General features: G+C 64.7%; 111 protein-coding genes, 1 tRNA gene and 1 other RNA gene (2 of these 113 running past the window's edge). 47 read left to right on the plus strand and 66 right to left on the minus strand.

The window, feature by feature from the left end; all coding sequences use genetic code 11:
- Positions 1-346: the 5' end (the start) of a mechanosensitive ion channel family protein gene (locus IC761_RS03745; RefSeq protein ID WP_195801957.1), read on the minus strand. It extends 971 nt beyond the left edge of the window; the window shows 346 of its 1,317 coding nt (coding positions 1-346); it begins with the start codon at positions 344-346; its stop codon lies beyond the left edge, outside the window.
- 205 nt (positions 347-551) lie between these two features.
- On the opposite strand from IC761_RS03745, the gene IC761_RS03750 reads away from it, so the two are divergent.
- The gene (locus IC761_RS03750) at positions 552-2,345 is read left to right on the plus strand and encodes a potassium/proton antiporter (protein WP_195801958.1); all 1,794 of its coding nucleotides are present in this window, start codon (positions 552-554) and stop codon (positions 2,343-2,345) included.
- 184 nt (positions 2,346-2,529) lie between these two features.
- Here IC761_RS03750 and IC761_RS03755 read toward each other — a convergent pair whose 3' ends face one another.
- Genes IC761_RS03755 through IC761_RS03775 form a run of 5 tightly spaced genes read right to left on the minus strand, consistent with a single transcriptional unit; the run spans position 2,530 to position 7,209 of the window.
- A complete protein-coding gene (locus IC761_RS03755) occupies positions 2,530-3,438 on the minus strand; it encodes a polysaccharide deacetylase family protein (RefSeq protein WP_195801959.1) in 909 nt (302 codons plus the stop codon).
- Between the two features lie 3 nt (positions 3,439-3,441).
- The gene (locus tag IC761_RS03760) at positions 3,442-4,239 is read right to left on the minus strand and encodes an ABC transporter permease (protein WP_195801960.1); all 798 of its coding nucleotides are present in this window, start codon (positions 4,237-4,239) and stop codon (positions 3,442-3,444) included.
- Positions 4,239-5,102, minus strand: coding sequence for an ABC transporter permease (locus IC761_RS03765; protein WP_195801961.1), 864 nt, complete (start codon positions 5,100-5,102; stop codon positions 4,239-4,241). The genes IC761_RS03760 and IC761_RS03765 overlap by 1 nt, the downstream gene beginning before the upstream one ends.
- Positions 5,099-6,178: an ABC transporter ATP-binding protein gene (locus IC761_RS03770; RefSeq protein WP_195801962.1), complete on the minus strand. Its 1,080-nt coding sequence runs from the start codon at positions 6,176-6,178 to the stop codon at positions 5,099-5,101. The genes IC761_RS03765 and IC761_RS03770 overlap by 4 nt, the downstream gene beginning before the upstream one ends.
- Positions 6,175-7,209, minus strand: coding sequence for an extracellular solute-binding protein (locus IC761_RS03775; RefSeq protein WP_195801963.1), 1,035 nt, complete (start codon positions 7,207-7,209; stop codon positions 6,175-6,177). Before IC761_RS03775 ends, IC761_RS03770 begins: the two co-directional genes overlap by 4 nt.
- A gap of 196 nt (positions 7,210-7,405) precedes the next feature.
- Here IC761_RS03775 and IC761_RS03780 point away from each other — a divergent pair, with 196 nt between their 5' ends.
- Positions 7,406-8,143, plus strand: a complete 738-nt coding sequence (locus IC761_RS03780; protein WP_195801964.1) for a GntR family transcriptional regulator — start codon at positions 7,406-7,408, stop codon at positions 8,141-8,143.
- A 184-nt stretch (positions 8,144-8,327) separates the two neighbouring features.
- Here IC761_RS03780 and modC read toward each other — a convergent pair whose 3' ends face one another.
- The 5 genes from modC to mepA all read right to left on the minus strand — a co-directional run bounded on the left by modC (position 8,328) and on the right by mepA (position 12,286).
- Positions 8,328-8,990, minus strand: coding sequence for a molybdenum ABC transporter ATP-binding protein (gene modC, locus IC761_RS03785; protein ID WP_195801965.1), 663 nt, complete (start codon positions 8,988-8,990; stop codon positions 8,328-8,330).
- A gap of 2 nt (positions 8,991-8,992) precedes the next feature.
- Entirely contained in the window at positions 8,993-9,688 is a 696-nt protein-coding gene (modB, locus tag IC761_RS03790; RefSeq protein WP_195801966.1) for a molybdate ABC transporter permease subunit, read from the minus strand.
- 13 nt (positions 9,689-9,701) lie between these two features.
- Complete coding sequence (modA, locus tag IC761_RS03795; protein ID WP_195801967.1) at positions 9,702-10,487, minus strand: molybdate ABC transporter substrate-binding protein; 786 nt, start codon at positions 10,485-10,487, stop codon at positions 9,702-9,704.
- A 191-nt stretch (positions 10,488-10,678) separates the two neighbouring features.
- Positions 10,679-11,185, minus strand: coding sequence for a hypothetical protein (locus IC761_RS03800; RefSeq protein ID WP_195801968.1), 507 nt, complete (start codon positions 11,183-11,185; stop codon positions 10,679-10,681).
- 156 nt (positions 11,186-11,341) lie between these two features.
- Positions 11,342-12,286 (minus strand): penicillin-insensitive murein endopeptidase, encoded by a 945-nt coding sequence (gene mepA / locus IC761_RS03805; protein WP_195801969.1) that lies wholly within the window; start codon positions 12,284-12,286, stop codon positions 11,342-11,344.
- Positions 12,287-12,422: 136 nt separating this feature from the next.
- On the opposite strand from mepA, the gene IC761_RS03810 reads away from it, so the two are divergent.
- Both IC761_RS03810 and IC761_RS03815 read left to right on the plus strand, forming a co-directional pair.
- Positions 12,423-12,854, plus strand: a complete 432-nt coding sequence (locus IC761_RS03810) for a L,D-transpeptidase (RefSeq protein WP_195801970.1) — start codon at positions 12,423-12,425, stop codon at positions 12,852-12,854.
- 477 nt (positions 12,855-13,331) lie between these two features.
- On the plus strand, positions 13,332-15,416 hold the full coding sequence (locus tag IC761_RS03815) for a putative bifunctional diguanylate cyclase/phosphodiesterase (protein WP_438265082.1): 2,085 nt from the start codon (positions 13,332-13,334) through the stop codon (positions 15,414-15,416).
- A gap of 186 nt (positions 15,417-15,602) precedes the next feature.
- Here the strand turns inward: IC761_RS03815 and IC761_RS03820 are convergent, their stop codons facing one another.
- The gene (locus IC761_RS03820; RefSeq protein WP_195801972.1) at positions 15,603-16,754 is read right to left on the minus strand and encodes an acyl-CoA dehydrogenase family protein; all 1,152 of its coding nucleotides are present in this window, start codon (positions 16,752-16,754) and stop codon (positions 15,603-15,605) included.
- Positions 16,755-17,266: 512 nt separating this feature from the next.
- Between IC761_RS03820 and IC761_RS03825 the strand changes: the two genes are divergently transcribed.
- Positions 17,267-18,127: a serine hydrolase domain-containing protein gene (locus IC761_RS03825; protein ID WP_195801973.1), complete on the plus strand. Its 861-nt coding sequence runs from the start codon at positions 17,267-17,269 to the stop codon at positions 18,125-18,127.
- Between the two features lie 35 nt (positions 18,128-18,162).
- Here IC761_RS03825 and IC761_RS03830 read toward each other — a convergent pair whose 3' ends face one another.
- The 3 genes from IC761_RS03830 to IC761_RS03840 form a co-directional block, all read right to left on the minus strand.
- Positions 18,163-18,450: a DUF1330 domain-containing protein gene (locus tag IC761_RS03830; RefSeq protein WP_195801974.1), complete on the minus strand. Its 288-nt coding sequence runs from the start codon at positions 18,448-18,450 to the stop codon at positions 18,163-18,165.
- 120 nt (positions 18,451-18,570) lie between these two features.
- The gene (locus IC761_RS03835) at positions 18,571-18,810 is read right to left on the minus strand and encodes a hypothetical protein (RefSeq protein WP_195801975.1); all 240 of its coding nucleotides are present in this window, start codon (positions 18,808-18,810) and stop codon (positions 18,571-18,573) included.
- Positions 18,811-18,912: 102 nt separating this feature from the next.
- Entirely contained in the window at positions 18,913-19,182 is a 270-nt protein-coding gene (locus IC761_RS03840) for a hypothetical protein (RefSeq protein ID WP_195801976.1), read from the minus strand.
- A gap of 266 nt (positions 19,183-19,448) precedes the next feature.
- Between IC761_RS03840 and IC761_RS03845 the strand changes: the two genes are divergently transcribed.
- From IC761_RS03845 to IC761_RS03860, 4 genes are all read left to right on the plus strand, one after another.
- The gene (locus IC761_RS03845; protein WP_195801977.1) at positions 19,449-20,411 is read left to right on the plus strand and encodes a tetratricopeptide repeat protein; all 963 of its coding nucleotides are present in this window, start codon (positions 19,449-19,451) and stop codon (positions 20,409-20,411) included.
- A gap of 54 nt (positions 20,412-20,465) precedes the next feature.
- Positions 20,466-20,993, plus strand: a complete 528-nt coding sequence (locus tag IC761_RS03850) for a hypothetical protein (RefSeq protein ID WP_195801978.1) — start codon at positions 20,466-20,468, stop codon at positions 20,991-20,993.
- 207 nt (positions 20,994-21,200) lie between these two features.
- Positions 21,201-21,614, plus strand: coding sequence for an SRPBCC family protein (locus IC761_RS03855; protein ID WP_195801979.1), 414 nt, complete (start codon positions 21,201-21,203; stop codon positions 21,612-21,614).
- Between the two features lie 98 nt (positions 21,615-21,712).
- Positions 21,713-22,402, plus strand: coding sequence for an aspartate/glutamate racemase family protein (locus IC761_RS03860; RefSeq protein WP_195801980.1), 690 nt, complete (start codon positions 21,713-21,715; stop codon positions 22,400-22,402).
- A gap of 199 nt (positions 22,403-22,601) precedes the next feature.
- On the opposite strand, the gene IC761_RS03865 is transcribed toward IC761_RS03860, so the two are convergent.
- Complete coding sequence (locus IC761_RS03865) at positions 22,602-22,919, minus strand: winged helix-turn-helix transcriptional regulator (protein WP_195801981.1); 318 nt, start codon at positions 22,917-22,919, stop codon at positions 22,602-22,604.
- Between IC761_RS03865 and IC761_RS03870 the strand changes: the two genes are divergently transcribed.
- Positions 22,918-23,763, plus strand: coding sequence for a DUF8737 domain-containing protein (locus IC761_RS03870; protein WP_195801982.1), 846 nt, complete (start codon positions 22,918-22,920; stop codon positions 23,761-23,763). The genes IC761_RS03865 and IC761_RS03870 overlap by 2 nt on opposite strands.
- Before the next feature lie 207 nt (positions 23,764-23,970).
- Here the strand turns inward: IC761_RS03870 and IC761_RS03875 are convergent, their stop codons facing one another.
- Together IC761_RS03875 and lepA are read right to left on the minus strand one after the other, a co-directional pair.
- Complete coding sequence (locus IC761_RS03875; protein WP_195801983.1) at positions 23,971-24,171, minus strand: hypothetical protein; 201 nt, start codon at positions 24,169-24,171, stop codon at positions 23,971-23,973.
- Positions 24,172-24,468: 297 nt separating this feature from the next.
- Positions 24,469-26,280: a translation elongation factor 4 gene (lepA, locus tag IC761_RS03880; RefSeq protein WP_195801984.1), complete on the minus strand. Its 1,812-nt coding sequence runs from the start codon at positions 26,278-26,280 to the stop codon at positions 24,469-24,471.
- Positions 26,281-26,394: 114 nt separating this feature from the next.
- Here lepA and IC761_RS03885 point away from each other — a divergent pair, with 114 nt between their 5' ends.
- Complete coding sequence (locus IC761_RS03885; RefSeq protein ID WP_195801985.1) at positions 26,395-28,008, plus strand: glycosyltransferase family 39 protein; 1,614 nt, start codon at positions 26,395-26,397, stop codon at positions 28,006-28,008.
- A gap of 4 nt (positions 28,009-28,012) precedes the next feature.
- On the opposite strand, the gene IC761_RS03890 is transcribed toward IC761_RS03885, so the two are convergent.
- The 5 genes from IC761_RS03890 to IC761_RS03910 form a co-directional block, all read right to left on the minus strand.
- Positions 28,013-28,330, minus strand: a complete 318-nt coding sequence (locus IC761_RS03890; protein ID WP_195801986.1) for an HPr family phosphocarrier protein — start codon at positions 28,328-28,330, stop codon at positions 28,013-28,015.
- Positions 28,327-28,728 carry a PTS sugar transporter subunit IIA gene (locus tag IC761_RS03895; RefSeq protein ID WP_024339151.1) on the minus strand — a complete coding sequence of 134 codons (402 nt, stop codon included), beginning with the start codon at positions 28,726-28,728 and terminating at the stop codon, positions 28,327-28,329. Before IC761_RS03895 ends, IC761_RS03890 begins: the two co-directional genes overlap by 4 nt.
- 207 nt (positions 28,729-28,935) lie before the next feature.
- Positions 28,936-29,385 carry an HPr kinase/phosphorylase gene (locus tag IC761_RS03900; protein WP_195801987.1) on the minus strand — a complete coding sequence of 150 codons (450 nt, stop codon included), beginning with the start codon at positions 29,383-29,385 and terminating at the stop codon, positions 28,936-28,938.
- Entirely contained in the window at positions 29,382-31,172 is a 1,791-nt protein-coding gene (locus IC761_RS03905; protein ID WP_195801988.1) for a sensor histidine kinase, read from the minus strand. Before IC761_RS03905 ends, IC761_RS03900 begins: the two co-directional genes overlap by 4 nt.
- Positions 31,173-31,280: 108 nt before the next feature.
- Positions 31,281-31,982 (minus strand): response regulator transcription factor, encoded by a 702-nt coding sequence (locus tag IC761_RS03910; RefSeq protein WP_027535781.1) that lies wholly within the window; start codon positions 31,980-31,982, stop codon positions 31,281-31,283.
- A 240-nt stretch (positions 31,983-32,222) separates the two neighbouring features.
- Here IC761_RS03910 and IC761_RS03915 point away from each other — a divergent pair, with 240 nt between their 5' ends.
- The 3 genes from IC761_RS03915 to IC761_RS03925 all read left to right on the plus strand — a co-directional run bounded on the left by IC761_RS03915 (position 32,223) and on the right by IC761_RS03925 (position 37,539).
- The gene (locus tag IC761_RS03915; RefSeq protein WP_195801989.1) at positions 32,223-32,981 is read left to right on the plus strand and encodes a HugZ family pyridoxamine 5'-phosphate oxidase; all 759 of its coding nucleotides are present in this window, start codon (positions 32,223-32,225) and stop codon (positions 32,979-32,981) included.
- Between the two features lie 64 nt (positions 32,982-33,045).
- A complete protein-coding gene (locus IC761_RS03920; RefSeq protein ID WP_195801990.1) occupies positions 33,046-35,640 on the plus strand; it encodes a CHAT domain-containing tetratricopeptide repeat protein in 2,595 nt (864 codons plus the stop codon).
- 282 nt (positions 35,641-35,922) lie between these two features.
- Positions 35,923-37,539, plus strand: a complete 1,617-nt coding sequence (locus tag IC761_RS03925; RefSeq protein ID WP_195801991.1) for a phosphoenolpyruvate carboxykinase — start codon at positions 35,923-35,925, stop codon at positions 37,537-37,539.
- Positions 37,540-37,758: 219 nt separating this feature from the next.
- Here IC761_RS03925 and IC761_RS03930 read toward each other — a convergent pair whose 3' ends face one another.
- Together IC761_RS03930 and IC761_RS03935 are read right to left on the minus strand one after the other, a co-directional pair.
- A complete protein-coding gene (locus IC761_RS03930; protein ID WP_195801992.1) occupies positions 37,759-38,574 on the minus strand; it encodes an acyl-CoA thioesterase in 816 nt (271 codons plus the stop codon).
- 121 nt (positions 38,575-38,695) lie between these two features.
- A complete protein-coding gene (locus IC761_RS03935; protein WP_195801993.1) occupies positions 38,696-41,221 on the minus strand; it encodes a glycogen/starch/alpha-glucan phosphorylase in 2,526 nt (841 codons plus the stop codon).
- Between the two features lie 208 nt (positions 41,222-41,429).
- Here IC761_RS03935 and IC761_RS03940 point away from each other — a divergent pair, with 208 nt between their 5' ends.
- Positions 41,430-41,660, plus strand: coding sequence for a hypothetical protein (locus IC761_RS03940; protein WP_195801994.1), 231 nt, complete (start codon positions 41,430-41,432; stop codon positions 41,658-41,660).
- A 63-nt stretch (positions 41,661-41,723) separates the two neighbouring features.
- On the opposite strand, the gene IC761_RS03945 is transcribed toward IC761_RS03940, so the two are convergent.
- On the minus strand, positions 41,724-42,017 hold the full coding sequence (locus IC761_RS03945) for a GIY-YIG nuclease family protein (protein WP_195801995.1): 294 nt from the start codon (positions 42,015-42,017) through the stop codon (positions 41,724-41,726).
- 182 nt (positions 42,018-42,199) lie between these two features.
- Between IC761_RS03945 and IC761_RS03950 the strand changes: the two genes are divergently transcribed.
- Positions 42,200-42,631, plus strand: a complete 432-nt coding sequence (locus IC761_RS03950; protein ID WP_195801996.1) for a hypothetical protein — start codon at positions 42,200-42,202, stop codon at positions 42,629-42,631.
- Between the two features lie 117 nt (positions 42,632-42,748).
- On the opposite strand, the gene IC761_RS03955 is transcribed toward IC761_RS03950, so the two are convergent.
- Both IC761_RS03955 and pyrE read right to left on the minus strand, forming a co-directional pair.
- The gene (locus tag IC761_RS03955; RefSeq protein WP_195801997.1) at positions 42,749-43,519 is read right to left on the minus strand and encodes a DUF2865 domain-containing protein; all 771 of its coding nucleotides are present in this window, start codon (positions 43,517-43,519) and stop codon (positions 42,749-42,751) included.
- Between the two features lie 159 nt (positions 43,520-43,678).
- Positions 43,679-44,242, minus strand: a complete 564-nt coding sequence (gene pyrE / locus IC761_RS03960; protein WP_195801998.1) for an orotate phosphoribosyltransferase — start codon at positions 44,240-44,242, stop codon at positions 43,679-43,681.
- Between the two features lie 180 nt (positions 44,243-44,422).
- On the opposite strand from pyrE, the gene IC761_RS03965 reads away from it, so the two are divergent.
- Positions 44,423-45,049 (plus strand): glutathione S-transferase family protein, encoded by a 627-nt coding sequence (locus IC761_RS03965; protein ID WP_195801999.1) that lies wholly within the window; start codon positions 44,423-44,425, stop codon positions 45,047-45,049.
- A 49-nt stretch (positions 45,050-45,098) separates the two neighbouring features.
- On the opposite strand, the gene IC761_RS03970 is transcribed toward IC761_RS03965, so the two are convergent.
- The 3 genes from IC761_RS03970 to IC761_RS03980 all read right to left on the minus strand — a co-directional run bounded on the left by IC761_RS03970 (position 45,099) and on the right by IC761_RS03980 (position 49,921).
- A complete protein-coding gene (locus IC761_RS03970; RefSeq protein ID WP_195802000.1) occupies positions 45,099-45,734 on the minus strand; it encodes a LysE family translocator in 636 nt (211 codons plus the stop codon).
- Positions 45,735-45,859: 125 nt separating this feature from the next.
- Positions 45,860-48,904, minus strand: coding sequence for a DNA polymerase I (polA, locus tag IC761_RS03975; protein WP_195802001.1), 3,045 nt, complete (start codon positions 48,902-48,904; stop codon positions 45,860-45,862).
- 99 nt (positions 48,905-49,003) lie between these two features.
- A complete protein-coding gene (locus tag IC761_RS03980) occupies positions 49,004-49,921 on the minus strand; it encodes a LysR family transcriptional regulator (protein WP_368367088.1) in 918 nt (305 codons plus the stop codon).
- Between the two features lie 21 nt (positions 49,922-49,942).
- Between IC761_RS03980 and IC761_RS03985 the strand changes: the two genes are divergently transcribed.
- A complete protein-coding gene (locus tag IC761_RS03985) occupies positions 49,943-50,914 on the plus strand; it encodes a quinone oxidoreductase family protein (RefSeq protein WP_195802003.1) in 972 nt (323 codons plus the stop codon).
- 4 nt (positions 50,915-50,918) lie between these two features.
- Here the strand turns inward: IC761_RS03985 and IC761_RS03990 are convergent, their stop codons facing one another.
- Complete coding sequence (locus IC761_RS03990; RefSeq protein WP_195802004.1) at positions 50,919-51,986, minus strand: acyltransferase family protein; 1,068 nt, start codon at positions 51,984-51,986, stop codon at positions 50,919-50,921.
- Between the two features lie 191 nt (positions 51,987-52,177).
- Here IC761_RS03990 and IC761_RS03995 point away from each other — a divergent pair, with 191 nt between their 5' ends.
- The 4 genes from IC761_RS03995 (at position 52,178) to IC761_RS04010 (ending at position 58,397) form a co-directional block, all read left to right on the plus strand.
- Positions 52,178-53,494, plus strand: coding sequence for a UDP-glucose dehydrogenase family protein (locus IC761_RS03995; RefSeq protein WP_195802005.1), 1,317 nt, complete (start codon positions 52,178-52,180; stop codon positions 53,492-53,494).
- A 140-nt stretch (positions 53,495-53,634) separates the two neighbouring features.
- A complete protein-coding gene (gene hrpB, locus IC761_RS04000; protein WP_195802006.1) occupies positions 53,635-56,109 on the plus strand; it encodes an ATP-dependent helicase HrpB in 2,475 nt (824 codons plus the stop codon).
- Between the two features lie 120 nt (positions 56,110-56,229).
- Positions 56,230-56,742 carry a TIGR02281 family clan AA aspartic protease gene (locus IC761_RS04005; protein ID WP_195802007.1) on the plus strand — a complete coding sequence of 171 codons (513 nt, stop codon included), beginning with the start codon at positions 56,230-56,232 and terminating at the stop codon, positions 56,740-56,742.
- Between the two features lie 155 nt (positions 56,743-56,897).
- Positions 56,898-58,397, plus strand: coding sequence for a phosphomannomutase/phosphoglucomutase (locus tag IC761_RS04010; protein ID WP_195802008.1), 1,500 nt, complete (start codon positions 56,898-56,900; stop codon positions 58,395-58,397).
- 14 nt (positions 58,398-58,411) lie between these two features.
- Here the strand turns inward: IC761_RS04010 and IC761_RS04015 are convergent, their stop codons facing one another.
- The 3 genes from IC761_RS04015 to IC761_RS36060 form a co-directional block, all read right to left on the minus strand.
- On the minus strand, positions 58,412-59,248 hold the full coding sequence (locus IC761_RS04015; protein ID WP_195802009.1) for a sterol desaturase family protein: 837 nt from the start codon (positions 59,246-59,248) through the stop codon (positions 58,412-58,414).
- Positions 59,249-59,257: 9 nt separating this feature from the next.
- Positions 59,258-59,569 carry a cysteine rich repeat-containing protein gene (locus tag IC761_RS04020; protein ID WP_195802010.1) on the minus strand — a complete coding sequence of 104 codons (312 nt, stop codon included), beginning with the start codon at positions 59,567-59,569 and terminating at the stop codon, positions 59,258-59,260.
- A 75-nt stretch (positions 59,570-59,644) separates the two neighbouring features.
- On the minus strand, positions 59,645-59,866 hold the full coding sequence (locus IC761_RS36060) for a hypothetical protein (protein ID WP_195802011.1): 222 nt from the start codon (positions 59,864-59,866) through the stop codon (positions 59,645-59,647).
- Positions 59,867-60,048: 182 nt separating this feature from the next.
- On the opposite strand from IC761_RS36060, the gene IC761_RS04030 reads away from it, so the two are divergent.
- Together IC761_RS04030 and IC761_RS04035 are read left to right on the plus strand one after the other, a co-directional pair.
- Positions 60,049-60,771 carry a response regulator gene (locus tag IC761_RS04030; protein WP_195804542.1) on the plus strand — a complete coding sequence of 241 codons (723 nt, stop codon included), beginning with the start codon at positions 60,049-60,051 and terminating at the stop codon, positions 60,769-60,771.
- Positions 60,771-62,120, plus strand: coding sequence for a sensor histidine kinase (locus IC761_RS04035; RefSeq protein ID WP_195802012.1), 1,350 nt, complete (start codon positions 60,771-60,773; stop codon positions 62,118-62,120). The genes IC761_RS04030 and IC761_RS04035 overlap by 1 nt, the downstream gene beginning before the upstream one ends.
- A gap of 3 nt (positions 62,121-62,123) precedes the next feature.
- Here IC761_RS04035 and IC761_RS04040 read toward each other — a convergent pair whose 3' ends face one another.
- From IC761_RS04040 to IC761_RS04080, 9 genes are all read right to left on the minus strand, one after another.
- A complete protein-coding gene (locus IC761_RS04040; RefSeq protein ID WP_195802013.1) occupies positions 62,124-62,633 on the minus strand; it encodes an Lrp/AsnC family transcriptional regulator in 510 nt (169 codons plus the stop codon).
- A 98-nt stretch (positions 62,634-62,731) separates the two neighbouring features.
- The gene (locus tag IC761_RS04045) at positions 62,732-63,655 is read right to left on the minus strand and encodes a sugar kinase (protein ID WP_195802014.1); all 924 of its coding nucleotides are present in this window, start codon (positions 63,653-63,655) and stop codon (positions 62,732-62,734) included.
- Between the two features lie 6 nt (positions 63,656-63,661).
- Positions 63,662-64,600, minus strand: a complete 939-nt coding sequence (gene nudC, locus IC761_RS04050) for an NAD(+) diphosphatase (protein WP_195802015.1) — start codon at positions 64,598-64,600, stop codon at positions 63,662-63,664.
- Positions 64,601-64,611: 11 nt separating this feature from the next.
- Positions 64,612-65,031, minus strand: a complete 420-nt coding sequence (locus IC761_RS04055; protein ID WP_195802016.1) for an HIT domain-containing protein — start codon at positions 65,029-65,031, stop codon at positions 64,612-64,614.
- A 250-nt stretch (positions 65,032-65,281) separates the two neighbouring features.
- On the minus strand, positions 65,282-66,409 hold the full coding sequence (locus tag IC761_RS04060; RefSeq protein ID WP_195802017.1) for a muconate cycloisomerase family protein: 1,128 nt from the start codon (positions 66,407-66,409) through the stop codon (positions 65,282-65,284).
- Positions 66,406-67,161 carry an SDR family NAD(P)-dependent oxidoreductase gene (locus IC761_RS04065; RefSeq protein ID WP_195802018.1) on the minus strand — a complete coding sequence of 252 codons (756 nt, stop codon included), beginning with the start codon at positions 67,159-67,161 and terminating at the stop codon, positions 66,406-66,408. Before IC761_RS04065 ends, IC761_RS04060 begins: the two co-directional genes overlap by 4 nt.
- Positions 67,161-67,967 (minus strand): amino acid ABC transporter ATP-binding protein, encoded by an 807-nt coding sequence (locus IC761_RS04070; protein ID WP_195802019.1) that lies wholly within the window; start codon positions 67,965-67,967, stop codon positions 67,161-67,163. The genes IC761_RS04065 and IC761_RS04070 overlap by 1 nt, the downstream gene beginning before the upstream one ends.
- Positions 67,964-68,626: an amino acid ABC transporter permease gene (locus IC761_RS04075; protein WP_195802020.1), complete on the minus strand. Its 663-nt coding sequence runs from the start codon at positions 68,624-68,626 to the stop codon at positions 67,964-67,966. Before IC761_RS04075 ends, IC761_RS04070 begins: the two co-directional genes overlap by 4 nt.
- 223 nt (positions 68,627-68,849) lie before the next feature.
- On the minus strand, positions 68,850-69,704 hold the full coding sequence (locus IC761_RS04080) for a transporter substrate-binding domain-containing protein (protein ID WP_195802021.1): 855 nt from the start codon (positions 69,702-69,704) through the stop codon (positions 68,850-68,852).
- Between the two features lie 184 nt (positions 69,705-69,888).
- Here IC761_RS04080 and ffs point away from each other — a divergent pair.
- The 5 genes from ffs (at position 69,889) to IC761_RS04105 (ending at position 73,332) form a co-directional block, all read left to right on the plus strand.
- Positions 69,889-69,985, plus strand: an RNA gene (gene ffs / locus IC761_RS04085) — signal recognition particle sRNA small type.
- Between the two features lie 95 nt (positions 69,986-70,080).
- Positions 70,081-71,916, plus strand: coding sequence for a DNA polymerase III subunit gamma/tau (locus IC761_RS04090; RefSeq protein ID WP_195802022.1), 1,836 nt, complete (start codon positions 70,081-70,083; stop codon positions 71,914-71,916).
- A gap of 26 nt (positions 71,917-71,942) precedes the next feature.
- Complete coding sequence (locus IC761_RS04095; RefSeq protein WP_195802023.1) at positions 71,943-72,263, plus strand: YbaB/EbfC family nucleoid-associated protein; 321 nt, start codon at positions 71,943-71,945, stop codon at positions 72,261-72,263.
- Between the two features lies 1 nt (position 72,264).
- Positions 72,265-72,867 (plus strand): recombination mediator RecR, encoded by a 603-nt coding sequence (gene recR / locus IC761_RS04100; RefSeq protein ID WP_195802024.1) that lies wholly within the window; start codon positions 72,265-72,267, stop codon positions 72,865-72,867.
- Between the two features lie 27 nt (positions 72,868-72,894).
- Positions 72,895-73,332, plus strand: a complete 438-nt coding sequence (locus IC761_RS04105; RefSeq protein WP_195802025.1) for a hypothetical protein — start codon at positions 72,895-72,897, stop codon at positions 73,330-73,332.
- A gap of 118 nt (positions 73,333-73,450) precedes the next feature.
- Here IC761_RS04105 and IC761_RS04110 read toward each other — a convergent pair whose 3' ends face one another.
- Both IC761_RS04110 and IC761_RS04115 read right to left on the minus strand, forming a co-directional pair.
- On the minus strand, positions 73,451-74,815 hold the full coding sequence (locus IC761_RS04110; protein WP_195802026.1) for an AmpG family muropeptide MFS transporter: 1,365 nt from the start codon (positions 74,813-74,815) through the stop codon (positions 73,451-73,453).
- A 73-nt stretch (positions 74,816-74,888) separates the two neighbouring features.
- A complete protein-coding gene (locus tag IC761_RS04115; RefSeq protein ID WP_195802027.1) occupies positions 74,889-76,088 on the minus strand; it encodes a DNA recombination protein RmuC in 1,200 nt (399 codons plus the stop codon).
- Between the two features lie 171 nt (positions 76,089-76,259).
- On the opposite strand from IC761_RS04115, the gene def reads away from it, so the two are divergent.
- The 3 genes from def (at position 76,260) to truA (ending at position 78,658) form a co-directional block, all read left to right on the plus strand.
- Complete coding sequence (gene def / locus IC761_RS04120) at positions 76,260-76,784, plus strand: peptide deformylase (protein WP_195802028.1); 525 nt, start codon at positions 76,260-76,262, stop codon at positions 76,782-76,784.
- Between the two features lie 213 nt (positions 76,785-76,997).
- The gene (gene fmt, locus IC761_RS04125) at positions 76,998-77,921 is read left to right on the plus strand and encodes a methionyl-tRNA formyltransferase (RefSeq protein WP_195802029.1); all 924 of its coding nucleotides are present in this window, start codon (positions 76,998-77,000) and stop codon (positions 77,919-77,921) included.
- Complete coding sequence (truA, locus tag IC761_RS04130) at positions 77,921-78,658, plus strand: tRNA pseudouridine(38-40) synthase TruA (RefSeq protein ID WP_195802030.1); 738 nt, start codon at positions 77,921-77,923, stop codon at positions 78,656-78,658. The genes fmt and truA overlap by 1 nt, the downstream gene beginning before the upstream one ends.
- Before the next feature lie 17 nt (positions 78,659-78,675).
- Here the strand turns inward: truA and dapE are convergent, their stop codons facing one another.
- The 11 genes from dapE to rpmH all read right to left on the minus strand — a co-directional run bounded on the left by dapE (position 78,676) and on the right by rpmH (position 88,273).
- Positions 78,676-79,842: a succinyl-diaminopimelate desuccinylase gene (dapE, locus tag IC761_RS04135; protein WP_195802031.1), complete on the minus strand. Its 1,167-nt coding sequence runs from the start codon at positions 79,840-79,842 to the stop codon at positions 78,676-78,678.
- Positions 79,839-80,489 carry a DUF805 domain-containing protein gene (locus IC761_RS04140; RefSeq protein WP_195802032.1) on the minus strand — a complete coding sequence of 217 codons (651 nt, stop codon included), beginning with the start codon at positions 80,487-80,489 and terminating at the stop codon, positions 79,839-79,841. The genes dapE and IC761_RS04140 overlap by 4 nt, the downstream gene beginning before the upstream one ends.
- A gap of 231 nt (positions 80,490-80,720) precedes the next feature.
- Complete coding sequence (dapD, locus tag IC761_RS04145; RefSeq protein ID WP_195802033.1) at positions 80,721-81,566, minus strand: 2,3,4,5-tetrahydropyridine-2,6-dicarboxylate N-succinyltransferase; 846 nt, start codon at positions 81,564-81,566, stop codon at positions 80,721-80,723.
- 185 nt (positions 81,567-81,751) lie between these two features.
- The gene (locus tag IC761_RS04150; protein ID WP_195802034.1) at positions 81,752-82,441 is read right to left on the minus strand and encodes a pyrimidine 5'-nucleotidase; all 690 of its coding nucleotides are present in this window, start codon (positions 82,439-82,441) and stop codon (positions 81,752-81,754) included.
- Between the two features lie 159 nt (positions 82,442-82,600).
- Positions 82,601-83,587: a DUF1036 domain-containing protein gene (locus tag IC761_RS04155; RefSeq protein WP_195804543.1), complete on the minus strand. Its 987-nt coding sequence runs from the start codon at positions 83,585-83,587 to the stop codon at positions 82,601-82,603.
- Positions 83,588-83,769: 182 nt separating this feature from the next.
- Positions 83,770-84,657 carry an acetylglutamate kinase gene (gene argB / locus IC761_RS04160; RefSeq protein WP_195802035.1) on the minus strand — a complete coding sequence of 296 codons (888 nt, stop codon included), beginning with the start codon at positions 84,655-84,657 and terminating at the stop codon, positions 83,770-83,772.
- A 79-nt stretch (positions 84,658-84,736) separates the two neighbouring features.
- Positions 84,737-85,108 carry a DUF423 domain-containing protein gene (locus tag IC761_RS04165; RefSeq protein WP_195804544.1) on the minus strand — a complete coding sequence of 124 codons (372 nt, stop codon included), beginning with the start codon at positions 85,106-85,108 and terminating at the stop codon, positions 84,737-84,739.
- Positions 85,108-85,761 carry a ribosome biogenesis GTP-binding protein YihA/YsxC gene (gene yihA / locus IC761_RS04170; protein ID WP_195802036.1) on the minus strand — a complete coding sequence of 218 codons (654 nt, stop codon included), beginning with the start codon at positions 85,759-85,761 and terminating at the stop codon, positions 85,108-85,110. The genes IC761_RS04165 and yihA overlap by 1 nt, the downstream gene beginning before the upstream one ends.
- A gap of 101 nt (positions 85,762-85,862) precedes the next feature.
- Entirely contained in the window at positions 85,863-87,710 is a 1,848-nt protein-coding gene (gene yidC, locus IC761_RS04175; RefSeq protein WP_195802037.1) for a membrane protein insertase YidC, read from the minus strand.
- A 16-nt stretch (positions 87,711-87,726) separates the two neighbouring features.
- Positions 87,727-88,107: a ribonuclease P protein component gene (gene rnpA / locus IC761_RS04180; RefSeq protein WP_195802038.1), complete on the minus strand. Its 381-nt coding sequence runs from the start codon at positions 88,105-88,107 to the stop codon at positions 87,727-87,729.
- Positions 88,108-88,138: 31 nt separating this feature from the next.
- A complete protein-coding gene (gene rpmH, locus IC761_RS04185; protein ID WP_008542748.1) occupies positions 88,139-88,273 on the minus strand; it encodes a 50S ribosomal protein L34 in 135 nt (44 codons plus the stop codon).
- A 394-nt stretch (positions 88,274-88,667) separates the two neighbouring features.
- Between rpmH and IC761_RS04190 the strand changes: the two genes are divergently transcribed.
- From IC761_RS04190 to IC761_RS04200, 3 genes are all read left to right on the plus strand, one after another.
- On the plus strand, positions 88,668-90,137 hold the full coding sequence (locus tag IC761_RS04190; RefSeq protein ID WP_195802039.1) for an ATP-binding protein: 1,470 nt from the start codon (positions 88,668-88,670) through the stop codon (positions 90,135-90,137).
- A 168-nt stretch (positions 90,138-90,305) separates the two neighbouring features.
- Positions 90,306-90,382, plus strand: a tRNA-Arg gene (locus tag IC761_RS04195).
- Between the two features lie 141 nt (positions 90,383-90,523).
- Positions 90,524-92,317 (plus strand): adenylate/guanylate cyclase domain-containing protein, encoded by a 1,794-nt coding sequence (locus IC761_RS04200; RefSeq protein ID WP_195802040.1) that lies wholly within the window; start codon positions 90,524-90,526, stop codon positions 92,315-92,317.
- A 144-nt stretch (positions 92,318-92,461) separates the two neighbouring features.
- Here the strand turns inward: IC761_RS04200 and IC761_RS04205 are convergent, their stop codons facing one another.
- Positions 92,462-94,033, minus strand: coding sequence for a winged helix-turn-helix domain-containing tetratricopeptide repeat protein (locus IC761_RS04205; protein WP_195802041.1), 1,572 nt, complete (start codon positions 94,031-94,033; stop codon positions 92,462-92,464).
- Between the two features lie 239 nt (positions 94,034-94,272).
- Complete coding sequence (locus IC761_RS04210; protein WP_210338515.1) at positions 94,273-95,583, minus strand: MFS transporter; 1,311 nt, start codon at positions 95,581-95,583, stop codon at positions 94,273-94,275.
- A gap of 88 nt (positions 95,584-95,671) precedes the next feature.
- Here IC761_RS04210 and IC761_RS04215 point away from each other — a divergent pair, with 88 nt between their 5' ends.
- Both IC761_RS04215 and IC761_RS04220 read left to right on the plus strand, forming a co-directional pair.
- Positions 95,672-96,268, plus strand: coding sequence for a TetR/AcrR family transcriptional regulator (locus IC761_RS04215; RefSeq protein ID WP_195802043.1), 597 nt, complete (start codon positions 95,672-95,674; stop codon positions 96,266-96,268).
- 334 nt (positions 96,269-96,602) lie between these two features.
- Positions 96,603-97,922 carry an aminotransferase class V-fold PLP-dependent enzyme gene (locus IC761_RS04220; protein WP_195802044.1) on the plus strand — a complete coding sequence of 440 codons (1,320 nt, stop codon included), beginning with the start codon at positions 96,603-96,605 and terminating at the stop codon, positions 97,920-97,922.
- A gap of 18 nt (positions 97,923-97,940) precedes the next feature.
- Here the strand turns inward: IC761_RS04220 and IC761_RS04225 are convergent, their stop codons facing one another.
- On the minus strand, positions 97,941-98,339 hold the full coding sequence (locus IC761_RS04225) for a VOC family protein (protein WP_195802045.1): 399 nt from the start codon (positions 98,337-98,339) through the stop codon (positions 97,941-97,943).
- Between the two features lie 317 nt (positions 98,340-98,656).
- Here IC761_RS04225 and IC761_RS04230 point away from each other — a divergent pair, with 317 nt between their 5' ends.
- Positions 98,657-99,085, plus strand: a complete 429-nt coding sequence (locus IC761_RS04230) for a hypothetical protein (protein WP_195802046.1) — start codon at positions 98,657-98,659, stop codon at positions 99,083-99,085.
- A gap of 39 nt (positions 99,086-99,124) precedes the next feature.
- Here IC761_RS04230 and IC761_RS04235 read toward each other — a convergent pair whose 3' ends face one another.
- The 3 genes from IC761_RS04235 to IC761_RS04245 form a co-directional block, all read right to left on the minus strand.
- Entirely contained in the window at positions 99,125-99,406 is a 282-nt protein-coding gene (locus IC761_RS04235; RefSeq protein WP_195802047.1) for a helix-turn-helix domain-containing protein, read from the minus strand.
- A 66-nt stretch (positions 99,407-99,472) separates the two neighbouring features.
- Positions 99,473-99,562, minus strand: coding sequence for a type II toxin-antitoxin system RelE/ParE family toxin (locus tag IC761_RS36135; protein WP_368367089.1), 90 nt, complete (start codon positions 99,560-99,562; stop codon positions 99,473-99,475).
- Positions 99,563-99,749: 187 nt separating this feature from the next.
- Entirely contained in the window at positions 99,750-100,772 is a 1,023-nt protein-coding gene (locus IC761_RS04245; protein WP_195802048.1) for an LLM class flavin-dependent oxidoreductase, read from the minus strand.
- 83 nt (positions 100,773-100,855) lie between these two features.
- On the opposite strand from IC761_RS04245, the gene IC761_RS04250 reads away from it, so the two are divergent.
- From IC761_RS04250 to IC761_RS04260, 3 genes are all read left to right on the plus strand, one after another.
- Positions 100,856-101,149 carry a type II toxin-antitoxin system RelE family toxin gene (locus IC761_RS04250; protein ID WP_195802049.1) on the plus strand — a complete coding sequence of 98 codons (294 nt, stop codon included), beginning with the start codon at positions 100,856-100,858 and terminating at the stop codon, positions 101,147-101,149.
- Positions 101,146-101,394, plus strand: a complete 249-nt coding sequence (locus IC761_RS04255) for a type II toxin-antitoxin system Phd/YefM family antitoxin (RefSeq protein WP_195802050.1) — start codon at positions 101,146-101,148, stop codon at positions 101,392-101,394. The genes IC761_RS04250 and IC761_RS04255 overlap by 4 nt, the downstream gene beginning before the upstream one ends.
- 221 nt (positions 101,395-101,615) lie before the next feature.
- Positions 101,616-101,909: an antibiotic biosynthesis monooxygenase family protein gene (locus IC761_RS04260; protein ID WP_195802051.1), complete on the plus strand. Its 294-nt coding sequence runs from the start codon at positions 101,616-101,618 to the stop codon at positions 101,907-101,909.
- An 18-nt stretch (positions 101,910-101,927) separates the two neighbouring features.
- Here IC761_RS04260 and IC761_RS04265 read toward each other — a convergent pair whose 3' ends face one another.
- Positions 101,928-103,949: a YgiQ family radical SAM protein gene (locus tag IC761_RS04265; RefSeq protein WP_195802052.1), complete on the minus strand. Its 2,022-nt coding sequence runs from the start codon at positions 103,947-103,949 to the stop codon at positions 101,928-101,930.
- A gap of 161 nt (positions 103,950-104,110) precedes the next feature.
- Between IC761_RS04265 and IC761_RS04270 the strand changes: the two genes are divergently transcribed.
- Positions 104,111-104,296 carry a hypothetical protein gene (locus IC761_RS04270; protein ID WP_195804898.1) on the plus strand — a complete coding sequence of 62 codons (186 nt, stop codon included), beginning with the start codon at positions 104,111-104,113 and terminating at the stop codon, positions 104,294-104,296.
- 87 nt (positions 104,297-104,383) lie between these two features.
- Entirely contained in the window at positions 104,384-104,548 is a 165-nt protein-coding gene (locus IC761_RS04275) for a hypothetical protein (protein ID WP_195802053.1), read from the plus strand.
- Positions 104,549-104,554: 6 nt separating this feature from the next.
- On the opposite strand, the gene IC761_RS04280 is transcribed toward IC761_RS04275, so the two are convergent.
- Positions 104,555-105,220: a GntR family transcriptional regulator gene (locus IC761_RS04280; RefSeq protein WP_195802054.1), complete on the minus strand. Its 666-nt coding sequence runs from the start codon at positions 105,218-105,220 to the stop codon at positions 104,555-104,557.
- A gap of 6 nt (positions 105,221-105,226) precedes the next feature.
- A complete protein-coding gene (locus tag IC761_RS04285) occupies positions 105,227-106,639 on the minus strand; it encodes an FAD-binding oxidoreductase (protein ID WP_195802055.1) in 1,413 nt (470 codons plus the stop codon).
- Positions 106,640-106,787: 148 nt separating this feature from the next.
- Here IC761_RS04285 and IC761_RS04290 point away from each other — a divergent pair, with 148 nt between their 5' ends.
- The 4 genes from IC761_RS04290 to IC761_RS04305 form a co-directional block, all read left to right on the plus strand.
- Positions 106,788-107,672: a dihydrodipicolinate synthase family protein gene (locus IC761_RS04290; protein WP_195802056.1), complete on the plus strand. Its 885-nt coding sequence runs from the start codon at positions 106,788-106,790 to the stop codon at positions 107,670-107,672.
- A gap of 213 nt (positions 107,673-107,885) precedes the next feature.
- On the plus strand, positions 107,886-110,213 hold the full coding sequence (locus IC761_RS04295) for a TonB-dependent siderophore receptor (RefSeq protein ID WP_195802057.1): 2,328 nt from the start codon (positions 107,886-107,888) through the stop codon (positions 110,211-110,213).
- Between the two features lie 2 nt (positions 110,214-110,215).
- Positions 110,216-111,244 (plus strand): extracellular solute-binding protein, encoded by a 1,029-nt coding sequence (locus tag IC761_RS04300; protein ID WP_195802058.1) that lies wholly within the window; start codon positions 110,216-110,218, stop codon positions 111,242-111,244.
- Positions 111,237-112,057, plus strand: partial view of a PepSY-associated TM helix domain-containing protein gene (locus IC761_RS04305; protein ID WP_195802059.1) — the 5' portion only. 361 nt of this gene lie beyond the right edge of the window; only the first 821 of its 1,182 coding nucleotides appear in the window; the start codon lies at positions 111,237-111,239; its stop codon lies off the right edge, out of view. The genes IC761_RS04300 and IC761_RS04305 overlap by 8 nt, the downstream gene beginning before the upstream one ends.

Raw genomic sequence — 112,057 nt, forward strand, 5'->3', positions numbered from 1 at the left:
GCCAGGCCAGCCCCAGCTTGGCGGCGACCATCAACAGATAGGAGCGGCTCGGCCAGGTCGCGTGATACATCACGATACGCGAGATGATCACGAGCAGCGTGAACACCGCCGTCGACGCGCTTGCGACCATCGCGCGGGCGAAATGGCGAAGAGGCATCGGCCAATCCTTCGCCAGCGAATTCGGGTCGACGCGGCTGCGAACACCGGTCTCCGCCGCATAGGCGATCCCGGCCGCAGCCAGAATGAGACCAAATTGCAGGTAGAACCAGGGCGAGGAGATTTCCGCCCCGACGCTGCGCGCCGTGGTCTGCACGAACTCCATGAAGTCTTTGAGGTCCATGTCCATGGGGGGTCTCGTCGCGAGGGATTTGATTCGAGGGCGCGCGGCAGAATCCCACAACGGGGAGCGCCGGACCATCGTTACACCGGCATGTGAAGCGCGTTAAGGCCGCAAAATGCGGGCAGATTGCCGCGAGCGGGAGAAAATGGGTTGGCGCGGAACTGTGGCGACGATAAGGATGCCATTCTAGCGATTTGTAGCCGGAAGGTGGATGGCCTCTCTCGACTCCGTCAGCATTGCCATTTTGCTCGGCGCCGTCCTGGTGATGGCCGGCATCCTGTCGAGCCTGCTTGCGTTGCGCTTCGGCGCGCCGCTGCTGCTCGTCTTCCTGGCGATCGGCATGCTGGCCGGCGATGCCGGCCCCGGGCAGCTCCAGTTCGACGACGTCCGCACCACCTATCTGGTCGGCTCGGTCGCGCTGGCCCTGATCCTGTTCGACGGCGGCCTGCGCACGCGCTTTGCCAGCATCCGCACCGTGCTCGCGCCGTCCGTGGTGCTCGCGACCGTCGGCGTGCTGCTGACCGCGCTGATCACGGCGCCGTTTGCGAAATACGCCCTCGATCTCAACTGGACGGAGTCGCTCCTGGTCGGCGCCGTGGTGGCCTCGACCGATGCGGCTGCGGTGTTCCTGCTGGTGCACACCCAGGGCCTGCGCCTGCGCCCGCGCGTCGGCGCGACGCTGGAGGCGGAATCCGGCACCAACGATCCCTTCGCGATCTTCCTCACCTTGATGCTGGTCGAATACATCTCGCTCGGCTCGAGCTCGCCCGGCCATGTGGTGATGGAGTTCATCCAGGAGGCCGTGCTCGGCGCGATCGTCGGCGTGATCGGCGGACGCCTCGTCGTCATTGGGCTCAATCAGGTGGCGCTGCCGCAGGGCCTGCACGCGCCATTCGTCACCACCGCGGCGCTCGTGATCTTCGGCGGCTCGCAGATCCTGCACGCCTCCGGCTTCCTCGCGGTCTATCTCGCCGGCATCATCATCGGCAACCGGCCGACGCGCGCGCATAATTCCGTCGTCGCCTTCCTGGATGCGGCGACCTGGCTGGCGCAGATCGTGATGTTCGTCCTGCTCGGCTTATTGGTTTCGCCGAGCCGGCTCGGCACCAGCGTGTTGCCGGCGGTCGGCGTCGCCTTCGTGCTGATGCTGGTCGCCCGTCCGCTCGCGGTGTTCGTCTGCCTGGCGCCATTCCGCTTCAACTGGCGCGAAAAGATCTTCATCGCCTGGACCGGCTTGCGCGGCGCGGTCGCGATCTTCCTGGCGTCGATCCCGATGCTGGTCGGGTTGTCGAAGGCCTATCTCTATTTCGACGTCGCCTTCGTCGTCGTCATCATCTCGCTCCTGCTGCAGGGCTGGACGCTGGCGCCCGCCGCACGCAAGCTGCACGTCGCGCTGCCGCGGGCCGAGCGCGGCCCGCGCCGCGTCGAGCTCGATCTGCCCGGCCAGCTCGAGCAGCAGCTGGTCGGCTATTCCGTGCGGCCGAAGAGCCTGTATTTCCGCCGCGGCCTGATCCCGTCCTGGTCGAAGCCGACGCTGGTGATCCGCAACGAGAACATCCTTACGCCTGTGGAAGCCGACCCGATCGCGCCCGGCGACTACATCTATCTGCTGGCGCCGCCGGAAAAGGCCGAGGCGCTCGACCGCTTCTTCGTCGACATGCAGCCGAGCACGGCGCCCGATCCGCATCTGCTCGGCGACTTCATGGTCTCCGGCGAGCACACGCTGGCCGAGCTCGCCGAGATCTACGGCGTGAAGGTGAGTGACGACGAGAGCAAGCTGACCCTGGCCGACTATTTCGACGTCCATCTCGACCGCGCGCCGAAAGAGGGTGCCGAACTTGCTCTGGGTGAGATCGTCCTGGTCGCGCGCAGCATTTCCGGCGGCCGCGTCAACGTCGTCGGCCTCCGCCTGCCGGAAGACGAGGAGACGCCCGCACCGCCGACGCGACGCCAGGCGCTGCGGAAGAAGCTCGCGGAGATCTGGACGTCGGTGGCGGGGGTTTAGAACTCGTGGTGATAGCGGACAACACTCTCTTGGGTCGTCCCGGCGAAGGCCGGGACCCATAACCACAGGGCGACGTTTGGCGAAGGCTGGTAGTTATTCTTGCCGTGGTACTGACGCCTGCGTTTCACCGATCGATCACGCGGTATGGGTCCCGGCCTTCGCCGGGACGACTGCGGAGAGTGCATCACTTCCCCGCCGGCACCACCTTCATCCAATGCCGCGCAATCGCAGCCCGCGGGGCGATCCAGGCCACATTGCTCCCCGCGATATGCGCCAAAATCCGCTCCAGCGCGCCGATCCGGCCGGGGCGGCCGATCATGCGCAGGTGCAGGCCGATCGACATCATCTTCGGCGATGTTTCGCCCTCGCGAATCAGCCATTCGAAGGCGTCGATGACGTAGTCGGCGAAATCCTGCCCGCTGAAACGGCCGGCATTGTAGTACTGCATGTCGTTGGTGTCGAAAGCGTAAGGCAGCACCAGATGCTGCTTGCCGGCGACCTCCCGGTAGTAAGGCAAATCGTCATTATAGGCGTCGCTGTCGTAGAGGAAGCCGCCGTCCTCGACCAGCAGGCGCCGCGTGTTCGGCGAGGTGGCCGAGCGGGTGTGCCAGCCGACGGGCCGCTGTCCCGTGACGCGCTCGATCGTCGCCACTGTCTTGGCGATGACGGCCCGCTCGCTCGCCTCGTCCATGTCGGCGTGGCTCTGCCAGCGCCAGCCATGTGCTGACACCTCGTGGCCCCGCGCGATGGCATCGCGTGCCAGCGCCGGCGAGCGCTCGACCGCGCGGCCGCAGGAGCTCACCGTCACCTTGACGCCGTGCGCGTCGAACAAATCCATGATGCGCCACCACGCCGCGCGCGTGCCGTATTCGAAATGGCTGTCGATGCAGGAATCCGGGCCGTCGAGCCGGTGCACGACCTCGTAGATCGCCTCGTTGTTGGCATCGCCATCGCTGACGGAGAACTCCGAGCCCTCCTCGAAGTTCACCACCAGCGACACCGCGACCAGCGCGCCGTTCGGCCAGCGTGGATCCGGCGGCTTGCCGCGATAGCCGGCGAAGTCGCGCTGCGAAGATTTGAGTTCGTTGCTCATGGATCAGTCCGAGGTTCCGGCCATGCGGTGCAGGCCGACGACGCGGTCGCTGACGAACAGCAGGATCACCGTGCCGGCGAGGATGAGGGTAGAGAGCGCCGCGAGCGTCGGATCGGGCGCCTCCTCGATATATTGCAGCATGCGGATCGGCAGCGTCTTGGTGCGGACATCGGCGAGGAAGATCGAGACCGGATAATTGTCGAATGAGGCGAGGAACGAGAAGATCCCGGCGATCAGGAACGATGGCGCCAGCGCCGGCACCATCACCCGCAGCACGCTGCCCGGATAGGTGCAGCCGAGCGTGCGCGCCGCCTCGATCAGGGTGAAGTCGAACCGCGCCAGCCCCGCGATCATGGTGCGCGCGACATAAGGCAGCGTGATCACGAGATGTGCGACCAGCAGCGTTGCCCAGGGCGCGGTGAAGCCGATCGCGCGAAAGCCCTGGAGCAGCGCGATGCCGAGCACCAGGCCCGGCATCATCAGCGGTGAGACCAGCGCGGTGGCAAAGACGCCCGCGCCTGGCAGCTTGCCGCGCGCGATCGCGATGGCCGCGAGCGTGCCGCAGACCAGCGAGATCGCAGTCGAGAGCAGCGCGATCTGAAGCGACAGCAGCAGCGACGGCCAGAAGCCGTCGAGCCGGCCGATCCGGCCATACCAGCGCGTCGAGGCGCCGGTCAGCGGCAAGTCGAACACCGGCGTCGGCGAGAAGCTCGCGGCTGCAATCACCAGCAGCGGTATGATCAGGAACAACGCCAGCGCGATGGCCATCACCCAGCAGAATGCGATTGCGGTCCTGCTCATCACTTTGGCTCCCGCGACAGCCGCGCGCTGAGCGTCACGACAGCAATCGCAATCGCCAGCAGCACGACCCCGGCGGCGGCGCCGAAGCCGGGCTCGCGGGCCAGCAGATAGGCCTTTGCGATCGTGGTCGCGAGCGTCGGGTATTTTTCCCCGATCAAGAGCGTCGGCACCACATAGGCGGAGACTGACAACGAGAACACCAGCGCCACGCCCGCGATGATGCCCGGCAGCGTCAGCGGCAGGATCACGCGAAAGAACGTCACCACCGGCGAGGCGCCGAGCATGGCGGCAGCTTCCGCATAACGCGGATCGAGCTGGGCGACGATCGCGTAGATCGGCAGGATCATGAACGGCAGGAAAATGTTGACGGCGCCGACGATCAGCGCGGTCTCGGTAAAGATCATCCGGATCGGATCCTCGATGATGCCGAGTGCCATCAGCGTCTCGTTGACGATACCGTCGCTGCGCAACAGGATGGTCCAGGCGAAGGCTTTCACGATGACGCTGGCCGCCAGCGGCAGGAACAGGGTCGCCAGCAGCACGGAGCGTAAGGGCCCGCGGGCGCGCGCCAGGGCGAAGGCGGCGGGATAGCTGATCAGGAAGGCGATGATGGTCGTCATCAGCCCAAGCCGCAACGAATTCCAGATCACCCAGAGATAATAGGGCGTGCCGAGCAGGCGCCTGTAATGCGCGAAGGTCAGGCCATTGGCGTCAACGATGCTGACGCCAAGCAGCAGCACCAGCGGCAGCGCGAACACGCCGGCGATGATCACGAAGGACGGCAGCACGAATCCGATCGCGGTCAGCCGCTCGCGGTCGACCGCAGGCGCCGCGACGGGTGCGGGAAGCGCTGCATCGGTCATGCCTGCGCCTCCATCGGAAACGCAAAGGTCTCGGTCACAGGCCAGCTCAGGCGGATCTCGTCATGCACGCGCGGGATCGTACCGTCGCGCCCGGAGAGTTCGGCGAGCAGGCTTTCGCCGGCGCCGGCATCGACCTCGACCAGCGTGCGCGAGCCCTGGAACACCACGGAGCGCACGCGCCCGGCTGCGGAATTCGCTTCGCCCCGTTCGCCAAGACGAAGCTGCTCGGGGCGGGCCGCGATGATGACGGGGGAGCCCGCCTTGAAACTGCCGAGCGCGGAGAGGCGGCCAAGCTTGGTCTCGACATCGACCCTGCCGTCATTGGCCGCCAGCACGGTGCCGGCAATCCGCGTCGAGAGCCCGACGAAGTTGAGTGCGAACAGGCTCGCGGGCCGCAAGTAAAGCTCGCGCGGTTCGGCGAGCTGCTCGATGCGTCCCTTGTTCATGACCGCGACGCGGTCGGACATGGTCAGCGCCTCGTCCTGGTCGTGCGTCACGAAGATCGCGGTCGCCTTGACGTCCTGGAGCAGGCGGCGCAGCTCGACCTGCATCTCCTCGCGCAGCTTGCGATCGAGCGCGGAGAGCGCCTCGTCGAACAGCAGCACGTCGGGCTCGACCGCGATCGCGCGCGCCAGCGCCACGCGCTGCTGCTGGCCGCCCGACAGTGCCGAGATGCGCCGTCCGGCGAGATGGCCGAGCTTGACCAGCGACAGCGCGCGCTCGACCGCAACATCGATCTCGCGCTTGGCTGCGCCGCGCACCTTCAGCCCGAATGCGACGTTGCCCGCGACAGTCAGATGCGGAAACAGCGCGTAGCTCTGGAACACCACGCCGACATTGCGCTTGTGCGGCGGCACCTGGGTGATGTCGCGCCCGGCGAGCTCGACCTTGCCGGCATCCGGCTGTGCCAGCCCCGCGATGGCGCGCAGCAACGTGGTCTTGCCGCAGCCGGACGGGCCGAGCAGCGTCACCAGCTCGCCGCGACGGATGGTGAGATCGATATGATCGAGGACCGTGGTCGGGCCGTACCGCTTGGAGACGCCGCGGACGACGAGATGCGGGCTGCTCTCGCTCATGTCATCTCCTTGCTCCAGCGGTCGACCCACGAGGCGCGGTTCTTGGCGACGAACGCCCAGTCCGGCGCGAACAGCGAAGCGGGATCCGGGAAGCCCGCCGGCGTCGGCGTGCCCTTGTTGGTCGGTGCGACGAACGCCTTGTCGGCGAGGATGGTCTGCGCTTCCGGGCTCAGGAAGAAGTCGATCGCGGCGTCCGCGAGATCGCCGGCCGGCGCGCCCGTCACCTTTGCGATGCCGGAGGGCATGGCAAAACCGCCGTCCTGCGGCACGGCGAGATCGACCGGTGATCCCTCGGCCTTGCGGATCAGCGTATAGGCGGAGAATTGCCCGCCGATCATCCAGGCCTCGCCCTGCTCCATCAGATTGATGGCCTGCGGCGCGTTGGTATAGACGTTCAGGAGATTGGGCTTCAGCTCCTTCACCTTCTTGAAGGCGGCGTCGATCTCGTATTGCGCCTCCTTGTAGGGCTTGCCGGTTTCGAGATGGGCGGCCGCAAGCAGCGTCCAGAACCCCTCGGTGTTCGAGAGCGACGGCACGATCACCTTGGAGGCGTATTTCGCGTCCCACAGGTCGGCCCATTTGCCGGGCGCCGTCTTCATGCGCTTGGTCGAATAGGCGATGCCGGCCCAGGGCCGCTGATAGTTCGCCCACATGCCGTCCTGGTGCACCGAGCCGTCCACGAGCTTGCCGAGATTGGCGATGGACGAGGCCGACATCTTGGTGATCAGGCCTTCGGCGGACGCCGGCAGCATCACCGGATCGTCCATGATGACGACCGAGATTTTCGGCGCGGCCTTGTCGGCCTGCATCTTCTGGAGATTGGTCAGCGAGTTGGTGCCCTCATAGAGCACCTTGCAGTCGAGCTTCTTCTCCAGCACCGGAAACAGATCGGCGTTGAAATATTTCGCGGCGCCCGCGGGGCCGCCGATGACGATTTCCTTGGGAGCGGCGCGGAGGCGCGCCGGGGCGGCGAGGACCGCGGCCAGGGCCGCGCCGGATGTGAGAACGCTGCGTCGGGAGGGGGTGTGCATGGGCATGTCCCGTTTGTTGTGCGTAAAGCTTGCTATGACAACGCAGCAAGCGCCATGCCAAATGTGCACATTTTTTTAAAGGCAAGTCATTTCAATGTATTACTGCGTCTGTTAGATCGCCGCCTGCACGGTGGCGCAGCAAATGTGCACATTTTTTGGAGGTGACGCTGCGCATCCTTTGGGCCTAGCTATCGCCATGGCGACGCAGAAGCGGCGAAACGGCAAGAGAAGCGGCAAGGCCAATCCGGCGGAGGACGAGGCGGTCTATCAGGCCATCCTGCATGCGCTGCTGGAGGGCAAGCTCAAGGCGGGGGTCAAGCTCGCCGAGCCGCCGCTCGCCGACATCTTTGGCGTGTCGCGCGAGCGCATCCGGAAGGTGTTGCATCGGCTGGGCGCGGAGCGGCGGCTGGAGATGATCCCCAACCGCGGCGCCCGCGTGCCGCGCCCGACACTCGACGACGTCCGCAGCGTCTACGAAGCGCACCGCGTGCTCGAGGCCGGCGTGCTGACGCAGCTCGTGCGTCTGGTCGACGATGCCTTGATCGATCGGCTCAACGCCCATCTCACCGAGGAGCGCGCCGCCGCCACGCGCGGCGACCGCGCAGCGTCCGTGCGCCTGTCCGGCGCCTTCCACGTCCATTTGGTCGAGGCGCTCGGCAATCCCGATCTGTCGCGCTTTTTGTCCGATCTGCTCAGCCGCTCCTCGGTGATGGTCTCGGTCTACGAGCCTGCCACCGATTCGATCTGCGCCGTCGACGAGCATGGTGCCATCGTTGAGGCGCTCAGCGCCCGCGACGTGGCACGCGCGATCGCAGTGTCGCGCGAGCATTTTCTGCATGTGGAGAGCCGGCTGCATCTGGATGATGTGATGCCGGCAGCCGAGGATCTGACGACGGTGTTTGCGGCAGTGAAGCCGAAGCGAAGGAAGCGCTGAGGCGCGCGATCCCTCCCCAACGTCGTCCCGGCGAAGGCCGGGACCCATAACCACAGGGAGTGGTTTGGCGAAGATTCGCAGTTACTCTTCGTTCGGTACTGCGACCCGAGTTTTACCGACAGATCACGCGGTATGGGTCCCGGCCTTCGCCGGGACGACAGTTGTGAATGTTGCGCCGCCCCCGCTACGTCAGCACCTTCACCCCGCCGAACGACGTCACCCGTCCCTGCCTCAGCATCACGATCTGCGTCGCGAGCTGGCGCAGCTCGGCGACGTCGTGGCTGACATAGACCATGGGGACATTGGCCTCGTCGCGCAGCCGCACCAGATAGGGCAGAATCTCGAGCTTGCGGCCCTCGTCGAGCGCGCCGAGCGGCTCGTCGAGCAGCAGCAAACGCGGTTTTGACAGCAGCGCGCGGCCGAGCGCGACGCGCTGGCGTTCGCCGCCGGAGAGCTTTCCGGGACGGCGGTCCAGAAGCGCGCCGATGTCGAGGAGATCGACGACGCGGTTGTGCTGCGCGGGGTCGGGTGCGAGGCGGTTCATCCGCCGTCCGTAGTCGAGATTTTGCGCGACGTTGAGATGCGGGAACAGCCGCGCGTCCTGGAAGACGTAGCCGATGCGGCGGCGCCAGGTCGGCACATGAATGCCGGCGGCGGTGTCGTCCACGGTCTCGCCGTCGATGACGATGGTGCCGCGGTCGGGACGCAGCAGGCCCGCGATCATGTTGATCAGCGAGCTCTTGCCGGCGCCGGATGCCCCGAACAGGCCGGTGACGCGGCCTTCGCTCGAAAACGATGCTTCAAGCGAGAATTCACCGAGCTGTTTTTCGACATCGACCCGCAGCATGGTCAATTCCCGTGCAGCCGCGCGGTCGCGCGGCGGGCGAACCATTCGGCGGCGATCAACGCACCGAGCGCGAGCACGATCGAGATGATGACGAGCCGGCTTGCGGCTGTGTCGCCGTCCGGCGTCTGGATCAGCGAATAGATCGCGGACGAGATCGTCTGGGTCTCGCCGGGAATGTTGGAGACGAAGGTGATGGTGGCACCGAATTCACCGATCGCCTTGGCAAAGCCGAGCACCATGCCGGCGAGCACGCCGGGCAGCGACAGCGGCAGCGTCACCGTGAAGAAGACTTCCCAGGGAGCCGCTCCAAGTGTCTCCGCAGCCTGCTCGAGCCGCCGGTCGATCGCCTCGATCGACAGCCGCATCGGGCGCACCAGCAGCGGAAACGACATCACGCCGCAGGCGAGTGCAGCGCCAGTCCAGCGGAACGCGAAGACGATGCCGAGATGATCGGCGAGGAACGCGCCGACCAGCCCGCGGCGGCCGAAAGTGAGAAGCAGCAGATAGCCGGTGACGACCGGCGGCAGCACCAGTGGCAGATGCACCAGCGCATCGAGCACCGACTTGCCCCAGAAATCGCGCCGGGCCAGCAGCCACGCGAGAGCAATGCCGAACGGCGTCGCCACCAGCGTTGCGATGACGGCGACCCTGAGCGAGAGCAGGATCGCCGTCCATTCCGCGGGAGAGATGTCGAGCATCAAGTCGCTGATATCACGTCGTCGGGGATATCAGGAACTTGAAGCCGTATTTTTCCAGAATGGTCTTGGCGGCCGACGTACGCAGGAAAGCGAGATAGTCGTTGGTCTCGCCCTTCGCGGTCGTGGTCGCCGCAACCGGATAGATGATGGCGGGATGCGAATTTTCGGGGAAGGTGCCGACAATCTTCACGCCGGGCTCGACCTTGGCGTCGGTGGAATAGACGATGCCGAGATTGGCCTCGCCACGGGCGACCAGCGTCAGCGCCGCGCGCACGCTCTCGGCCATGGCGAACTTCGGCTCCGCGGCGGTCCAGGCGCCGAGCTTCTCCAGCGCCGCCTTGGCGTATTTGCCGACCGGCACCGACTTGACGTCGCCGGTCGCGATCTTGCCGTCGCCGACGAGCTTGGCGAGATCAAAGCCTTGCGCGATGGTGACGTTGTCGATCTTGGAGTCCTTCGGCGCGATCAGCACGATGCTGTTGCCGAGCAGGTTGACGCGGGTCGGCTCGTTGATGGTCTTCTTGGAGATGGCGTAGTCCATCCAGTCGGTGTCGGCGGAGACGAACACGTCGGCCGGCGCGCCCTGCTCGATCTGCTTGGCCAGCACCGAGCTCGCGGCATAGCTGACGCTGAACTTGACGCCGGTCTTGGCGGTGTAGGCGGCGTCGACCTCGTCGAGCGCGTTCTTCATCGAGGCGGCCGCAAACACGGTGATGGTCTTGTCGTCGGCCGCGGCCGGCGAGAGACTCACGCCTGCGAGGATCACGAAAGCGGTGAAAAGTCCGGCAATACGAAACATGGAATGCGCTCCGTGCGAGCTCGCGCGCGAAATCGCACGCGCAACTGGCGTTGGGTGGGTTAGATCGCGACGGGCGGAAGCGCTGTTCCACGTGTCCCGGCAACGGCTTACGGCCGGCTCGGATATCGCAGCCGCGAAGATAGCAGGTGGAGCCCTCAGGTCAAAGGCGACCGTTTGTCTAACCAGCGCGGTTACTGCGCCGGCAGGATTGCGATCGAGAGCGAATTGTCCTTGGCGCCGCTGATCTGGAGCACGAAGGGCTTGTCCGCGAGCTCGTATTTCATGGTCTTGCGGATGCCGTCGCAATCGGTGGCGCCGCTGAAGGCCACGGGCTTGAGGAAATGCCCGTCCTGGACCACGTCGACCCAGGCGCCCGAGGACAGGCTGATCGTGTAGAGCCCGGCCTTGGGTGCGGCCTTGATGCTGGTGAAGCCGGCAAAGGTCCCGTCCTTCGGCGCACGCTCCGGTGGCGTCGGCAGTTTTGCCTCCTGAGGCGCGACCAGCCCGAGCGTGATGCCTGACGCGGGCAGGGCGGCCTGCTCGGAGCCTGACGCCAGCTTGGCGCGATCCGGCGCGGTCAGCGCCGCGCGCTCGCGCTCGATCGGCCATTTGAATTTGTCGCAGCCGCTGGGCTCCTCGGCAGCAAGGGCGGAGGTTGCGGTCACCGAGAGCACGGCGAGGAGAGCGAGGACGCGCATGTCAAATCTCATCGTTGGCCACGCGAACGACGCGGGCTTGCGGTCAGGCTGTTGAACGACGGGATGCGCATCCCGGGATGCCGCGGGCTTACGGCGCTGCGGCAGGGCGATCTTAGCGCATTCGAGGGGAGAGGGACCAGCCGGCTGACGAACTTGTTACGGCTTCGCATCGCCCGCATTCAGCACCGCTTTGCAGGCGGCGGGCATCTGCGCCAGCGTCATTGGCGGTCTTGGCTTCGGCGGCACCGGCGGCGGTTTCGGGTGCAGCACCGAATCCTTGAACCAGAAGGCGAAATCGGACGGCTTGCAGCCTTCGTCCTCGGATTGCGACGGCTGGCCCTGGCATTCGCTGGCGCCCGCGGGGCAGCGCATGCGGATGTGGAAATGATAGTCGTGGCCCCACCACGGCCTGATCTTCGACAGCCAGGAGCGATCGCCCTTGGCCTCGCGGCACAGCGCCTTCTTGATCGCGGGATTGACGAAGATGCGTTGCACCGCCGGCTCCTGCGCGGCGTCGCGCAGCACCAGCACATGGCTCGGTGTGAACACCTTCGGATCGATGTCGAGCCGGTCGTCGCGCACCATCATCACCGCCGACATCTCCTCGCGCTCCTCGCGCGACAGGCGACGATCCGGCATCGGCGTCAGCCAGATGTCGGCATCGAGCCCGATCTGATGGCTGGCATGGCCGGATAGCGCCGGCCCGCCGCGCGGCTGGCCGATGTCGCCGACCAGGATGCCGGGCCAGCCCGCGTCCTTGTGCGCCTTGGCGGCCAGGCGCTTGATCAGCGCGATCATGTCGGGGTGGCCGAAATTGCGATTACGTGACAGCCGCATCACCTGCCAATTGTCGCCGTTGAGCGGCATCTGCTCGGCACCACCGATGCAGCCTTTCACATAGGAGCCGATCACATGCGCCGGCCCCGTCGAGGGCAAAAGCTTGCGCGCAAACAGCTCCTTGGCGCCGATCTTGGGATCGTTCGGGTTGGCGAGCGGCGGCAGCGGCTTTGGGTTGACGCTGCCCTTGTCCTGGGCCAGCGCGGAGCCGGCGGCCAGGACCATCATGACGAGCAGGAGAGGGGCGATGCGGCGGGGACTCATGCTGACGTCCTTATAACCCAACGCCGCGTCAGGGTTAAGAATTAGGCTTTCAATCGGCCGTCATCTCACGGCGTCTTTACAGCGATAGCTTCGGCGCGACATCATGCGTCGGACAAAAGGCTGCGGGGCTTTGGTCATGTCAGGGTTTTGCACAACGCGTGCGCTGGTCGCAACTGTGCTGGCGGGGTTTTGCGTCGCGCCGGCGCGGGCCGATATCAGGGTCGACATCGACAAATCATCACAACGCATGTCGGTACGGGTCGATGGCGCGCCGCGCTACTCCTGGCCGGTGTCGACCGGCCGCAGCGGCTACGGCACGCCGAGCGGCACCTTCCATCCGCAGGCGATGATGCGGAGCTATTTCTCGCGCAAATATTACAATGCGCCGATGCCGCACGCGATCTTCTTCCACTACGGCTTTGCCATCCACGGCACGACCGACATTTCCCGCCTCGGCGGGCCGGCCTCGCATGGCTGCGTCAGGCTGCATCCCGCGAACGCGGCGACCCTGTTCGCGCTGATCCAGCACGAGGGCGCGCGCAACACGACGATCCATATCTCCAACTAAATTCTCCCAAAGTCGCATGTCGGCCGGCGGCCTTTAACGGCGCGATAACCCTGTCCTGCAGTGGCCAAAATTCGTGCGCGGAGTGAGCATTTCCCGTGGCGCGCATGCAATTGCGCGGGATTTCGGAAATGATTCAAACAAGAGCGCAATTTTGCGCCAACCTGCGCTTCCAATGCGACTCAAGAACGGGCTTGGCGCGCCAGTTAACGCTGCGCCGCCTTGCAAACAGGCAACAAAATCCGCATCGCGCGATCTCTGCGACGTTAAGGCCGAGTGGTCGCGTCGCCGAAGATTACTTTTTTTTCAGACACTTGCCTCAAGACTTGCGGCCGCAGGGCGCGACTGGGACATGTAAAGTTGAGTTTGGGGTCTCGAAAACAAAAAAAGCGAAAGCGCGACGTGCTCGCCAAGGCCGGCCAACGGCCGCGCAAGCCGCGATTCGCACGCGCGCCGCATTTGCCAGCCGAACACGAGCACATGCAGGGCAGCGCGGACGCCGAAGCGGCAGTCGCTGAAGCGCGCAAATCGCATGAACGGCTGCGCCAGGCCGTCGACATGCTGCCGCAGGGCATCGTGATCCTCGATCCCGAAGGCCGCTACGTCCTCTGGAACAAGCAATACGCAGAAATCTACAGCAAGACCGCCGATCTGTTCCAGGAAGGCGCACGTCTGGAAGACACGTTGCGCGTCGGCGTCGCCCGCGGCGATTATCCGGAGGCCCTGGGCCACGAGGAAGAATGGCTGGCCGAGCGGCTGAAGAAACTCTACGAGCCCGGCAAGCGCCATGAGCAGACGTTGTCGGACGGGCGCGTCATCCTGATCGAGGAACGCCGCACCGATGACGGCGGCGTGGTCGGCCTGCGCGTCGACATCACCGAATTGAAGCAGCGCGAGGCCTCGTTCCGCCTGCTGTTCGACGGTAATCCCGTCCCCATGATCGTCTGCGCGCTGGACGACGAGCGCATCCTCGGCGTCAATGACGCAGCGATTGCGCATTACGGCTATAGCCGCGCCGAATTCGAGAAGCTGAAGATCCGCTCCCTGCAGGCCTTCGACAGCGAGCCGCCCTGGACCACCGACCCGACCGGCGAGGAGCAGGCCGCGCGCACCTGGAAGCACGTCAAGGCCGACGGCGCGCTGATCGATCTTGCGATCTATTCGCGCGAATTGACCTATGCCGAGCGGCCCGCGGTGCTGCTCGCGCTGATGGACATCACCGAGCGCAAGCGCGCCGAGGCGCGGCTCGCCTTCATGGCCCAGCATGACGGGCTCACGGGCTTGCCGAACCGCAATCTGTTGCGCCAGACCATGGACGAGATGCTCCAGCACACCCGCCGCAGCACCGACAAGGTCGCGGTGCTGATGCTCGGGCTCGACAATTTCAAGGCGGTCAACGACACGCTGGGGCACGCGATCGGCGACAAGCTGTTGCGCGGCGTCGCCAAGCGGCTGCGTTCGACCTTGCGCGAGGAAGACGCCCTCGCGCGTCTCAACTCCGACGAGTTCGCGATCGTGCAGGGCGGGCTCGCCCGCCCCGAGGACGCGGTGATGCTGGCCAAGCGCCTGCTGGAGGCCATTACCGATCCCTATCTGCTCGACGGCCATTCCGTGGTGATCGGGGCCTCCATCGGCATCGCGATGGCGCCGGGCGACGGTGACGATTCCGAGAAGCTGCTCAAGAGCGCCGACATGGCGCTGTCGCGCGCCAAGCTAGATGCGCGCGGCACCTTCGCCTTCTTCGAGGCCGCGCTCCACGCGAAGGCCCAGACCCGCCGCAAGATCGAGGTCGAGCTGCGCGATGCGATCCAGAACGACGTGCTGCGCCCCTATTATCAGCCGCTGATCGATCTTTCGAGCGGCCGCATCACCGGGTTCGAGGCGCTGGTGCGCTGGCCGCATCCGGAGCGCGGCATGGTCTCGCCGGCCGAGTTCATTCCGGTCGCCGAAGACACCGGGCTGATCAATCCGCTTGGCGGGCTGATGCTGCGCCGGGCCTGCCTCGATGCCGCGACCTGGCCGGACGACGTCCGCGTCGCCGTCAATCTGTCGCCGCTCCAGTTCCGCAGCGGCCATCTGCTCTCGATGGTGACGGACGCGCTGAAGCATTCCGGCCTGCCGCCGCGGCGGCTCGAGCTCGAGATCACCGAGACGCTGCTGCTCGAGAAGAGCGCCCAGGTGCTCGCGACCCTGCATGCGCTGCGCACACTCGGCGTCCGCATCTCGATGGACGATTTCGGCACCGGCTATTCCAGCCTTAGCTATCTGCGCAGCTTCCCGTTCGACAAGATCAAGATCGACCAGTCCTTCGTGCGCGATCTCGGCGCCAACCGCGAATCGCAGGCGATCATCCGTTCCATCGTCAGCCTCGGCAAAGGCCTCGGCGTCATCATCACCGCCGAGGGCGTCGAGACCGAGGCCGAGCTCAGCTGCCTCCGTGCCGAAGGCTGCGACGAGGGCCAGGGTTTTCTGTTCAGCAAGGCCCGCCCGAACGCCGAGATTATCAGCCTGCTGGCCGCGCAGCGCGGCATCGACGGCGACGAGGACGCCGCGCTGGTGGCGTGATCGGATCCTGACGCAAGGGACGCGCTGCTCTCTCGGCGAACCTCTCCCGCTTGCGGGAGAGGTTCGCCGAAGGCGCGGGTGAGGGCTCTCTCCTCTCGGGGGGTTCGATTGCAGAGACACCCGCTCCCCAACCCTCCCCCGCAAGCGGGGGAGGGAGCGCACCGTCGTTGCGGCTGTCACTCTGCGTCAGCTCCCCGACAATATCGCCTTGCCGACATCCTCGTAATGCGTATCGCGGGCCTGGATCTGCTGGGTGATGGCGTGCATGTCGCGAAAACGGCGTTCGAACGGGTTGCTGCGGAACACGGCGGTGGCGCCCGCCATGTGATAGGCGGTGCCGACCACTTTGGCCGATTGCTGGATGGTCCAGGTCGCGGCGAGGCGAACCGCTGCGCGATGCGTCGCGCTGAACGTGCCTGTTGCCGAGAGATCCCGCCACATCGCATTCGCCGTCGCGTACAGATAGGCGCGCGCAGCGCGCAGATCCCCCTCGGTGCGGCCGATCAGGCCCTGGACCGACTGATTGTCGCGCATCGCGCTGGCAGCAAGCGACTGATGCTTGGCGCGCGCCAGCGCAATCGCAGCCTCGAGCGTGGCGCGCGCGACGCCGAGCGACACCGCGGCAAAGCCGAGACTGAAGGTCGAGCCGGTCGGAAGCCGGTAGAGCGGTCCCGGCTCGCGCAACGCCTCGGGCACGTCGCGGAACGTGGCGAAGCGCTCGGGGATGAAGAGGTCGGCGACCTCGTAGGAATCTGTGCCGGTTCCTGCGAGCCCGATCGCCTGCCAGACGTCGTGCAGCACGGCGCTCGCAAGCGGAAACAGGATGGTGCGCATCTCCGGTGCGCCGTCGGCATTTTTGCGCGGCTTGCCGTCGGCATTGACGATGCGGACATGCGCCCCGAGCCAGCTCGCCTGCCGCGAGCCCGACGCAAAATCCCAGCGCGCGGTGACGCGATAGCCGCCCTCGACCGCGCGCGCCTCATGCGCCACCGCGCCCCAGGCGAGGATGCCGGGGGCGGTGTTGAAGATCTCGTGCGCGGTGTCATGGTCGAGCGCAGCTGCGATCATCGCGCAGACCGAGCATTGGCCGAGGCACCAGGCGGCTGACGCATCCGCCTTCGCGATCTCCTCCAGCATCTGCATGAAGATCTCGGGCGGCGCTTCCGCACCACCAAGGCTTTGCGGCAAGAGTGCGCGATAGAGTCCGTTCTCGATCAGCGCGGTGACGACGCCAGGCGTCAGCCGCCGCGTCCGCTCGATCTCGTCAGCCTCGCCCGCAATCAGCGGCGCGATGGCCCGCGCCCGCTCGACCAGGCCAAATCCGGGAGTTGCGTTCATGTCAGCGTTTCCTCGCCCATTCTTGGTGTGAGCGGTACGGGGCGCGATGGTGGTCTATTTGGCCGGGAGGATCAAGGTCGCGATCCCGTAGGCCGGACCGCGCGCAGCGAAATCCGGGGCCTTCGGAGCTCGCTGCGACGAACCCGGATTGCGCTTCGCTCCATCCAGGCTACGGACCGGACGGCGATCCAGCAACCGTTCCATGATGATCGTGTGTTCGTCGCCATGATAGCTGTCGCGGTGAACTGATCGCCGGCAATGCCGCAAAATCGACACCAGAGACGGGCATCTCTGCATCGGGCGTCGTGAGCAATGGTGGGGGAGAACCTGACATGCGGGCATGGATCGGCATCGTTGCGGCCTTGTGTGCCTTCGCTCTCAGCCCCGTCGGAGTTCAAGTTGCGTTCGGCACCGAGCCTGCATCCGACTGCGGCATTCCGCAGGATATCCATGACGGATGGGCGCTGACCTCGCCGGACAAGCAGGGGATGAACGTGTCCCTGCTTTGCGCGATGGACGACGGCATCAGCGGCGGCAGGCTCGCCAATGTGGACTCCGTTGTCGTCGTTCGTCACGGCGCGCTCGTCTACGAGCGCTACTATAATTACCCCCATCAGCTCAATTACGACGCGACCACGCGGCACCGCGGTTATTCCATGACCAAAAGCGTCGTCTCGCTGCTGGTCGGTATCGCGATGGAGCGCGGCCTGATCAGCGAACTGGACGTTCCGGCTTTCTTCTATCTTCCGGAGAATGCCGATCTCCGCATGCTTGACAAGGATCCTGTGACGCTGCGTCATCTCTTGATGATGTCAGCCGGATTGGGCTCCGACAGGACCCCTGGCGTCACCTTCCGGTACAGCGACAGCGAAACAGAGCTGGTTGGCGCAATCCTGAAAAAGGTCACCGGCAAAACCGTCGATGTTCTGGCTCAGGAACAGATCTTCGCGCCGCTCGGCATCAATGACGTCGAATGGTACAAGTCGCCGTTCAGCGGTGTGGCTATGTCGAGCGAGGGGCTGAACCTGCGCCCGCGCGACTGGGCGAAGATCGGCCAGCTCGTTCTCAACCGTGGCGTTTGGGATGGCAAGCAGATCGTTCCGGCGTCCTGGGTGGATCAATCGACAGCCGAGCAGATCAAGACGGAGGAGCCGCTCTCTTATGGCTATCAGTGGTGGCAGGGACAATCGCTGAACCGGGATAGCGCCGTTCAATGGATCGCCGCGATCGGCTCCAACGCGCAAAAAACCATCATCATCCCGACGCTCGACATGGTCGTCGTCTTCAACGCGTCGCGGCGGTCCAAGAACATGGTTGCGCCGGAGCTGGACCTGCTGGATCGATACATCCTGCCAGCGGCTTTGAAGGATTGATTTCGCAATTCCATCACCGCCGTTCGAGCCGACGTTCAGACGCCCGGAAATGCCCAGACATTGATGGTCGCGGCACCCTCGCGCAGCTTTTTGATCGGCACATAGTCCGGAGAATCCCAGAAGGCGTGGATCGCCTCCATCGAAGGAAACTCGAACATCACGACCGGTCGCGTGTCATGCTCGCCTTCGAGCACGTCCACCTTTGCGCGCGCCGCGACGATCTTGCCGCCAAACGAAGCGATGAAGGGAACGACCGCCTCGCGGTACGTCTCATATCGCGGGGCGTCGGTAATGGTGGCTTGAACAACAAAATAGGCGGACATGGTCGATCCTCGTTTTCATGTGTGCGTGAGGAAAGTGAACGATCGGAGCGTAGTGGTCCGCCGCGCCGCTGTCCACGCAGGCGGACCTCGCCTGCCGAGCCTGTCGAGGGCCGTGGGCGATCAGCAACCCCGGCAGATGCCGGAGATCTTGCGGTCAACGTAAGCATCCTCGGGATCGAGGACATCCTGCGGTCCCATGGCCGGGATGACGGCAGCGTGCGGTTGGCGGTGCCCGACCGGCGCCGTCCAGGGCCGGGTGGTGGTTTCCTGTCCGGGGAGCGATGGATGGAAGGATTGCGCCGAGGCTGCGCCCATCGCCGACACGATCGCGACCACAACCAGCATTTTCAGATTGATCATAGGCATCTCCAAATGGCCCGCAACACATGCGCGGTGTCTGACATTCAGATTTGCGGCGAGGACCTGAAATTCCATGTCGTCGCGCAGCCGTGATGCCGCCGATCAGCCGGTTGGCGTCCACCAGCCGAATATTGTGACGAAGACGCACCCCAGCAGGCACATGGCCTGATGGCCCATCTCCATCCAGTACCGGGCTGGCGCATTGTCTCTCTCAAACACCTGCCCCGTCCAGTCCAGCAGCGACACCAGAAAATCATGGTTGAAAGACCTGATTTTCCGTTCGGCATAGCCGTCCCGCAGCTTTTGGACGCAATCGACGAACAGATAGATCGCGACGATGCGAGCGACGATCTCACAGAGAAAAAACCGCATGCACGCACCCCGTTCATTGCGTCGGAATCGGATGGGCGGGCCGCATGGCTCGTCAATCGGTGAAGTCCGTCTCCGCATTGGCCTAGACTTGGTGTGGCCGGATTTGGACCTGGTTCAATGGCTGCTACGCCCCTGTTGCCGATCCTGGTTTCGCGCCGGTGACGGCCGCACGGCCAGCCGAGCCGCCGCCCCCGCGTGCATTGAACCCGCCCGGCCCCCGCAAACACAAATGGCGCGTATGTCCCGCCGCGACGAAGGAACGCGCGATGAAGGCCCTGAAAGCATCGATCTGTGTTGCGGTCACCGCGCTCGCGCTGAGCCTGTCGCTCGCCGCGCCGTCCCATGCGGAGCAGGACGAGGCAAGCGCCATCACACAGCGGATGAAAGAGCTATATCAGGCCGGCAAGTACGCCGAAGCGCTGCCATTGGCCCAGAAGGCTCTCGCCCTTCGCGAGAAGGAGTTTGGCCCGGATGACGCCAACGTTGCGATGCCGCTGAACGACCTCGGCACGATCCACTACAATCTGGGCCAATACGCCGTTGCCGAGCCGCTGTACAAGCGCTCCCTCGCCATCAGGGACAAGACGCTCGGTCCGGATTCCACGGAAGTGGCTACCGTGCTGAACAATCTGGGCGACCTGTACCGCGCGGAGGAGCGTTACGCCGAGGCGGAGCCGCTGCTTAAGCGCTCGATCGCCATTCGCGAGAAGGCAGTCGGCCCCAACGATCCGTCGATCGTGATGGCGTTGGGCAACCTCGCCGCTGTCTACAGCGGTCAGGGTCGTTACGACGACGCCGTGCCGCTGTACAGGCGCGGGCTGGCCGTCCTCGAAAAGGCCTACGGCCCCGACGATCCCGAAGCCACGATATTGATGAGCAATCTGGCCGACGCCTACATCAATCAGCATCGCTATGCCGATGCCGAGCGGCTGCTCAAGCGCGCGATGGCGGTGACCGAGAAGGCCTACGGACCCGACCATCCCGACGTCGCGCAAGCGCTGAACAATCTGGCCGCCCTCTATGCGCGTCAGGGGCGCCGCGCGGATGCCGAGCGGCTATTCAAGCAGTCGGTGGCGACCTACGAGAAGACGCTCGGCCCCAACCATCCGGATCTCGCAGATATCCTGGATAATCTGGCCGGTCTCTACCGGGAAGAAGGCCGCTACGCCGATGCCCAGCAAGTCATCAAGCGGTCGATGGCCATCCGCGGCAAGACAGGCGCGATCTGAACGGCCGGTCGATAATCATTCGAGGGTGATCGTGGATCGCGTTCGGGGCTTGCCGTGACGATACATGCAAGATTGATTGGAATCGTCGTCGCCCTGTCGTGGCTCGGATTGTCTGTCGCAATGGCGGCCGGCGGCTCGTCGAAGGACATGTGGAGCGGCGCATGGACGCTCGAGATGGACCGCGATCGGCCATGGCTCACCTTTTACGACACGAGCCGCAAGACGGTGTTTCGGTTCGGCTGCGGGACGCATTACGAGCTCGATGCGGTCTATCCGGGCGAAGCACCGAAGCAGGATCACACCGCGGCCACGATCACGATCGGTAACGGCAAAACGCAGATGGAGTTCGCCGGCTTCACCTACTCCGGCCCCGACTCATTCCCGCCGAACACCTCGATGTTCAACCAGGCGGACCTCGGCCATCCCGAGTTCACCGACGACAAATGGGGCGCCCTGGAAGACCGCGTCCTGGATCTTCTCGACGCCGGGAAACCCCTGACCATCTCGGCCGAGGGCAGGAGCTATTTGCTGCCGCCGGTCAAGGCACCGCGCTGGCGGGTGCGCTTCCGGAAGATCTGCTGACGCACCGATCGCGAGCAGGTGGCGGCGCGCGTCTTCCCGAGAGCACTCTTCACATTTTTTTGTCGCATTGATTGCTCGACCATGTCGGCATGGGCTGGTCTCGATCGTCCTTGGGTGGACACGTCGCGGAAGTGATGTAGACAAGCCCCGCATACGGGCTGCGATGTCGCCACCTCGAGCCGTCAAAATCGAACTGGAGCAATGCCCATGAGAATCACCGTCGAAACCAGCGTCGCAGCCCCGATCGACCAGGTCTGGAGTGCCTATACGACGCCTGCCGATATCGTGAAGTGGAACGCCGCGTCCGACGATTGGCATACGACCAAGGCGACGGTCGACCTGCGTGAAGGTGGCGTCTTCTCGTCGCGCATGGAGGCCAAGGACGGCAGCTTCGGTTTTGACTTCGCCGGCACCTACACGACGATCGTCGAGCACAAGCTGATCGAATATTCGTTCGGCGATCGCAAGGCCGAGGTCGAGTTCGTGCCCGGGGCGAAGGGCGTCGTCGTCCGCGTCGTCTTCGACGCCGAAACGACCCACCCGGTCGAGCAGCAGCAAGGCGGCTGGCAGGCGATCCTCGACAATTTCAAGCGATATGTCGAGGTGAAGCAGGCGTCGTAGCCGGTAGGATGGGTAGAGCGAAAGCGAAACCCATCAAACTGGCGAGCCTCGCCGTCTTCGTCTACGATCCGATCGCACCATGTTGCGGAGACGCCGCGATGCAAACCATTGGCCTGATCGGGGGCATGAGCTGGGAGAGCACCGCGCTCTACTACAAGCTCATCAACGAGCGCGTCCGCGATCGCATGGGCAAGCTGCATTCGGCCCCGCTCCTGATGTACTCCTACGATTTTCAGGAGATCAAGGAGATGCAATACGGCGGCCGCTGGCAGGAGGCCGCGGCGAGCCTGGCGGAGGTGGCACGGCGTCTCGAAAGCGCCGGCGCGCGTGCGATCGTGTTGTGCACCAACACGATGCACAAGCTGGCGCCCGACATCGTGTCGGGCCTGACAATTCCCTTCATTCACATCGGCGACGCCACCGCGCAGCGCATTCGCGCAAAAGGATATCGGCGGGTCGGCCTGCTCGGCACGAAGTTCACGATGGAGGAAGATTTCTATATCGACCGGCTGCGCGCGCACGATCTCGACGTGCTGGTTCCTCCCGCCGCCGCGCGCGCCGAGGTGAACCGCATCATCTACGACGAGCTGTGCCTCGGTGTCGTCGCCGCCCCCTCGCGCCGCCGCTACCGGGACGCGATGGCCGCGCTGGTTGCCGCCGGCGCCGAGTGCATCATCCTCGGCTGCACCGAGATCACGATGCTGGTCGGTGCGGGCGATACGACAGTCGAGACGTTCGATACGACGGCGATTCACGCCGAGACGGCGGCGGATTTTGCGATCGGGTGATGGTCCCGCTGGAGGCTAGTCGTCCTGCATCCGGCTCGTAGGATGGGTAGAGCGAAAGCGAAACCCATCAAACTTCATCCTCACAATCCGGATCGTGCTAACAGGCAGTACTAGATACTGCGTCCGCCCTATCAGGGCGATGGGTTTCGCAAGAGCTCAACCCATCCTACGGGCTGTCTCCGGCCCGCGGCGCGGCGGGTCAACTCGAGTACTTGCGTCCCCAATTTCGCATGGCCCCCACGATCGGCCCGAGGTCGCGCCCCTTCTCGGTCAGCACGTACTCGGCGCGCGGCGGACTCATCGAATAGAACCGCCGCTCCACGACCCCATTCTTTTCCAGCGTCCTCAGACGCTCCGATAATGTCGTCGGAGCAATGCTATCGAGCGTGTCCTGCAAATCCTGGAAGCGTCTCGCACCGTGCTGGAGCAGCTCGCGCAGGATGAGGCAGGTCCAGCTCGATCCGATGATGCTGAGTGTGTAGGCCACCGGGCCTTCTGCGGGCTTTTGCTTGGGCATGGTTCCGGTTTACCCGGCGATCACGACTTTGGCAATTGACTACAAAATTCATAGTGACAATCTGTTTGAGAGTTACACCAGAAAATGGAGTTTCGCCATGACGGTGCCCGAATATCTCGTGACGTTCGAGGCGGCCATCCGGCCCCTCGTGGTGGCTATTGCACTGGGCCTCATCTGGATCGGCGCCATACGCATGGAGGGATCCGCACAGTCGCGTTACGCAACTGCGGGTGCCATGTCGGTGGTTCTCGTTGCGTGGCTGGCGATCGCTCAGTCCTTGGGGTCGGCAAATGCCTATTTCGCGACAAGCGACAGCGCAGTGCCGACCTTGCTGCTCGGTTTGCTGATCCCGCTGATCACCGCTGCCGTGGGCCTGCGACTGTCGGAAAGAATTGCAAGCCTCGTCTCCGCGATACCGCTGCACTGGATCGTGGCGGCCCAGGTCTATCGTATTGCAGGCGGAATCTTCCTCGTTCTTTGGGCGGACGGACGCCTGCCGTGGCAATTCGCGCTGCCCGCGGGGATTGGTGACATTACGACAGGCTGCCTTGCTGTCGTCGTGGCGGTGCTGCTGGCGCAGAAGGCGCCGGGCGCCCTGAGGGCGGCCTACGGGTGGTGCCTGTTTGGAATCGCCGATCTCGTCGTGGCGGTGACCATGGGGGCAATGACGTCCCCGGGACGAGCCCACCTCCTGGCCTTCGATGCGCCGAACCTCCTCATTTCATCCTATCCGCTGGTGATGATCCCCACTTTCGCAGTCCCGTTGGCCCTCATGCTCCATGGCCTGGTTCTGTGGAGGCTCAGGCGTGAGAGCGCCTCGACGGGTAGGCTGGCCGCGGCGTGATCGCTGTCGTCAGATAACCCGAACCCGGTCTCGTGAGGCCCCGTAGGCCGGGGCCTCACGTCCCAACATCTTCGAGGCTTCAATTGCGGAAAAGGCGCCGATTCTGATCGCCGCGTGTCGGGTCCGTGCGGGTGTGTCGGGGGCCTCAGCGAAGCGAAAGTAGCTCCAGACCATGTCGCCGCGTCGGAGGGCGGAGCCATTCAGGACTCACTGGAAAAGCGAGCGCCTGAACGCGTAGTCCTCATCGCTTTCGTCGGCATCGCGATGAAGCTCGTAGTTCTCGAGCGAGAACGGTGGCATCGTCGAAAATTCCCGCACCACCCCGACATAGTCCAGATGGCGTCGCATGACGTCCTCGACGAGCACTTTCACGCTCACATTGTCCAGGCGGGCAACGCGCGAAGCCATGTCGTAGGCTCGTCGTCGTGATGTCGGCGGCAAGACGGCTGAACCTGCCCGAATATATTAACCGCGCAGCCGCAATTTGAAAGGCGCCCATCAACCCGGTTGTCCGCAGTTGACGGCCGCCAAACGCCTGCCGACCACACACGCTGCGATGATGTCATTATGCCCCTGTTTTGCCCGACAAGTCAAACAGGATTCGTTAAAATCGAAATAACTCAATGCCGACAACGAGCCGGCTACTGTGCATGGGGTTGTTTTCGCGGTTTTGTTATCCGGCCCCCGGAGAGCCTGAGCCCCGTCTCAGCTATCGACCTTCAGCGCGGCAATGAAGGCTTCCTGCGGGATGTCGACCTTGCCGAACTGCCGCATCTTCTTCTTGCCTTCCTTCTGCTTCTCCAGAAGTTTTCGTTTACGCGTGATGTCGCCGCCGTAGCACTTTGCGGTGACGTCCTTGCGCAGCGCGCGCACCGTCTCGCGCGCGATCACCTTGCCGCCGATCGCCGCCTGGATCGGGATCTGGAACATGTGCGGCGGGATCAGCTCCTTCATCTTCTCGACCATGGCGCGGCCGCGGCCCTCCGCACGGGTGCGATGCACCAGCATCGACAGCGCGTCGACCGGCTCGTTGTTGACGAGGATCTGCATCTTGACGAGATCGGCCGGCTTGTAGTCGGTGAGATGGTAGTCGAACGAGGCGTAGCCTTTCGAGACCGATTTGAGCCGGTCGTAGAAATCGAACACGACCTCGTTGAGTGGCAGATCGTATTTCACCATCGCGCGCGAGCCGACGTAAGTCAGCTCCTTCTGCGCGCCGCGGCGGTCCTGGCACAGCTTCAGCACGCTGCCGAGATATTCGTCCGGGGTGAGGATCGTCGCCTCGATCCATGGCTCCTGGATCTCGGCGATCTTGACCACGTCCGGCATGTCGACGGGGTTGTGAATGGAGATTTCCTGACCGTCGGTCAGAGCCATCTTGTAGATCACGCTCGGCGCGGTCGCGATCAGGTTGAGATCGAACTCGCGCGACAGCCGTTCCTGGATGATCTCCAGATGCAACAGCCCGAGGAAGCCGCAGCGGAAGCCGAAGCCGAGCGCGGCCGACGTCTCCATCTCGTAGGAGAAGCTGGCATCGTTGAGGCGCAGCTTGCCCATCGCAGCGCGCAAGGTCTCGAAGTCATCGGCGTCCGCTGGGAACAGGCCGCAGAACACCACGGGAATGGCCGGCTTGAAGCCCGGCAGCATCTCGGTCACCGGCTTCCTGTCGTCGGTGATGGTGTCGCCGACGCGGGTGTCGGCGACTTCCTTGATCGCGGCGGTGATGAAGCCGATCTCACCGGGGCCGAGCTCGTCGACCTGCTGCATCTTCGGCGTGAAGAAGCCGACGCGCTCGATGTCATAGGCGGCACCGGTGCCCATCATGCGGACCCGGCTGCCCTTCTTCATGACGCCGTCGACGACACGGATCAGCACGACGACGCCGAGATAGACGTCGTACCAGCTGTCGACCAGCAGCGCCTTCAACGTCGCGTCGCGATCGCCCTTCGGCGGCGGCAGGCGGGTGACGATGGCCTCCAGCACATCGGGAACGCCGAGGCCGGTCTTGGCCGAGATCATCACCGCGTCGGAGGCGTCGATGCCGATGACGTCCTCGATCTGCTGCTTGACCTTCTCCGGCTCTGCGGCCGGAAGGTCGACCTTGTTCAGGACCGGAACGATCTCGTGACCGGCGTCGAGCGCGTGGTAGACGTTGGCGAGCGTCTGCGCTTCGACGCCCTGGCTGGCGTCGACCACCAGCAGGGAACCCTCGCAGGCCGCGAGCGACCGCGAGACTTCGTAGGCGAAGTCGACATGGCCGGGCGTGTCCATCAGGTTGAAGATGTAATCCTTGCCGTCCTTGGCGCGGTAGGCGAGGCGCACTGTCTGCGCCTTGATGGTAATGCCGCGCTCGCGCTCGATGTCCATGGAATCGAGCACCTGCTCCTTGCCCGCCATTTCGCGGTCGGAGAGGCCGCCGGTCATCTGGATCAGGCGGTCCGCCAGCGTCGATTTGCCATGGTCGATATGGGCGACGATGGAGAAATTGCGGATGTTGGAAATGGGGACGGTCGTCATGGGCGCGGGATACCACTCACATCCCCGTGCGGCAACCATATTGCTGTATTTTCAGGGCCTTTCTTCACGCCAAGCTGATTCCATGCGGGGCCAAAACGCGCTACGCAACGGCTGATGTCCACGACCTCTCTTCCCACCACCCGAACCCGCGTCAAGGCCCGGGTGAGTTTCAACCGCTTCCGGGCCTGGCTGGTCGCCTGCGCGATCCGGCCACAGGCGCGCACCTGGCTGGTGATCCAGTTCGCCATTTTGCATGCAGTGATCTGGACCTTCATCCTGATCAATCTCAAGGCAGCGCAGGACGTTCACATGGACGTCGCCGAAGCCTGGGGCTGGGGCCAGAAATTCCTCTGGGGCTACGGCAAGCACCCGCCGCTGTCGGGCTGGATCGCCGGCGTGTGGTTCAAGCTGTTCCCGGCGACGGACTGGGCGACCTACGCGCTGGCGATGGCGACCGTCAGCGTCGGCATGGTGATCTGCTGGTTCGTGAGCTTGCGCGTCGTCGACGCACGCCGCGCGTTCCTGGTCGTGGTGATGGTCGCGCTCTACCCGATCTTCAATTTCAAGGGTTTCAAGTACAATCCGGACCTCTTGCAGCTCGTCACGTTGCCGCTGCTCGTGCTGGCTTATCTCAACGCCTTCGAGAAGCGGAGCTGGCAGTCCGGCATCTGGTTCGGACTTGCCGGCGCGCTGGCGCTGATGACCAAATATTGGGTGCTGACCATGATCGGCGCCATCGGCCTTGCGGCGCTGATCCATCCCGCACGCGTGAGGTTCCTACTGTCGCCGGCGCCCTGGGTTGGGATCGCGACGATGGCGGTGGCGATGATCCCGCACATCGTCTGGCTCGCGGATGCGCATTTCGTGCCGCTGACCTATGCCGGTGACACCTACAGCATCGAGGATGCCGGCCTCGTGCATCAGCTCGTGTTCGGCTACGTCCTGCACAATGCCGCGCTGCTGGCATTGCCGGTGGCGCTCGCAGCGCTTGCGATGGCGCTGGTGCCGCCGCTCGCGCGCGCACCCTTGCGCATCGTCACACGCGCCTGGGCGCGCGGCGCCAATCCCGGTGTGAACGTGTCGCAGGCGCTGAACATCTGGATCATCCAGATCGTCGTCGCGGCCGGGCCGCCGCTCGGCGCACTCGCCTTCGGCGTCTACCTGAAAACCGATTGGGGCATCTCGCTGTTCTTCCTGGTGCCGCTCGCGCTGGTTGCGATTCCGCCGTTGCGGGTGCAGGGTGCCGTGCTGTTCAACATTGTCGCGATCTGGCTGGTGCTGAGCGTCGCGACGCTGATCGCCTCACCCTGGATCGCCGCACGCGAGATGGCGGCGAACAAGGACAACACCGCGACCTATGGCGCGCGCTCCGACCTCGCCCGCGAACTGACGCAGGCCTGGCATTCGCGCTTCGCTTCGCGCTGGGCGGTGGTTGCCGGCACCATGGAGTCGATCCAGCCGATGGTGTTCTACAGTCCCGATCATCCGGTTGCGTTCATCCCGAACGAGGCCTGGAGCTCTGGTCTGACGTCACTCGATGACGTCAAGACATACGGCTTCATCGGCGTGTTCGATCCGACCGACGGCCGTCTTCCGGCGTTCGAGAAGTGGGTCTCCGAGGTTGCGCCGAATGCCGAACGCATGGTGATGACCACGCGTCGTTTCACCCACGGCAAGGCCGGCCCATCGATGAGCTGGAATATCTACATCGCCCCGCCGGCGAGGTGATGGCTCAAACGCCTTCCTCGTTGAACTTGCTTTCAACGAGTTCGGTGATCGCAGTAAGTGCCGCTTCCGCGTCAGTGCCGGCAGCCGCAACCGTGATCGTGGTGCCTGGGCCGGCGGCGAGCATCATCAGGCCCATGATCGAGGTGCCGCCGACGGTCTCGCCGCCGCGCGTCACCCATACCTGCGCGTTGAAGCGCTCGACCGCCTGGACGAATTTCGCCGAGGCGCGGGCATGCAGGCCGCGCTTGTTGATGATCAGGAGCTCTTTCGAGATCGCACCTGCGGGCACGCCGGTTCCGGCTTGCGGCGCGTCGTCGCTCATTTGCCGGCGAGCACGCGGCTGGCGATGGTGACGTATTTGCGGCCGGCTTCCTGGGCCATCGCGATCGCGTCGGGCAGCGAGCGCTCTTCACGAACCTTGGCGAGCTTCACCAGCATGGGCAGGTTGATGCCCGCGAGCACTTCGACCTTCGGCCGGCTCATGCAGGATATTGCAAGGTTCGACGGCGTGCCGCCGAACATGTCGGTGAGGATCGCAACGCCGTCGCCGGAATCGACGCGGTTAACCGCTTCGATGATGTCGCTTCGGCAGAGATCGGAATCATCTTCGGCACCGATCGTGATCGCTTCGATTTGCTTTTGCGGACCCATCACATGCTCAAGCGCCGCCTTGAACTCGTCGGCAAGGCGCCCGTGGGTCACAAGTACTAGACCAATCATCGGAAAACTCCCGCGGGCGCTTTTGGTGCACCGCACGAACGCGCCACTTTGACCATCCAGAGCCCCCGCGCAAGAGGGGATGTTGCGTATCTCCCTGAATCTAGACGGATGGATGAGGGGAGCTGCGCCGGTCTATTCGGTCGCGAGTGTGCGGTTCATATGGTTACAATTTCCCTTCAAACAATCGCCGGAAAGGTTAGCGGAAGGTTAACTCTTGGTAGTGGTCAAGGCCGCGACAACCAGTGGGAGGGGCGAATAGCCGCGCCCAACCGGGATTCGCGGTAATTCGACACCGAAAATGCTGGTTTTCAAGGATTCCGGCGGCGGCAGGCGTTCCGCGTCGGCGGCGTCCAGATCGACCACGAGACCGACCGTCGCATGCTCCACGAAGTCGCAGCGGCGGATCCCCAAGCCCCTGATCTCGATCAGGCCGGCCAGCCGAGGCGCGGGGCGGACTTCAATTTCGTGGCCGAGTGTCGCCAGATGGACACGGTCGTCACCGACCAGGACGGCTCTTTCGACCACGCCTGAGCGCCCCGCCATGACCAAATCGAAGGCAAGGCGCGACTTGCCCGCGCCTGAAGGGCCGCGGATCAGCACCGCCAGACCGCCGACCTTGACCGCGGAGGCATGAACGCTCGCGTCGCCGCCGCTCATAGTGCCGGCAGCCTCACCACGAAGCGTGCACCGGCGACCGTCGGTGCGCCGTCTTCATCCGGCGGGCCTGCGCGGTTCTCCGCCCAGATGCGACCGCCATGGGCCTCGACGATCTGCTTGGAGATCGACAGGCCGAGGCCGGAGTTCTGGCCAAAGCCCTGATGCGGACGGTCGGTGTAGAAGCGCTCGAAGATGCGCTCCAGCGCGTCGTCGCGGATGCCGGGACCGTCGTCGTCGACCACGATCTCGATCTCGCCGCGCACACGGCGGCAGGTCAGGCGCACCTTGCTGCCGGCTTCCGAGAACGACTGCGCGTTCGAGAGCAGGTTCGAAACCACCTGTCCGAGCCGTGAATCGTGACCCGTCACCGAGAACGTGTCGCTACCGCCGCGTCCCTCGAAGCGCGCCTCGACCGCGACGTCGTGGCCGAGCTTGGTCTCGTTGGCGACCGAAACCAGCGTGCCCAACAGGCGCTTGAGATCGACTGGAATGGCGTCCTGCCGCTGCAATTCGGCGTCGAGCCGGCTCGCATCCGAAATGTCGGAGATCAGCCGGTCGAGCCGCTTGACGTCATGCTCGATCACCTCGAGCAGGCGGGCGCGGCTGTTCTCGTTGCGCGCCAGCGGCAGGGTCTCGACAGCGGAGCGCAGCGAGGTCAGCGGGTTCTTCAGCTCGTGGGCGACGTCGGCGGCGAACATCTCGATCGCCTCGATGCGCTTGTACAGCGCGTTGGTCATGTCGCGCAGCGCGCCGGAGAGATGGCCGATCTCGTCGCGGCGGCGGGTGAAGTCGGGGATCTCGACGCGGGTCTTGATGCGGCGGCGGACGCGCTCGGCGCTGTCGGCGAGCCGGCGCACGGGCCCCGCGATCGTGCTCGCAAGCAGCAACGACAGCATGATCATGACCGCGGCGGCGACGCCGCCCACTTTCAGGATGGCGAGGCGCTCGGCCGTGACCATCTGGTCGATGTCGTCGCCCTGCGTCGACAGCATCAGCGCGCCGTGGATGGCGCGCGAACGCAGCACGGGGACGGCCACGGAGACGATGACCTCGCCGCGTGCGTTGACCCGCACCATCGAGCGCTTCTCGCCCTGGAGCGCATCGGCGACCTCCACATAGCCATTGCCGTTCTCGCGCCCGAGCTCGCGATACAGCGGCAGGTCGCCGCGGTTGATCCAGAGGCGCACCGCGACGGTAGCCCGTTCGACCAGGTTGAGTTTGTCCGATGGCGGCGGCAGCGGCTGGGTCCGCACGATGTCGAGGTCGCGGCTGTCGAGCAGCACCGAACCGTTGGGATCGAAGATCCGCGCGCGGGTCTTGGTCGGCGAGATCAGCGTGCGCAACACCGGCGCGACACGTTCGGGATTGATCGGAAAATCCAGCGAATCGTCCGGTCCGCCATAGCTCTCGCCCAGTTTCAGGTCGAGCAGCCGCTCGGGGTCGACGGTGATCGCGTTGGTCTGCACCGTCGCCGAGGCTCCGATCGCACCGGCGATGATCTCGGCTTGCACCAGCAGGCTCTGCGCGCGCGCGTCGATCAGGCCGGCGCGGAATTGCGACAGATACAGGATGCTCGCGACCAGCGCGACGAGGCCCGCGAGGTTGAGCGAGACGATGCGGCGGGTCAGGCTCGAGAAGGACAGCGCGAAGAAGAACTGCCCGGCGCGCTTGAACCAGTTCAGCGGCGGCCGGCTCTTCGCGACCGGCTTGTCCTCATGGTCCGAGGCGCCGTGGGATGCATTGTCCTCGGCGTTCGAACTCTGATCAGGCTGCGTTCGGTCCAGCAATGCTTACGCCCGCGTTAGGACAGCTCGTGCGACGGTCATCCTAAGGCCATCCCGGTCCTGATGGAATCAGAACCGCTGCTGCGCGCGTCCTTTGTGAAGGCGCCTGCCTCAGGCTTCCTTGAAACGGTAGCCAACGCCGTAGAGCGTCTCGATCATCTCGAAATCGTTGTCGACCACCTTGAACTTCTTGCGCAGCCGCTTGATGTGGCTGTCGATGGTGCGGTCGTCGACATAGACCTGATCGTCATAGGCGGCGTCCATCAGCGCGTTGCGGCTTTTGACCACGCCGGGGCGGGTTGCGAGCGCCTGGAGGATCAGGAATTCGGTGACGGTGAGGGTCACCGGCTCGTTCTTCCAGGTGCAGGTGTGGCGTTCCGGATCCATCCGCAAAAGACCGCGATCGAGCGCCTTGGCGTCGTTCTCCTTCGGCGCAACGGTCGGATCCTTGGGCGCCGAGCGGCGCAGCACGGCCTTGACGCGCTCGACCAGCAGACGCTGCGAGAACGGTTTGCGGATGAAATCGTCGGCGCCCATCTTGAGGCCGAACAGTTCGTCGATCTCTTCGTCCTTGGAGGTCAGGAAGATCACCGGCAGGTCGGACTTTTGCCTGAGACGGCGCAGCGTCTCCATGCCGTCCATGCGCGGCATCTTGATGTCGAGGATGGCGAGATCGGGTTGGGTGGTGCGGAAACCGTCCAGCGCGGAGGCACCGTCGGTGTAGGTCATGATGCGGTAGCCTTCGGCTTCCAGCGCGATCGAGACGGATGTGAGAATGTTGCGGTCGTCGTCGACCAAAGCGATTGTGGGCATGAGCCTCTGCTTTCTGCTTTCCGTTTGGGTCGTGGCTTAAACGGCGAGCAATCCAGTGATGCGCCGCATACATGGGTGCCGAATTTGGCGTTCGAACCTTGTCACCGAGCAATGCAAGCTGGGCTGAAGTGTGACCAAGTTCCACGAAACACGGCAGATTCGCCGCATGTCGACCCATAACCAGGCCCCCGTTTACCCGAAAAAAGGCCCGCTTTGCAACCACCTGACCTGAGAAAGCCGATGCAACCGACCCCCGATTTCGCTCCCCAAAAGCTCGCCAAATCGCTGCTCAGGCGGTCGCGGCAGGGGGCGCTGGCAACGCTGATGGCCGGCAGCGGCGATCCCTATTGCTCCCTGGTCAATCTGGCGAGCCACCCCGATGGCTCGCCTATCCTGCTGATCTCGCGGCTGGCCGTGCATACCAGGAACATCCTGGCTGACGCCCGCGTCTCCCTGATGCTGGACGAGCGCGCGGCAGGTGATCCCCTGGAAGGCGCCCGGATCATGCTGTCCGGCCGGGCGGAAGAGGCCGGCGCCGAGAAAGATCTGCTTCAGCGGCGGTATCTGAGTGCCCATCCGTCGGCGGAAGCCTTTGTCGGATTTAAGGATTTCTCGTTCTTCCGGATCAAGCCCACCGGAACCCATCTGGTCGCGGGCTTCGGCCGGATCGTCGATCTCAAGCCGGAGCAATTCCTCACGGACCTCACTGGCGCAGAGGACCTGCTCGCGGCCGAGGAGGGCGCCGTCGCGCACATGAATGCCGACCATCGCGATGCGATGGGCCTCTACGCCACAAAGCTCCTGGGCGCGCCCGCGGGCGACTGGCGCTGCACCGGCTGCGATCCGGAGGGCCTCGACATGCAGGATGGCCAGACCGCGCTGCGGCTGGAATTCCCGGAACGGGTGACTGATGGGACGGCGCTGCGCAAGATGCTGGTCCGGCTTGCCGACGACGCGCGCCAAGACGGACGAAACGGCGGGCTAGCCGCGACAAATTGAACGCTGCCCCCCATCGCTGCGACCCAACACCGTAACGGTCTTAAGGCTCGCAGCGAGAGGGTTCATGACGCGTCGTCGTTTGGCATTGGCCGCGGGCCTCGCGCTCGCGATCACCGCATCGCTTGCCACGCCTGGCCTGGCTCAAACGGGCGGTCTTGCCGCACAGAGCGCGCGGATCAATGCGCTGCGAAGTGCCGGCAAATATGCGGAGGCGCTGCCGCTGGCGCAGGCCATGGTGGCCTCGCTTGAGAAGACCAGTAACAGCCGCGACCTCGCCGCCGCGCTCAACAACCTCGGGCAGATTTACGCCGATCAGGGCCATGACGACCAGGCCGAGCCGCTCTACATGCGTGCGATCGCGCTGATGGAGAAGGGCGCCGGTCTCGACAGCGTCGAGATCGCGCCTTTGCTCAACAATCTCGCCGCGCTCGACCAGCGCCAGGGTCGGTTTGCCGAGGCCGAGCCGTTGTTCAAGCGCGCGCTCGCCATTCGCGAAAAGGCGCTGTCGCGCGAGCATCCCGACGTCGGCCAGTCCCTCAACAATCTCGCCACGCTCTATGTGAAGCAGGAGCATTTTGCCGATGCCGAGCCGCTGTTCCAGCGCGCGCTCGCGATCTATCAGAAGGTCGGCGGCCCCGAGCATCCGGCGGTCGCCACGCTTTTGAACAATCTCGGTCAGGTCTATCGCGACCTCAATCGCGATGCGGATGCCGAGGCGCCGATCAAGCGTTCGCTCGCGATCCGCGAGAAAGTATTGGGACCGGATCATCCCGATGTCGCGCGCTCGCTGAACAATCTCGCCGGGCTCTACGAGCACCAGCAGCGCTATGCCGATGCCGAGCCGCTCTATCGCCGCGCGTTGGCGATCCGCGAGAAGGCGCTGGGCCCGGATCATCCGGATGTTGCGACCTCGACCAGCAATCTCGCTTATTTCCTCTACGTCTCCAGCCGGACTGCGGATGCACTGCCGCTCGCAGAAAAGACGCTTGCGACCGATCGTGCGCAGTTGCGCGTGGTGTTGCCGATCCTGTTCGCCGCGCGGCAGCAACATCTGTTGCCGGACGACAAGGCACTGGACGAGGCGCTCGCCGCGATCCAGCGCGGCACGCAATCATCCGCGGCGTCGGCCGTGAACAAGCTTGCCGTGCGCCTCGCGGCCGGCAGCGACCGGCTCGCCGAGCTCGTGCGCAAGGATCAGGATCTCGCGGCCGAATCCGAGGCGCTCGACAAGGCGATCATCAGCGCGGTGTCGAAACAGGCCGCGCAGCGCGACGTCGCGGGCGAGCAGCGCAGCCGCGCGCGGATTGCGGCGATCGCAACCGAGCGCGCCGGCTTGCAGAAGACGCTCGCCGTCGAATTCCCCGATTATGCCTCGCTCTGCAATCCGCTGCCGCTGACGGTCAAGGATATCCAGCCGCTGCTGGCGAGCGATGAGGCGATGACGATCTATTCCGTCGTCGACAAGCGCAGCTACGTCATCGCGGTCACACGCGAGGGGATCGACTGGAAGGAGATTCCGCTTGGCGCAGACGCGCTGGCGCAGAAAGTATCGGAGTTCCGCAAAGGCCTCGACGTCGGCAAAGCGCGCGACGCCTCCGGCAAATCGGGCTTGTTCGATCTTGCGCGCGCCAACGAGCTCTATGTCAATTTGCTTGGTCCGGTCGAGGCGCTGGCCAAGGACAAGCGCAGCCTGCTGGTGGTGCCATCGGGTGCGCTGACGGCGTTGCCGTTTCATCTGCTTGTCACCGAGGCGCCGCAAGCTGCCATTCCCGACACGCTCGAAGGCTATCGCAGCGCCGCCTGGCTGTTGCGGCGTCAGGCGGTCTCGGTGTTGCCCTCGGTGGTCAGCCTGAAATCGCTGCGCGCCTTTGCGCGCAAGGATCAGGGTGTCAAGCCGATGACCGGCTTTGGCGATCCCGTGTTCAATCCTGCACAAGAAGGTCCCGCTGATCGTCGCGCAGCAGGCGGCAAGGTGGCCGCGCGCAGCATCGCGACATCAGCCTATACCGACTTCTGGCGCGGCGCCGGCGTCGATCGTGCGCGGCTGGCGCAGGCACTGCCGCAATTGCCCGACACGGCGGACGAGTTGAGCGCGGTCGCGAGGGACGTCGGCGCGGCCGAGGCCGACATCCATCTTGGCCGCGACGCCAGCGAGGCGACGCTCAAGCGTGCACCGCTTGCTCAATACAGCATCATCTACTTTGCCACCCACGGGCTCGTGGCCGGCGATATCAAGGGGGTGGGCGAACCGTCGCTCGCGCTCTCCATTCCCGACCAACCCTCCGAGCTCGACGATGGGCTGCTCACGGCGAGCGAAGTCGCCCAGCTCAAGCTCAACGCGGATTGGGTGGTGCTGTCGGCCTGCAACACCATTGCCGGTGACAAGCCCGGAGCCGAAGCCCTGTCGGGCCTGGCGCGTGCGTTCTTCTATGCCGGTGCGCGCGCGCTCCTGGTCTCGCACTGGGCCGTAGATTCCGAGGCTGCCACCCGCTTGACCACTTCGACTTTCGATCTGCTCAAAAACGAACCAGGAATTGGTCGTGCCGAAGCCCTGCGGCGCGCGATGTTAACGTATGTTGACGACACCTCGTCGCCGCGCAATGCATATCCCGCGATGTGGGCACCATTCGCACTGATCGGCGAGGGCGCCGTCCGATAGATCGCCTCGCGATTGTGCGTCGCAAAAACCCCGGACAACGCTGAATCAAGCGTTTGGTTGCGCGATCATTCGAAATTCTTTGATACACCTGCTCAGGGCAGACATGCGCGACGTTTGGCGCGGTCCTTGAATAAACCAAATCCCAAGGGATCAGCTTGGCAACGCCAGCGTTCACCGATATTAGGTCGTCCAACCGAGGCCGGTCGGCCTATTATTCACGGTGGCTGCGATGGCAACCAAGCTTGGTAGTGCTGAGTATCGCGGGTTCTAGGAGGATTCTTCGTGCAAGAGACGGGCGTGCGCAACGGTGCCTTTGGCGCCGACAAATTCGGCTTAAAGAATCTCAAGCAGGTTCATTGGAACCTCGGCGCACCACAGCTCTATCAATATTCGCTCGCGGCCGGCGAGGCGGTGCTGTCTGCCGACGGCGCGCTCTGCGCCGACACCGGCGAGTTCACCGGCCGCAGCCCGAAGGACAAGTTCACGGTGCGTGACGCCACCACCGACAAGAAGATGTGGTGGGCCGGCAACCAGTCGATCACCGCAGAGCAGTTCGAGACGCTCTACCAGGATTTCCTCAAGCACGCCGAAGGCAACAGCCTGTTCGCACAGGACCTCTACGGCGGCGCCGACCCGGCCTACCGGATCAAGACCCGGGTCTTCACCGAGCTCGCCTGGCACTCGCTGTTCATCCGCACGCTGCTGATCCGCCCCGAGGCGGTCGAGCTGTCGAGCTTCACGCCGGAGCTCACCATCATCGACATGCCGAGCTTCCGCGCCGATCCGAAGCGCCATGGCTGCAAGTCGGAGAACGTCGTCGCGATCGACTTCGCCCGCAAGATCGTGCTGATCGGCGGCTCCTATTATGCCGGCGAGATGAAGAAGTCGGTCTTCACCACGCTGAACTATTATCTGCCCGAGCGCGGCGTGATGCCGATGCACTGCTCGGCCAATGTCGGCGCCAAGGGCGATGCCGCGATCTTCTTCGGCCTGTCCGGCACCGGCAAGACCACGCTGTCGGCCGACCCCAACCGCACGCTGATCGGTGACGACGAGCACGGCTGGGGCCCGAACGGCATCTTCAATTTCGAGGGCGGCTGCTACGCCAAGTGCATCAAGCTCTCGCAGGAAGCCGAGCCCGAGATCTTCGCCGCCTCGACCCGCTTCGGCGCGGTGCTCGAGAACTGCGTGCTCGACGAGGACACCCGCGTGGTGGATTTCGACGACGGCTCCAAGACCGAGAACACGCGTTCGGCCTATCCGCTCGATTTCATCCCGAACGCCTCGCGCACCGGCCGCGCGCCGCAGCCCAAGAACGTGGTGATGCTCGCCGCCGACGCGTTCGGCGTGCTGCCGCCGATCGCAAAGCTCTCGCCCGCGCAGGCGATGTATCACTTCCTCTCCGGTTACACCGCCAAGGTCGCGGGCACCGAGCGCGGTCTCGGCAACGAGCCGCAGCCGGAATTTTCGACCTGCTTCGGCTCGCCCTTCCTGCCGCTCGATCCCAGCGTCTACGGCAACATGCTGCGCGACCTGATCGCCCAGCACAACGTCGACTGCTGGCTGGTCAACACCGGCTGGACCGGCGGCAAGTATGGCACGGGCTCGCGCATGCCGATCAAGGTGACGCGCGCGCTGCTCACCGCCGCGCTCGACGGCTCGCTTCGCAACGTCGAATTCCGCACCGACAAATATTTCGGCTTCGCGGTCCCGACCGCGCTGCCCGGCGTGCCGAGCGAGATCCTCAACCCAGTCAACACCTGGAAGGACAAGGACGAGTTCGACAAGACCGCGCGTGCGCTGGTCGGCATGTTCCAGAAGAACTTTGCCAAGTTCGAAGCCCAGGTGGATGCAGAGGTGCGTGCGGCCGCTCCGGACGTGAAGCTCGCGGCGGAGTGAGCACTCTATCTTCAATGCAAAAGTGCGGCCGAAAGGCCGCTCTTTTTGTTTGTGTGTTCTTCCTTCTCCCCTTGTGGGAGAAGGTGGCGCGAAGCGCCGGATGAGGGGTTCTCTCCGCGCCTTCAACTGCAAGAGAAGCGTTCGCGGAGAGAACCCCTCACCCGTCTCGTCGCTTCGCGACGAGCCACCCTCTCCCGCAAGGGGAGAGGGGAAGAGCAACTACGCCTTGAAATAAGCGATCTGCGTGCTCGTCGCGAGCAGCCTTCCGTTCGGCGACCACAGTTCGGCGTTCTGATCGGCGTAGCTCTTGTGCATGATCTTCGAATCCGCCGTCGCCAGCACGCGGGTGATGTCTTCGGCCGCGAGCTCTTCAGCGTCGGTGTGGAAATAGGTCGTCAGCGACACCGTGCCGAACGGCACCAGCTCGCGTCGCACGTGAAAGATGCGGCCGAAGAAGGCGTCCGACATCGACATCAGCGACAGCATGTCGAGCTTGCGCGGCTCGCGATCGCTGATCCAGATCTTCGAATAGGTGCTGGCAAGCTCGGCCTGTGGCGGGCCGATCCGCATCTCGCCCTCGACGAAGCGGAATTCATACTGGTTGGCCCAGGCCGCCTGGATCTTCGGGAACGGCAGCGTCTCCTCGAAGGGCTTTGCGCCCGGATATTGAGCTACCCTGTGCTCCCAGGACGGCCGGCGCTCGGCGAACACGGCGGTGGCGAGTGTTGCGACCTCGCCGCCGCCTTGCGACAGCTCGACGCTCCAGTGCTGGCTGGAGCGGTTGGCCTTCACAAGCCGCACATCCAGGTCAAACGGTCCCTTGGCGATCGGCGCGCAGTAATTGACGGTCAGAGCCAGCGGATCGCCGGCGCATTGTGGATGGTCGATCAGCGCGCGCAGGATGGTCGCGGCCGTAGCGCCGCCGAACGGGCCGACAAAGGCCCAGTAATCGTCGCTGGTGTGCCCCTGCCAGCTGCTGTCACCCGCGGTGATGCGGGTAGTGTCGTCGAAGGGGTGCGGGAGCTTGGCGTGCATTGGTGGTCCTCGGTGCCGACCCCAGCGTCGTCGCGAGCGGTGAGCTGACGCTCATCATATGACAGCCGCCGCCGTCTTGTTCAATGACGTCGCAGATAATGGAAGTCCACGCTACGGAAAATCAGCTCGCCGCGTCGCGCAGGTCCTCGGCCTCCTGGAACGGCGGCGTGATCGGATTGACCGGCACGTTCCAGATCTCCTCGGCATATTCGCGGATGGTGCGATCGGAGGAGAACCACGCCATGCGCGCGACGTTGAGGATGGAGGCGCGCGTCCAGGCCGGTGCCACCTGCCAGCGTGCGTCGACAGAGCGCTGCGCTTCGTAATAGGAATCGAAGTCGGCGCTGACCATGTAATGGTCGAGATAGCGTAGCGCATGCGCGATGGATTCGAACCGTCCGGGTTCGCCGGGCGAGAATTCGCCGGCGCCGATCGCATTGATGGCGCGCTGGAGCTTTGGCGATTTGCGGATCACGTCGGAGGCGTCGAGCCCCTGCTTGCGCCGGATCATCACGTCGCCGGCTTCCATGCCGAAGATCGCGATGTTCTCCACGCCGACATGGTCTCGGATCTCGATATTGGCGCCGTCGAGTGTGCCGATGGTGATGGCGCCGTTCAGCGCCAGCTTCATGTTGCCGGTGCCGGAAGCCTCCATGCCGGCGGTCGAGATCTGCTCGGACAGATCGGCCGCGGGAATGATGACTTCCGCGAGACTGACATTGTAGTCGGGCAGGAAGGCGACCTTCAACTTGCCGCCGATCGCCGGATCGTTGTTGACGACCTCGGCGACGTCGTTGATCAACTTGATGATCAGCTTGGCGTATTTGTAGCTCGCCGCCGCCTTGCCGGCGAAAATCTTGACCCGCGGCACCCAGTTCGCGTTGGGCTCGTCCTTGATCGACTGGTACAGCGCGACCGTCTCGATGATGTTGAGCAGCTGGCGCTTGTATTCGTGGATGCGCTTGATCTGCACGTCGAACAGCGCGCTCGGATCGACCTTGATGCCGAGCCGCTCGCCGATCAGGCGCGCCAGCGCCGCCTTGTTGTGAAGCTTGACGGCGCGGAATTTCTTCTGGAACTCGACGTCGCTGGCGCGCGCCTCGATCAGCGACAGCTGCGTCGGATCGTCGAGCACGGCCTCGCCGCAGGTCTCGCGCAACAAATCGGTCAGCTTCGGGTTCGCCAGCATCAGCCAGCGGCGGAAGGTGATGCCGTTGGTCTTGTTGGTGATGCGGCCGGGATAGAGATGGTTGAGATCGTGGAATACGGTCTCGCGCATCAGGTCCGAATGCATCGCCGAGACGCCGTTGATGCGGTGCGAGCCGACGAAGGCGAGCTGGCCCATGCGCACGCGGCGACCGCTCTTCTCGTCGATCAGCGAGACCGAGGCGCGGAAGTCGATATCGCCGGGCGCGCGCGCCTCGGCAAGCGCGAGATGCTGGACGTTGATGCGGTAGATGATCTCGAGATGCCGCGGCAACAGTCGCTCGAACAGCTCGACCGGCCAGGTCTCGAGCGCTTCGGGCAGGAGCGTGTGGTTGGTGTAGGACAGTGTCGCGACCGTGATCTTCCAGGCCTCGTCCCAGCGGAAATTGTGGAGATCGACGAGGATGCGCATCAGCTCGGTGACGGCGAGACTTGGATGCGTGTCGTTGAGCTGCACTGCGACCTTGCTCGACAGGCTGCGCAACTGGCCGTCGGACGACAGATGCCGCTTGATGAGATCCTGGAGCGAGGCCGAGACGAAGAAATATTCCTGGCGCAGCCGCAGCTCGCGGCCCGCCGGGCTTTCGTCGTTCGGATAGAGGAATTTGCAGATCGCTTCGGCGCGCGATTGCTCGGCGCTGGCGCTGACATAGTCGCCCTTGTTGAAGGCGTCGAGCTTCAACGGATCCGGCGAGCGCGCCGACCACAGCCGCAATGCGTTGACGTGATGGCCGCGCCAGCCGACGATCGGTGTGTCATAGGCGATTGCCTGCACGGTCTCGCCCGGATGCCAGATCGCGCGGTCTCGGCCCTTGTCGTCGACATGCTCGACGCCGCCGCCGAAATTGACGTCGTAGATCACTTCCGGCCGCTGCAATTCCCAGGGATTGCCGAAGCCGAGCCATTCGTCCGGATATTCCTGCTGCCAGCCCTGATTGATGATCTGGCGGAACAGGCCGTAGTCATAGCGGATGCCGTAGCCGATCGCGGGGATCGACAGCGTCGCCATGCTCTCCATGAAGCAGGCGGCAAGGCGCCCGAGGCCACCATTGCCGAGCGCGGCATCCGGCTCGCATTTGCGCAGCTCGGGCAGCGAGACGCCGAGATCGCCGAGCGCGACCTCGAAGATCTTCAAGAGCCCCATGTTGTTGAGCGCGTCGGTGAAGAGACGGCCGATCAGGAATTCGAGCGAGAGATAATAGACGCGCTTGCGGCCTGCGTCGTAGCTGCGCTTCTCGGCGCTGAGCCAGCGGTGCACGATGCGGTCGCGCAACGCGAGGGCTGCGGCCTGATACCAGTCGTGCTTGGTCGCCATGCCGGCGTCCTTGCCGATGGCAAGGCGCAGCTTCGCCAGGATCGCACCCTTGATCTCCGCCAGCGCAAGCTCGTCGATGGGCTGACCGGGGGCCGGGAAATTTGGCTCGAACGATTGATCTTGCAAGGCCGTCACTTCCTGGTCGCGAGAACACCACTTAACCCTACGCAACTTGCCCCAACACCGGAACCATCACTGGCGCGGCCGTGCACTGCGCTGGCGTAAAATTATGCAAGGAACGGGCCGGTTTGGGAACCCGGAAGCGCACGGAGAGCTGCGGATTTGGTGCTAGGCTGGGCGCAGATTCAGCCTTCAGTATGGAGGAGACGCCCCCATGAGACTGCTGATCGAGATCGCCGCCGCAGCCCTGATCGTCGTCTGCATCGCCACCTCGAGCGCCGCCGTTGCCGCCGGCAAGGGCCGCAGCGCCGATGGCCTCAGCTGCGCCATTTCGCTCCCGCAAAATGCATCCCCCGCCGCGCGCTGCACCGCCATCAGGCGCCAATGCGGCGGCAAGTTTTACGCGAGCGCATGCGGGGACAGGTTGATGTCGGCGGCGAATTGATGGATTAGCCAGCCGCGAAACCGGTGTCGTCCCGGCGAAGGCCGGGAGCCATAACCACCGCTGTCAGAGAAGATGCGAGAGATCGCGCCAATCCGGATTTTCTTGCTCGATCAAGCGAATCTTCCAATCACGTTGCCATTCCTTCAGAGCTTTCTCGCGTGCGATTGCTTCGTACGGCGACGCATACGTCTCGACGTAGACTAACCGCGTCACGCCATACTTCTTGACGAATTTCGAGCCGCGTCCGGAGCGATGCAGCGCCAATCGGTTGCTGATGTCGTTGCAGACTCCGATGTACAGCGTGCCGTAGCGGCGGCTCGCGAGAATGTAGACGTAGTACGCGGCTGGTGCATTCATTGCTGGGCACCCATTTCCGAAACGTCTGACGGTGGTGGTTATGGGTCCCGGCCTTCGCCGGGACGACTACAAGGAGGCATCAGAACAAATTAAGAACACTTTAGCAAGTCTTTGATATATCATTGTGATTCGGCGCGGTGCCGATACAATATCTAGCGTCTGTCAGACGTTGCGAGGACTACATGTCCACCATTGCCTTCGATCAATTTGCCCTCACCCGGATCGCAGACTTCGCCCGGTCGCTGTCGCGTCTGCATCAGGCCGCGCGGCGCTATGCCGTCGACGACGACCAGTTCGACCGCGAGTTCAACGCGGTGTGCCAGTCGATCTGGGGCTACACCATCGATGACATCAGCGACGATCTGTTCTCGGCCGAGGACCATCTCTTCCTCGACACGCTGGACGAAGCGCAAGCGCGCATCTTCGCGGCCGAGCGTGGTTATGACCTCGTCGACGAGGCGGGCATGCTGACCGACTGGTGGGGCTTTTGCTGGATGATCTTGGCCGAGAAGCGCGGCCTCTTGACGCCGGACAACCGCGCCGCCGCGCGCGCGGCCATCGAGGAGAAATATCTGGCGGCGCCGAACGTGATCGGGGTGATTATCGGGCGGTAGGCAACAGCCTCCGTCATTGCGAGGAGCGTAACGACGAAGCGATCCAGAGTCTGTCCGGAGAGGCAGTCTGGATTGCTTCGCGTCGCTCGCAATGACGGTGTGGTTTGAAGTGGGGCCTTAATCCAGCCCCGCCCGCTTCGCCGACTTCGGCGTCTTCGGCACGGTCACATCCGGCAGCTTCTCACGCACGATCTCAGCCGCCGGCGCATCTGCCGCGACCGTCTCGGCGCGCACCGGGGCCACCTTCATCTCGCCGAGCCGGGCGCGAACCTGTGCGGTGAGGCCGGGATAGGAAGCGACCGGGGTGAACTCCGCGGTCTGGTCCATGCCGAGGCGGACACCGGTATAGGCGACGAGGCCGTCGGTGGTGGCGATGACGTCGCCAGCCTTCAGCGACGAGTCGAGCGCGAGATCGACCGGCGCGAGGCCTGCCGGCTCGCGGCCGTTGCAGGTACAGTCGGCACGCAGCGCCTTGCGATAGGCGAAGGCGTTCTCGCTATCGGCGTAGCGTTCGCCGGTCTGCGAATAAGCGCCGTCGATCGAGGGGCCGAAAAACACCTTTGTCGTGCTGGCAGGGCAGAAGGCCTGACACATCTGCGCCGGCGAGGCCAGGCCGCGCATCAACGGAAAATATTTTCCGTCGCAGCTGCGCACGCAGAACGCCGGGCCGGAGCCGCCGGCCGCGGCCGAGCGCGTCGGCGGCACATATTGCGGGGTCGCGGCATTCTGCTGGCCGGTGAAGGGGTCGGCGTAGGAGCTCGCCTGCGGCACTTCGCGCTGCGGCCGTTGCTGCTGCCCGCCACCGAAGAAGAAGTCGAACAGACCCTCGGCTGAAACCGGGGCTGGGGTTGCGAGCAACGGGCTTGCAAGGATGGCGGCCACAAGCATCGCGCGACGCCGCCGGCGCGCATGGGACAACTCTGTACGCAACGCTTACTCCACCCGACGCTACTGAACCGGCCGGGACCGACGAGGTCTCAGCACATGATTCACCATAGCGGCGGATGGTAAATGAGCGGTTGAGCGGCGAGGGGCCGTGGTGCCCTTTTACGCCTTCAAGAATTCCGACGCCTTGTAGAGCGAGCGGAACGGCAGGCCGGCCGCGCCGAACGTGTCGTCGGCGCCTTCCTCGCGGTCGACCATGGTGAGCACCAGCACCACCTCGGCGCCGGTCTCGCGCACGGATTCCACCGCCTTCATCGCCGAGCCGCCGGTGGTGGTGACGTCCTCGACGATCACCACGCGCTTGCCCTGAAGCGTCTCGCCTTTTGGCAAACCTTCGATCGCGAGCTTGGCGCCATGCTCCTTCGGCTTCTTGCGCACGAAGAACGCCGCGATCGGATGGCCCTTGATCCAGGAGATCTGCGCCAGCGCTCCCGCCAGTGGCACGGCGCCCATCTCGAGCCCGCCGATGAAATCGAGCTCGTCGTCTTTCAGCGTCTCATAGGTGAGCTCGGCGAGCAGCGTCGCGCCCTCGGGGTCCAGCATGGTCGGCTTGAGGTTGAAGTAGAAATCGCTCTTGCGGCCCGACGCGAGCGTCACCTCGCCGCGACCAAAGGAGCGCCGGCGGATGATTTCGAACAGGCGGGCGCGGGAGGCGGATTTCGACACGGCGGTCCCTCGGGAGCGTTCTTGAAGGTGGCGGAATTTATCCGCGACGGCCGCGACATGAAAGAGGGGGCGGGGCCCGCAAAACCACCGTCAACAGGGCATCCATGCTGGACCGCCGGTTGTAAGGCCGCAATGTCCTGGAGTAGTGGGATGCCAGACAAAAGGGGAAGGAAACAGGCAATGACCATCGAGCTGCACACCTGGAACACGCCGAACGGCCGCAAAATCTCGGTCGCGCTGGAGGAGATGGGGCTGCCCTACAAGGTGGTCCCGGTGAACATCACCAAGGGCGAGCAGATGGCAGCTGAGTTCCTCAAGCTCTCCCCGAACAACAAAATCCCCGCGATCGTCGACCCCGAGGGACCGGACGGCAAGCCCGTCAGCATCTTCGAGTCCGGTGCGATCTTGCTCTATCTCGGCGAAAAGACCGGCAAATTCCTGCCGAAGCCGCTTTCCGGACGCATCCCCGTTTATGAATGGCTGATGTGGCAGATGGGCGGCTTCGGGCCGATGCCCGGCCAGGTGCACCATTTCATCGCGCTCGAGAACGAGCAGGACCGCGCCTACGGGTTGAAGCGCTACATGGCCGAGACGCGCCGGCTCTATGGCGTGCTGGATCGTCGGCTGGATGGACGCGATTTCGTCGCCGGCGATCTCTCGGTCGCCGATTTCGCCATTCTGGGTTGGGCCTGGCGCCATCCCCGCCACAAGGTGGATTTGGCCGATTTTCCGAACGTGAAGCGTTGGTACGAGGCCCTGATGGCGCGCCCGGCGGTGAAGCGGGGGATGGAGGCGAAGCTGGATTGAGTTTTGCTGACCCTCCCCTGGAGGGCCCTCCAGGGGAGGGTCAGCAGCCTCACACCTTCCGCGCTTCCACCGCCATCCTGACCGCTAGCCCGGCCAGCACCGTGCCCATCAGCCAGCGCTGCACCAGCATCCAGCTCGGCCGGCTCGCCAGGAACAGCGCGATCGATCCTGCCGCAAGCGCGACCACCGCATTGACGCTGATGCTGATCGCGATCTGGATCGCGCCGAGTACCAGCGACTGCACCAGCACGCTGCCGGCGGTGGGATCGAGGAATTGCGGCAGCAGCGCGAGATAGAGCATCGCGATCTTCGGATTGAGCAGATTGGTGACAAAGCCCATCGCGAACAATTTACGCGGACCGTCGATCGCGAGCTTCTTCACCTGGAACGGCGAGCGCCCGCCCGGCTTCACCGCCTGCCAGGCGAGCCACAAGAGATAGCCTGCGCCGGCAAAGCGGAGCGCGTCATAGGCAAAGGGAATGGCGAGCAGCAGCGCGGTGATACCGAACGCCGCACAGAGCATATAGAACACGAATCCCAGCGCCACGCCGCCGAGCGAGACGATGCCGGCCGCCGGCCCCTGCGTGATCGAGCGCGAGATAACATAGATCATGTTCGGCCCGGGCGTGAGCACGATGCCGACAGAGACGAGGGCGAAGCCTAGCAGGGCAGAGGTGTGGGGCATGGGTGAACCGGTGCGGGGATGCGACGGTTCTAATGCGTGCGGAGACGCGAGGCCATTGCGCAATTGCTCGGAGGACAATTGAGCTTCAGTGTCGTCCCGACGAAGGCCGGGACGACACTGTGGGTCTAGTGCGCCTCGTCCCAGTTTGTCGCCGCGCGCGCGTCGACGTGCAGCGGCACCGACAGGTCTACCGCCGGGAACGGTGCGTCCTGCATCACGTGCTGGACCACGGGCAGCGTCGCTGCGACCTCCGCGTCGGGCACCTCGAAGATCAGCTCGTCATGCACCTGCAGCAGCATCTGCGCCGAGAGTTTTTTCGTGGCGAGCGCATCCTCCACCCGTGTCATGGCGCGGCGGATGATGTCGGCGGCGGTGCCCTGAAGTCGCGCGTTGATCGCGGCGCGTTCGTTGAACGCGCGCACCGAGGCGTTCGGCGCCTTGATGTCGGGATAGTGGCACTTGCGGCCGAACAGCGTGGTGACATAGCCGTGGCTTCGGCAGAAGTCGCGGGTCTCGTCCATGTAGGCGCGGATGCCTGGAAACCGCTCGAAATATTTCTTGATGTAGGCGGAGGCTTCCTCGCGCGCGATGCCGAGCTGGTTGGCGAGGCCGAACGCCGAGATGCCGTAGATGATGCCGAAATTGATCGCTTTCGCACGGCGGCGGATCTCGCTCGGCATGCCGTCGATCGGCACGCCGAACATTTCCGACGCCGTCATGGCGTGAATATCGAGCCCGTCCTTGAAGGCCTGCTTCAGGACCGGGATGTCGGCGATCTCCGCGAGCAACCGCAGCTCGATCTGCGAATAGTCGGCCGAGACGAGCTTGTGCCCGGGTGTCGCGATGAAGGCGCGGCGGATCTTGCGGCCGTCCTCGGTGCGCACGGGAATGTTCTGCAAATTCGGCTCGTTCGACGACAGCCGGCCCGTGGTGGTCGCCGCCAGCGCGTAGGTCGTGTGCACGCGATGGGTCTGTGGATTGACGTAGGTCGGCAGCGCGTCGGTGTAGGTCGATTTCAATTTCGAGACCTGGCGCCACTCCAGAATCTTCCGCGGAAAATCGTGGCCCTGCTCGGCGAGCTCGTCGAGCACCTGCGCGGTGGTCGACCATGCACCGGTCTTGGTCTTGGTGCCGCCGGAGAGGCCCATCTTGCCGAACAGGATGTCGCCGATCTGTTTTGGGCTGCCGACATTGACGGGCTCGCCCGCGATCTCCTGGATCTCGGCCTCGACGCGCGCCGCAGTCTGGGCGAAGTCGCCGGAGAGACGCGACAGGACCTGGCGATCGATTGAGATGCCGCGCCGCTCCATGCGCGCGAGCACGGAGACCAGTGGACGTTCGAGAGTTTCATAGACCGTGGTCATGTGCTCGGCGACGAGGCGCGGCTTGAGCACGCGCCAGAGCCGCAACGCCATGTCTGCGTCTTCGGCCGACGTCTCGGTCGCCTTGTTGATGGGGACTTGATCGAAGCTGAGTTTGTTCTTGCCGCTGCCAAGCACATCGCTATCGCTCAGAACGGCGTGCCCAAACCAGCGCTCGGCCAAAGATTCCATGCCGTGCGAACCGCGGCCGGCATCGAGCACATAGGAGATCAGTTGGGTATCATCGGTGTTGCGCAGCGTGATGCCGTGCTGCGCCAGCATGACGGCGGTGAATTTGACGTCGAAGCCGATCTTGAGGATACCCGCCGATTCCAGCACCGGCCGCAGCGATTCGATCGCGTCGGCGTGCTTGACCTGATCTGGCGCTAGGCCGGCGTCGAACAGGCCGCCGCCGCCGCCGGATTGCTTGTGCGCGAGCGGTACGTAGCAGGCATCGTTCGGCGCCAGCGCCAGCGCGATGCCACAGAGATCGGCCTGCATCGGATCGATGGAGTTGGCGCGGATTTCAATCGCGACCTGGCCGGCATCATGAACGCGCGCGATGAAGGTGTTGAGCTCGACGATCGATTTGATCGTTTGATATTTGCTGCGGTCGACTGGAAGCTTGCGCAGCGCTTCCTCGCGCGCGGCCGCGAGCGAGATCGGCGCGCCCTTGAGGCTGGCGCCCTTGTCACCCTTGTCGCCACCCTTCGCGGTTGCCGGAGGGCTGGCGAAGAGATCGCCCGAAGCATTAGAGGATGTTGTCTTGGCCGCACTGTCGGCGGCCCCGCCGCGCGCCTCGCTGCTGTTCGTAACGTCGGCATCGACGTTGGCAGGGTCAATCTGCGAATAATCGGCGACGCGGCGCGTCAGCGTGGAAAACTCCATCGCCTTCAGGAAGGCGATCAGCTTGCGTGCATCGGGCTCGTGGACCGCGAGGTCGTCGAGCGGCACCTCCAGCTTGACCTTGTCGTCGAGCAGCACGAGCTGCCGCGAGATACGAGCCTTTTCCGCATTCTCGATCAGCGCCTCGCGGCGCTTGGGCTGCTTGATCTCGCCGGCCCGGAACAGCAACTGCTCGAGGTCGCCATATTCGACGATCAATTGCGCCGCGGTCTTGATGCCGATGCCTGGCACGCCCGGCACGTTGTCGGTGGAATCGCCGGCGAGCGCCTGCACCTCGACCACCTTCTCCGGTGGCACGCCGAACTTCTCGATCACCTCGGGGATGCCGATGCGGCGATCCTTCATGGTGTCGTACATGGTGACGCAGTCGGTCACGAGCTGCATCAGGTCCTTGTCGGAGGAGACGATGGTCGCGGTCGCGCCGCGCTCGCAGGCCTCCCGCACATAGGTCGCGATCAGATCGTCGGCTTCAAAACCGCCCTGCTCCAGGCAGGGCAGGTCGAAGGCGCGCACGGCTTCGCGGATCAACGCGAATTGCGGGATCAGATCGTCCGGCGCCGGCGGCCGGTGCGCCTTGTATTCGGGATAGATCTTGTTGCGGAACGTCACTTCCGACTTGTCGAACACGATCGCCAGATGCGTCGGCCGATTGTCGGGGGGCATGTCGCGCAACAGCTTCCACAGCATGTTGCAGAAGCCAAGCACGGCATTGACCTGCAAGCCGTCGGATTTTCGGTTCAGCGGCGGCAGCGCGTGATAGGCGCGAAAGATGTAGCCGGAACCATCGACCAGGAAGATGTGGTCGCCCTTGCCGAGCGCCTTCGCGGCAACCGGTTTGGCAGCAGCTGTCGCCGCGGGTTTGGTGTCGGCTTTGGCGGAGGTCTTCGGGGAGGTTTTTGGCATGGCCGCAATGTATGAATTTTTGCGGCAAAAGACAGCCTCGACTGGCGGCAATTTTGACGTCTCGCACAGGCAAATCGTGGCATCGGCATAGCTGCGAAGTCAGGTCAGGCAGCCTTCAATGAAACTCGCCACTGCGCGCACCGCGGGCGTGCGGCGCAGGTCGCGATGGAGAACCAGCCAGACCTCACGGCCAACCGGGCGCCCGCCGATGTCATGGCGCTCCAGCCGCGGGTCGGCCTCGCCAAGGAATCTCGGCAGGGCCGCGAGCCCAATTCCGGTCCTGGCGGCTGCGGCCTGGTTCTCAAGATCGTTGGTGCGAAGCACGATCTCACGCGTGCCGGCGAAGCGCCTCAGCCATCGCTGTTGGGGAACGTCATCCATGCTGGAATCGTAGGCGACGAAGGCGAAGGCATGCGGAGGCGTCGTCTTCAGATAGTCGGGCGAGCCGTAGAGGGCGAACTCGAAATAGCCGATCTTGCGGGCGATCAGCCCCGGCTCCATTGGGCGCGACAAGCGAAGCGCCAGATCGGCTTCGCGGCGATTGATCGAGGCTGTGCGCTTCTCGCCGATTAGCTTGATTGTGATGCCAGGATGTTTTTGCCGCAGCCCTATCAGCTTCGGCGCGATCAGGAGATTGGCGAGCGACGGTGGCGCGCTGATCGTGATCTCGCCGCCGATCTCGGATTTTGAGGCTTGCGCGGCGCGCTCCACCGCAAATGCCGTCTCCACCATTGGAGCCCCGATCTTGGCGATGCGCTTGCCGTCCTCGGTGAGCTCATAGCTGCGCGGCCTGCGGTCCACGAGCTTCAGCGACATGACAGTTTCCAGGGCGGCGACGCGGCGGGCCACGGTCACATGGTCGACGCCGAGACTCCTGGCCGCGGCCGACAGGCTGCCCTCACGCGCGAGCGCCAGGAAATGTTGCAGATCGGTCCAGTCCATTGTGCGATTTCTCACAGCAAGATCTCGATTATGAGCAGTTTCGCAGATTTTCGGACCGATCCATAGTTCTTCCATCGTCGACAGGAGAAACTCGATATGGCGGTAATCGTGAGGTTGAAGGCGCCCGGCGGTGCGGAGCAGCTCGAACTGGCGAGCGCCGAACTGCCACCGCCGGCTAGCGGCGAAGTCCGGCTGCGACAGACCGCGATTGGCGTCAATTTCATCGACATCTATCAGCGCATGGGTCTCTACGCGCTCCCGCCCGAGCGGATTCCCGGCGTTGAGGCGGTGGGCATCGTCGCGCAACTGGGCGCTGATGTGAGCGGCCTCGATGTCGGGGACCGCGTCGCTTATGCGGGGGCACCGGTCGGCGCTTATGCGTCCGAACGCAATTTGCCGGCCTGGCGTTGCGTGAGGATTCCCGCGAACTTGCCGGATGAGGTCGTTGCGTCGGCATTCGTCAAAGGCATTACGGCCGACATGCTGCTCACTCGCGTTTTCCCCGTCGGTCGCGGGACGACTATTCTCGTTCACAGCGCCGCGGGCGGGCTCGGGCAGTTGTTGGCGCGCTGGGCCAGTGCGCTCGGGGCGGTCGTGATCGGCGCTGTCGGTTCGCCGGCGAAGGTCGAAACCGCCCGTGCTGCCGGCGCGCGTCATGTAATCGTCGGGCGTGGCGCTGATTTTGCGGCCGCCGTCGCCGACTTCACCGCCGGGCGAGGCGTCGATGTCGCCTACGACGGCGTCGGCGCGACGACCTTGCAAAAGACGCTCGGCTGCGTGCGACCATTCGGCGTGGTGGCGAGCATCGGCCAGTCAGCCGGGCCGATCCCGCTTCTCGACGTCAACGATCTCGGGCCACGGCGCAGCCTGATGTTGGCGCGGCCGAGCGTCATGGCCCACATGAACGATGCCGATGCATATCGCTGTTCCGCGGAGCGGGTGCTTGCTGCGATGGCCGACGGCGTGCTCCGGGTGACCGGCAAGGCCTACAGCCTGCGGGACGCAGCGCAGGCTCAAGCTGACCTGGAAGCCGGGCGTACGACAGGAGCCTTGTATCTGCGACCTTGAGCGGCTATTCCGCCGCCTGCAACACGGCCGCAGCCTTCTTCGGCGCGATCCACAATGCATCGGGCCGCTCGAACAGGAAGTCGGCGCGCAGCCGTAGCGCGCCCTGCCAGATCGCGAGCGATCCGAGTAGGCCGACGATGGTGACGATCAGCGATACCGCGCCGATGTCGGTGATGATTCCGGTGTGCAGGAGCAGTGTGCGTGTCGCTGCCATCGGCAGGAAGAAGGCGAGATAGATCACGATCGAATGCTCGCCGAAGAAGCGCAGGACATTGAACCGTCGCGCGCGTGCCAGCAGCGTGCCCATGGTGATGATGGCGCAGGCGCCGGCGAAGCCGAGCACAAGAGAGACGATCTTCCATTCGCTGGCGCCGAGCGTGACCACGCTCGCATTGATCAGCGCCCAGGCCGCTAGCGCCATCAACGCCGGCGCCGGATGATTGCAGGCGCGGTCCGCCAGCGCGAACACGTAAGGCGCGAACAGATAGCCCGAATAGAAATAGACGAAACGCGCGCAGAATTCGTCGATCGCGGTCCAGCCGGTCGCGATGCGCGCCGACTCCAGTGCAGCCGCGACGATCCAGATCGCAAGCGGGGGGATTCGCCGTGTCATTTTTGTGACGACGAAGAAAAACGGCAGGAGATAGATGAACCAGAGCGTGCCGAACGGCTCGATGAAGGATTCGAGATAGAGCACGCCAGCGTCGCGCCAGCTGGTTTCGGCCGCGAAGGCGGGAGCCTTGAAACCGAACTGGATTGTCACCCAAACGACATAAAAATAAGCGAAATGCACCACCTTGCGATCGAGATAGGTCCGCCAATCCCGGTCGATCACCAGTGGCAGGAACAGGCCCGAAATCAGGAAAAAGTCCGGCATCCGAAACGGCTTTGCAAAGGCCACCAGGACATGCATGAAACCGGTCTCGCCGGCGGCGAGTTCGACCCCCAGCACCGAATGCATCATCACCACCATGACGATGCAGATGCCCTTGGCGTAGTCGACCCAGTCGACACGCGCGGCTGCGGTGGCGTTGGGAAGCCCCCCGCTCGCGATTGTGCCTGATGGTGCCATGGTGTCCCTTTTCGAGGCGCGTTCCGCCCGGTCTTGTCCGGGGCCGGGGCAGTGTCGCGCTTTACGGTTTCCGAGTTCTTTACCGGTACAAATCGCGTGCCGGTTTGCGAACGCGGGCCCTTCCTTCCCCACGGGAAAATGCTAAACCGCCCCGGTTGGGGTTTCGTTAACCAAGAGAAACAGGGACTTTCATGCGCATCACGATGATCGGTACGGGTTACGTGGGACTGGTGTCCGGAGCCTGCTTTGCCGATTTCGGCCACGACGTCATCTGCGTCGATAAGGACGACAGGAAGATTGCAGCCCTTCATCGCGGTGAGATTCCGATCTATGAGCCGGGCCTCGACGAGCTGGTCGCAAACAACGTCAAAGCCAAGCGTCTGAGCTTCACCACCGACCTGTCGAAGCCGGTGGCCGACGCCGACGCCGTGTTCATCGCGGTCGGTACGCCCTCCCGCCGTGGCGATGGTCATGCCGATCTCTCCTACGTCTACGCCGCCGCGAAGGAGATCGCACAGTCGCTGCAAGGCTTCACCGTCGTGGTGACCAAATCGACCGTGCCGGTCGGCACCGGCGACGAGGTCGAGCGCATCATGCGCGAGACCAATCCCAAGGCCGACGTGGTCGTCGCCTCGAACCCTGAATTCCTGCGCGAAGGCGCGGCGATCCGCGACTTCAAGTTCCCCGACCGCGTCGTGGTCGGCACCGACGACGAACGCGGCCGCAAGGTGATGGGCGACATCTACCGCCCGCTGTCGCTGAACCAGGCGCCGCTGATGTTCACCGCACGCCGCACCGCCGAGATGATCAAATACGCCGCGAATGCGTTCCTGGCGACCAAGATCACCTTCATCAACGAGATCGCGGACCTTTCCGAAAAGGTCGGCGCCAACGTCCAGGAGGTCGCCCGCGGCATTGGCCTGGACAACCGCATCGGCACCAAGTTCCTGCACGCCGGTCCCGGCTTCGGCGGCTCCTGCTTCCCGAAGGACACCAAGGCGCTGATCAAGATCGCGCAGGATTACGACGTCTCCTTGCGCATCGTCGAATCCGTGCTCGCCGTCAACGAGAACCGCAAGCGCGCGATGGCGCGCAAGGTCAGCCAGGCGCTCGGCGGCTCGCTGCGCGGCAAGACCATCGCGGTGCTGGGCCTCACCTTCAAGCCCGACACCGACGACATGCGCGATGCGCCGTCGATCCCGCTGGTCACCGGCCTCCTCGACATGGGCGCGAAGGTCAAGGCCTTCGATCCCGTCGGCATGGAGCAGGCGAAAACCGAGCTGCCGAACATCACCTATTGCGAGGACGCCTATGCCTGCGCTGAAGGAGCCGATGCAGTCGTCGTCGTCACTGAGTGGACGCAGTTCCGCGGCCTTGATCTCGACCGGCTGAAAGCGACCATGGCCCAGCCCGTCGTCGTCGACCTCCGCAATATCTTCAACCCGCAGGACATGGCGGCCGCCGGCTTCACCTACGAGAGCGTCGGGCGGCCACCGGTGCGGGGCTGATAGCGACACATTGTTGTCATACCCCGCGCAGACGGGGTATCCAGTACGACGAGATCTTCGGAATGGCCGGGATCTGAATTGACTGGATCGCTTGCCTGGTGTGCCTTGCGCACAAGGCGGGCGGTGACGGACCGAGCCTCTTGCCCCGCAGCTTCGACACGCCCCTTCCGATCGATGCCGTGCTCGACGATTTGTCGCGCACGCTGGAGGCGCGCAACGCCGCCGTGCTGGTGGCGCCGCCCGGGGCCGGCAAGACCACGCGCGTGCCACTCGCGCTTTTGGACGCACCCTGGGCCAGGGGCAAGAAGATCATCGTGCTGGAGCCGCGGCGCATCGCGGCCCGCGCCAGCGCCGACCGTATGGCAAAGTCGCTCGGCGAGCGCGCCGGCGAAACCGTCGGCTACCGCGTTCGCTTTGGTTCAAAAATTTCGCGCACAACGCGCATCGAGGTGGTGACCGAGGGCATCTTCACCCGCCAGATCCTCGACGATCCCGAGCTCTCCGGCATTGCCGCGATCCTGTTCGACGAATTCCACGAGCGCTCGCTCGATGCCGATCTCGGCCTTGCGCTGGCGCGTGACGCGCAAACGGGTCTGCGCGAGGACCTCCGCATTCTCGTGATGTCGGCCACGCTCGACGGTGCCCGCGTCGCAAAGCTGCTCGGCGAGGCGCCTGTCGTCGAGAGCGAGGGCCGCGCGTTTCCCGTCGAGACGCGCTATCTCGGTCGCAAGGCGGATGCGCCAATCGAGCGGCAGATGGCGGATGCAATCGCCTCCGCGCTGCGCGTCGACAGCGGCTCGGTGCTGGCGTTCCTGCCGGGCGCGGCCGAAATCCGCCGAACTCAGAATTTCCTCGTTGAGCGCGTGCAGGATGCCAGTATCGAAATCGTGCCGCTGTTCGGTGCGCTCGATGCCGCCGTGCAGGACCGCGCCATCGCGCCGGCCCCGAAGGGCACGCGAAAAGTGGTGCTGGCGACATCGATCGCGGAGACCTCGCTGACCATCGAAGGCGTCCGCATCGTGGTCGATTCCGGTCTCGCCCGCGTACCGCGCTATGAGCCCGACATTGGCCTGACCCGTCTCGAGACGGTGCGTGCCGCGCGCGCGGCGGTGGACCAGCGCCGTGGCCGCGCCGGACGCACCGAGCCCGGTGTCTGCTACCGGCTCTGGGACGAGCCGCAGACGGCCTCGCTCGCGCCTTACACCCAGCCGGAGATTCTCAGCGCCGATCTGTCGTCGCTTGTGCTCGATCTCGCGCAATGGGGTGTGGCTGATCCCGCAGCGCTGTCGTTCCTCGATCCGCCGCCGCAGCCGGCCTGGAAGGAAGCCAAAAGCCTGCTGTCCGAGCTCAACGCGCTCGATGGCGACGGCCGCATCACGGCGGAAGGCAAGAGCCTGCGCGCGTTGGCGCTGCCGCCGCGGCTGGCGCGCATGATCGTGGATTCGCATCGCGCCGGCGCGGGCGAGGACGCCGCCGAGATCGCTGCCATCCTCACCGAGCGCGGGCTCGGCGGCGACAGCGCCGATCTCGAGCACAGGCGTGACCAGTTCCGCCGCGACCGTTCGCCGCGGGCCGCGAGCGCGCGCGACCTGGTGCGCCGTTGGGCGTCACAGGTGGCGGCGTCCGAGAAAGCAGGGCCGCAGGAAGATCTCTCGACCGGCCTGATGCTCGCTTATGCCTTCCCGGACCGAGTCGCGCGCAATCGCGGCAATGGCAGCTTTGTGCTCGCCAACGGCCGAGGCGCCGCGGTGGAGCAGACCTCGTCGCTCGCCCGTGCGCCCTATATCGCGATCGGCGAGATGACGGGAACGGCGGCAAGCGGGCGTATCCTGCTCGCCGCGCCGCTCGGCGAGGACGACATCGAGCGGCATTTTGCCGAGCATATCGAGGCGGTCGACGAGATTTCCTTCGACCGCGGTGCGATGTCGCTGCGTGCGCGGCGCAAGCGCACGCTGCATGCGATCACGCTCTCCGAGGCCACACTTGCGGTGTCGCCCTCGGAGGACACCGCACGTATCCTCGCCGACGGTCTCATTGCCGCAGGCCTCGACCGTCTGCCCTGGTCGAAGACCGCAAAACAATGGCGCGACCGCGTGATGTTCCTGCGCAAGGCCGAAGGCGACAGCTGGCCCGACCTTTCGGACGGCGGATTGATCGCGCGGCGCGACGACTGGCTGGTGCCGGCGCTCTACGACAAGATTGCGCTGAAGGATATCTCGGCCGGCGATCTCTCCGACGCGCTGATGGCGCTATTGCCGTGGGAGATGCGCGCGCGGCTCGATCGCGAAGCGCCGACGCACTTCGAGGCGCCGACCGGTAGCGCGCTCGCGATCGACTATGAGGCCGAGCAGGGGCCGACCATCGCGGTGCGGCTCCAGGAATTGTTCGGGCTCAACACCCATCCATCGATCGCGGCCGGCAAGGTGCCGCTGGTGCTGGAGCTGCTGTCGCCGGCGCAGCGTCCGGTGCAGGTGACGCGCGATCTTCCCGGTTTCTGGCGCGGCAGCTACGCGGCCGTCCGCTCCGACCTGCGCGGCCGCTACCCGCGCCATCCCTGGCCGGACGATCCGGCGAGCGCGCTGCCGACCCGCCGGGCCAAGCCGCGCGGCACCTGAGCCCACCGCATTAACCGTTCGCTCATCCTATTCGCCAAAATGGCACCGGCCCGGCCGCAACTCCGCTCGCGGCAGGGCAGGCGGCGTGGTGAAATCGTGCTTTCGGGTCCAGGTGGTGTCATGCGTAACATAATGATCTTCGCGGCCATCATGATCGGGCTCGGCACCTTCATGGCGCAGATGGCAGACAAGATGAGCTCCGCCTCGGCCACCTCAGCGCCGCGCGCGAATGCCGCGGTCGCGCCGACAGCTCCGGTCGGCGGCCGCAGCCTCAGCATTCCCCGCGATGGCCGCGGTCATTTCCAGACCGAGGGCCGTGTCGACGGCCAGCGCATCGGCTTCATGGTCGACACCGGCGCCTCCGTGGTTGCGCTCAACGAGACGTCGGCCGCACGCTTCGGCCTCCGCCCCTCGCGCAGCGAATACAATGCGACCGTCACCACCGCCAACGGCACCATCAAGGCCGCCCGCGCCCGCATCGCCATGCTCGATGTCGGCGGCATCATCGTGCGCGACGTCGATGCCATGGTTCTGCCGGACGAGGCACTGTCGGAAAACCTGCTCGGTCTCTCCTTCCTGTCCCGCCTGAAGCGCTTTGAGTACGCCAACGGCCAGATGGTGCTGGAGCAGTAGTCCGGGCCGATTGTTTCCGGATGCTCGCGGCCGGTAAGGTTTCCCCGTTACCAAACTGCCGCAATTATCGGCCATAAGCCTCCCATCCCGCCTTCCGCTGCGGCCCGGCATTCGCTAAGGCTGCCAATTCCTGCTTTTTTCACGAGACCGTCTCAATGTTCCCAAAGCCGAAATCCGTGTTGCTGCCCAACACCTACGCCTTCGAATCCGAGCCGATGGTGAAGCCCACGGGTTTCCGCGAATACGACGCGCGGTGGTTGTTCCAGAAGGAGATCAACCTGATGGGCGTGCAGGCGCTCGGCATGGGGCTGGGTGCGCTGATCGCCGAGCTCGGCGTCAGCCAAGAGATCGTCACCGGCCACGATTTTCGCGGTTATTCGGCCTCGATCAAATACGCGCTGATCTCGGGCCTGATGGCGGCGGGCTGCAAGGTGCACGACATCGGCCTTGCGGTGACGCCGATGGCCTATTTCGCGCAGTTCGATCTCGACGTGCCCTGCGTCGCCATGGTCACGGCCTCGCACAACGATAATGGCTGGACCGGCGTGAAGATGGGAGCCAACCGTCCGCTGACCTTTGGCCCCGACGAGATGACGCGTTTAAAGGAGATCGTGCTCAACGCCGAGTTCAAGAACAAGGTCGGCGGCTCCTACCAGTTCCACGAGAATTATCCGGCGCGCTACATCGCCGATCTCACCAACCGTCCGAAGCTGAAGCGCAAGCTCAAGGTCGTCGCGGCCTGCGGCAACGGTACCGCGGGCGCCTTCGCGCCGCAGGTGCTGGAGGCGATCGGCTGCGAGGTGATCCCGCTCGACACCGAGCTCGACCACACCTTCCCGAAATACAATCCGAATCCGGAAGACATGGAGATGCTGCATGCGATCCGCGACGCGGTGCTGCATCACAAGGCCGATGTGGGCTTGGGCTTCGACGGTGACGGCGATCGCTGCGGCGTCGTCGACAACACCGGCGAAGAGATCTTTGCCGACAAGGTCGGCGTGATGCTGGCGCGCGACATGTCGGCGATCCACAAGGACGCGCAGTTCATCGTCGACGTGAAATCGACCGGCCTGTTCATCACCGATCCCGTGCTCCAGAAGCAGGGCGCCAAGACCGCCTATTGGAAGACCGGCCATTCCTACATGAAGCGCCGCACCAACGAGACCGGCGCGCTCGCGGGCTTCGAGAAGTCGGGCCATTTCTTCTTCAACAAGCCGTATGGACGCGGTTACGACGACGGTCTGGTGTCAGCGATTGCGATCTGCGACATGCTCGACCGCGCGCCTGGCAAGTCGATGGCCGATCTGAAGAACGCGCTGCCGAAAACCTGGTCGTCGCCGACGATGTCGCCGCATTGCGCCGATGAAGTGAAATACGGCGTCATCGACGCCGTTGTGAAACACTTCGAGGCGCTCGAGAAGAAGGGCGCCAAGATCGGGGGGCAATCGATCCGCGATCTCGTCACCGTCAACGGCGTCCGCGTCACGGTCGAGGACGGCAGCTGGGGCCTGGTGCGCGCCTCCTCCAACAAGCCCGAGCTCGTCGTCGTGGTCGAGAGCCCGGTGTCCGAGCAGCGCATGCACGACATGTTCGAGATGGTGAACAGCGTGCTGCGCACGCATCCAGAAGTCGGCGAGTACAATCAGAAGATCTGAGCGCTGGCGAGCGCTCAGCCACCCGGCGGCCCGAACAGCGCGCGGAGCTTCGCGCCTGTTCCCCGCGCCTTCCAGGCATCCTCGAACATCGCGATCCATTCGCCGAGTGCGATCCGGATCGGATTGAAGGACGGCGTGCCGCCGATGAGGCCGAAGCGAAGCGGCTCTCCGGGACGTTCGGCAAAGGTGCCGAACAGGCGATCGAACACGATCAGGACTCCGCCGTAGTTCTTGTCGAGGCACGGTTCGTTGCAGGCATGATGCACGCGATGATGGCTCGGCGTATTGAGCACCCATTCGAGCACGCCGAGTTTCGGCGCGAACTCGCTGTGGATGAAGAACTGGTAGAACAGGTTGATCCCGAGCATTGCGACGATCGCGAGGGGATGGAAACCGATCAGCGCGAGCGGCAGGAAGAAGAGAAAATTGCCGGAGATGTTGCCGGTCCAGCCGAGCCTTATCGCCGCCGTCAGGTTCAGCCGCGTCGTCGAGTGATGCACCGCATGGGTCGCCCACATCCAGCGAATGCGGTGCGAGGCGCGGTGCTGCCAGTAGTAGAGAAACTCGCTGCCGAGGAACAATCCGGCGAGCGTGAGCGGCTCGGTCTGCGAAAAGTCGAACAGGCGGTGTTGGTACAAGAACGCGAACGGCACGGCGAGAATGCCGGCTTCGAGCGCACGCAGCAGGTTCTGCCCCAGCGCGACGCCGAATGACGCAGCGCTCTCGCGCCAGTCATGCGTCTCGTGATGGGCGAGCCGGCCGATGCCGTATTCGAGCAACATAAGGCCGATTGCGGTCGCGAGGATCATACGCCGGAGCATCGGATCGAGCAGGAGTGAAGCGTAACCCACGGTACCCTCCTATTTCGGCACCACGCCTGCGGTGATGGCGCGATCCCGCAGCGTCTGCGCCCGCGGCATCACTTGCGCGCAGGCGGCGCTGAGCTGGTCGGGATGGGATTTGAGGCAGGCGAGGATGCGTCCGCCGCCCGGCGTGACGTTACTGCACAGGCGGTCATAGTCGGCGCTGCAGGCCCGCAGCAGGATCATCGCTTCGCTGCGCATATCGGCGGGCACTTGAGCCTGCGCGAGACCGGGCGTGACGGTCGCGGCCATCAGCACGGCTGCGATGGCGACGCGCATCGGTGAAGCGAAATTTGCGATGTTGGACATGTCGTTCTCCTTGTTGGACGTTCGAGGAACAAGCCGCCGCCGCGTGGGGCCAGCGCGACGACGGCTCGGCCCAGCTCAGCGCGAGATCGAGCCGGTGCGGGTGTAGGTGTTGCCGGCCGGGCCGGTGCGGGTGACGTTGCGCGTGCAGCTTCCATTGGCGCAGCTGCCGGTCGCGGTGACGCTGGAGGTGCCGCGCGGACCGGAGCCGGTCGCCGAGCGCGTCCAGGCATTGGCGTCGGCGGCAGCGGCAACCGAAAGGGCGCCGATGACGAGGGAGGTGAGGAAGAACTTGGTCATGATCGTCGTCTCCTTGTGGGGGCTGCCATGTGCGGAAGCCATGCGAGGAGACTGAGGCCGCGGCATCTCGGCCACATCGCCGGGAAGAAACGATTGTTATGGGTTTGTCGGACGCGTGTAACACTGTGTAACAACGGGCCTTGCGCCCTTGCGTGGCGCGCGCGGTCGGCCACAATGCGGCGATGAACGCGCAGGCAGCCACGATTCTGATGGTGGAGGACGATCCCGAGATCAGTCGCCTCGTCGCCGATTTCATGCGGCGCGAGGGGTTCGAGGTTGCCTGCGTCGGCGATGGCAAGGCGATGGACGCGATGCTCCAGCGCCTGCGGCCGGATCTCGTGATCCTCGACCTGATGCTGCCGGGCGAGGACGGGTTGTCGATCTGCCGCCGCTTGCGCACGGATGATTCCATCCCGATCCTGATGCTCACCGCCAAGAGCGACGAGATCGATCGCGTCGTCGGGCTCGAAATGGGCGCCGATGACTATCTCGCAAAGCCGTTCGGCCCTCGCGAGCTGTTGGCGCGGGTGCGCGCCATCTTGCGCCGCGCCAACGGCACGCCGGCAAAGCCCCTGGTGCGCCGCTTCACGTTCGATCGCTTCGTGATCGATCTCGATGCCCGCAGCGTCGAGACGGTCGAGGCCGAGATATCAGCGCTGCAATTGACCAGCGCCGAGTTCGACCTGCTCGGCTGCTTCGTGCAGCGGCCGCGCCGGGTGCTGACCCGCGACCAGATCCTCGACTGGACGCGCGGGCGATCGGCCGAACCGTTCGATCGCACGGTCGACATGCTGATCTCGCGGCTGCGCAAGAAGCTCGACGGCGCGAGCCCCGGCTCCAATCTGATCACGACGGTGCGCAATGGCGGCTATCTGTTCACCGCTGCCGTCAAGCAGGTCTCGTGATGCTGCGGGTGACGCTGGCCGCGCGGCTGGCCCTGATCGGCCTGATCGGATTCTCGGTGGTGGTCACCGTCGTGGTGGCGATCTTCTACCGCACCACGGTGCACGAGAACGCGCTGACGCGGCCCACGCCGGAGCGCCTCGATGCGCTGGCGACCTTGCTCGAGCGCACGGCCGCCGGCTCGCGGCAGTTGGTGCTGGACGCAGTGTCATCGCCGCAATTCATGGTGCGGATCATGCCGTCGGCCGCACCCGTCGGCGGCGAGACGCCGGAGCAGCAGCAACAATTGCGCGAGACCTATGCGGCCGGTCTTGCAGGGCGCTCCGTCGAGATCGTGTCGCCGCCCGATCATCGGGTCGCGCACCTGTTTCCACGCATCGCGCGGTTGATGGCCAACGCGATCGAATTCCGCATCGGCCTGCGCAGCGGCGAGCTCTTGATCATCGATGCCTATACCCGTCTGCCGGTGACGCCGCTCGGCCTGCCCGTCGGCTTTGGCGCAGGGCTGTTCGGATCGATCGTGGCGCTGCTGGCGTTGCTGGTCATGCAGCGCGAGACGCGGCCGCTGGCGCGGCTCGCAGCAGCCGTCGATCGCGTCGACCTGTCGGCCGATCCGCCGCCGCTGCCGGACGCAAAGCGCAGCGCGCCGGAGATCCGCGCCGTCATCGCTGCATTCAACCGTTTGCAGGGCCGGCTTGCCGAGATGCTGCGTGCGCGCATGACCTTGGTCGGCGGCATCGCCCATGATGTCAGGACGTTTGCCACGAGGCTGCGGCTGCGCGTCGAGCACATCCCCGACGATGCCGAGCGGCAGCGGGCGGTTGCCGATATCGACGACATGATCCGCCTGCTCGACGACGCGCTGTTGTCGACACGGGCGGGCGCCGGCGGCCTGTCGCAGGAAATGGTCGAGCTTGCCGCGCTGATCTCCGCCGAGGTGCACGATCGCCGCGCCCAGGGCGCCCCGGTCGATCTGGTCACCGACGAGCGCGCCCGCGACGCGATCGTGCTCGGCGACCGGCTGGCGCTGCGGCGGATCCTTGCCAACATCATCGACAACGCGCTCGCCTATGGCCATGCGGCGCATGTGCGGACGGCGTGGAAGGATGGTGCGGTCGTCGTGTCGATCGACGACGAGGGGGCGGGCATTCCCGCCGATCAGCGGCAGACCGTGCTGGAGCCGTTCCACCGGCTGGAGAAGTCGCGCAACCGCGGGACGGGCGGTGCCGGTCTTGGCCTCGCCGTGGTGCGCAGCCTGGTGGAGGCCCACGGCGGCACGATCGAAATTGCCGCGGCCTCGAGCGGTGGCACGCGGGTGACTATCGCGCTGCCGGTGTTTCGGCCGGGTTGAGCCTTATGCCGCCACCACTGCCGGGATCGGCAGCGTCGTGACCGACTTGATCTTCTCCATCGCGAAGCGCGAGGTGACGTTCTTCAGCGGCACGGCGCTGATCAATTTCTTGTAGAAGACATCATAGGCCTGCATGTCCGCGACCACGACGCGCAGCATGTAATCGACGTCGCCGGCCATGCGATAAAATTCCATCACCTCGGGCATGGCGCTGACGGCCTCGGCGAATCTCTTGAGCCAGGCGTCGGAATGGTCGGCGCTCTCGACCGAGACGAACACGGAGATGCCGAGCCCGATCTTGTTCTGATCGACCAGCGCGACCCGCTTGAGGATCACACCGTCCGCCTCCAGGCGCTGGATGCGCTTCCAGCAGGGGGTCGATGACAGTCCGACGCGATCGCCGATCTCGGCGACGGAAAGGGAGGCGTCCTCCTGGAGCACCATCAGGATCTTGCGGTCGATGGCATCGAGGCGGCGGTTGGTCTCGGGGATCTGGACAGCGGCATCGGTCATTTTGAAGAACTTTGTTTCATTATGGCGGCTAGTTTTCGTCATATAGAGAAAAATCTTCTACTGCAAGCCCATATTCTTGGCTGCGGGCCGGAACAGCTCTAAAGCCGATTTTGCAAAAACCTTTCAACTTCAATACGTTGCGGTGCGGCTGGGCCGCCGCCATGGCGCGTGCATTTCAGCGCCGCGGCGGCCGCGGCGAATCGCAGCGCCTCTCGCACGCCGCCGCCCTGGGCGAGCGCAAGCGTGAAGGCGCCGTGGAAGACGTCTCCAGCGCCGAGCGTATCCACGGCCTCGACCGGAAAGGCCGGCGTCTCCTCCAGTTCGTGCCTCTCGTTCAGCCAGATCGTGCCGCGCGGGCCGCGGGTGGCGGCGAGGAAAGCCGGCGTCAGGGTGGCCAGGCGCTTCAAGGCCTCACCATCGTCGGCCGCATCAGCCGTTTCTTGCACCTGCTCGCTGGCGAACAACAGATGCGAGGCGGCGGTGAAGAGGCCGTCTGTCAACGGCATCGCCCGGTCGACGCCGACGATGACGGCAATGCCGCGCCGGCGCGCCTCGGTGCAGAGATCGATGCAGAATGCGGCGCAACGGCTTTCGACGAGAACAGCCTGGCAATCGGCCAGCAGTTGGTCGGCATGCGCCAGCTTCACGGTCCACAGCGCGGGATCGCGATAGATCGTCAGCGTCCGCTCGCCGGACGGCTCGATCATGATCGCCGAGACCGGCGTCATCAGCCCTTTCATGCGCACGACATGCGTGGTCTCGATGCCTTCGGCGGCCATCCGCTCCCGGATGAAGCCGCTCGACGTCTCGCCGGCATCACCCATCGGGCCTGCGAAGGCGACACGGCCGCCGAGCCGCGCGATGGCGATTGCGGCATTGAGCGCGTTGCCGCCGCAGATTTCTGCGAGATGGCTGGCGTTGGCCTTGCTCCCACGGTCGGGCACGGCCTCGACACGAAAAGTGAGGTCGCGCACGGGAATGCCGATGCAGAGGATGCGCGGCGCGATCCCGGGTGCAGCCATTGGTGGTCAGCTCTTGTCGTGCACCCAGCGCCCGAGCAGGTGATGGGCGATGGCGAAGGGATGCGGACCGGCGAGCCCGTCCGGATGCGTCCGCGTCAGCATCTTTGCGGCCTCCTCGCGCGTGAACCAGCGCGCATCCTCGAGCTCCGAATGGTCGACGACGACATCCTCGTTCAGCGCCCGCGCGCTGCACCCGATCATCAACGACGACGGATAGGGCCAGGGTTGCGTCATGTAATAAGCGACGTCCGTGCAGTGGATTCCGGATTCTTCGAGGATCTCGCGGCGCACCGCGTCCTCGATCGTCTCGGCAGCCTCGACGAAGCCGGCAAGGCACGAATACATGCCCGGCGGAAACTGCTTCTGGCGGCCAAGCAGGCATTTGTCACCGGAGGCCACCAGCATGATCACGACCGGGTCGGTGCGCGGAAAGTGCTCGGCCTTGCAAGCGGGGCATTCGCGTTTCCAGCCGCCTTCCTTCATCGCGCTGCGGGTGCCGCAATTGGCGCAATAGCCGTGGCGCTGATGCCAGCCCACCATCGACTTCGCCATCGCGATCGCCGACAGCTCCTGTGGCGGGACCGCGCCCTGCATCGCCATGCCGCGCAGCTCGGTGATGCTGTAGTCCTCGCGGCCGATCAGCTTTTCGGCTGCGGCCTGCGGCATGCCCATGCCGAACATTGCGGCGCCGTCGCGCAAGCCCAGAAAGATCGTGCCGGGATTTGCGCCGCATTTCAGCGCCTCGTCGATTCCGAGCAGCGCGCGCACCTTGTCGCCCTCGCGCTTCACCAGCAGCGAGTCGCGGTAGACGACATAGGCGCGCGATGACGGCTTCTGCTCCATTGCGAACAGCTTTTCGTCATCGCGGCGCAGATGCGCGGCGCGGTCGAGGACATTGGTGACGAAGGCCGGCTGCCCCAGCGGAAACGAGTCGAATGCTGACATTTCTTGTTCTTTCAACCCAACCAGATTTTTCGGCGAAGCGCGCTGATGAAATTCTGCACTTCGGTGGCATCGTGCGCCAACGGCTTCATCACGCCCCAGACCGGGCGCGGCCAGGCGGCGTCACTGGTGCGGCGTGCGATGATGTGAACGTGAAGCTGCGGCACCAGATTGCCGAGTGCTGCGACATTGAGCTTGTCGCATTTGGTGATCTCCTTGAGCGCCCGCGAGACGCGCGAGATCTCCGTCATCAGCTGCGCCTGCTGCACCTCGTCGAGATCGATGATCTCGACGGCGTCAGGCCGCCGCGGCACCAGCAGCAGCCAGGGATAATGCGCGTCCTTGATGACCAGCACCTTCGACAGCGGCAGATCGCCGATGTCGATGGTGTCCTCTTTCAGGCGGGAGTGCAGCGACCAGGCGGGATCGGACATATGCGTTTCCGGACGGCCCGATGCGGGCGGGCGTGTTGGCGCCGACCATACGACAGGGAGTTGGCGGGGGGAAGGTGAGGGCTCCGCAGGGGCCGCATGCTCTGTTGTCGTCCCGGCGAAGGCCGGGACCCATACCCACAGGAAGAAGTTTGGCGAAAGCTCGTAGTGAAGTCTTGCCACGGTACGACTGCCTGCGCTCATCGATAGATCACGCGGTATGGGTCCCGGCCTTCGCCGGGACGACAGCGACCTACCCCTCCGCCAGCACCCGCGCATTGGCGCGGATCGAGGCTTCGCTGACGCCAATCCCGAGGCCCGGGCCGTCGGGCACGACAACGTGACCTCCGCGATTGGCAACGCGCTCCTCCAGCACATCCTCCGTCAGCACGTGATGCGGCATGTAGAATTCGCAGCCGAGCGAGATACCCGGCGTCGCCGCGATCAGCTGCGTGCCGGCGGCGAGCCCAATGCCGCCCTCCCACAGCGTGCCGCCATAGCCGGGCAAGCCGGCGATGTCGGCGATCGCCATGATGGCCTGGGCCTCGAACAGGCCGCCGGCCTTCATCAGCTTGACCGAGACGGCATCGGCCGCCTCGCGGCGCACCACCTCCATCATGTCGCGGCGGTCGAAACAGCTTTCGTCGGCGAGCACGGGTGTTTCCAAAGCCGCGGTGAGCTGCGCCATCACGTCGAGATATTTGCGCGGCACCGGCTGCTCGATAAAGGTCGGCGCAAATTGCTCGACGTCGCGCAGGATCTTGATGGCGCCGAACGGCGCTAAGGCCTGGTTGTAGTCGACGCGTAGATCGACCTTGTCGCCGAACTCTTTCCGGATCGCTTCGAGGTGGTCGAGGTCCTCGCGATGCGGTTTCACCCCGGTCTTGACCTTGTAGATGACATTGCCGTCCGGGACCATCTTTCGCATGCGGTCGAGATCGGCAGCGAAATCCGGGTCTGCGATCGAGAAGGAGAGGGGGATAGTGTCGCGCACCCGACCGCCAAGGAGATCGGCGACTGACAGCCCCGACGATTTCCCGACGATGTCGAGCAGCGCCATCTCGATTGCGACCTTCGCTTCGGCATGTCCGACCAGCGCGCGGTCGAGATCGGCCATCAGCGCGCGGATGCGGCGCACGGGCTTGCCCAGCAGGATCGGCCGCAAATAGATGTCGAGCGCGGAGAACGCCGCCTCCGGCGTTCCCGTAAAGACCTCCCACGGCGCCGCCTCGCCCCAGCCGATCAGGCCGTCGCTCGAGGTGAGCTCGATCAGCACGCGCTTGACCGTGCCCTTGACGTTGCCGACGCCTTGCAAGCGCGCCATCTTGATCGGGCTCTCGATCAAAAACAGCCGGATGCGTTCGACCGTTGCTTCGGTCATGTCAGGCCTCCATTGACGTGCCAGACCTGGCCGGTGACGTAGGATGCTATTGGCGATGCGAGGAAGGCGATGATCTCGGCGACTTCCTCGGGCCGCCCGCGGCGGCGCATCGGAATCAGCGCCTCGGTCGCGGCGATCTGCTCGGGCGAGAGCCGGCTCTCGCTCGGCTTGTCCTTGATGATGAGACCCGGCGCCACTGCGTTGACGGTGATGCCGTCTTTGGCGAGCTCGACTGCGGTGAGCCGCACCAACGCTTCCAGCGCGGCGCGACTCGCGGCGGTGGCTGCGAACGGCGCAAATTCAGGCCGGATCGCGTGCGCGACGAAGGAGGACACGGCCACGATGCGCGCATCGCGCCCGGCGCGCAGCAGCGGCAGCGCGGCCTCGACCATCCGCGTGAACGCGAGTGCCGATTCATCCATCGCCTGCCGGAACTGATCCGCCGGCGTGCCGATCGCGCTGCCGCGGCGGGCATGGCCGCCAACAAGGATCAATCCGTCGAGCCGGCCGAAGGCGGCTTGTGCAGCGGCGACGGCATCGGTGATGGCCGCTTCCTCCGCAAGGTCGCCGAGGCACTTTGTCGCCACAGCGCCTTTCGCTTCGGCGTCCGCCGCGGTGGCATCGAGGCCTTCCGCGTTCGCACGCGTGTGCAGCAGCAGCGCAGTGCCGGAGCCTGCGAGCAGTCTTGCGGTGGCGCGACCGATGCCGCTGGCGGCGCCGGTGACGAGGTAAACGCGGTCGAAATCAGGCATCACGGTGCAGTGGTGGCCGGCGGCAGCGCGCCGTTCCGGTGGAAATGACTGAGGAAGGCGCGCGTTGCGGCCTCCTGCGGATTGTCGATCACCTGCCGCGCCGGGCCCTCCTCGACGACGACACCGTCGCGCATGAAGATGAGCCGGTTGGCGACCTCGCGGGCAAAGGCGATCTCGTGGGTCACGATTACCATGGTCATGCCTTCGGACGCGAGCCGCTGCATCACGGCGAGCACCTCGCCGACGAGCTCGGGGTCGAGCGCGGAGGTGGCCTCGTCGAACAGCATGACATCCGGCTCCATCGCCAGCGCACGGGCGATGGCGACGCGCTGCTTCTGTCCGCCGGACAGCGTCGCCGGATATTGATCCGCCTTCTCGGCGAGGCCGACTTTTGCGAGCTGCGCGCGCGCGAGTTTCTCGGCGTCCGCCTTGGCCATGCGTCGCACCGTGACCGGTCCCTCCATCACGTTCTGGAGCGTCGTCATGTGCGGGAACAGATTGAAGTGCTGGAACACCATGCCGGTGGTGGCGCGGAATTTGGCCAGCGTCTTCACGCCGGGCAGCTTCGTGCCCTCGCCGAACTGGAAGCTTGTATCGCCGACGCGGACGCTGCCGCCGTCGGGCACGACCAGCAGGTTGATGCAGCGGAGCAGCGTCGACTTGCCGGAGCCGGACGGGCCGATCAGCGCCACCACGCCGCCCTTGGCGACGTCGAGATTGATGTTCTTCAGAACCGCGTTGCTGCCAAAGCTCTTGCGTAAGGCCCGGATCTCGATTTTCGAGGTGTTGTTGGAAGTCTCGCTCATTCGCCGACCGCCAGGTGCTTCTCGCCGCGGCGGACGATGATGGTGAGCGGAATCAGGATCGCCGCATAGGCAACCGCGACCGCAGTGTAGGTCTCCAGCGGCCGGTAGCTGTCATGGGCGGCGACCTGGCTCTGATAGACCAGGTCGGGCACCGCCAGCACCGAGACCAGCGAGGTGTTCTTGAACTGGATGATCGACTGGTTCATCAGCGCCGGGATCATGCGCTTGATCGCCTGCGGCAGCACGATGCGCCGCATGGCCTGGATCGGCGTCATGCCGAGTGCGGCGCCGGCCTCCGACTGGCCCCGGTCGATCGAGACGATGCCGCCGCGGATGATCTCCGAATAGAACGAGCCGCCATAGAGCGACAGCGCCAGCGCCGACGCCGTGATCGGCGTCATCTCGACACCGGCCAGGATCGGCAGCGCGTAATAGAACCAGATCAGCTGCACCAGGATCGGCGTGCAGCGGAATGCCTCGATGAAGGTGAGAGCGAGGAGACGCACGGCCTTGATGCGTGACAGGCTGCCGAAGGCGCCGAACAGGCCGAACAATAGCCCGAGCACGACGATGACGACGGTGAAGCCGACGGTGACGCCAAGCCCGTTGAGAAAGAGCCAGCGATAGCTCCAGAGAATGCCGAAGTCCCACTGATACATATTCTTTCGGACCTCAGTCGCGTAATGGCTTGGAAAGTTCGAGCCGCGCGCTCACTGCACCTCTCCCGCTTGCGGGAGAGGTCGGCGCGAAGCGCCGGGTGAGGGCTCCATCCGCTTGGGGAGTCTCCCTAGCGGAGACACCCTCACCCCAGCCCTCTCCCGCAAGCGGGAGAGGGAGTAGAGCGGTGCGTGCGGATCGAGACTGCCCCAAGTGCGCGATACCTTACAGCGAAACGCCCGGCGGAATGTCCGCCTCCGTCACGCCGACCAGCTCCATGTTGGTGATGATGGCGTTGCGGATGAAGCCGAGGCCCTTGTTGAAGTCGATCCAGGTGTTGACGTAGTCGCGCCAGGTCTTGTCGGTCTCGCGGCGGAAGCCGGCATTCGACGTGGTGGCGAAGATCGGCGTCGGCAGCACAAACTGGCCAAGCGAGGGGTTCTTCTTCAGCACGGTCAGCGACAGCATGGTGATCAGGCACTGCGCGTCGACGCGGCCGGTCTGGAGCGCGGCGGTGGCGTCGTCCGCGGTCTTCAGCCGCGAGATCTGCGCCTTCGGTGTCAGGCGGCTGACGACCTGGTCATGCGAGGAGCCCTGGTCGACCGCGATCTTGATGTCGGGCGAGTTCAACTCGGCCCAGCTCTTCGGCTTGAAGTCCTTTTTGCACAAAATGCCGAAGGCGTTGTTGAAGACCGGCACCGAGAAGTCGATCACCAGCGCGCGCTTCGGGGTCGGGTTGAGGCCGAAGAAGATGTCGATCTTGTTGGACTGGAGGTCGAGCACCGAATTGCCCCAGGTGGTCTCGGTGATATCGAGCTCGGCCTCCATGTCGTCGGCCAGCGCTTTCGCGATGTCGACGTAAAAGCCCTTCCACTGGCCGCTGGCGAGGTCCTTCATGTAATAGGGCGCGCCGCCGCCGACGGCGCCGATCCGCATCTTCTTGGTGCGCCGGATGCGGGCAAAGGTCGATTCGTTCGGATCGGCTGCCTGGGCCACGGCCGGCGAGGTCAGCGTGCCCGCGGCGGCTGCGCCAAGGGCGCCAAGCCCGACAATCGATGCAACATCTCGACGTGTAACCATTGGGACCAATCGCTTTTCTGGTTGGATGGAGTTCCGCTGGGCGTTCTTACCAAGGCGGCCCCAGCAGTGAAAGCACAGCCTATCGGCTGGGCAGGTCCGGAATTGCCCGGATGCTGGGCAAGATCAAGCCGTTCAAGGCGATACCCGCTTGCTTTCCGCTCCCTTTGGCTCCAAATAGGGACCGGGAGATTGGCGGTGGACGAGCCACTCGCCAACCGGGTCAGGTCCGGAAGGAAGCAGCCCTAACGAGGTCCGGATCGGGTCGCTCGTCAGTCTCCTGCCTGTTTTTTTCGAGCGAATTGCGCCGGCGGGCTTCCCGCCAGCGCGCTCCTGTCCGCAAAAGCCAGCCGAGAGACATTCCATTGCGGATCGACCGATGACCGACGCTGGCGCCCCTTCCAATCCTGACAGCGCCGGCCAGGCAACGCCCTACCGGGTTCTGGCGCGCAAATACCGCCCCTCCAATTTCGACGATCTAATCGGCCAGGAGGCCGTGGTCCGCACCGTTTCCAATGCGTTCGAGACCGGGCGCATTCCGCAGGCCTGGATCCTCACCGGCGTCCGCGGCGTCGGCAAGACCACCACCGCGCGTATCCTGGCCCGTGCGCTCAACTACGAGATGCCGGACGGCTCGGTGAAGGGTCCGACCATCCACATGCCGACGCTGGGCGTGCATTGCCAGGCGATCATGGAAAGCCGGCACATGGATGTGCTGGAGATGGACGCTGCGTCGCACACCGGCGTCGACGACGTCCGCCAGATCAATGACAGCGTGCGCTACGCGCCGGCGAGCGCCCGCTACAAGGTCTACATCATCGACGAAGTCCATATGCTGTCGACGGCGGCGTTCAACGCCTTCCTGAAGACGCTGGAGGAGCCGCCGGAGCACGCCAAGTTCGTGTTCGCCACGACGGAGATTCGCAAGGTTCCGGTCACCGTGCTGTCGCGCTGCCAGCGGTTTGATCTTCGCCGCGTCGAGGCGGACGTGCTGATGAAGCATCTCGCCAACATCGCGGCCAAGGAAAGCGTCGAGATCGAGCCGGAGGCGCTCGGCATCATCGCGCGCGCGGCCGAAGGCTCGGTGCGCGATTCGCTGTCGCTGCTCGACCAGGCGATCGCACATGCGGCGGGAGCCGTGAAGGCCGATGCGGTCAGGCAGATGCTGGGCCTTGCCGACCGCACCCGCGTCATCGATCTCTTCGATTCGCTCGCGCGCGGCGACATCGCGAGCGCCTTCAAGGAATTCCGCGACCAGTACGATGTCGGGGCCGATCCGATCGTCGTGCTTTCGGACCTTGCCGAATTCGTCAATTTCGTCACCCGCGTGAAGTTCGTGCCGGCAACTGCCGACAACGTCGCCTATGGCGAGACCGAGCGCGTGCGCGCGAAGGATTTCGCCTCGAAGATTTCCAATCGCGTGCTGGCGCGGATGTGGCAGATGCTGCTCAAGGGCATCACCGAGGTGCAGGGTGCGACGCGCCCCGCCGCGGCCGCTGAAATGGTGCTGGTGCGTATCGCCTATGTCGCGGATCTGCCGACGCCGGACGAAGCGATCAGGATGCTGGAGCAGAACGGCGGCAGCTCACCGGTCGTGAGCGGCGGCAGTGCGGCGCGCAGCGGGCCGGGTGCGCCGATGGCCTCCGCGGCACCGGTCGCGTCAGCCGCGCCCGTTCGCATGCCGACCTCGTCGTCATCAGCGTTCGGCGGCGGTGCTGCCCGGCCGCAGATGGCGGCGCCTGCGCCGGATCCGCAAGCTGCGGCGCCTCAGCTGCGTATCACCAGCTTCGCCCAGCTCGTCGCGTTGGCCGGCCAGAGGCGTGACCTCATGACCAAGGGCGCGCTTGAAGGCGACATGCGGCTCGTGCGTTTCGAGGAGGGCCGGCTGGAGGTCGCGCTCGAGCCGAACGCGTCGAAAACGATGATCAGCGAGCTCGCGCGAAAATTCGAACTCTGGACCGGCCGCCGCTGGACCGTGATCGTCTCCAATGAACAGGGCCAGCCGACGCTGCGCTCGGTCAACCAGGCCGCCAAGCAGGAACATGCGCGCACCGCCGAGGCCGATCCGCGCATCCAGGAAGTGCTGTCGCGTTTCCCCGGTGCGAAGGTCGTCGAGGTCCGCAGGCTTGCCCCCGAGACGCCGGAATCCAATATTAACGCCGACTACGGCAGTGATGATCCGCCCGACGGTTCCGACGCCGACGACGATCTCTGAGCCAACCTTTTCAAGGACAGACAGCCATGGCTGATTTTCTCGGCATGATGAAGCAGGCGGCGCAGCTGCAATCCAAGATGCAGGAGATGCAGGAGCAGCTTGCCAATGTGGAAGTCGAAGGTATCTCCGGCGGCGGTCTCGTCGCCGTGCGCATGACCGCGAAGATGGACGTCAAGGGCGTCAAGATCGATCCTTCGTTGATGAAGGCTGAGGAGCGCGAGGTGCTGGAAGATCTGCTCGTCACCGCGTTCGGCGATGCGCGCCGCAAGGCGGAGACGGCGATGCAGGAGAAGATGCAGTCGCTCACCGGCGGGCTCGGCCTGCCGCCGGGGCTGTTCGGCCAATAACATGGGCGCGGTTGCAGGTCCCGAAATCGAGCGGCTGGTCCAGCTTCTCGCGCGGCTGCCGGGCCTTGGTCCGCGCTCGGCGCGGCGCGCGGCGCTGCATCTGATCAAGAAGCGCGAAGCGCTGATGATGCCGCTGGCCTCGGCCTTGCAGGTCGCGCTGGACAAGGTCCAGGTCTGCAAGACCTGCGGCAATATCGACACGCAAAATCCCTGCACCGTCTGCACCGATCCGAAGCGCGATCCCGCCATCATCGTCGTGGTCGCCGACGTCGCCGATCTCTGGGCGCTGGAGCGGGCCAATGCGACCCAGGGGCGCTATCACGTGCTGGGCGCGACCTTGTCGCCGCTTGACGGGGTCGGCCCGCAGGACCTCACCATCGACGCGCTGGTGGCGCGCGCGCATGCGGCCGAGGTGCACGAAATCATCCTGGCGCTGAATGCGACGGTGGACGGCCAGACCACGGCGCACTACATCACCGACCTGCTCCAGGATGCCAACGTAAAAGTAACCCGGTTAGCCCATGGTGTGCCGGTTGGCGGCGAGCTTGATTATCTCGACGAAGGGACGCTATCAGCCGCGATGCGGCAGCGGACCCTGTTCTAGCAATCCAGACTTTACGGAACGAACGACATGACGAAACGATTCGCCAGACGGCTGGCTTTGGTTGCGACCATGATGATGCTGGCGATCCCGGCCGTCTCGGCACAGCAGGATGACGAGGCGCCGCCGCCGTCAAAACCCGGCAAGCCGATCAGCGCCGGCGAGGTGCTCTCCGGCGAGTTGAACGCAATGAAAATCCGTGACGTCAAGAACGCCGGCAAGCGGGTTGCGATGTACCAGATCACCTCCGAGCCGCGCCGCCTGCCCGCGCCGAGCGGGCTGTGCGATCTCGAGACCGGACCCGAGACGTTCCAGCTCGTCACCTCAAGCGACGCGCAGGCCGCGCAGCTGAAATCATTTGTCGGCAAGGAGATCTCCGTGAAGGTCGATGAGGTCGCCTGCGCCAGCGATCCCGGCCAGATGAGCGAGGCCGTGGTGACGAAGTGGAGCTTGGTGAGGAAGCAGTAGCGCTTTGATTGAGTGCCGTAGGGTGGTGGGCAAAGCGAAGCGTGCCCACCACTTCTGTCGAATTCCTTGAGCGATGGTGGGCACGGCGCGTTGCGCCTTTGCCCACCCTACGACGGCGTCACACCCGCACCGGCCCCAGCGCCTCAAAGTGACCGCGCTTCTGCAGCCATGTGAGCAGCAACAGGCTTGGGATCGCCACCAGCACGCAGATCACGAAGAACAGCGGCCAGCCGGTCGCCTTGGCGACATAGCCGGCGACAGACGCGAGATAAGTGCGCCCGACCGCTGCGAGCGCGGTGAGCAGCGCATATTGCGTCGCCGTATGCAGCGGGTTCTGGCACAGCGCCGAGAGATAGGCGACGAAGATCACGGTGCCGATGGCGCTGGTGAAGTTCTCGCAGGTGATGGCGAAGGCGAGCGCCCACTGGCTGGTGCCGGTGAACGCCAGCCATGAAAATGAGAGGTTGGCGAGCGCTTGCAAGACGCCGCCGATCCACAGGCTCGCCGCGAGCGAGTAGCGCCGCGCGACGAAACCGCCGGCAAAGCCGCCGATCAGCGTCGCAGCCAGGCCGACGCCTTTCACGATCGCCGCGTAGTCGTTGCGGGAGAAGCCAAGGTCGATCACGAACGGCGCCGTCATGGTGCCGGAGAAGGCGTCGGTAAACTTGAACAGCACCACGAAAGCGAGTGCCGCGAGCGCGTCCTTGCGCGTCAGGAACTCCGAGAAGGCGCCGATCGCCGCGTGCAGCACGCGTGCAAACGCGGTCTCCGTTTGCGTCGCGGCCTCGGCGCGCACCGATTGCTCGGGCTCGGTGGCGGCGAGCGCCGTGATGGTCCCGATCAGCACCATCGCCGCCATCACCACATAGCCCCACATCCAGGCCGCCGTGCGGGTAATCCCCGTGCTTTCGAAGCCGGAGACGATGAACAGCGCGCCCGCGGTCGAGACCAGCATGCCGATGCGATAGGCCGCGACGTAAGCCGCCATGCCGGCGGCCTGCTCGCTCTCGGGCAGGCTCTCGACGCGGAAGGCGTCGACCACGATGTCCTGTGTCGAGGACGTCGTCGCTACCAAGAGCGCGCCGAGCGCGACATAGAACGGCGAGCGTGCGGGATCGGTCATCGCCAGCAGCAGGATCGCGACGATCAGCAGCAATTGCGAGAACAAGAGCCAGCCGCGCCGTCGCCCGAACGCGCGGGTAAACAGCGGCACATGCAGCGCATCCACCAGTGGCGCCCACAAGAATTTCAGCGTGTAGGGCGTGCCGACCAGCGCGAACAGCCCGATGGTCCCGAGATCGACGCCGGCCTCGCGCATCCACACCAGCAGCGTCGAGCCTGACAGCGCCAGCGGCAGCCCCGAGGAGAAGCCGAGAAACAGCACGATCAACACGCGCGGTTGCAGGTAAACGGCCAGGCCGTCGCGCCAGGAGGTCGCAGGGGTGTCGGCAGCGGCGGATGATGTCGCGTCGGGTGCGGTCATGGGGAGGTGTTAGCAGATTCTGGCGACGCTGCCTCTTCTCCCTCTCCCCGCAAGCGGGGCGAGGTAAGAAAACTCACTCCCCCGCCTGGAGCTTCCTTGGGAACAGCTCGGGCGCACCCGTCGCCACCAGCCGCGGGCCCTCCGGTGCATCGCTCTTGCTGAAATCGAGCTCCTCGATTCGGCCGGCGCGCTTCTCGATCTTGTCGGCGGAGATCAGGATCTGGCGGACGTCCTCGTTGGCGTCGGCAAAGTGCTTTTGCAGTTTCAGCACGCGGTCGCGCAGGCGGCCGAGGTCGTCGCCGAGCTTGATCACTTCGGTCTGGATCTGGTCGGCGGCGTCGCGCATGCGCGCGTCCTTCATGATCTGCTGCATCACCTGGATCGCCAGCATCAGGAGCGAGGGCGACACCAGCACGACGCGGGCGCGGTAGGCCTTCTGGATCACGTCGTCGAACCCGTCATGGATCTCGGCGTAGACCGATTCCGACGGCACGAACATCAGCGCCATCTCCTGGGTCTCGCCGGTGACGAGATATTTCTCGGCGATGTCGCTGACATGTTTCATCACGTCGCCGCGCAGCCGCTGCGTGGCGATGCGCTTCTCCTCGTCGGTGCGGGCATCGTGCAGCGCGGTCATCGCCTCCAGCGGGAACTTTGCATCGATGCAGAGCGGGCGCTGGTCGGGCAGGAACACCACGCAGTCCGGCCGCTTTCCGGTCGAGAGCGTAAACTGGAATTCGTAAGCACCCTTCGGCAGGCCGTCCTGGACGATCGCCTCCATCCGCGCCTGGCCGAAGGCGCCGCGCGACTGCTTGTTGGCGAGCACGTCGCGGAGCGTCGTCACCTGGGTGGTGAGGTCGGTGAGGTTCTTGTGCGCGTTGTCGATGATGCCGAGCCGCTCGTGCAGCGCGCGCAGGCTCTCCATGGTGTTGCGGGTCGAATGCTCCATGGACTGGCCGACCCGGTGCGTCACCGAATCCAGCCGCTCGTTGACCGCGCGCGCCATCTCGGCCTGGCGGCCGGCGAGCGCCTGGGTCATGGCGTCGGCGCGGCCGGCGGCCTCGCTCTGGGCATGCAGCACCTGGCTCAGCCGCTCCTCGAGCTCGTCGGCCCGGATCGCATGCGCCATCGCGAGTTCCGCGCCGCGCCGCCCGGACCGCGCGATCACCACTGCAATCACCACCAGCAGGATGAGAACCAGCACGCCAAAGCCGATCAGCGCATCGATGGTGCGGACCGGCCAGTCGCCAGCCATGAAAATGATGTCGTTCATGCCAGCCTTTCTAGCCGATTCGCCGGCCTGCACGAACGAATAGCGAACATTTATGGTTAAGAACCCCCTAAGTTTTATGGTCAACGAAAGCTGACGTTTTATGGTTAGCGAAGGGTTAACGGGTTCCTCGCCGCATTGACCGCTTTCTCCGCGCGGCTTAAATCGCCCGCCATGGCCCTCAGAGAAATCATCATCCTGCCCGACAAGCAGCTGCGTCTGGTCTCCAAGCCGATCGAGAAGGTCACGCCGGAGATCCGCAAGCTTGCCGACGACATGTTCGAGACCATGTACGACGCGCCCGGCATCGGCCTCGCCGCGATCCAGATCGCGCAGCCGTTGCGGCTCATCACCATGGACCTCGCCAAGCGCGACGAGAACGGCGAGACCACGCCGGAACCGCGTGTCTTCATCAATCCCGAGATCATCTCTTCGTCCGAAGAATTGTCGGTCTACGAGGAAGGCTGTCTCTCGATCCCTGAATATTACGAGGAGGTCGAACGGCCCGCCAAGGTCCGGGTGCGCTTCACCGATCTCGACGGCAAGCTGCACGAGGAAGACGCCGAAGGCCTCTACGCCACCTGCATCCAGCACGAGATCGACCATCTCAACGGCGTGCTGTTCGTCGATTATCTGTCGAAGCTGAAGCGCGACCGCGTCATCAAGAAGTTCGAGAAAGCCGCCAAACGCACGGAGTGAGTTGTAGACGACTGGCGTTGCCGCACGCTCTCCTGCGCTCCCTCCCCCCTTGTGGGGGAGGGCAGGGGAGAGGGGTAGCCCAGCAAGAGGTGCTCCTGATTTGCGGAGCGCAAGCAACAAAAGCCCGCGCTCACGCCGAGAGAGCGCGCCGTGTGGCACCCCTCTCCCTAGCCCTCCCCCACAAGGGGGGAGGGAACGTACCGAGTCCCTGTCATGCCCCTCCGCCTCATCTTCATGGGCACGCCCGATTTCTCCGTGCCGACGCTGCTCGAGCTGGTCGCGCACGGCCATGAGATCGTCGCCGTCTATACCCGCGCGCCGAAACCGGGCGGGCGGCGCGGCCTGCAATTGCAGCCGACCCCGGTCGAGGAAGCCGCGCGAAAACTCGGCATTCCCGTGCTGACGCCGAAGACGCTGAAGACGCCCGAGGCGCTGGAAGAATTTCGCGCCTTCGACGCGGATGCCGCCGTCGTCGTCGCCTACGGCATGATCCTGCCGCAGGCGATCCTCGATGCGCCAAAGCTCGGCTGCTACAATCTGCATGCCTCGCTGCTGCCGCGCTGGCGCGGCGCAGCGCCAATCAACCGCGCCATCATGGCAGGTGATGCCGAGAGCGGCGTCATGGTGATGAAGATGGATGTCGGCCTCGATACCGGCGACGTCGCCATGGCCGAGCGCATCGCGATCACCGACACCATGACCGCGGTCGATCTGCATGATCGCCTCTCCCGGCTCGGCGCCGATCTGATGGTGCGCGCCATGGCCGCGCTCGACCGCGGCGGGCTTCAGCTCAAGAAGCAGAGCGAGGACGGCGTCACTTACGCCGCCAAGATCGACAAGGCCGAGGCCCGCATCGACTGGACCAAGCCCGCGCACGCGGTGCTGCGCCATATCCACGGCCTGTCGCCGTTTCCCGGCGCCTGGGCCGAGCTTGAGAACGCACGCGTGAAAATCCTGCGTTGCGAATTGGCGAAGGGCTCGGGCGCGCCGGGCGAAGTGCTCGACGACCAGCTCACCATTGCCTGCGGCGAGGGCGCGATCCGCATCCTCGAGCTTCAGCGCGAGGGCAAGGCGCGGATGCAGGCCACGGACTTTTTGCGCGGCGTGCCCGTGAAGCCGCCGATGCGGCTCCTCTGATGCCCCGCTACAAGCTCACCATCGAATATGACGGCGCGCCGTTCTTCGGCTGGCAGATCCAGGACACGCTGCCGTCGGTGCAGGGCGCGCTGGAAGCGGCGGTGAAGGCGATGACCGGCGCGGATTTGCGGGTCCATGGCGCCGGCCGCACCGATGCCGGCGTGCATGCGCGCGGCCAGGTCGCCCATGTCGATGTCGAGAAGCCATTTCCGCCGGGCCGCTTTCGCGACGGGCTGAACGCACATCTGCGCCCGCATCCGATCGCGGTGCTGGAAGCCGAGATCGTGCCTGATACTTTCGAGGCGCGCTTCTCGGCCATCAGGCGCCACTATCGCTACCGCATCGTCAACACCCGCGCCAATCTCGCGCTTGACGTCGGCCACGCCTGGCGCGTGCCGCGCCGGCTCGATGCCGATGCGATGCATACGGCGGCGCAGCGCCTGCTCGGCAAGCACGATTTCACGACCTTTCGCGACACCGAGTGCCAGGCGAAATCGCCGGAGAAGACGCTCGACCAGCTCGACGTGCTGCGCGACGGCCGCGAGATCACCATCCTCACCTCGGCGCGCTCGTTCCTGCACAGCCAAGTGCGCTCGATGGTGGGATCACTGGTCTGGGTCGGCGAAGGCCGCTGGAGCGCCGACGATCTCTCGGCGGCACTGGAGGCTCGCAACCGCGCCGCCTGCGGCATCGTCGCGCCACCGGAGGGGCTGTATCTGGTGAAGGTGGATTATTAGCGCGCGGGAATTACCGCCTACCCAAAATACCGCGCCAAAATCCCCCGATAGACCTTGGTCAGCTTCTCCAGATCCGTCACCGGCACGCGCTCGTTGATCTGGTGCATGGTCTGGCCGACCAGGCCGAACTCGATCACCGGGCAATAGCTCGAGATGAAGCGCGCGTCCGAGGTGCCGCCTGAGGTCGACAGCTCCGGCTTGCGGCCGGTGACTTCCTCGATCGCTGACACCGCGAGATCGGTGAACGGGCCGGGTTTTGTGACGAACACGTTCGAGTTCGACGGCTCCCAGACGATGCGGGCCTTGATGCGGTTGCCGCAGGCTTTTGTCAGCCGCGTCTCGACCAGCTCGCGCAAGGATGCCTGGGTGTGGTTGTCGTTGTAGCGGATGTTGAACTTGGCGCGGGCTTCGCCGGGGATGACGTTGTAGGCCTTGTTGCCGACGTCGACCGAGGTGAATTCGAGATTGGAGGCCTGGAATTGCGCGCTGCCGTGATCGAGCGGCTCGTCGCCGATCGCCACGATCAGGCGCGAGATGTCCGGCACCGGATTGGCGGCGCGGTGCGGATAGGCGACGTGGCCCTGCACGCCGTCGACAACAAGCGTGCCGGATTGCGAGCCGCGGCGGCCGACCTTGATGGTGTCGCCGAGCGTCTCGACATTGGAGGGCTCGCCGAGCACGCAATGATCGAATGTCTCACCGCGCTCGGCGGCCCATTTCAACAGCTTGATGGTGCCGTTGATGGAGACGTCTTCCTCGTCACCCGTGATGAGGAACGAGATCGATCCCTTTCCGTCCGTGCGTGCTTTGCCGCCGTTCGCGGCAAGATGCTCCAGCACCGCGGCAACGGAGCAGGCGATGCCGCCCTTCATGTCGACCGCGCCGCGGCCGTGCAGAAAGCCGTCCTTCACCTCGCCGGAAAACGCGCCGATGCTCCAGGCGCTCTCGTCGCCCGGCGGCACGACGTCGGTGTGGCCGGCGAAGGTGATGTGCGGGCCTTCGGTGCCGATCCGCGCATAGAGATTGTCGACGTCGGCGAGGCCGGGTTCGCTGAAGGTCACGCGGTGACAAATGAAGCCGGCTGCGGTGAGGGCTTTTTCGAGCACCCCGAGCGCACCGGCATCGGCCGGGGTTACCGAGGGGCAGCGGATGAGGTCGCGGGCAATGGAGAGGGCATCGGTCATGCGCCCCGCTTAACATGCATGCCGCCGGGTGGGCTAGCGCTGGGCGGCACGAATTCGATCTCGCTCTGCTGGTCCCAGCTTTTTGCAGGGGACGGGGCGGATGCCGAGCTGTCCTCGATCTTGGCAAGCGGATCAGGGCCGAACCGGTTGCTGCCCGAGGTGCCGGGCGCAATGAACATCTCGACGAGGCCCCACAGCAACAGCGCGTAGATCGCCAATTCGAACGGAACAAACCAGTTGGCGTCGGGCAGCAGATCCCAGAATTGAAACACCGAATTGGGGACCACGAAGAAGGGAATCATCCACCAGCCGCTGCGGTCGCGATCGTGCAGCCGCTTGATCGCCGTCGCGAGGTAGATCCAGAGGAACAGCGGGACGCTGATGACCTTCAGGATCAGCGTCGGATGATCGGCGGCTGCCAGCAAGCGATAGGCTCGCGGGTCGACCACTCTGAAGACGTCGCTGACGCCGAAATCGAAATCGAACTCGAAGGAAAATTTGAAGGTTTTCTGGCCGTTGAGGACGTGGACCGCCTGATCGACCAGTTCGAGCACGCTCACCAGCAGCGCGACGATCAGCAGCGCCTGCCACAGCAAGGCGCGGTTGATGCGGCCGTCGAAGCGGAACAGGTACCAGGTCCAGTCCATGCCAAAGGCTCCGGGCGGGAGAGGCCGCCCGTGATTGGTCGCGAGGGAGGAGGGGAGGGTTCGATTGCCTCTAGGTGTCGTCCCGGCGAAGGCCGGGACCCATACCGCGGAATCCATCGGTTGCGGATGGTCGGCGTACCGAACTGCAAATCTTCGCCAAATAGCTGCCGGTGGTTATGGGTCCCGGCCTTCGCCGGAACGACAATGGACGGGCAGCTTTGCGACGAGAATTCAGTCCCGCAGCAGCTCGTTGATGCTGGTCTTCGACCGGGTGCGCTCGTCGACGCGCTTGACGATCACCGCGCAGGCGGTGCTCGGGCCGATCTGGCCGTTCTTCATCGGCTTGCCGGGCAGTGCGCCGGGCACCACCACCGAATATTCCGGCACTTCGCCCATATAGACCTCGCCGGTCTCGCGGTCGACGATCTTGGTCGAGGCGCCCAGGAACACGCCCATCGCCAGCACCGCGCCCTTGCGCACGATCACGCCTTCGGCGACTTCCGAACGCGCGCCGATGAAGCAGTCGTCCTCGATGATCACGGGCTCGGCCTGGAGCGGCTCGAGCACGCCGCCGATGCCGGCGCCGCCGGAGATGTGCACGCGCTTGCCGATCTGCGCGCAGGAGCCGACGGTCGCCCAGGTGTCGACCATGGTGCTCTCATCGACATAAGCGCCGAGATTGACGAAGGACGGCATCAGCACGACGTTCTTGGCGATGAAGGCCGAGCGGCGGACGACCGCGCCCGGCACCGCGCGAAAACCGGCATCGCGAAAACGGTTCGGACCCCAGCCTTCGAACTTCGAGGGCACCTTGTCCCACCAGCTCGCCTGGCCCGGGCCGCCGGGAATCACGTCCATGTCGTTGAGGCGGAACGACAGCAGCACCGCCTTCTTCAGCCACTGGTTGACCTTCCACTTGCCGTCCGCGCCGCGCTCGGCGACGCGGGCCTCGCCCTTGTCCAACGTTTCCAGCGCCTGGTCCACGGCCTCGCGCACCTCGCCCTTGGTCGAGGTCGAGATGCCGTCACGCGCGTCGAAGGCGCTGTTGATGGTGGATTCCAGGGCGGACAGGGACATCGGGATTTCCTCGGAGGCGGACGGGACTTGTGACGGGATTGGGGGCTTTTTCGGGATTTGGAGGGGCGGAGTCAAGGCATACTCGCCGAAGCCTCGTAGCCCGGATGGAGCGAAGCGCAATCCGGGAAAGTCCGTCCGCGGAGCGATGCCCCGGATTTCGCTTGCGCTCCATCCGGGCTACGGCCTTACCGCGACAGCCCGCCCAAAAACCCCGCCAGATCATCCGTGACGTAATCGACATGGGCGGCATCCCGCCCCTCCAGCTCCCAGTCCTCACGCACCACTTCCTTTGTGCCGTCGGGCACCACCAGCACCGTGGTCATGCCAAGCTCATGCGGAACGGTGAGGTTGCGGGCGAGGTCCTCGAACATTGCGGCGCGGGTCGGATCGACCGCATGCAGGCCGAGAAATTTCTGATAGGTCTGCGCCGCCGGCTTCGGCTCGAATTCGGCGGCAATGATGTCGAACACACCGTCAAAATGCGAGGCGAGGCCGAGCCGCGCCAGCACCGCATCGACATGGTCGACCGAGCCGTTGGTCAGGATCAGCTTGCGTCCCGGCAGCTTTGCGATGGCCGCGCCGAGTGCCGGGTTCGGCTCCAGCGGCGAGTGGTCGATCTTGTGCACGTAAGCGAGGTAGTCGTCGGCGCGCACGCCATGCAGGGTCATCATGCCGCGCATGGTGGTGCCGAAGCGGCGGTAATAGTCCTTCTGAATGTTGCGCGCTTCCTCCGGGCTGACGTTCAGCCAGTTGCAAACGAACTCCCCGATCCGCGCATCGACCTGCTGCCACAGATTGACGTGATGTGGATAGAGCGTGTTGTCGAGGTCGAACACCCAGGTGTCGATGTGGGCAAAGGCGCGGGGGGATTTCATGTCGTCTCTCTCAACTCGTCGTCCCGGCGAAGGCCGGGACCCATACCCCCAGGGAGTGGTTTTGCGAAGACCCGGAGTTGGCAGCTTCGCGCGACAACTTCCTTTTGTGGTTATGGGTCCCGGCTTTCGCCGGGACGACACCGGTATTTGTGGCCGACATCACGGCACCGCAAACCGCAGCGTCTTGCCGCCGCTGCTCATGTCCACCACGCCAAACCCCGTCGCTGCGAAGCCGCGCGCGCCGCAATCGGTCTGCTCGTTGGTCTCGAACTTGGTCTCGCGCGTGCAGAGCTGCTTCTCACCGCCCCAGTTCAGCGGCTTGTCCTTCAGCTTGATGGCGCGGTTGTCGGCATCGACGGCCTCGGCGAAGCTGAAGATCTGCTTCGGCGTGCCGGTCACGTCAGGGTGCAGGCAGGTCTTGGGATCGATGCGATACCAGCCGCGGCTCGTCACCGTCTTGCCGTCGTCGGTCGCAACCGCCGCCATCACCTTGTGCGGCGTGTCGTTGCACCAGGTCAGCCCGCTCGGCGACGGTGTCTGCACCGCGTCGACCATGGTCTTGAAGAAGTTCGGCGAGGAGGTGATGTCGGACGACAGCCCGCGGCTCTTCAGGAAGGCGGCGAGCGCTGCTTGCGTCTTCGGCCCGTCGACGCCGTCGATCGGCGCTGCGTCATATCCGGCGATCAGCAGCAGCCGCTGGATGCCGGCGAGGCGCGCCTGCTCGTCGTCATATTCGGAATCCTCGGCGAGATAGGCGACGAGATTGCCGTCGTCGCCCTGCGTCGGCGTGATCTGGGTGAACGGGGCCTGGGTCTGGCCGCTGCGGCACTGCCGCGCCGCCGCAATGACGAAATTGTCCTGCGCCACGCACAGCATGTCGCTGCCGTTCTGCGGGATTGGGGAAGCGCCATAAACGCCGAGCGCGCGGGCGTTGAGCAGGATGCGGTCGGCGGCGAGCGTGCCCTGCACCACGACGCGGCAGGTGGCGGGATCGATCCTGAACCAGCCCCGCGTTGCAGTGGCCGCCTTGTCGTCGATGCCGATTGCGGCTTCGACGACATAGGACATGCGGTTGCAGATCTTGAGGTCGGCGACCGCCGGCGCGGAGGAGAACAGAAACGAGACGATTGCGGCCGGAAGGGACATCAGCACGCGGGTGAGTGTCGAGCGGCGTGCTCGCTGAACTCTCCGCTCGTCATGCCTGGCCTTGTGCCGGGCATCCACGTTCTTGGCACGAGACGAAAGATCGTGGATGGCCGGGACATCTTCGCGAAGACGCGCTTCGCGCTCTTGCCCGGCCATGACGCCGTTCTTTGTCCGCTCGCCCATCACTTGTGGATCAGCGTGCCCGTGCCCTGGTTGGTGAAGAGCTCGAGCAGCACCGCGTGCTGCATCTTGCCGTCGATGATGACGACGCCCTCGACGCCCTGTTCCAGCGCGTAGATGCAGGTCTCGACCTTCGGGATCATGCCGCCGGAAATGGTGCCGTCGGCGATCAGCTTGCGCGCGTCCTTCACCGAGAGCTGCGGGATCAGCTTCTTCGACTTGTCGAGCACGCCCGGCACGTCGGTGAGCAGCAGCAGGCGCTTGGCCTTCAGCGCACCCGCGACGGCACCGGCAAAGGTGTCGGCGTTGATGTTCAGCGTCTGGCCTTCCTTGGAGGTCGCGAGCGGTGCCAGCACCGGGATCAGCTCGTAGCCGATCAGCTGGTTGAGCAGCGTGAGGTCGACCTTCTCGGGATCGCCGACGAAGCCGAGATCAACCGCCTTCTCGATATGTGAGTCCGGATCGACGATGGTGCGCGTCGTCTTCGACGCCTTCACCATGTTGCCGTCCTTGCCTGACAGGCCCACGGCCTTGCCGCCGGCCTCATTGATGTAGCCGACGATCTGCTTGTTGACGGAGCCGGCCAGCACCATCTCGACGATCTCGATGGTCGCGGCATCGGTGATGCGCAGGCCTGCCGCGAATTCCGAGACGATGCCGAGGCGCTTGAGCATGGTGGCGATCTGCGGCCCGCCGCCATGCACCACCACCGGGTTGATCGCGGTCTGCTCGAGCAGCACGATGTCGCGGGCAAAGTTCTTCGCGGTCTCCTCGTCGCCCATGGCGTGGCCGCCATATTTGATCACGATGGTTTCTTCGTCGTACTGCTGCATGTGCGGCAGCGCTTCGGACAGGATGCGGGCCTGGTCGAGCGGTGAAATTTCGGTCATGGGGCGATCTCGCTGGCGGGACTAACGCGGCCTGCGTTCTATCTGATTGGCGGGCGAGGCGCAAAGTGTGACTGGCGAGCTACGGACTGCGTTTCGCCACCACCGCCGCCAGCGTCACCGCCAGCCAGCTCACGATCATGAGCGTTCCGCCGGTCGGAGCCGCATATGGAAACAGCGAATGGCCGGCGTATTGGCGCACGGTGAGGTCACCGGCGAACAAAGTCGCCGCGACCACGAAGCCGAAGGCGGCCACAAGCGCAATTCCGCCATGCAGAAGGCGGCCTGCGAGCAAGGCTGTTACTGCCAATATGGCAGTTGCATGAAACAGCAGCATGGCGCTGGCGGAGGCGAGCCGGCTTGCGTCAGCGCCATGGGCGGACGCGGCCGCCAGGGCCACGCCGGCGGCGCCCATCAAGCCGGCAAGCCCGATCAGCAGGCGATATGCCACCATCACGACGCCCGCTCTTCCAAAAGCTTGGCCATCGCGGCGCGCAAGCTCTCCATGCCGGTCGAATCGCGCGACGAGGTCGCGAGCACGTTCGGAAACGCAGCGGGATGCTTGGCCAGCGCGGCTTCGGTCTCGGCGATGCGCGATTGAAGCTCGGACGCCTTCACCTGGTCGGCCTTGGTCAGCACGATCTGGTAGCTGACGGCCGAGCGGTCGAGCGTTCCCAGAATCTCGAGGTCGACGTCCTTGAGCCCGTGCCGCGCGTCGATCAGCACGTAGACGCGCGCGAGCGTGGCGCGGCCGAGCAGGAATTTGTGGATCAGCTCGGTCCATGACGCGACCTGCGATTTCGGCGCCTTGGCGTAGCCATAGCCGGGCATGTCAACGAGGCGCAGGTCAGTTTTCCCGGGGACCTCGAAGAAGATCAGCTCCTGGGTGCGGCCCGGCGTATGCGAGGTGCGCGCCAGCGCGTTGCGGCCGGTCAGCGCATTGATCAGGCTCGATTTGCCGACATTGGAACGACCGGCAAAGGCGATCTCCAGCCCCGCCATCGGCGGTAGCGTCGCAATCGAGGGCGAGGCCCAGATGAACTGCCAGTCCCGGGCGAACAGCTTTCGCCCGGCCTCGATCAGCTTCGCATCTTTATCGTCGGTCAAGCGAAGCCCCGCTGTTTCTTTACGTCATTGCGAGCGAAGCGAAGCAATCCAGAAATGGATACTGGATTGCTTCGTCGCTTCGCTCCTCGCAATGACGACGGCTACGTCGCCTTGCGCGCGAACGTCGCCTTGAGATTGTCGAACAGCTCCACCTTCACGCCGTTGCGGCGCATGATGAAGCTCTGCTGGAGCACCGAGAGCGTGTTGTTCCAGGCCCAGTAGATCACGAGGCCTGCCGGGAAGCCGGCCAGCATGAAGGTGAAGATCAGCGGCATCCAGTTGAAGATGAGCTGCTGCGTCGGGTCCGGCGGCGTCGGGTTCAGCTTCATCTGGAACCACATCGTGATGCCCATGATGATCGGCCAGATGCCGAGTGCGAGATAGTGCCCGAACAGCGGCAGCGTGGTCGGATCGAACGGGATCAGCCCGAACAGGGTGAACAGATTGGTCGGATCGGGCGCGGAGAGGTCCTTGATCCAGCCGAAGAATGGCGCGTGCCGCATCTCGATGGTGACGAACAGCACCTTGTAGAGCGAGAAGAACACCGGGATCTGGATCACCACGGGAAGACAGCCGGCGACCGGATTGATCTTCTCCTTGCGGTAGATCTCCATCATCTCCTGCTGCTGCTTCACCTTGTCGTCGGGATAGCGCTCCTTCAGCGCCGCAAGCTGCGGCTGGACCGACTTCATCTTCGCCATCGAGGCGTAGGACTTGTTCGCCAGCGGGAAGAACAAGAGCTTCACGATCACGGTCACGAGCAGGATCGAGATGCCGAAATTGCCGAAGAAGCGGTAGAAGAAGTCGAGCCCGAGGAACATCGGCTTGGTGATGAAGTAGAAATAGCCCCAGTCGATCAGGAGATCGAACTTGTTGAGGCCCAGCTCCTTGTTGTAGCCGCCGAGGCCGGCGAACGGGAACACGCCGACGACACCGGCTTCCTTGGCACCCGCGAACAGCCGCGCGTTTGCGGTCGCGCTGCCGCCGATTGCGACGGTGACGGGATCGAGCAGATAGTCGGTCTGGTAGGTGTGGACGTTGCCGGCGAGGTTCGACGAGAAGCGTGCCTGGAGCTGCGCATCGGTGTCGGGCAGCAGCGCCGAGGCCCAGTACTTGTCGGTCATGCCGAGCCAGCCATTGGTAACCTTGAAGCTTACCGACTTTGCTTCGTCGATCTTCTTGTAGGCGTATTCCTGCAGGCCATCGAGATAGCCGATCAGGCCTTCATGCAGGATGTAATAGCCGGAGACCTGCGGCGTGCCGTGGCGCGAGATCAGCGCGAACGGATAGAGCGTGACCGGCGCGTTGCCGACATTGCTCACCTCGTCCTTGATGGTGAAGAGATAATGGTCGTCGACCGAAATGGTGCGGCTGAAGCTGAGGCCCTCGCCATTGTCCCATTTCAGCTTGACCGGCGCCGACGGCGTCAAGTTGCCGCTGCCGTCCTGCTGCCAGACGGTCTGGGCGTCCGGCAGCTTGGCCGTCGTGCCCGTCCCGGCCACCCAGCCGAACTCGGCGTAATAGGGCTCGGCCGTGCCCGAAGGCGAATAGAGGATGATCGGCGGCGAGCTCGGATTGACCGTCTCGCGATATTGCACCAGCGCCAGATCGTCGATGCGGCCGCCTTTCAGCGCGATGCTGCCGGCGAGACGCGGCGTGTCGATCTTCACGCGCGGAGCGGCGGCGATCGCGGCGTCGCGGCTGACGACCGGCTGGGCCGGCTGGTTCGCACCCGGCACGGCGGAGGGCGCCGGCGTGGTGCCTGATTGCGATGTGGCGCCCGGGGTCGCGGAGGGCGTCGGCTGCGGGGCGTTCTTCTGGAGCTCGGCCTGCGCCTGCTGCTGGGCGCGCTGCTTCTCCATCGCCGGCACGTTGTAGAAGTACTGCCAGGCGATCAGCACCAGGCCGGACAGAATGACGGCGAGGATGGTATTGCGATTGTCGGTCATCACTTGTGTCTCGTCATCAATCTGGTTTGCGGCTGGTCGCAGGTGTTGGCTTTTGGCCGCGCCCTTTCGGCGCCTGCCGCGCGGGCTTTGCGAAAGCTGCACGGAGATCGTCGATCATGGTCGCGAAGTCGCGCGTGAGCGCGTCCCTGCGGCCGACCAGCACATAATCATGATGGGGCTGCATCGACACCGGATCGAGCCGCTTCACCAGTTCGCGAAGCCGGCGCCGGATACGATTGCGCTCGGGGGCGTTGCCGTTCTTTTTGGTAACGGTGAAGCCGATCCGGATCGGGCCGCTGTCGTCGCGACGGCGGCTTTGCAGGACGAACGCGGGACTATTCACCCGCGCGCCATTGGCAACGGCGAGGAAATCCGCCCGCTGCCTCAGCCGATCCATGATGAGATCCCAATAAAGGGGCCAGTCCGGCTCAGGCGCTCAGACGCTTGCGGCCGCGGGCACGGCGGGCGGCCAGAACCTTGCGGCCGCCGGCAGTTGCGAGACGGGCACGGAAGCCGTGACGGCGCTTGCGCACCAGTTTGCTGGGTTGATAAGTCCGCTTCACGGGTTTTTCTCCGCTGACCGGGCAATTTGCCTGTAGAATTAAGGGTAAAGTCCGGAAGATGCGGCCCAAAAAGGACCATTTCCGGCCCCATCAAGAGCCGCTCCCGGTGTCGCACCGGGTTCATCGCGGACAATTCGCGCGGCTTATAAGGGAGCGTCTTGTTTTCGTCAACGCCGCAGGACCGCACAGTTGCGGTGAATATCACTGTTTCGGCGGGGTTTTTAACCCTTGAGGTGGCGACTCGCCGGATCAACGCTTACATCCCACCTTGGCAGATTAGCGATCCGTAATTTGACCGTCCCCCGGGGCGGGTCGCATCCTCCACCAGCCAAGGCCAGCAGGGGCGAATCTCGTGGCGACAGACCTCCAGCCGACCCAAGGTTTGGATCAGAGTTTGGATCAAGACCTGGACCAGCCGGTGACGCGGTCCCGCGGACCGGGTGGGCTCGGCCTGTCCGGCAAGCTGTTGCTGCTGACCGTTCCCCTGGTGATGATCGCGGCCATCCTGCTTTACGTGCCGGCGATCGCGAACTTCTGGGTCAACCGGCTGAACGACCGTGTCGCGGCGGCCAACACTGCGGCGCTGGTGCTCGACGCGGCGCCGCTCGGCATGGTTCCCGATTCGCTGTCGCGGCAGATCCTCAAAAGCATCAATGCCCGCGCGGTCGCGATCAAGATGGGCCAGCAGCGCCGGCTGCTCGCCAGCGACAATCTGCCGTCCGCAATCGAGCATGACGTCGATTTGCGCGACATGACCGTGTGGGAGGCGATCACGGGCTCGTTCCAGATGATGCTGGAGACCGGCAACCAGCCGATCCGCATCGTCGGCCCCGGCGTCGGCAACGCCCAGTTCGTCGAGATCGTCACCGACGAATTGCCGCTGCGGCAGGCGATGTACCGCTTCTCCCGCAACGTCGTGGTGGTGGCGCTGATCATCGGCGTCCTGACCGCGGGCCTCGTCTATCTCGCGCTGCATTACCTGTTCGTGCGGCCGATGCGGCGGCTGACCGCGAGCCTGGTCGGCTTCCACGAAAACCCCGAAAGTTCGGCGCGCATCATCGTGCCGAGCCAGCGCAGCGACGAGATCGGGGTCGCCGAGCGCGAGCTGTCCGACATGCAGCGCGACCTGATGTCGATGCTGAATCAGAAGAGCCGGCTCGCCGCGCTCGGCCTTGCCGTCTCCAAGATCAACCACGACCTGCGCAACCTGCTGGCCTCGGCGCAATTGCTGTCGGACCAGCTCGCCAGCGTGCCGGATCCGCGGGTGCAGCGTTTTGCGCCAAAGCTCGTGCGCTCGCTCGAGCGCGCCATCGCCTTCTGCCAGTCGACGTTGTCTTACGGCCGCGCCCAGGAGGCCGCGCCCGACCGGCGCATGCTGCTGATCGAGCCCGTCGTGCTCGAGGTGCGCGAGACCGCAGGCCTTGCCAGCGACGCTTCGATCATGTGGGTCGCCGCGATCGAGCGCGGGCTCGCGGTCGATGCCGATCCCGACCATCTGTTCCGCGTGCTGCTCAACCTCGTCCGCAACGCCGCGCAGGCGCTCGAGAGTCATTCCTCCGGTGACGGCGGCCCGCAGCAGATCAGGATCACGGGAAAACGCGAAGGCGCGGTTGCCGTGCTGGAGGTCTCCGACACCGGCCCGGGCATCCCGCAACGAACCCGCGAGCACCTGTTCGAGGCGTTCCAGACCTCCGGCCGCCCCGGCGGCAGCGGTCTTGGGCTGGCGATCGCCGCCGAGCTGATCCGCGCCCATGGCGGCGACATCCACCTGGTCGAAGGCACCATCGGCGCCACCTTCCGGATCGTCATCCCCGACCGCCCCGTGGAGCTGCTGTCCATCCGGAACGAGCGGGCCAGGGCGTAGGGTTAGGCCAGCGGCCGACCGGAAAACTGTCATTTCCCTGCAAAATCTACCCAATCCGGACCTTGCCAATCCGGCCAAGAGCGGTTAGTCAGAGCGCTCTTTCGCACCCCTCCCGGTTCCCCGGGAGATGCTTGCGGGCCATGCCCGCAACCGCGGTTTCGCGAAAACGCGCCCGTAGCTCAGCTGGATAGAGCATCAGACTACGAATCTGAGGGTCGGACGTTCGAATCGTTCCGGGCGCGCCATTCGCATAAGCCATTTGAAGATCGATAAGTAGCGCCGCGACAAGCGCTCAGGACGCGTTGCGCCCGCCGGCGTGGCCCCGGATAGGCATCCTCTGTGATCCATTGTACAATTACGATGGTGTCTACGTTGGATGGCGGGCCATGGTGCAAGAGAAGCCAATCCGGTTCGTGCGTAGGTTGTCTGCGATATTGGCCGCTGACGTGGTCAAGTATTCGCGGCTCATGAACCATGACGAAGAGACGACGCATGCCAAGCTGACGGCGCTCCTGACGGACGCTGTCCACCCCGCAATCGCCGAACACGGCGGCCGCATTGTAAAAAACACCGGGGATGGGTTCTTGGCGGAGTTTCCCAGCGCAGTCGAAGCTGTCCGCGCTGCTTTACAGTTCCAGACCCGCATTCACGAACTTACAATCGATGGCGCGGAAGATCGGCGCATCGCCTTCCGTGTTGGCATCAATGTCGGCGACGTGATTGTTGAGCCGCATGATATCTTTGGCGATGGCGTCAACATCGCGGCACGGCTCGAGAGCATCGCAGAACCCGGGGGTATCTGTATCTCGTCTTCCGCCTACGATCCCGTCCGAGGCAAGATCGAGGCTCAGTTCGTCGATCTGGGCGAGCAGGACCTCAAGAACATCGTCCAGCCGGTCCGGACGTACGCAGTGGTCCGCGATCAACCTGGTGCAGCGACGCAGGCCGAGAGCTCCAGGCCCAACCTGCCACCGCCGCCTCGCCTCTCCATTGTCGTGCTGCCTTTCGCCAACCTCAGCGGCGATCCCGAGCAAGATTGCTTCGTCGATGGTGTGACCGAGAGCCTGACGACGGACTTGTCGCGCATCGTTGGATTGTTTGTGATCGCCCGCAATACGGCGTTCACTTTCAAAGGCAGGGCCGTGGACAGGAAGCAGGTCGGCCACGACCTCAAAGTCCGCTATATACTGGAAGGTTCCGTCCAGCGTGGCGGCAATCGATTTCGCGTCAACGTTCAGCTCGTGGACGCAGAAACCGGCGCATACCTATGGGCCGAACGTTTTGACAAGCTCATCGCCGAACTGTTCGATATGCAAGACGAAATCGTATCGCGGCTTGCCAACACACTGGGTGCGCAGCTCATCGAGGTTGAGGCCCGACGAGCGGAGCGTTCGCCGCGCCCCAATTCAATGGATTTGTATTTTCAAGGCAGAGCGCTGTGGAATAAGGGGTGGTGGACGCCCGAATTCCTCGCACAAGCCCACGTTTTTTTTCGACGGGCGTTAGAGCTTGATCCCGTAAATATCGAGGCGATGGTCGGTATCCTGTGCGTCGAAGGAGTACGAGGAACATCCTACGTGACCGACGACTGGGCCACGCACGTTTCGTTGGGCGAGGCGGCAGCGGCGAAGGTGCTGTCCCTCGCTCCGAACCATGCCTTTGCCCGCTTCGGCTTGGGCGTCTTGCTCGCGGCAACGGGCCGCGCGGCTCAAGGCATAGCCGAGCTCGAACGAGCGATATCCTTGGATCGTAATTTGGCTTGGGCGCACGCGCATATCGGCAAGGCCAAGTTTTGGTTGGGTCGCGCAGCAGAGACTGAGGCTCACGTCAACGAAGCGTTTCGCCTCTCTCCTCGCGATATTTATGCCTTCGACTGGCTGATGCACATCGGCTTCGCCAAGTTGCAGCTCACGGCGGACGCTGAAGCAGTCAGCTGGTTCCACCGCAGCATCGAGGCTAACCGAAGCTATCCAATAGCGCATTTCGGGCTAGCCGCTGCATACGCGCTGCACGGCTCGCTGAATGAGGCGAGGGCCGCTGCCAAGGCTGGGCTTGCGCTCGATCCAAGCTTCACCATTCGTCGCTTCAGGAGCACCCCGGTAAACGACAATCCAGCGTGGCTCGCGGGCGCCAAGCGCATCGTAAAAGGGTTACACACGGCCGAGGTACCAGAGGGGTGATGTCGGAGATGGGGCACACTCGGATTGGAAGTTTCGACCTGTGCAAGCATGCGTCCCCGAGAGCTGGCACGCTCACGCTATGCCGGCGCCGGGATGGCGCGCGCGCAAAACTCTGACGCTGGAATGCCCGATGGCGTTCCCCGCTCACTCCGGCAGTCCCGCCCTTCGCAGCCCTTCGCCGTACCGCCACGCATCGTCGGGCCGCCGGTAGGGGCCGTAGATGGCCTCCAGGTTCGACACGCGCTCGCCCGGATTGATCTGGAGCAGCCGGGCCACCGACTTTTGCGCCGGCTCCAGTTGCCCGGCGAACGCATCCGCCGCGGCGCCGATGCGCAAGGCCGGAAGCAGTTTCGGCGTGCCGCGCAAGGCTGTTGTTGCCCAGGATGAGGCCTCGCCATAACGGCCTGCGAAGAAATGCGCATGCGCCATCGCCGCCTGCATCAGCGGCATCAGCGGATCGACCGGGCTCAGCCGCATCGCATAGGCGAGATGCGCAACTGCTGCCTCCGGCTCGCCCATCCAGCTCTTGATGAAGCCGGCGAAATAGGACGCCCACATCATGTTGGGATTGACGGCAAGTGCCTGGTCGATGCACGCCGCACCGGTGTCGAGATCGCGCACGACATAGGCGAGCGCGCCGGCGCTCGTCGCCAGCGCCAGCGCGTCGTCACCGCCGAGGCGTATGGCGTTGCGGGCGAGCCGGTCGGTCTCGGCGATGTCGCGCGCGAGATCGTCGGTCGGCCAGCGGTTGGTCCGGTCCTTGACGTAGCAATAGGCGGCCATGCCGTAGGCGGAAGCGAAGTCCGGATCGAGCTCGATCGCTCGGCGGAACATCTGCAAGGCCTCGATATTGGCCTCGCGGATGGTGAAGCGATAGATCGCAGCGGTGCCGCGCAGATAATATTCGTAGGCGCCGAGGCTCTCCGTCGGCTTGCGCTTGGCGCGCTCGATCGCGGAATGCTCGAGCTTCGGCACCAGCGATCCCACCACCTGCCGCGCGATCTGGTCCTGGAGGTCGAAGACATCAGCGAGCGCGCCGTCGAACCGGTCGGCCCACAGATGTGCGCCGGTCGCGGCATCGATCAGCTGCGCCGTGATGCGGACGCGGTCGGTCGAGCGGCGCACGCTGCCTTCGAGCACGAAGCTGACACCGAGCTCGCGGCCGACCTGCTTGATGTCGACGGCGCGGCCCTTGTAGGTGAAGCTGGAATTGCGCGCGATCACGAACAGCGAGCGGAAGCGCGACAGCGTCGTGATGATCTCCTCGACGACGCCGTCGGCGAAATAGTCCTGGCTCGGGTCGTCGCTCATGTTCTGGAACGGCAGCACCGCGACGGCGGGCTGGGCCGGAAGCGGTGGCGGTTCGTTCGGTGCAGGCGGCGCGGCGGTGGAGGTCCGGTTGTCCGGCGTCACCGGACCTGTGAACCGGTAGCCGTATTTCGGCATGGTCTCGATCCAGCGCTCGCCGCCGGGCTCATCGCCGAACACCCGGCGCAGCGCCGCGATCTGAACCGGAAGATTGCTCTCCTCGACGATCAGGCCGGCCCACGCGGATTTGATCAGCACATCCTTGGAGACCGGGCTTCCCGGCCGCTCCAGCAGCACGCGCAGCACGGCAACCGCGCGCTGGCCGATCGCGACCGGCGCCTCGCCGCGAAACAGCAGCGCGGCATCGGCATCGAGACGGAACGGACCAATGATGTAACGCGTGGCCATGGCGGGATGCTTAAGAACTTTTTCAGAACGATACCATGACTTTCGGCTGAGCCTGGCGCCGATATCAACCGCCCCGATCGCAGGGCATCCATCCCCCCACGAATTTCAGTCGCGAGATCAAGCAGGTGCGACCTCATCCCGCGTGGTCGCAACGCCAACCACCGATGCCGCACGTCGCGGCATCGGTGGCGACAATGGCGTATCGGTGGTGACCACCACCCCGTCGGCGCGTCGTCCCCTCAGGCCGCAGCCAGCGCCGGCTGCGTCGGCCGCCGGCCGATCATCAGCGACAGCATGGCTGCGACGATGCCGGTTGCGCCGGCGATCATGAAGGCTTGCAGATAATCGCCCTGCGACGAGCGCATGAAGCCGGCGAAGAAGGCGGCGCAGGCAGCACCGAGCTGATGGCCGGCGACCACCCAGCCGAAGATCAGCGGCGCGTTCTTGTCGCCGAACGCCTCGTTGGCGATGCGCACGGTCGGCGGCACGGTGGCGATCCAGTCGAGGCCGTAGAACACCGCGAACACCGACAGGCTGACGAACGAGAAGTCCGAATAGGGCAGATAGATCAGCGACAGCCCGCGCAGGCCGTAATAGAAGAACAGGAGCTTGCGCGGATCGAAGCGGTCGGTGAGCCAGCCCGACAGCGTGGTGCCGAACAGGTCGAAGAAGCCCATCAGTGCCAGCAGGCTTGCGGCCTGCACCTCGAAGATCCCATGGTCGCCGCAGAACGCGATCAGATGGGTGCCGACCAGGCCGTTGGTGGTGAAGCCGCAGATGAAGAAGGTCGCGAACAGGAACCAGAAGGTCTGCGTCTTCGCCGCGCGGACCAGGTTGCCGATCGCGGCGACGAACGGATTGCCCTGCGCAGGCGCCGCGGGCTGATCGTCTTGCGTGCTGCCATAGGAGCGCAGGCCGATCGAGGCCGGCCGCTCCGGCACCAGAAAATACACCAGCGGGATCAGCGCCGCGCAACATGCGGCAACCGTCAGCACCACCGGCTTCCAGCCGCCATATTCGACCAGCGATGCCAGGCCCGGCATGAAGATCAGCGTGCCGGTGGCGGTGCTCGCGGTCAAAAGTCCCATGACCAGGCCGCGATTGGTGGTGAACCAGCGGTTGACGATGGTGGCGCCGAGCACGTTGGCGACCGCGCCCGAGCCGATGCCGGAGAGCAGCCCCCAGCTCATGAACAATTGCCACGGCGCGGTCATGAAATAGCTCATAGCCGTCGAGACCGACATCAGCGCCAGCGCGCCCAGCACCGTGCGGCGGATGCCGACGCGCTGCATCACGGCCGCGGCGAACGGGCCCGCGAGGCCATAGAGGAAGATGCCGACGGCGGCCGACGAGGAGATCACGCTGACGTCCCAGCCGAACGCCTTTTGCAAGGGCAGCATCAGCACGCCCGGCGTCGCGCGCAGTCCCGCCGAGGCGAGCAGTGCCAGAAAGATCACGGCAACGACCACGAAAGCGTATTTTGGGCCGAACGGCCGCCGGGAGACGGGGGAGGATTGAACGGAGGCAGGTTGAACCGAGGAAGGGGGCATGTTACTTACCGGTACGTATTGCGATGCGGTATTAGTACGTACCGGTCAGTAACATTGTCAAGCCCGTATCGGAGGCAACGGAAGCCCGATGAAGAAGAAAGTCGAGATGCCTGCGCAGGCGCCGCTCCGGGCCGCCGACCGGATCCGCGCCTCTGCCAGCGAACTGTTCTACCGCGAGGGCATCCGCGCCGTCGGCGTCGACGAGGTGGTGGACCGCGCCGGCGTGACAAAACCCAGCCTCTATCGCAGCTTCGCCTCGAAGGACGATCTCGCCGCGGCCTATTTGCGCGACTACGATCTGAGCTTCTGGGAAAATTTCGAGCGCCCCGGCGGCAAGACCTACAGCAATGCGCGCGACCATGTGCTCGCCTATATCGGCCAGCTCGCGCCGCGCGCGGTAGCGAAGGGCTATCGCGGCTGCGGCCTCAGCAACGCCGCGGTGGAATATCCCTCGCGCGACAATCCCGCGCGCCAGGTCGCCGAAGCGCACAAGAAGGTCTTCCGCAAGCGCCTGCGCGAGCTCGCAGCCAATATGGGCGCGCGGCAGCCGAACGTGCTCGGCGATGCGCTCCTGCTCCTGATCGAAGGCATCTACGTCACCGGCCAGCAATCGGAAGACGGCCCGGCGCAGTCGGCGCTCGCGACGGCGAAGCTGCTGATCGATGCGAGTGTGAAAGCGGGGTGAGGGGCTTGGCTATCTCGGAAGCGAAAAGCGTGGCGTGCAGCTCGCCTGCGGCCATCCTTCGAGACGCCCGCCTCCGGCGGGCCCTCAGGATGAGGTCACGTTTTTGCGGCGAGATATGAGACCCTCATGGTGAGGAGCCCGCCAAAGCGGGCGTCTCGAACCATGCAGGCCCATCTCTTCCGGCGATCTCCAAGGTGAGCCGGTGATCCCGCGCGTCAGCGTCGGCCGCGGTGTTTGCTTCTTCGCGCAAGACCGCATCATCGAATTGTCACCGCCCTGTCATTCGCGCTCTATTGATTGCGGCTCCCTTCGCCGCGCATTCGTAGAGGCTGACATGCATCTGACTGAGACAATTTCGTCCAACCGCCGGTCGATCCTGAGGGGCCTCGCGGCCGCAGCCGTCACTTCGCTCACGGCACCGGCCTTGGCAGCGGAGAGCCTGCCGGCGCAGCCGACCGGAACGGCCGCCGCAATCGCCACCGACAAGGCCTATTGGGCAGCCGTGAAGGGGCTCTATGCCGTGACGCCCGATGTCGTCAATTTCGAGAACGGCTATTGGGGCATCATGCCTGAGCCGGTGAGGCGCGAGTTCATCCGCCAGTCCGACATGATCAATTATCAGAACACGTTCTACGCGCGGCAGCGCGCGGGCGCCGACTTCGAGGCCGTGCGCGCCAAAGTGGCGGAGGCGGTCGGTGCTGCGCCCGACGAGATCGCGCTCACCCGCGGCGCGACCGAAGCGCTGCAACTCCTCATCGGCGGCTACAACAGGCTGAAGCCTGGCGACGGCGTGCTCTATGCCGACCTCGACTATGACTCGATGCAATATGCGATGAACGCGCTCAAGGCGCGCCGCGGCGTCGACGTGGTCAAGTTCGACATACCGGAGCCTGCCACCCGCCAGGCGGTGCTCGATGCCTATGCGCGCGCGATCGAGGCGAACCCGAAGACGAGACTTCTCCTGCTGACCCATGTCAGCCATCGCACTGGCTTCGTCATGCCGATCGCCGAGATCGCCCGCATGGCGAAGGCCCGGGGCATCGACACCATCGTCGATGCGGCGCATTCCTGGGGACAGATCGATTTTCGCGTGGGTGACCTCGAGGCCGATTTCGTCGGCTTCAATCTGCACAAATGGATCGGCGCGCCGATCGGGGTGGGCTTCCTCTACATCAGGAAGGACCGCCTCGCCGACATCGATCGCGATCTGGGCGACGAGGATTTTGCGGAGACCGATATCCGCTCGCGGGTTCATACCGGCACGGTCAATTTTGCAACGGTGCTGACGGTGCCGATGGCCGTGGCGCTGCATCAGCAGATTGGCGCTGCGGCAAAGCAGGCCCGCCTCCGCTATTTGCGCGACTACTGGGTGAGCCGCGCCCGCGGCTTCAGGGATCTCGAGATCCTGACGCCGGATGAGGTCGGCTCCTATGGCGCGATCACGTCCTTCCGTCTCGCCGGCAAGACCAGCAAGGCCGACAACGAGGCGATCGTGGTGAAGCTCCGGGACAGTCACAAGGTCATGACGGTGCGCCGCGCCGGTGTCGCCAAGGGCCAATGCATCCGTGTGACCCCGGCACTCTTTACCGACGAGGCCGATCTCGACCGCCTCGTCGAGGCGCTGGCCGTCGTCACTGGGACGAAGACGGGATGAGCCTGTGCGAGGCGGGCGTCAACCGCGCTTGACGGATTGGATCAGGTCCGAGCGGTTGCCACAGAGATCCTCGAACACCGCCACGACGCCATAGGCCTCCTGCCGCGGCGGCCGAACGAAGCGGACGCCGGCGGCGATCATGCGCGCATGATCGCGCTCGAAATCATCCGTCTCCAGGAACAGGAAGACGCGCCCGCCGGTCTGGTCGCCAATGCGCGCCGTCTGCGCCGGACCGTCCGCCCGCGCCAGCAGCAGGCCGGAGCCCGAATGGCCCCGCGGCCGCACGACCACCCAGCGCTTGCCGCCGCCGAGCGGCGTGTCCTCGCAGAGCTCGAAATTCAGAGCGCGGGTGAAGAAGGCGATCGCTTTGTCGTAGTCCGCGACCACGAGACTGACGAGGGACAGATGCTGATTCATCGCGCAACCCGGCGAATGGCGGCAAGCTCGCCGTCAGGAGGACGAGGATAGCATGACGTCGGCCAGTTCATGCCGCCGATCTTCGTCCTCGTGGCTGCGGCGGCGCGATCAGCGCCTCCGCGGGAATTCGGAGCGAAGCGGACGAATCATTTTCTTCCATGAGACGGTCTCCGGATCGATGCGATCATATTCAGCGTGAGCGCCAATGAACTTCACCGGCAGGCGGAACGCCACCTTGAGCCTCAGCTGCCCATTTTATCGGCCCGCGGTCTGGTCTATCTCTGTCACTCCGATGCCCCGCGCAAGGAGACAGATTCGTGCTCGACCATATTCTCAGGTTCATGACGCTCGGGACGGTGATCGTCGGCATGACGGCGATCTACGTCGCGCTCCACACCAACAACCGGCGTCTGGGTGCGGACATCTTCCTGCGATATTCCGACCGGGTCTCGGACCTGCGGCGCCGCCTTCCGGTCACGGCATTCCTGGAGCGGGAGGCTGTCGGCGACATCGAGCTGACAGCGCAAGAGCGGCAGGCCGTTCACGAGATCATCCACTCGATCTTCGAGCTCTACGAGCTCAAGGTGCACGGCTACTTTCCGCCGGCGATCTGGAAAATCAGGGAGCCGGATATCGAAAGGCTGCTGTCGCTGCCCGTCTTTCAGCAGGAACTGGCAAGCTTCGAGGGCCGGTATGCGAGCCATCCGCGTTTGGTGGCCTGGCTCGAGAAGATCAGGGGACAGTGAGATATGGCCCTGAGCCGACGGCTGTACGCAAACATCGAATCAGGCTGCCGACAGGCGCACACGGAACTTGCTGCCGGTAGCCTCGGCATAGCGCAAAAGCGTCTTGGTGCTCGGCAGCGTCTGACCGCTTTCAAGTCGGGCAATCGTCGACTGGCTGGTGCCCATTCGGGTCGCCAATTCGGACTGTGAGAAGCCTGCCCGCAAGCGAGCCCTGAGCAGTTCGGCGGCGATCTCGAATTCTGGCGCGAGGGTGTTATACTCGGCCTTGACCTTTGGGTTGGCTAGAAGGCGAGCCTTGAGCTTCTCAAACGGGATTGTCATGTGACTTCCTTTCCAATTGCGCACAATCGCGCATGACAAAATCAATCGGTTGCTCGAACGAGATTGTCATGTGATCTCATCGGCTCTCCGTAACGCGAGCTCGATCTCGGCTCGTGGGGTCTTTTGCGTCTTCTTTATGAACGCGCGTACGACCACGACTCTTCGGCCGATCGCGGTGACGTAGAGGCGCGAGCAATTCCGTCACGTCCCGTCAGCCGCAACTCCCACAGCTTCCCCTCAAGGTGCTTGACGTGCGGTTCTCCCAGGCTTTCCAGCCCAGCGCAAATCTTTGAGAGGGGTAGCGGTTCTCGCGAATGGGCCGAACACGCACAGCAGTACCGCCTCACCGCCACCCCAGCGCCGGCGCCACATGTGTCAGGATCGCCTCGATCGCATGTGCGCAATAGGCGACGCCAAGCTGGTTCGGAATCGTCAACAGCAGCGTGTCCGCCTCGGCAATCGCCTCGTCCTGCCGCAGCTGTTCGATCAGCACATCCGGTTCTGCCGCATAGGAGCGGCCGAAGATCGCCCGCGTGCGCGGGTCGATGAAGCCGATCTGGTCTTCGCCGCCGCGCTCGCCACCGAAATAAGCGCGGTCGCGATCGTCCATCAGCGCGAAGATGCTGCGGCTGACGGAGACGCGCGGCTCGCGGCTGTGGCCGGCTTCCTTCCACGCCGCGCGATAAGCGCGGATTTGCGCCGCCTGCTGTACGTGAAAAGCCTCGCCGGTCTCGTCGTTCTTCAGCGTCGAGCTCTGCAAATTCATGCCGTGCTTTGCCGCCCACACCGCCGTCGCGTTCGAGCCGGCGCCCCACCAGATCCGTTCGCGCAGGCCTGCCGCATGCGGTTCGAGGCGCAGCAGCCCCGGCGGATTCGGAAACATCGGCTGCGGATTGGGCTCGGCAAAACCCTCGCCGCGCAAGATGTCGAGAAACACTTCCGCGTGGCGGCGGCCCATGTCGGCGTCGCTCTCGCCCTCGGCCGGCCGATAACCAAAATAGCGCCAGCCATCGATTACCTGCTCGGGCGAGCCGCGGCTGATGCCGAGCTGGAGCCGCCCGCCGGCGATGAGATCGGCGCTCCCTGCGTCCTCCGCCATGTAGAGCGGGTTCTCGTAGCGCATGTCGATCACGGCCGTGCCGATCTCGATCGTGCTTGTCCTGGCGCCGACGGCGGCGAGCAGCGGAAAGGGCGAGGCCAGCTGTCGCGCGAAATGGTGGACGCGGTAATAGGCGCCGTCGAGGCCGAGCTGCTCGGCCGCCACCGCAAGCTCGATCGACTGCAGCAGCGTGTCGCCAGCCGAGCGGGTCTGCGATTGCGGCGAGGGTGTCCAATGTCCGAAGGACAGGAATCCGAGTTTTTTCATGGGGGCTCATCTATGAATGATCGAGAGAGGTTAGTCCGCTGGGATTTTGACGAGGCGATAATTTTGGCTATAATCTAGCCAAAATGCCTTTCGATATCATCCTTGCTCCAGAAGCGGTGGAAGATCTCAGGCGCTTCAAGGCGCATGTTCGGGCAGCAGTTCGTACAGCGTTAGAAGCGCATTTGAGGCACGAGCCCGAGAAAATCAGCCGCAGCCGGATCAAGAAGTTGCGAGGAGTGCGTCGGCCTCAATACAGACTGCGCGTGGACGATGTCCGGGTGTTCTATGATATTTCCGGCACGACCGTCGAAATCCTGGCGATCGTTGCCAAATCGGAGGCCGAGTCATGGCTCGCACAGTTCGGAAGTCCGGAGTGAAGGAGGTCCCCCTCTCCGAGGTGAAGGACGATCTGTCCCGCTACCTCCGTGAGGCTGAGACGCAGGAGATCGTCATCACGCGTCACGGCAAGCCGGCAGGCGTGCTGATTGGGTTCGAATCGGAGGAGGACTGGTTCGAATACCGCTTGGAGCGCGATCCTCGCTTCCTGCAACGCATTGAACAGGCGCGGAACAGCCTGCGCGCGGGACGTGGCGTGAAGCTCGAGGATATCGATTCCGAGTAGCGGCGAGGGGTGCCGACCCCATGGGCCCGATGATGTCACCATGCGCCTGTTTTGCCCGACGGGTCAACGGGCGCGGAAGTGCGCCTAAACCATTGATTCCGCTCATGCCGCTACTGTGCATGGGGTTGTTTTCGACTTTTTTGTTTGAGGGGTGCAAAAATATCGGGGCTGGACCTGGTCCGGCGCTCGCCGTTTCATCAATCCATTTTCAGGAGGCGCATATGCCGGTTTACAACGTGGTCAGGTTCAAGGTGAAGCCGGGTGAGGAAGCCGCCTTCCTCGACGCGCATCGCGACGGCAAGGCCAAATGGCCGGGCCTGGAGCACGGCGTCATCGTCAAGACCGGCGAGCAGACCTTCTGCCTGATCGGCACATGGTCCAGTCAGGACGCGATGGTCGCGGCGCGATCCGCGATGATCAAGACCCTCGACAGTTTCAGGTCCGTGCTCGAGGACCAGGGCGGCGGACGTGGCGTCACGGATGCCGTGTCGGGGGCGGTCGTGCTCGAACTCTAGGGGGCGATCGGCGGGCGTTTACTTCATCACCCGCAGGCCCTTGGTCGTGAACCGCTGCGTCTTGCCGCCGGGGCGAACGGGACGCCTGGTGCCGGCGGCCTTGCCGGTGCCGGGCGGCTGGTGGGCGGGCACGAGCTGGTGGGGTTGCGAGCCGATCAGGTCGCGGCGACCCATCTCGATCAAGGCCTCGCGCAGCACCGGCCAATTATCAGGGTCGTGGTAGCGCAGGAACGCCTTGTGCAGGCGGCGCTGGCGCAGGCCCTTGATCGCCTCGACCTTGTCGCTGCCGCCGTGGCGCACGCCGCGCAGCGGATTGACGCCGGTGTGGTACATCGCGGTTGCCGTTGCCATCGGCGAGGGCAGGAAGGTCTGCACCTGATCGGCGCGGTAGCGGTTCTTCTTCAGCCAGAGCGCGAGGTTCATCATGTCCTCGTCGGTCGTGCCCGGATGCGCCGCGATGAAATACGGGATCAGGTAATATTTCTTGCCGGCCTGCTCAGCCGCCGCATCGAACATCCGCTTGAACTTGTCATAGGCGCCGATGCCCGGCTTCATCATCTTGTCGAGCGGGCCGCGCTCGGTATGCTCGGGCGCGATCTTGAGGTAGCCGCCGACGTGATGGGTGACGAGCTCCTTGATGTATTCGGGGCTCTCGACCGCGAGGTCGTAGCGCACGCCGGAGGCGACCATCACCTTCTTGATGCCCTTGGTCTCGCGCACCTTGCGATAGAGCCGGATCAGATCGTCATGCGAGGTGTTGAGATTCGGGCAGATCTCGGGGAAGACGCAGGACGGCCGCCGGCACGCGGCCTCCACCTTCGGGTCCTTGCACGCCATCCGATACATGTTGGCGGTCGGGCCGCCGATGTCGGAGATCACGCCGGTGAAGCCCGGCGTCTTGTCGCGGATCTTTTCGATCTCGCGCAGAATAGAACCCTCGGAGCGGTTCTGGATGATGCGGCCTTCGTGCTCGGTGATCGAGCAGAAGGTGCAGCCGCCAAAGCAGCCGCGCATGATCGTGACCGAGAACTTGATCATGTCCCAGGCGGGGATTTTGGCCTCGCCATAGGACGGATGCGGCGCGCGCGCATAGGGCAGGTCGTAGACCGCGTCCATCTCGTCGCTGGTCAGCGGGATCGGCGGCGGGTTGAGCCAGAGATCGCGGTCGCCATGACGCTGCACCAGCGGCCGCGCATTGCCGGGGTTGCTCTCCCGGTGCAGCACGCGTGACGCGCGGGCATAGGCTTCCTTGTCCTGCTCGACCTGCTCCAGCGCCGGCAGACGGATCACGGTCGCGCCCTTCTGGCGTGTCGCGCCCTCGTCGGCGGAGTCGAGATCGTCGGCGTGCAGCTCCGCATAGTCCTCGGGCACGCGGCGGAACAGTGCGACGCCTCTGATGTCGTCGAGCTCGCGCGGGGCCTCTCCCGCTGCGAGCCGCTGCGCCACCTCGACCACGGCGCGCTCGGCATTGCCGTAAAGCAAGAGGTCCGCTTTGGCGTCGGCCAGCACCGAGCGGCGCACCTTGTCGGACCAGTAATCGTAATGCGCGATCCGGCGCAGCGAGGCCTCGATGCCGCCGAGCACGATCGGCACATCCTTGAACGCCTCGCGGCAGCGCTGGGCATAGACGATGGTGCAGCGGTCCGGCCGCTTGCCGCCTTCGCCGCCGGCCGTATAGGCGTCATCATGGCGCAGGCGGCGGTCGGCGGTGTAGCGGTTCACCATGGAATCCATGTTGCCGCCGGTGACGCCGAAAAACACCTTTGGCTTGCCCAGCGCCCTGAACGGCTCAGCCGAGTGCCAGTCCGGCTGGGCGATGATGCCGACCCGAAAACCCTGCGCCTCCAGCAGCCGGCCGATGATCGCCATGCCGAAGCTCGGATGGTCGACATAGGCATCGCCCGTCACCAGCACGATGTCGCAGGCGTCCCAACCGAGCGTGTCCATCTCGGCGCGGCTCATGGGAAGGAACGGCGCCGGCTTGCGCGGCCGGGCCTGGGCCATCAGGGGCTTTTCGGCTGCGATGATTTGGGTGTCCATGGGGCCTACGCATAGGACTCCGCGCCCCCGAATACAACCGACGGGCGCGTGAAAGATTGCGGTTCCGGGGCCGTTCGGCACCCCGGCCGGTCTGTGACGCAGTCCACATACGGCCCGCTGCCTGTCATGTCATCCTCTCACCCGTATTGAGGGAGAGATCCATGATCCTGGTCGACCTGTTGCTGATCCTGGTGATGATATTTTTCCTGTTTCTGCCGGCCACCGATCGCCGGACGGTGCGGATGAGGCTCGCCATGCTCTGCATGCTGCTGGCGGTGTTCTCGGTCTCCGTCTCCCGCACCCATGTCGAGCCGGTGGCGTTCCCAAGGATCGCTGCGACGCGTTGAGCCGCAGGAACCATCCGCCGTCGCGAACATTCTGAATATAGGTTCGCAGCGAGCCTGGCTCGCGCTCGCCTCGGCGATGGGGGACTTGTGAGTACGGTCATAGAGAATTTGCTCACCCGGAAGCAGAAGCTGGTCGAGCAGCTCGAGAGGACGCAATCGGTCGAGGAGCGCGACAGGATCGAGCACCAGCTCGAGCAGATCAACACCGCGCTGGACTTTCTGGACAGGCCCGGGTCGAAGGACGCGCGCTAGCAGCGCTCAGTCGGCCTTGATCGCGCGCGCATAGACCACACCCGAATTGGTGATGTGCGTCGTCATCAGCGCCTCGAAGGCGGCGAACTCGCCGCGCGCGAACAGATCGAGCAGCTTGCGGTGCTCGTCGAAGGACGTGCGGGTGCGCACGTCGATCGGCGAGGTCAAATTGGTGCGGAGCGCCGCGACACGCCCCGAGACCAGCTGGTAGGATTCGGCGAGATAGCGATTGCCGCAATGGGTGAACAGCGCCTCGTGAAAGGCGGCATCGGCGCGGCCATAGGCGATGTTGTCCCGGTCGCTGACCGCCGGCTCCATCGCGGCGATCGCATCGCTCATCGTCGCGACAGCGCCGTCGCGATCGTGGCGAAAGGCGAGCTCGGCCGCCTTGGGCTCGAGCGCGATCCTGAAGGTGCAAAGCGCAGTGATGTCGTCCGCGCTCGGGGTGAAGACAAAACTGCCGACCTGCGGCCTGATCACCACGAGCCCCTGCGCCTGCAACTGCCCCATCGCCTCGCGCACCGGCGTGCGGCTGACGCCGAACGAGTTCGCGACCATTTCCTCGGAGATCGCAGCCCCCAGCGCGAACTCTCCGTCGATGATGGCCTGGCGCAGCCGCAGCATCACCCGCTGCGACAGCGATTTCGGCGTCTCGAGCTTGAGCGATCGCATGGGCTCTCAGATCACCTTGCCGGGATTGAGCAGATGGTCGGGATCGAGCGCCGCCTTCAGCGTCCGCATCAGTGCGATCTCGGCCTCGCTGCGGGCGTGGCCCAGCCACTTCTTCTTCAGCGTGCCGATGCCGTGCTCGGCGGACACACTGCCGCCCATCTCGCGGACGAGGCCGTAGATGATCGCGTCCATCTCCTCTTTCGGCTGCTGCTCGACAGCGAGGCCCGTGACCCAGGAGACCAGATGCAGATTGCCGTCGCCGATATGGCCGTAATAGACGCTCTCGCATCCCTTGATGCCGGAGGCGAGCGCAGCCTTGCATCGCGTGACGAAATCGTCCATCCGCGCCACCGCGAGGCCGATGTCGTAGGAGATGTGCGGCCCCAGCACCTGGCCGAACTCGGCGCAGATGTCGCGCACGCTCCAGAAGCTTTGCGTCTGCGCCAGCGACTGCGCCACGGCGGCGTCGACCAGCAGCCCGCGCTCCATCAATTCTTCGAGCCAGGCCTGGAAACGCGGCGCATCGAGGCTCTCGTCGGTGCCCTGCGCCTCGACCAGCACGTAGAGGCTGTCGCCTGCGGCCACCGGCGGCTTCACGCCGGCGCGCGTCGTGATCACGTCCCAATAATCCGGCCACATCACCTCGAACGCCGAGAGCAGCGGGCCGAGGCCGCTGCGTGCGGCATCGAGCAGCGCGATCACCGCGTCATAGTCCTTCAGCGCGCAGAGCGCGGCCATGGTCGAGCGCGGCTTTGGAAACAACCGCAGCACCACGCGGGTGATGATGCCGAGCGTACCTTCCGAGCCGATGAAGAGGTGCTTCAGATCGTAGCCCGCGTTGTTCTTCATCAGCTTGTTCAGATTGGTGATGATGGTGCCATCGGGCAGCACCACCTCCAGGCCGAGCACCAGCTCGCGCGTCATGCCATAGCGGATCACGCGATTGCCGCCGGCATTGGTGGAGAGGTTGCCGCCGATCGCGCAGGAGCCGCGCGAGCCGAGATCGAGCGGAAAGAAGAAGCCGGCCTCGTCGGCAGCTTTTTGAATCGTCTCGAGCGGCGTGCCGGCCTTTACCGTCATCGTCGCCGACGCGCGATCGATCTCCTCGATGCCGCTCATGCGCTCGAGCGAGATCGCGACCCAGCCTGCGTCCGGCGAGGCGCCGCGGCAGAGCCCGGTCAAGCCGCCCTGCGGCACGAACGGGATCCGCGCCTGTCGGCAGGTTGCGATCGCCTCGGCAACACCTTGCGCATCGAGCGGACGGATCACCGCGCGCGGCGTCTGCGGCAGGCTCGCGCTCCAGTCGTTGCCATTGCGTGCCGGCACGTCAGAGCCGGTCAGCACCGCGGCCGCGCCGAGCTTGTCGCGCAAGCGCCCGAGCAATCGGTCGGGATCTCCGGCGGGGGTCACCATGTCCATGTGAGACCTCTTGCTTAGCGAGGGAATTGCATCAGTCTTGTATGTAAGGTACAACACAAAAAGTAAAGCAAAAACAGGAGTTCAATTGGCCCAGAAGATCGTTATGGGTCAATGGCTTATTCGGGAAGCCGCAACAATGGGTGGTGTCATGACGGAGGCAATTCGCGGGTTCTGGGTGGCATCGGCGACACCGCTGACCCCGGACGGCAGCGTGGATTCCGCGAAGCTCGCTGCCCACGCCAAGAAGCTCTTCAGCAAGGGTGTCGACGGCGTCGTGCTGTTCGGCACCACCGGCGAGGGCACCTCCTTCAACGTGGCCGAACGCCTTGCGACTATCGAAGCGCTGCTTAAAGCCGACGTTGCTGCGGAGCGCATCGGCATCGGCGGCGGCTTTCCCGCCGTCAGCGACAGCATCGCGCTCACGCGCGCGGTGTTGGGCCTGGGCCTGCACCACGTCTTGGTGCTGCCGCCCTACTTTGACCGCAGCGTCACGCCCGAGGGCATCGAGGACGCGTTCGCTGCGATCCTCGACGGCGTCGCCGACGATCGCCTGCGCGCCTACCTCTATCACATTCCGCAGATCTCGGGCGTCGCGATCCCGACCAATGTCGCCTCGAGCTTGCGCAAGCGCTACGGCAAGACAGTCGCGGGATTGAAAGACTCCAGCGGCGACTTCAAGCAGTTTTTGGCGTTCCGCGCCGCCGCGCCCGAGCTCGCCATCACCGTCGGCAACGAGGCCGACATTGCGCGTGCGATCGCCGCAGGCGGCGCCGGCACCATCTGCGGCATGGCCAACATCGCGCCGGAACTGGTCAAGGCCATGATCGACGGCAAGGATGTCGAAGCGCGCATGCAGGCCGCGGTCGACATCGTGGTGAAGTCGCCTTCCTTCCTCGCGACGCTGAAGGCCATTCTCGCGGCGCGGACGGGTGACGCCAGCTGGTTGCGCGTGCGGCCGCCGCTGCGCGCCTTGTCTGATGGCACTGCGCTCAAGCTGAAGCTCGACGAATTGATGAGCCCCGTGATCGCTTGAAGTCTCAGCGCTGCTGCGACACGTTGCCGCGAATTCGCGTGCAGCGTGTCGCAATCTTCGCGGCGTCAATCGTTGATTGCCGTTGTTTGTGGGTCCGCGCTTAGAACGATTCAACACTAGAGCAATTCAAGCCCGCTTGCGGTTCTCTTCACTCCTGGCGGCTGCTAGATGCGCCAGCATCAATGCAGCGTCTGACTTGGAAGTGAATCGAAAGTGCGTGCCCCCGTGGATGGCCAGCGCGTCAGCGGCCATCGTTCTCGTGTCGGCAAGAGCCGTGCAGGTCTTCTCCTCGGCGCAGCCGTGCTGCTCGCCGAAAGCCCCTTCAACAGCACGATCGCGCAGATGCCATCGGCGCTGCCGCCGGTGACGGTGGATGCGCCGGCGCAGCGGCCGAAACCGGCGCGGGCGTCGGGATCATCGCAGCGGCGCACGCAGGCGGCTGCACGCCAACGCCAGCAGAATACTGCGGCCACGGCGGCCCCGACGCCGTCGGAACGCGCGGCGGCTGAAGCCGTAGCCCAACAGGCGGCAAAGCTCGGCTATCGCGCGATGCCGAGCGCGACGACGTTGCGCTCGGGCGCCTCGCCGCTCGACACATCACAGTCCGTCAACGTCGTGCCTGCGCAGGTCCTGAAGGACCAGCTGCCGCGCAACATCGACGACGCGCTGGTCAACATCAGCGGCATCACCCAGACCAATACGCTCGCCGGCACCCAGGATGCGGTGATCCGCCGCGGCTTCGGCGACAATCGCGACGGCTCGATCATGCGCAACGGCATGCCGCTGGTGCAGGGCCGCAGCCTGAACGCCGCTGTCGACAGCGTCGAGGTGCTGAAAGGACCGGCCTCGCTGCTCTACGGCATCATGGATCCCGGCGGCATCGTCAACACCATCAGCAAGCGCCCCGAGCTCTACCAGCACGGTTCGGTCACGCTGCTCGGCTCGACCTATGCCAACAACCGCAACGGTGCTGACGGTACGCTCGACGTCACCGGTCCGATCGGCGATGGCGGCCTCGCCTATCGTTTCATCGGCTACGGCGTCAGCGAGGACTATTGGCGCAATTTCGGCCGTCACCGCGAAATGCTGGTGAACCCGTCGCTCGCCTGGTACGGCGAGACGACGACGGTCCAGCTCACCTATGAGCACCGCGAGTTCATCTATCCGTTCGACCGCGGCACCGCCTTCGTCAACGGCGCGCCGCTCGCGATCCCGAAGACGCGTCGGCTCGACGAGCCCTTCAACAACATGTGGGGCACTTCCGACCTGGTGCAGGGCTCGATCGAGCAGAAGCTCAACGACAATTGGAAGGTCACGGCGGCCTACAGCTACAACACCGAGACCTACAGCGCCAACCAGCTCCGCATCACCGGCGTCAACGCCGCGACCGGCGTCGAGACCCGCAGCAACGACGGTACCCAGAATTCGCTGAGCAACGCCAGCTACGGCACCTCCTATATGCAGGGTGATGTCTGGGTCGGCGGCTTCCGCAACGAGACCCTGTTCGGAGGCGAGGCGCTGTATCGCACGATCGATCGTCACGACCTGATCCGTCAGGCGACGCCGAGCTTCAACTTCTATAATCCGGTCTACGGATTGGTCATTCCGGGTGCGACCGTTTCGGCAACTGACAGCGAGCAGACCGACAAGCTCGGCACCCGCGGCTTCTTCGCCCAGGACACGTTCCATCTGACCAACTGGCTGTCCGTGGTTGGCGGCGTGCGCTGGATGCAATACGAGCAGCTCGCCGGCAAGGGTCGGCCCATCTTCATCACCAACACCAATCTGTCGGGCGACAAGGTGCTGCCGCTCGGTGGCGTCATCGTCAAGCTGAGCGACGAGCTCTCCTATTACGTGAGCTATACGCAGTCGCTGAAGCCGACCTCGACGATTGCCGCCTTCACCAGCGGCTTCGTCGTCGACTCTGCCATCGCGCCCGAGGAAGGCACGCAGTGGGAGACCGGCCTGAAGTTCGATGTCAACAAGCGGTTGTCGGGCACGCTGGCGGTCTACGACATCCAGAAGAAGAACGTGCTAGTGCTGGATGACCTCGGCAACAACAAGTTGACCGGGCGCGCATCTGGTGCCGCGCGGTCGCGTGGCGTTGAGTTGGACGTCACCGGCAGGCTGACGGATGAATGGAGCATGATCGGTAGCTACGGCTATACCGACGCGCGCCTGATCAACGACCCCGTCGTCGGGAACGCCAAGCTGTTGAACGCCGCGATGAACACGGCCTCGCTCTATCTGGTCTACGATTTCGGCGACCGGCTCCCGGGACGTCTGCGGCTCGGCGGCGGCGCGCATTATGTCGGCGACCGGCCGGGCGACTCCGCCAACACGTTCTTCATGCCGGCCTATACCGTCGCGGACATCTTTGCGACCTACGACACCAAGGTCGACCAGGTGCCGGTGACCTACCAGTTCAATGTCAAGAACCTGTTCGACAAGCTCTATTATACGTCCACCACCGGAAGCCCGTTGGCCGTCGCGATCGGTGATGGCCGGCGCATCTCCCTGTCGGCGACGGTGAAGTTCTAGCGATGAGGGCGCGGCGCAAAGCCATCGCGGTCCTGGTCGCGCTGGCGTCCGCTTGTCTTGCCGTTTCAGGCGAGGTCTGCGCCGAAGAGATCACGCTGTATTCGACCAGAGAGGCTGCTCTGGTCGAGCCCGTGGTTGCGTCTTTCACTGAAGCCAGCGGCATCAAGGTGAACGTGGTTTTCGTCGAGGACAGTCTCGTCAAGCGGCTCGTATCGGAAGGCGAGACCTCTCCAGCGGACGTGTTGCTGACAATCGGACTGGACAAGACGACGCAGCTCCCGAGCCGTGCCCTAACGCAGGCTTTTGCGTCGCCGACCATCGAGCAGGCCATTCCGGCAAATCTGCGAAGCGCCGGTGCGCAATGGCTTGCGCTCGCCGCCCGCCCGCGTGTCGTCTTCGCGCACAAGGACAATGCGTTGGCAGCGATCGACTATGAAGATCTCGCCGATCCCAGATGGCGCGGCAAGCTTTGCATGCGTTCGATCCTGCATCAGAACAACGTCGCCATGGTCGCGGCCTATCTCACGCATCACGGCGAGGCGGCGACGGAAACCTGGCTCGCCGGCCTGAAAGCCAATCTTGCCCACAAGCCATCCGGCAAGGACAACGACGTGATCCGCGAGATCGTACAGGGCACGTGCGAGATCGGCATCGGCAACACCGTGGCGCTGGCGCAATTACGCGACGGACGGGAGGGCGCCGATTGGCGCGCCTGGGCGATGGAAGTCAAGGCGGTTCCGACCTCATTCAGGAGCGGCGGTACGCATGTGAACCTCACCGGCGCAGCCATCGCAAAGCACGCGCCGCATCCGGCCGCCGCACGCGGATTCCTCGAGTTCCTCGTCACGCCGGCTGCGCAACGGAGCTTTGCGGCTGCCGAGCTCGAATATCCCGTTCTCGCTACGGCGGAGCGTGCTCCCATCCTCACCGATATCGGCGCGTTCACGTCCGACACGATGCCGATCGATCAGATTGCCGCGCACCAGCAGGCCGCGGTCGCGCTCATTAAGAAGGTTGGCCTCAATGAGTAGACTGGGGCACAAGATCAAAGCAGGCCTGCTTCAGGTTCATTCCATTCTGGGCCTCGTGCTTGCGCTGCTGCTCTGTCTGATCGCGCTGACCGGCGCGATCATGAGTTTCGAGGATGAGATCGTCGATCATCTCAATGCCGGGATCATGCAGGTCGCGCCGCGAACGACGCCGGCGCTGATGCCGGACGAACTGGTCACGCGCCTCAAGGCTGGCGTCGATGTCGGCAAGGTCGCGGCCATGACGCTGTCGAGCGATCCCTCCGCGGCGGTGCATGTCCGCTTCGCGCGCGACGAGCAGGGCGCGCGGCCGTCCTCGCTCTACGTCGATCCCTATGATGCCCATGTGCTCGGCGTGCCACGCGGCGAGGAATTTTTCGCAACCGTCCGCCGATTGCATCGCTGGCTGCTCATTCCCGGCGATGCCAAGGGGTGGGGCCGCCAGATCACCGGCATCGCCGCGCTCGGCCTGATCGTCATGCTGGTCTCGGGCCTGGTGCTGCGCTGGCCGCGCCGCGCTGGCCACGTGAAGATGTGGCTGAAGCCCAATCTCGGGCTCAGCGGCCGCGGGCTGCACCGGTCGCTGCATGCCGTCATCGGCACCTGGGTCCTGCCGATCTATCTGGTGATGACGTTGACGGGACTCTGGTACTCGTTCGACTGGTACAAGGACGGTGTCGTTTGGCTGCTGTCGCGCCCGCAAGTTTCCGCGGCGAAGATGCAGCCGAAACAGCCGCGAGCGGCCGGCCGGCCTGAGCCGGTTCAGGCTGTCGGGTTCGATCGCGCCTGGTCGACCTTGTTGCGCGAAGAGGGCGG

This window comes from Bradyrhizobium commune, from assembly GCF_015624505.1.
Classification (GTDB): Bacteria; Pseudomonadota; Alphaproteobacteria; order Rhizobiales; family Xanthobacteraceae; genus Bradyrhizobium; species Bradyrhizobium commune.

Bases quoted from the DNA above. Each gene is read 5' to 3' on its own strand.
- IC761_RS03750 (WP_195801958.1), top strand. From the start codon at position 552: ATGGCCTCTCTCGACTCCGTCAGCATTGCCATTTTGCTCGGCGCCGTC.
- IC761_RS03755 (WP_195801959.1), bottom strand. From the start codon at position 3,438: ATGAGCAACGAACTCAAATCTTCGCAGCGCGACTTCGCCGGCTATCGC.
- IC761_RS03760 (WP_195801960.1), bottom strand. From the start codon at position 4,239: ATGAGCAGGACCGCAATCGCATTCTGCTGGGTGATGGCCATCGCGCTG.
- IC761_RS03765 (WP_195801961.1), bottom strand. From the start codon at position 5,102: ATGACCGATGCAGCGCTTCCCGCACCCGTCGCGGCGCCTGCGGTCGAC.
- IC761_RS03770 (WP_195801962.1), bottom strand. From the start codon at position 6,178: ATGAGCGAGAGCAGCCCGCATCTCGTCGTCCGCGGCGTCTCCAAGCGG.
- IC761_RS03775 (WP_195801963.1), bottom strand. From the start codon at position 7,209: ATGCACACCCCCTCCCGACGCAGCGTTCTCACATCCGGCGCGGCCCTG.
- IC761_RS03780 (WP_195801964.1), top strand. From the start codon at position 7,406: ATGGCGACGCAGAAGCGGCGAAACGGCAAGAGAAGCGGCAAGGCCAAT.
- modC (WP_195801965.1), bottom strand. From the start codon at position 8,990: ATGCTGCGGGTCGATGTCGAAAAACAGCTCGGTGAATTCTCGCTTGAA.
- modB (WP_195801966.1), bottom strand. From the start codon at position 9,688: ATGCTCGACATCTCTCCCGCGGAATGGACGGCGATCCTGCTCTCGCTC.
- modA (WP_195801967.1), bottom strand. From the start codon at position 10,487: ATGTTTCGTATTGCCGGACTTTTCACCGCTTTCGTGATCCTCGCAGGC.
- IC761_RS03800 (WP_195801968.1), bottom strand. From the start codon at position 11,185: ATGCGCGTCCTCGCTCTCCTCGCCGTGCTCTCGGTGACCGCAACCTCC.
- mepA (WP_195801969.1), bottom strand. From the start codon at position 12,286: ATGAGTCCCCGCCGCATCGCCCCTCTCCTGCTCGTCATGATGGTCCTG.
- IC761_RS03810 (WP_195801970.1), top strand. From the start codon at position 12,423: ATGTCAGGGTTTTGCACAACGCGTGCGCTGGTCGCAACTGTGCTGGCG.
- IC761_RS03815 (WP_438265082.1), top strand. From the start codon at position 13,332: ATGCAGGGCAGCGCGGACGCCGAAGCGGCAGTCGCTGAAGCGCGCAAA.
- IC761_RS03820 (WP_195801972.1), bottom strand. From the start codon at position 16,754: ATGAACGCAACTCCCGGATTTGGCCTGGTCGAGCGGGCGCGGGCCATC.
- IC761_RS03825 (WP_195801973.1), top strand. From the start codon at position 17,267: ATGGACGACGGCATCAGCGGCGGCAGGCTCGCCAATGTGGACTCCGTT.
- IC761_RS03830 (WP_195801974.1), bottom strand. From the start codon at position 18,450: ATGTCCGCCTATTTTGTTGTTCAAGCCACCATTACCGACGCCCCGCGA.
- IC761_RS03835 (WP_195801975.1), bottom strand. From the start codon at position 18,810: ATGATCAATCTGAAAATGCTGGTTGTGGTCGCGATCGTGTCGGCGATG.
- IC761_RS03840 (WP_195801976.1), bottom strand. From the start codon at position 19,182: ATGCGGTTTTTTCTCTGTGAGATCGTCGCTCGCATCGTCGCGATCTAT.
- IC761_RS03845 (WP_195801977.1), top strand. From the start codon at position 19,449: ATGAAGGCCCTGAAAGCATCGATCTGTGTTGCGGTCACCGCGCTCGCG.
- IC761_RS03855 (WP_195801979.1), top strand. From the start codon at position 21,201: ATGAGAATCACCGTCGAAACCAGCGTCGCAGCCCCGATCGACCAGGTC.
- IC761_RS03860 (WP_195801980.1), top strand. From the start codon at position 21,713: ATGCAAACCATTGGCCTGATCGGGGGCATGAGCTGGGAGAGCACCGCG.
- IC761_RS03870 (WP_195801982.1), top strand. From the start codon at position 22,918: ATGGTTCCGGTTTACCCGGCGATCACGACTTTGGCAATTGACTACAAA.
- IC761_RS03865 (WP_195801981.1), bottom strand. From the start codon at position 22,919: ATGCCCAAGCAAAAGCCCGCAGAAGGCCCGGTGGCCTACACACTCAGC.
- IC761_RS03875 (WP_195801983.1), bottom strand. From the start codon at position 24,171: ATGGCTTCGCGCGTTGCCCGCCTGGACAATGTGAGCGTGAAAGTGCTC.
- lepA (WP_195801984.1), bottom strand. From the start codon at position 26,280: ATGACGACCGTCCCCATTTCCAACATCCGCAATTTCTCCATCGTCGCC.
- IC761_RS03885 (WP_195801985.1), top strand. From the start codon at position 26,395: ATGTCCACGACCTCTCTTCCCACCACCCGAACCCGCGTCAAGGCCCGG.
- IC761_RS03890 (WP_195801986.1), bottom strand. From the start codon at position 28,330: ATGAGCGACGACGCGCCGCAAGCCGGAACCGGCGTGCCCGCAGGTGCG.
- IC761_RS03895 (WP_024339151.1), bottom strand. From the start codon at position 28,728: ATGATTGGTCTAGTACTTGTGACCCACGGGCGCCTTGCCGACGAGTTC.
- IC761_RS03900 (WP_195801987.1), bottom strand. From the start codon at position 29,385: ATGAGCGGCGGCGACGCGAGCGTTCATGCCTCCGCGGTCAAGGTCGGC.
- IC761_RS03910 (WP_027535781.1), bottom strand. From the start codon at position 31,982: ATGCCCACAATCGCTTTGGTCGACGACGACCGCAACATTCTCACATCC.
- IC761_RS03915 (WP_195801989.1), top strand. From the start codon at position 32,223: ATGCAACCGACCCCCGATTTCGCTCCCCAAAAGCTCGCCAAATCGCTG.
- IC761_RS03920 (WP_195801990.1), top strand. From the start codon at position 33,046: ATGACGCGTCGTCGTTTGGCATTGGCCGCGGGCCTCGCGCTCGCGATC.
- IC761_RS03930 (WP_195801992.1), bottom strand. From the start codon at position 38,574: ATGCACGCCAAGCTCCCGCACCCCTTCGACGACACTACCCGCATCACC.
- IC761_RS03940 (WP_195801994.1), top strand. From the start codon at position 41,430: ATGAGACTGCTGATCGAGATCGCCGCCGCAGCCCTGATCGTCGTCTGC.
- IC761_RS03945 (WP_195801995.1), bottom strand. From the start codon at position 42,017: ATGAATGCACCAGCCGCGTACTACGTCTACATTCTCGCGAGCCGCCGC.
- IC761_RS03950 (WP_195801996.1), top strand. From the start codon at position 42,200: ATGTCCACCATTGCCTTCGATCAATTTGCCCTCACCCGGATCGCAGAC.
- IC761_RS03955 (WP_195801997.1), bottom strand. From the start codon at position 43,519: ATGCTTGTGGCCGCCATCCTTGCAAGCCCGTTGCTCGCAACCCCAGCC.
- IC761_RS03965 (WP_195801999.1), top strand. From the start codon at position 44,423: ATGACCATCGAGCTGCACACCTGGAACACGCCGAACGGCCGCAAAATC.
- IC761_RS03970 (WP_195802000.1), bottom strand. From the start codon at position 45,734: ATGCCCCACACCTCTGCCCTGCTAGGCTTCGCCCTCGTCTCTGTCGGC.
- polA (WP_195802001.1), bottom strand. From the start codon at position 48,904: ATGCCAAAAACCTCCCCGAAGACCTCCGCCAAAGCCGACACCAAACCC.
- IC761_RS03980 (WP_368367088.1), bottom strand. From the start codon at position 49,921: ATGGAAGAACTATGGATCGGTCCGAAAATCTGCGAAACTGCTCATAAT.
- IC761_RS03985 (WP_195802003.1), top strand. From the start codon at position 49,943: ATGGCGGTAATCGTGAGGTTGAAGGCGCCCGGCGGTGCGGAGCAGCTC.
- IC761_RS03990 (WP_195802004.1), bottom strand. From the start codon at position 51,986: ATGGCACCATCAGGCACAATCGCGAGCGGGGGGCTTCCCAACGCCACC.
- IC761_RS03995 (WP_195802005.1), top strand. From the start codon at position 52,178: ATGCGCATCACGATGATCGGTACGGGTTACGTGGGACTGGTGTCCGGA.
- IC761_RS04005 (WP_195802007.1), top strand. From the start codon at position 56,230: ATGCGTAACATAATGATCTTCGCGGCCATCATGATCGGGCTCGGCACC.
- IC761_RS04010 (WP_195802008.1), top strand. From the start codon at position 56,898: ATGTTCCCAAAGCCGAAATCCGTGTTGCTGCCCAACACCTACGCCTTC.
- IC761_RS04020 (WP_195802010.1), bottom strand. From the start codon at position 59,569: ATGTCCAACATCGCAAATTTCGCTTCACCGATGCGCGTCGCCATCGCA.
- IC761_RS36060 (WP_195802011.1), bottom strand. From the start codon at position 59,866: ATGACCAAGTTCTTCCTCACCTCCCTCGTCATCGGCGCCCTTTCGGTT.
- IC761_RS04030 (WP_195804542.1), top strand. From the start codon at position 60,049: ATGAACGCGCAGGCAGCCACGATTCTGATGGTGGAGGACGATCCCGAG.
- IC761_RS04035 (WP_195802012.1), top strand. From the start codon at position 60,771: ATGCTGCGGGTGACGCTGGCCGCGCGGCTGGCCCTGATCGGCCTGATC.
- IC761_RS04040 (WP_195802013.1), bottom strand. From the start codon at position 62,633: ATGACCGATGCCGCTGTCCAGATCCCCGAGACCAACCGCCGCCTCGAT.
- IC761_RS04045 (WP_195802014.1), bottom strand. From the start codon at position 63,655: ATGGCTGCACCCGGGATCGCGCCGCGCATCCTCTGCATCGGCATTCCC.
- nudC (WP_195802015.1), bottom strand. From the start codon at position 64,600: ATGTCAGCATTCGACTCGTTTCCGCTGGGGCAGCCGGCCTTCGTCACC.
- IC761_RS04055 (WP_195802016.1), bottom strand. From the start codon at position 65,031: ATGTCCGATCCCGCCTGGTCGCTGCACTCCCGCCTGAAAGAGGACACC.
- IC761_RS04060 (WP_195802017.1), bottom strand. From the start codon at position 66,409: ATGACCGAAGCAACGGTCGAACGCATCCGGCTGTTTTTGATCGAGAGC.
- IC761_RS04065 (WP_195802018.1), bottom strand. From the start codon at position 67,161: ATGCCTGATTTCGACCGCGTTTACCTCGTCACCGGCGCCGCCAGCGGC.
- IC761_RS04070 (WP_195802019.1), bottom strand. From the start codon at position 67,967: ATGAGCGAGACTTCCAACAACACCTCGAAAATCGAGATCCGGGCCTTA.
- IC761_RS04075 (WP_195802020.1), bottom strand. From the start codon at position 68,626: ATGTATCAGTGGGACTTCGGCATTCTCTGGAGCTATCGCTGGCTCTTT.
- IC761_RS04080 (WP_195802021.1), bottom strand. From the start codon at position 69,704: ATGGTTACACGTCGAGATGTTGCATCGATTGTCGGGCTTGGCGCCCTT.
- IC761_RS04090 (WP_195802022.1), top strand. From the start codon at position 70,081: ATGACCGACGCTGGCGCCCCTTCCAATCCTGACAGCGCCGGCCAGGCA.
- IC761_RS04095 (WP_195802023.1), top strand. From the start codon at position 71,943: ATGGCTGATTTTCTCGGCATGATGAAGCAGGCGGCGCAGCTGCAATCC.
- recR (WP_195802024.1), top strand. From the start codon at position 72,265: ATGGGCGCGGTTGCAGGTCCCGAAATCGAGCGGCTGGTCCAGCTTCTC.
- IC761_RS04105 (WP_195802025.1), top strand. From the start codon at position 72,895: ATGACGAAACGATTCGCCAGACGGCTGGCTTTGGTTGCGACCATGATG.
- IC761_RS04110 (WP_195802026.1), bottom strand. From the start codon at position 74,815: ATGACCGCACCCGACGCGACATCATCCGCCGCTGCCGACACCCCTGCG.
- IC761_RS04115 (WP_195802027.1), bottom strand. From the start codon at position 76,088: ATGAACGACATCATTTTCATGGCTGGCGACTGGCCGGTCCGCACCATC.
- def (WP_195802028.1), top strand. From the start codon at position 76,260: ATGGCCCTCAGAGAAATCATCATCCTGCCCGACAAGCAGCTGCGTCTG.
- fmt (WP_195802029.1), top strand. From the start codon at position 76,998: ATGCCCCTCCGCCTCATCTTCATGGGCACGCCCGATTTCTCCGTGCCG.
- truA (WP_195802030.1), top strand. From the start codon at position 77,921: ATGCCCCGCTACAAGCTCACCATCGAATATGACGGCGCGCCGTTCTTC.
- dapE (WP_195802031.1), bottom strand. From the start codon at position 79,842: ATGACCGATGCCCTCTCCATTGCCCGCGACCTCATCCGCTGCCCCTCG.
- IC761_RS04140 (WP_195802032.1), bottom strand. From the start codon at position 80,489: ATGGACTGGACCTGGTACCTGTTCCGCTTCGACGGCCGCATCAACCGC.
- dapD (WP_195802033.1), bottom strand. From the start codon at position 81,566: ATGTCCCTGTCCGCCCTGGAATCCACCATCAACAGCGCCTTCGACGCG.
- IC761_RS04150 (WP_195802034.1), bottom strand. From the start codon at position 82,441: ATGAAATCCCCCCGCGCCTTTGCCCACATCGACACCTGGGTGTTCGAC.
- IC761_RS04155 (WP_195804543.1), bottom strand. From the start codon at position 83,587: ATGTCCCTTCCGGCCGCAATCGTCTCGTTTCTGTTCTCCTCCGCGCCG.
- argB (WP_195802035.1), bottom strand. From the start codon at position 84,657: ATGACCGAAATTTCACCGCTCGACCAGGCCCGCATCCTGTCCGAAGCG.
- IC761_RS04165 (WP_195804544.1), bottom strand. From the start codon at position 85,108: ATGGTGGCATATCGCCTGCTGATCGGGCTTGCCGGCTTGATGGGCGCC.
- yidC (WP_195802037.1), bottom strand. From the start codon at position 87,710: ATGACCGACAATCGCAATACCATCCTCGCCGTCATTCTGTCCGGCCTG.
- rnpA (WP_195802038.1), bottom strand. From the start codon at position 88,107: ATGGATCGGCTGAGGCAGCGGGCGGATTTCCTCGCCGTTGCCAATGGC.
- IC761_RS04200 (WP_195802040.1), top strand. From the start codon at position 90,524: ATGGTGCAAGAGAAGCCAATCCGGTTCGTGCGTAGGTTGTCTGCGATA.
- IC761_RS04205 (WP_195802041.1), bottom strand. From the start codon at position 94,033: ATGGCCACGCGTTACATCATTGGTCCGTTCCGTCTCGATGCCGATGCC.
- IC761_RS04210 (WP_210338515.1), bottom strand. From the start codon at position 95,583: ATGCCCCCTTCCTCGGTTCAACCTGCCTCCGTTCAATCCTCCCCCGTC.
- IC761_RS04215 (WP_195802043.1), top strand. From the start codon at position 95,672: ATGAAGAAGAAAGTCGAGATGCCTGCGCAGGCGCCGCTCCGGGCCGCC.
- IC761_RS04220 (WP_195802044.1), top strand. From the start codon at position 96,603: ATGCATCTGACTGAGACAATTTCGTCCAACCGCCGGTCGATCCTGAGG.
- IC761_RS04225 (WP_195802045.1), bottom strand. From the start codon at position 98,339: ATGAATCAGCATCTGTCCCTCGTCAGTCTCGTGGTCGCGGACTACGAC.
- IC761_RS04235 (WP_195802047.1), bottom strand. From the start codon at position 99,406: ATGACAATCCCGTTTGAGAAGCTCAAGGCTCGCCTTCTAGCCAACCCA.
- IC761_RS04245 (WP_195802048.1), bottom strand. From the start codon at position 100,772: ATGAAAAAACTCGGATTCCTGTCCTTCGGACATTGGACACCCTCGCCG.
- IC761_RS04250 (WP_195802049.1), top strand. From the start codon at position 100,856: ATGCCTTTCGATATCATCCTTGCTCCAGAAGCGGTGGAAGATCTCAGG.
- IC761_RS04260 (WP_195802051.1), top strand. From the start codon at position 101,616: ATGCCGGTTTACAACGTGGTCAGGTTCAAGGTGAAGCCGGGTGAGGAA.
- IC761_RS04265 (WP_195802052.1), bottom strand. From the start codon at position 103,949: ATGGACACCCAAATCATCGCAGCCGAAAAGCCCCTGATGGCCCAGGCC.
- IC761_RS04270 (WP_195804898.1), top strand. From the start codon at position 104,111: ATGATCCTGGTCGACCTGTTGCTGATCCTGGTGATGATATTTTTCCTG.
- IC761_RS04280 (WP_195802054.1), bottom strand. From the start codon at position 105,220: ATGCGATCGCTCAAGCTCGAGACGCCGAAATCGCTGTCGCAGCGGGTG.
- IC761_RS04285 (WP_195802055.1), bottom strand. From the start codon at position 106,639: ATGGACATGGTGACCCCCGCCGGAGATCCCGACCGATTGCTCGGGCGC.
- IC761_RS04290 (WP_195802056.1), top strand. From the start codon at position 106,788: ATGACGGAGGCAATTCGCGGGTTCTGGGTGGCATCGGCGACACCGCTG.
- IC761_RS04300 (WP_195802058.1), top strand. From the start codon at position 110,216: ATGAGGGCGCGGCGCAAAGCCATCGCGGTCCTGGTCGCGCTGGCGTCC.